The organism is Octadecabacter sp. R77987 (assembly GCF_042466115.1).
Taxonomy (GTDB): Bacteria; Pseudomonadota; Alphaproteobacteria; order Rhodobacterales; family Rhodobacteraceae; genus SW4.
Map to the genome: position 1 here is coordinate 507,866 of NZ_JAXHBQ010000001.1, position 115,343 is coordinate 623,208.

Consider the following 115,343-nt stretch of genomic DNA (forward strand, 5'->3'; position numbering starts at 1 on the left):
GGCCGAACACACATCCGATGTGGCGGCCTGTTATCCGCTGTTGATCGAAGTTTATGACCCCGGTGAAACCGCGCGCGCAGCACATCAGCGCCCCGCGCCGAATGCTTACGACCGCACGCACGGGAGCCATTGACGCCCCCCGCGCCCGCGTTTATCTGACCCACAGGCGCGCGGGTATGGTGAAAAGGTATCACGAAAGCTTCCCAAGCTTCAGTTACGGGTTCGATTCCCGTTACCCGCTCCAGCACGATCCGATGCCGAGATTGGACAACCGATGCCCCCTTTTCTGACCCCGTTGCACACCGATGCCCTGCGCGATGCAGGTATTCCCGCGCCCTGGACATTCGGCATGGCGGATCGTGTACGCTTTGGCGAACTGGACGCGCTGAACCACGTCAACAACGTGGTTTATCTGCGCTGGTATGAAACCCTGCGGGTGATCTATCTCGAACAATACGGGCTCTATGACCTGGCCGGGCCGGACCCGAAATTTGTCGTGAAAACAGTTGGCCTTGATTACCGCGCCGAGGTGATGCGGGGTGCACCCTATATCAACGTGGCGCGCACCGTGGCGATGCGCAACACCAGCTTTTCCATGGAATACGCGACCTTTGTGAACGGGCAAATCACCACCACGGGCACCGCCTTGGTGGTGCTGTTGAACGCTGACAATTCCAAGCGCGCCCTGTCAGATGCCCTGCGACAGGTCTTTCTTGATCGGGATGGCGCGGTGCAAATGTAACGTGGGTTTCAACCCACCTTACACCCCGTTGTTGCGCAAGAATCCGACCAATGCCGCCGTCGATCCGTCTTTCCCGTCCGCACTTTGTGTGCCCTCGACCACGGGCTGCAAGGCCGTCGCCAGTTCCTTGCCCAGTTCCACGCCCCACTGGTCATAGGAATTGATGCCCAGCACAACCCCTTCGACAAACACGCGGTGTTCATAAAGCGCGATGATCTGGCCCAGCGTGAACGGGTCAAGCTGCGGATAGGCCAGTGTGGTGGACGGGCGATTGCCCGGAAAGACGCGGTGGCGGGCCTGACGTTCCAGCTCGTCGCCTGCGAATTTGTCAGCCACTTTGGCGCGCGCCGTATCCAGATCGCGACCCTTCATCAGCGCCTCGGATTGGGCCAGACAGTTGGCGACCAGCAACTGATGCTGGTGGTGCAGATCGTCCTCGTGACCGCGTGCCGCGACCAGAAATTCGCAAGGGATCACGCGGGTGCCTTGGTGGATCAATTGGTAAAAGGCGTGCTGGCCGTTTGTGCCCGGCTCGCCCCAAACCACGGGGCCGGACTGCACGGTCAGATCGGCGCCATCCATGCTGACGCCCTTGCCGTTGCTTTCCATTTCAAGCTGCTGAAGATAGGCCGGCAGGCGCGCAAGATTGTTATCATAGGGCAGCACGGCGCGGGTCGCGTGGCCACAAACCTGATTATGCCAGATGCCCACAAGTGCAAGCAGCGCGGGCATGTTTTCCGACCAATCGGCCGCGCGGAAGTGGGTGTCCATCGCTTGCGCGCCGCGCAGGAAAGCGCGGAACGCATCCGGCCCGATCGCCATCATCAGCGACAGCCCGATCGGCCCCCACATGGAATAGCGCCCGCCAACCCAATCCTCGAACCCGAACACGCGGGACGGATCAATGCCAAAGGCCATCGTCTTTTCATCGGATGTGGACAGGGCGGCAAACTGCGCGGCGGGATTTTCGACGGTTTCACCCATCCACGCCTTGGCGGTCTGGGCGTTGGTCATGGTTTCGATGGTGGTAAAGGTCTTGGACGCGACGATCACAAGCGTCGTCGCCGGATCACAGCCGCGCAGCACCTGCGCGATATCGGCCGGATCGACGTTGGACACGAAATGGCAGCGCGGCCCGTCATGGTAAGGGGCCAGCGCACGCACGGCCATCGCAGGGCCAAGGTCGGACCCGCCGATGCCGATATTGACCACATCGGTGATCTGGCCGCCCTGCCCTGTGAAGGCACCGCTGCGCACGTCACGGGCAAAGCTGCCCATCCGGTCCAGCGTGGCCAGCACGCCCTCCATCACATTGGCCCCGTCCACCATGACCGGCCCGCCATCCAGATTGCGCAGGGCCGTGTGCAACACCGCGCGCCCTTCGGTTTCATTGATCGGCGCACCGGAGAACATCGCGTCCCGCTTGGCCGCGACACCGGCCTGATCCAGCAGATCAATCAACAGCTTGCGCGCTGTTTCGTCGATATTGGTCTTGGCGTAATCCAGCACCATATCGCCCGCCTGCACGGTGAAATCAGCGGCGCGTGCAGCATCCACCAGCGTTTCAAACCGACGATCCTTGATCGCACCGTGATGCGCGCGCAAAGCAATCCACATAAGTCTTACCCTTCTGCCCAATGCACCGTTGCGCCGCGCAATACAGCAGCGACAGGTGCGTCTTGGGGTGTCAATTCGCGTGCGCGCTCAAGCGCTTCGCGTTTTTCGCGGCCAATGATGACGATATGGCGCTTCATCGCGCCTTTTAGCACCTTGGCCGACAGTGTGATGCGGGGTTCAGGTGCGCCCGGTGCACGCATGGCCACCAACAGATCGTCCCCGTGCAAGGCCTGATCCAACCGATCCGCCCCCGGAAAGATAGAGGCCGTGTGCATATCCGCCCCCATCCCCAGCAACACGACGGACAGGGGCAGGTTTTCAGCCACGGTGACCTGCAATTCATCCAGCTTGTCCTCGGGGTTGGGCGCATCTGCATAAAGCGGCACATAGGTCGCCGCCGCTGCCCGATCCACCAACAGGCGCTGGCGCAAAAGCCGCGTGTTGGAACGGTCCGAGCTTTCAGGCACCCAGCGTTCATCGGTCAGCATCACGCGCACACGCGCCCAATCCAGATTGGTGGCGCACAGACTATCAAAGATCGGCCCCGGCGTGGTGCCGCCGGGCACGGCCAGTGCGGCGGTATCATCGTGCAGCAAAGCCGCTTTCAACTCGCCCGCAATGATGTTGGCCAAATCCATCATCATCATTTCCGCGTCGGCATATTCTTTCAGGTCCATGGTGGTTCCTTTTCGGATCAGTAACGTGGGTCTGGACCCACCTTACCTGATTTCACGCCATTTGCGCCCGTCACGATGCATCAGCATCATCGCATCTTCGGGGCCGGCCGACCCGGTATCGTAATGCTTGGGCACGTCGTTGCGCGCCTGCCAGCCCTCAATGATCGGGTCAGTCCAGGCCCAGGCCGCCTCAACCTCGTCACCGCGCATGAACAGCGTCTGGTTGCCACGGATCACGTCCATGATCAGCCGTTCATAGGCATCCGGCACATCCTCGGCATCCGGCCCCAGGGCATCGGCAAATGTCATGTCAAGTGGCACATCAATCAGGCGCATGCCCCCCGGCCCCGGCTCCTTGATCGTCACTTGCAGGTTCATGCCCTCGTTGGGCTGCAATTGAATGGTCAGGATATTGCGGTGGCGCTTTTCATCGCCCTCAAAGATCGAATGCCCCAGATCCTTGAACACAACGACAATTTCCGAGGTGCGCGCCTTGAGCCGCTTGCCGGTGCGCAAATAGAACGGCACACCCGCCCACCGCCAGTTGGCAATATGCGCCTTCATGGCGATAAAGCTTTCCGTGTGGCTGCGTGGATTTTCCGCATCCTCGCGATAGCTGGGAGTCTTGTCGGTCGCGTCATACTGACCACGCACCAGATGGTGCGGGTCAAGCGGTTGCAGGGCGCGGATCACCTTGAGCTTTTCGTCGCGCACCGCGTCCGCATCAAACTGGTGCGGCGCTTCCATCGCGATCAGGCACAGCAGTTGCATCAGGTGGTTCTGCACCATATCGCGCATCGCACCCGATTTGTCATAATACCCGCCACGCCCGCCCACACCGACAGTTTCGGCCACCGTGATCTGGATGTGATCGACGTAGTGATTGTTCCACAGCGGTTCGAACAGCATATTGCCAAAACGCACGGCCATCAGGTTTTGCACGGTCTCCTTGCCCAGATAATGATCAATCCGGTAAATCTGCCCCTCGTCGAAATGCGTGGCCAGCGTGGCGTTCAATTCGCGCGCACTGGCCAGATCGCGGCCAAAGGGCTTTTCCACCACGATCCGGCTGTTGGCATCGGCAATCTTGTGGCTGTGCAGCCGTTCGGCCAAAGCACCAAACAGCGACGGCCCGACCGAAAAATAAAAGGCGCGCACCACACCCTTGCGCATCAGCTTGGCCAGCGGTTTCCAGCCACCCTCGCCCATCGCATCAACGGTGACATACTCCAGCCGCGCGACAAAAGCCTCGATCGCCTTTTTCTGGCGCTTTTCCGCACCGCCGAATTCGGCAATCGCCGCGCGGATCATGTCGCGGTATCCGGCGCTGTCCATGTCCGAACGCGCCGCACCGATCACCCGTGATGTGTCTGGCATCTGCCCCGCCAGAAAGCGGCGGAACAGGCCGGGCAGGATTTTGCGGCGCGCAAGATCGCCGGTGCCGCCAAAGATCACCAGATCAAAGTCGTCCGTTGGAATAACGCGTGAGACCATGTGCCCGCTCCTAATTCGTTAGCGCTAACGCCACCCCAATACGCAGGGGGCGATGGCAGGTCAACTGCGCCCGTGCAGACTTGCCCACCATTGTGACGGTTTCAGACGCTTGCGTGTTCCCCGCCCGCGCACCGATGTGGCCAGACGATACCATAGGCGATCCCGTCAATCACCCGCGTCACGCGTGAACGGGCAGACCGGCACGCAAATGGCGCAATCGGTCTTGATCCTGGCCCAATCGCCCAAGCAGGCCGCGTGATTGGTCGACCATTTCCTGACACCCTTCACGGTCGATGGACAGTCCGATCCCAAAGCGGGCGCACTGCACGGCAGGGTTCTGGGTGAAAATATCGCTCATCTGATCGAAGGGTTCGAAATCTGGCGGTGCGGTCGCGTGCCCCCGGATTTCGGGGGTGCGAGCCCTACGCTTCCAGCTCGGCATCCCAATAGAGAAAATCAACCCAAGAGTTCGTGCAGGTGGTTGGGCGGAAACTTGCGCCCGGTATTGCGCAGCTCTTCGGCCCCCGGGGGGCGCGGCGGTTTGCGCAGGGACATCCCCGACTGGCGCAGGCTTTTGGAGCCTTTGCGCAGATTGCAGCGCGAACAGGCCGCGACCACGTTTTGCCAACTGGTCACACCGCCCGCCGCCCGCGGGATCACATGGTCAAAGGTCAGATCACCCCGCGCACCGCAATACTGGCAACAGAATTCATCCCGCAGAAACAAATTAAAGCGCGTGAAGGCCACGCGCTTTTGAGGTTTCACATAGTCCTTGAGCACCACCACCGAGGGAATCCTGATCACCGTCGAGGGGCTGTGCACGTATTCATCATATTCAGCGACAATATCCACCCGGTCCAGCCAGGCGGCCTTGACGGCTTCCTGCCATGGCCACAGGGACAGCGGGTAATAGGACAGCGGGCGGTAATCGGCGTTCAGAACCAATGCCGGATGCTGTTTCAGCTTGCCCGACGCGCGCACAAAGTCCGTTCTAAAATCGCCATCCATCACGTCTTGCCCGGCTCCCGCGCAGCGGCCCCTCCGCTGCCATGCCTTGACTATATATAGGGCTGACAATCTGGCAAGCCCCAGATGTGCCATGACCGAACCGACATGCGCGGACCCCCGGCTTCTTTTGTTCAAAAATACTCAATCGCGACGCCGGCCACGCGGCGCAATCGCGTGCTTACGAATAGCCCAGCCGCTGGCGCATGAACGCCAGTGCCACTTCCAGCCCGTCCATGGCGATCCCGTGGCCGGTGCCTTTCATCACATGGGCATAGACTTCCTTCCAGCCCGCGCCCTGCAAGGCTTCGGCGGCTTGTGGCAGGCTTTCGGGGGGCACCACATCATCGCTGTCGCCGTGCACCAGCAACACCGGTGGGCGGCACAACAATTCGTCCTGCAACACCTCGGGCTGCAACAACCGGCCCGAAAAGGCGCAAATGCCCGCAACCGGGTCTTCGCGGCGTGGCAGCACATGCAGCGCCATCATCGTCCCTTGGGAAAAGCCGAACACCATGACCTGTTCGGGCAGCAGGTCTTCGTCAACCATCACCCCGTCAAGGAAGGCGTCCAGATCAGCCACGGCGCGGGCCATGCCCTCCATGGATTCTTCCTCGCTTGACCCGTCAATCCACGGAATCGGGAACCACTGGAACCCCATCGGGCTTCCGGCGCAATCTTCGGGCGCATCGGGGGCCAGAAACAGCGTGTCGGGCAGATGTTCGCCCAAAGGGTCCGCCAGCCCCAGCAGGTCAGCGCCATTGGCGCCATAACCGTGCAGGAATATCACGGCGGAACGGGTTTCACCCGAAACGGGGTCGCGGCGTCCAGCAGTCAAAGCACGTGTCATGATATCCCTTCCCTGTCCTTTTCCAGCTTGTAGTAAGCCCAGAGCAAGCGCGCCGCAACCGATCGCCACGGCGACCATGCGACAGCCATTGCCCGCATGTCTTTTTCGCTGGGTCGCGTTGGCAGATCGAACAGCATCCGTGCGCCTTCTTGCAGCGCCAGATCTCCGTGGGCAAAGACATCGGCGCGACCCAGGGAAAACATCGCATAGATTTCCGCGGTCCACGGGCCGATGCCTGATACGGCGGTCAGGGTCTTGATCACTTCGGCATCGGGCAAGGCGCGCAGCCCGTCAAAATCAATTCCCGCGTGCGCAAGGGCGTGGGCATATGTGATCTTCTGGCGTGAAAGACCGCAGGCGCGCAGATCATCCGCGCTGGCCTTTGCCACACGCACCGGATCGTCCAGCCCGGCGTCTTGCAGCCGCGTTTGTATCGCGCGGGCCGAGGCCACACTGACCTGTTGGCTCATGATCGCGCTCAGCAATTCGGCAAACCCTTCGGGTTTCAGGCGCAGGGGCAGCGGGCCGGTGCGCTCCAGCGCCTGCGCGATGCGCGGCTCGCGCGCGGCAAGCCACGCCGCCCCTTCGGCCACACACGCCGCGCTGCGAATGATCCGCCCCGTCACAGGGCCGCAACCCATGCCAAAGCCTGCGCCGGCGTTTCAACCCGCGCGGCGTCAGGCATGGCGGGCCGTGCGATCATCGCCACCGGTATCCCCAGATTGCGCGCCGCCGTCAATTTGGTGGCGCTGGCCTTGCCGCCCGCGTTTTTCACCACCAGCCAGTCGACGCCAAGCGCCAGAAACAATTCCTCCTCGCGCGTCACGGAAAACGGTGGACGGCTGATGACGAATTCACCGCCTTCAAACGGAAAAGGCGCGGTAGGCGGATCAATCTGGCGGCAGATCACGCGCCGCCCTTCCAGGCCTGCGAACTGGTTCAAGGTCTGCCGCCCCGTGGCCAGAAACACGGTCGCCGTGGGCGGAATGATACTGGCAGCATCCTGCGGGGTCGCGATCTCGGTCCATGTGTCGCCCTTGCCCGCCTGCCACGGCGGGCGCAGCACCTGCACATAGGGGACACTCCGCGCAGCACAGATTGCCGCCGTGCGGTTTGTGATCCGCGCCGCGAAAGGGTGCGTGGCGTCGATGACAGCCGTGATCCCTGCCTCGGCCAGAAAAGCGGCGAACCCGTCTGCCCCGCCAAAGCCCCCCACACGGGTCGGCAGCGGCAGCGGTTCGGGATCGCGCGTGGCACCGGCCAGCGAGGCAACGGCGTTCACCCCCTGCCCGACCAGCCCCCAAGCGATCTTCTTGGCCTCGCTTGTGCCTGCCAGCAGCAAGACCTTCATGGCCCGGCCTGCCCGATGATCCGGCCCGCGCGATCAATGATCACGACGTCAAATTCCATCCCGTCATATCCGGCGCGCAGCCGTGAAAGCGCCAGATCAGCCACCGCCTGCGCCAGCGCTGACCCTGCAATCTCGTAGGCCTCAAGCGCGGAATTGGCCTGCGCAAGGCGCGGATCATCCATCATCGCGGCCAAGGCGGCGAAATCCACCTGGCTGCGCCCGGAATGCAGATCAACCGCCCCCTGCGCCAATTTGGTGATCTTGCCGATCCCGCCTCCGATGGTGACACGCGCAACCGGATGGCGCGCCAGATATTTCAGCATGCCCCCCGCGAAATCCCCCATGTCCAGCATGGCGTGATCGGGCAGCCCGTGCAGCGCCTGCACGGTTTGTTCCGACATGTTGCCGGTGCAGCCCGCCACATGCGCCTGCCCCGTGGCACGTGCCACATCGACACCCCGATGGATTGATGCAATCCAGGCCGCACAGGAAAAGGGGCGCACGATGCCCGTCGTCCCCAGCACCGACAGCCCGCCGGTGATCCCCAGCCGCGGGTTCCACGTGTTCTGCGCGATTTCAGCTCCGTTGGGGATGCTGATCGTGATGGAAATATCAGGTGGCTGGCCATAGTCGCCCGCAAGTTCCGCAACGACTTCATCCATCATTGCACGCGGCACAGGGTTGATCGCCGGTTCACCGACACCGATGGGCAGGCCTGCCTTGGTCACGGTCCCCACGCCCTCGCCCGCATAGAAAACCACACCACCTGCCGAGGCGGCCACCCGCGCGATGATCAGCGCGCCGTGGGTCACATCCGGGTCATCGCCTGCGTCCTTGATGATCCCTGCCTCGGCCCAGCCATCGCCTGCGTCCATATGCTCAAGCGCAAAGGCCGGTGTTTCGCCCTTGGGCAAGGTGATGGACACGGTTTCGGGAAACTGTCCGCCCCACAGACGCATCAACGCCGCCTTGGTGGCGGCGGTGGCACAAGCGCCCGTGGTCCAGCCCCGGCGCAATTCCCCTGTTGGCTTGCGTGTCATTGGCGCGACCTTAACCGCGCGTGGCGATGCCGCCAATCCGCAATCCGGTGTCGTTTGCCACCTTTCACTGCGCGCCATGTCGGGCCATAACCGATGGATGAGCAACTCGCACCTCCCTTCCACCCATGACTGGCCGCAAATGCAGCCCGGTTGGGTCTGGCTGTGCGGTGCTGGCCCCGGCGATCCGGGCCTGCTGACGCTGCATGCGCTCAATGCCCTGCGTCAGGCCGATGTGGTGATCTATGACGCGCTGGTGCAAGAGGCCATTCTGGACTGGGCCCCCCAAGCCGAACACATCTATGCAGGCAAGCGCGGTGGCAAACCATCCGCCAAACAGCGCGACATTTCTCTGCATCTGGTCGATCTGGCCCGCGCAGGCAAAAAGGTGCTGCGCCTCAAGGGCGGCGATCCCTTCGTGTTCGGGCGCGGCGGCGAAGAGGCGCAGACCCTTGTGCAGCACGACATCCCCGTGCGGATCATTCCCGGTATTTCCGCAGGGATTGGCGGGCTGGCCTATGCGGGCATTCCCGTCACCCACCGCGATGTCAACCAGTCGGTAACGTTCGTGACGGGGCATGACCAGTCGGGCGATGTGACATCCTCGCTTGATTGGAAGGCGATTGCCACCGGATCGCAGGTGATCGTGATCTACATGGGCATGAAACATATCGCGCGGATTGCGGCGGAACTGATCGCTGCTGGCCGCCCCTTGGGCGAACCTGTCGCTGTTGTCACCACCGCCACGACCGCCGACCAGCAAGTGCTGGAAACCACCCTTGGGACCATCGTTGATGACATCGCCGCCGCCGGTCTGGAACCGCCCGCGATCATCTGCGTGGGCCGGTCCGTGTTGATGCGCCAAGTGCTGGATTGGCAGGGTCAGGCGGATGGCATCGCCCCGCGCAACCTTGATCCCTTGGGTCGTGGACGCCCCGCCGAGAGCGCCTGATGGGCGGGCTGATCTTTGCCGCGCCATCGTCGGGATCGGGCAAGACCACGGTAACATTGGGTTTTTTGCGCGCCGCCACGCGGATGGGTGCCACCATCCATTCCGCCAAGTCCGGCCCCGATTACATTGATCCGCGTTTTCACGAGGCTGCATCAGGCGCGCCGTGTGTCAATCTGGACGCTTGGGCGATGACGCCCGACCGCTTGCACGCGCTTGCCGCAGGCCACGGCGATCTGATCGTCGAGGGGGCAATGGGCCTGTTTGACGGTGCACCACCGGCAGGGCGCGGCGCAACGGCTGACCTTGCGCGCCACCTGTCCCTGCCCGTGGTGCTGGTGGTGGATTGTGCGAAAATGGCCGGATCGGTTGCGCCCTTGGTCGCCGGATTTGCGGCATATGATCCGAGCGTCAAGGTGGCTGGCGTGATCCTCAACAATGTCGGATCGCCGCGCCACGAGGCGATGTTGCGCCATGCCCTTTCGTTCGAGGATATCGCAATCCTTGGCATCGTGCCACGCGATGCCACCCTTGCCCACCCGTCCCGCCATTTGGGGTTGGTGCAGGCAAGTGAGCGCGCTGATCTTGAGACCTATCTGGACCGCGCGGCGGATGTGATGGGCGCGAGCTTGGACATGGAGGCGCTGCTGGCGCTGGCTGCCTCCGCGCAGTCCATTGCTGCCACATCAGCCGCGCGCATCCCGCCCCCCGCACAGCGCATCGCCATCGCCCGTGATCAGGCCTTTGCCTTTGCCTATCCGCATGTTCTGGACGACTGGCGCGCCGCAGGGGCCGAGCTGACGTTCTTTTCGCCTCTGGCGGATGAAGGGCCGCAAGAGGCGGATTTCATCTTTCTTCCGGGTGGCTATCCTGAATTGCACGCGGGGCAGATCGCAGGCGCATCAACCTTCATGCAAAAGATGAAGAAGGCCGCTGAAAATACTGATATATATGGAGAATGTGGTGGATACATGGTGATGGGGCAAAGCATTACAGATGCTAGCGGCACCGCCCATCAGATGCTGGGACTACTTGATCTGGCGACATCATTCCAACGACGCAAACTGCACCTTGGCTATCGCCACCTCCTTGGCAATCATGGACCCCTGGCAGGCCGCTGGGCGGGCCACGAATTTCATTACGCCACCACCCTGCACGCGCGCGGCGCGCCCCTGTTTCGCGCCACGGATGCGGAAGGGACAGTCCTGCCCGATATGGGTCTGTGCAAGGGCTGTGCCTGCGGCAGCTTTGCGCACCTGATCGACCGCGTCTTGCCATGACCCTGCAACAGGGCTACCGCTAGCACCATGACTGAAATGAACACCCAAATTGATGACGCCAAGGCGAAACGCAACGTGGCGATCCTTGTGGCCGCGCAGGCCTTTCTGGGCAGCCAGATCACGATGATTTTCGTGATTGGCGGGTTGGCGGGGCAACAACTTGCGCGCAACGCGGGCCTGTCCTTGTGTTTTGCGACCCTGCCGATTTCGATGATCGTGTTCGGGTCGATGACGACCGCGCCATGGCTGTCTCATATGATGCAGTTGCGCGGGCGGCGGTTCGGGTTCTTTGTTGGAGCAATCGGCGGAATGATCGGCTCGCTGATCGGTGCTTATGCCCTGTCGATCGGCAATTTCTACCTGTTTCTTGTTGGTAGCTACCTCACGGGTATCTATATGTCCGCGCAGGGTTTTTTCCGCTTTGCCGCGGCTGATACCGCGTCAGAAGCCTTCCGCCCCAAGGCGATTTCCTATGTCATGGCAGGCGGTTTGATTTCCGCGATCATCGGCCCGCAGCTGGTGAAAGTGACAACCGATATCACCGCCGTGCCTTTCGTCGGCACCTATATGGTCGCCATCGCAATCAACGCGGTGGGCATGCTGATGTTCATCTTCCTCGACATCCCGAAACCACCGGTGATGAGTGCCGACAGCCCGCAAAGCCGTTCGCGCCGTGAACTCTTGCGCGATCCTGTGATCCTTGTGGCGATCATCTGCGCCATGGTCGCCTATGCGCTGATGAACCTTGTGATGACCTCGACTCCGCTGGCCGTGGTCGGCTGCGGGTTTACCACCGGCAATGCGTCCGACATCGTCTCGGCGCACGTTTTGGCGATGTTCGTGCCGTCGTTTTTCACCGGCCATCTGATTGCCCGTTTCGGCACCCGCACCATTATCGCGCTGGGCCTCGCGATCCTTGGGGCAGCGGGGGCTGTGGGGCTGATGGGCGTTGAACTGGAACACTTTTTTGTTGCCCTTGTCCTGCTTGGGATCGGGTGGAATTTCGGCTTCATCGGCGCGACGACCATGCTGGCCAGCGCCTATAAACCCCACGAACGGGGCCGCGTGCAGGGCATGAACGACTTTATCGTCTTTGGTATGGTCACGGTCGCCTCGCTTGCGTCAGGCGGGTTGATGAACTGTTCCGGTGGCACGGCCGTGGAAGGCTGGACAGCCGTGAACATCGCCATGGTGCCGCTGCTGGCGCTTGCGGGTGGGGCGCTGATCTGGCTCGTGATGCGCCCGCGTGGCGCAACCGCCTAGCGCCGCCAAGCTGTTGTCAGCAAAGAAAACCTGCGCCTGAATTCCGATGTGCCAAGCCGCCCGTCCGGCACCGCCTGCGGGTCTTTGCGCGCCGCGCGCAGCAGGTCACGGGCGCGCCAGTTGGCGCGTAGGGCCGCTTTGGCCGCACCGAAATCGCGCCGCCGATGTTTGGCGATCATCCCCAGCCCGTAATCGGCGAGGTTACGCACCTCGGCCAGTGTTTCATGGGCCAGCGGTGCGCGCCCCGCCGCAGTCAACGCCGGCACCGCCAGCAACCAGTTGGCGATGCCGCCGGCGATGGCAGCTTCGCGCAAGTCGCCCTCGTCACTGGCCGTGGCACCCAAGGCCAACGCGGCCAGCACCACCAGTGATCCCGCCCCGCGGTCAATATGCGCGATCACGTCTTCTTCGGCCGCAAACGGCGCCCCGTCGATATCCCATTCCCGTGCGGTGATCAGCGTGGAAAACAGCGATACGGGCAGGTTGTGCGCGGTAATCACCCGCGCCAGCGGCCCCGCGACTTCGTGCGCGCGCGCAGGCTTGCCCGCAATCACATCCCCCACCGCGTCACGCCAGAATTGCAAGCGCATCTGGGCGATCAGCGGTTCGCGCGTCACCCAAGGCGCGCGCGCCACTTCAAGGTTGAAGGCATAAAGCGGGAACAGCACCGCGCGCGCATCCGGTGCGCAGGACATCGCCGCGAGGAACCGGTCGGGATCGCCCTTTTCAACCAGTGCCGCGCAGGCGTTCAGGCTCATGCCGTGGCCCCGTCCCGCACCAGTTTCCAGTTGATCGCATCCAGCAGCGCGTCAAAGGACGCATCGACGATGTTGGCACTGACGCCCACGGTCGACCAGCTACGCCCCTGCCCGTCTTCGCTGTCGATGATGACGCGGGTCACGGCCTCGGTCCCGCCGTTGGTGATGCGCACCTTGAAATCGACCAGATGCATGTCGTCGATCACCGCCTGATAGGGGCCAAGATCCTTGGAGAGCGCGCGCGAGAGCGCGTTCACCGGACCTTGATCAGAGCCATCCGGCCCTTGGCTTTCGCTGACATTCAGCATCCGTTCGCCGTTGATTTTCACCACGACCACGGCCTCGGAGAGCGACACCATCTTGCCGCGCTTGTTGCGGCGGCGTTCTACCGTGACACGGTAGCGTTTCACCTCGAAAAACGTCGGCAGCAGCCCCAGTTCTTCGCGCGCGAGCAGCTCGAAACTCGCCTGTGCGGTGTCATAGGAATAGCCGCGCGCCTCTTGCTCCTTGATACGATCAAGAATGCGGGTCAGGGCCGGATCGCCCTTTTTCACGTCCAGCCCCGCGCGCGCCAGCCGTTCGCGCAGGTTTGATTGCCCCGCTTGATTCGACATCGGCACGATGCGCGTGTTGCCGACCAAAGCCGGGTCAATATGTTCATAGGTTGTCGGGTCTTTGGCGATGGCGCTGGCGTGCAAGCCCGCCTTATGGGCAAAGGCGCTGGCGCCCACATAGGGTGCCTGTTTCTGCGGCACGCGGTTCAGGATATCATCCAGCAGACGCGAGGCGCGGCGCAATCCCGTCAGGGCCTCAGGCGTCACGCCGGTTTCAAACGTGCTGGCATAGGGTTCCTTCAGCAGGAAGGTTGCGATCAGCGAGGTGAGGTTGGCATTGCCACAGCGCTCGCCCAACCCGTTCAACGTCCCCTGCACCTGTCGCACGCCCGCGTCCACTGCGGCCAGCGAATTGGCCACGGCGTTTTCGGTGTCGTTATGGGTGTGGATACCAAGGTTTTCACCGGCAATGCCGCTGGCGATCACGTCTGCAACAATCGCGCCAATCTCGTGGGGCAAGGTGCCACCATTGGTATCGCACAGCACGATCCAGCGCGCGCCCGCGTCATGGGCGGCCTTGACCGCCGCCAGCGCATAGTCGCGGTTGGCCTTATAGCCGTCAAAGAAATGTTCCGCGTCAAACAGCGCCTCGCGCCCCTGTGCGACCAGATGTTTGATGGATGCGGCGATGTTCTCGAGGTTCTCGTCCAGCGTGATGCCCAAGGCGGTGGTCACGTGGAAATCATGGGTCTTGCCGACCAGACAGACGGCGGGCGTGTTCGCGTTCATCACGGCGGCCAGCACATCGTCGTTATCAGCCGAGCGGCCGCTGCGTTTGGTCATGCCAAAAGCGGTCATCGTGGCGCGGGTTTTCGGCGCGGCGTCGAAAAAATCGCTGTCGGTGGGGTTCGCGCCCGGCCAGCCGCCTTCGATATAGTCCAGACCAAGAGTATCAAGCACCAGCGCGATCTGCTGCTTTTCCGACGTGGAAAACTGCACGCCTTGGGTCTGCTGCCCGTCCCGCAGGGTTGTGTCGTAAAGGTAGAGGCGTTGTTTGGTCATAGTGCTGTCCTCTCGAGCGGATGCGCCATGCCCGACCTGGGGAGGGTCGTCCAAACAAGGGGCAAGGGTAACTCAACGAACTCCCGCCCACGTAGGCGCAACGCAGGGTGAACGAATGCCCTCCCTGGGGGGAGGTCGGGCATGGCGCATCCGCGCCGGTTGCGCATCTTGGCGGGTTTCATCGCAAATCCTCCAGTTTGGACGGGTCGAAATCGGGACCGGGCTGCCAACTGGCCTGCCCCGCGACATCCGTTACCTGCACGCCAGCCGCATTCAGCAGATCGCGCACCTGATCGGCGGTGGCGAAATCCTTGGCAGCGCGTGCGGCTTGGCGCTTGTCCAAGAGGTTCACCACGACCTCATCAACCCAGCCCTCAACCGCGCGTTCTGCAACAGCCTTACCCGCAAGCGCAGGCAAAGCGGTCCAATCGTCGATCAGGCCCAACACTTCCAGCCCGACCGCAAACGGTGCAAGCCCTGCGGCTGTGCGCGCCTTGGCCAATACATGCAGGCGCGCCATGGCGCCGTGGGTATTCAGATCATTGGCCAGAACCCCAAGGAATTCGGAGTCCATCACCCATTTGCCCGCTTTTTTCAGCGCTGCAACGGCATCGGGCGTCATCCCGTGACTGTGCAGGACACCATACCACTTGCGCAACGTCGCCTCGGCCTCGGCCCGCTTGACCTCGGTCCAATCCATCGGCTTGCCATAATGCGTGCCCAGCATCACGAACCGGATCACCTCGCCCGGAACCCCCTGATCCAGCAGGTCGCGCACGGTAAAGAAATTGCCCAAAGACTTGGACATCTTCTTACCTTCAACCTGTAACATCTCGTTGTGCAGCCAATAGCGCGCGAATTCCCCTTCGGGGTGGGCGCAGGCCGACTGGGCGATCTCGTTTTCATGATGGGGGAACTGCAAATCATTGCCGCCGCCGTGAATATCAAACGACGCACCGAGCAATTCGTAACTCATCGCGGAACATTCGATATGCCAGCCCGGACGGCCACGGCCCCAGGGGCTATCCCACCCCGGAGTCTGATCATCCGACGGCTTCCACAGCACGAAATCCATCGGATTGCGCTTGTAGGGCGCGACCTCGACCCGCGCACCAGCGATCATGTCGTCAATCGACCGGCCCGACAGCGCGCCATAATTCGCGTAACTCTCGACCGCGAACAGCACATGTCCCTCGGCCTCATAGGCGTGCCCCTTGGCGACCAGATCGGCGATCATCGCCACCATCGGCGCGATAAACTCGGTCGCGCGGGGTTCCTGATCGGGGCGCAGGGTGCCAAGCGCCTCCATATCCGCATGATACCAGTCGATCGTCTCGTCGGTGATGTCGCGAATATCGCGCCCCGTAGCGGCGGCGCGCGCGTTGATCTTGTCATCCACATCGGTGAAATTGCGCACATAGGTCACGTGATCGGCGCCATACACATGGCGCAGCAGCCGATACAGCACATCAAACACCACCACAGGGCGCGCATTGCCCAGATGGGCGCGGTCATAGACCGTCGGGCCACAGACATACATCCGCACGTTTTCAGGATCGAGGGGGATGAACTCCTCTTTCCGGCGGGTCTTGGTGTTGTGCAAACGGATCGTTGTCATGTCAGTCCTTGAACGGTTCTCGCCCGCGGACTTAGCAACTTAACTGTTCAGGATAAACGTGAAAGAGCGGCCCGCGTGACGAATGTCAGCAGATAATGATGCAGGCGATGATACAAATGCTCTTCATGGGGGTGGGATAGCAGGTGGCGCGCTATCCGTCCAGCATTTCCACAAGGGTCTGGATCGTGCGCAGGTTGCGCGCGGTCAGCGGGCAACGCATGACCTTTTCCATCCCCGCGGCCAGTTTGGAACGGCCGATCCCGTCAGGCGCGAACAACCAGACCAGATCGGGCGCGATCCTGACCTCCTCGCGTGGGGCGGACAGGGCCGCAAGGCACACGTCGTCCAGATCAACCCTGCCAAGGGCAAAGAACACATGCACATGGCGCGGATCATCGGGCGTGAATGGGCAATCATTCAGGGCGCGGCGCAGCGTATCACCCGTGACAATCTGCACCGGCACATCAATGCCCATCTGCGCCACCACCGCTGCGCGTAAATCCGCCGCCCGTGGCGCGGCGGCGCGAAACACAAGATTGCCACTGGCGATATAGCTGCGCACATCCTGCCAGCCCAGACCACCAGCAAGCACGCGTAAATCAGCCATGGAAACCTTGTTGTTGCCCCCGACATTCACCCCGCGCAGCAGCGCGACATACATCTGATCCAGATCACTCATCCGACGATCCTAAAACATGGCCAAACCCGCAACCAGCCCCTAGGATTGCGTAAAAGGGCAAAGGGTAAACGTTCAGAATGAAAAAACGGCCTGTTCTAAACTATCTTTTTCTTGGTCTCGCCGCACTGTCGTTCATGACGTTCTTCTTTGGCGATGACGCCAGATTTCTGCTGCTTGTATTCGCGTTTCTGCTCGGAGCGAGCGTTACATCAGGCCAAAACAGCGACTACTGGCGTTGGCCCCCTCTCCAACGAAATACAAAGACGACCATAGAAATCAGCGATGGGCTTACGCTGATTTTGGCGCAAAACGAAACAAAAAAGTATGCACCAGTTATTCGAAAGGCCCGCAAAATCTACGCCCGATCCGGCGTTTTCGACAGTAAGCGTATTATATTGCCTTGGGGCCCCACAAAGACAGCAAGAGTTCTCGATCTGGCACTCGCCGGCAGCACTAATAAGATCGATGGCGTCATAATTTGGGCGTCAGATGACTGGGTCAACTTTGAAGACGACTCACATTTTTCTTTGAAAAGCGACGACCTTGCAAAAGTGCGTGATGCTCTCGTTGAACATGGCTGGCTTCAAGAAACCTAGTCGCTGAATCTGGCCAAACCCGCAACCAGCCCCTAAGCTGGCCGCATGATCCAAACCGCCCGACTGTCGCTCATACCCCTTACGCCCGACCATGCAACGGCGCTGTTCGCAGGCCTTTCGGATCCCGCCCTCTATACCTTTCAACCCGACGACCCCTACCCCGATATTGCCGCACTGCGGGCGCGCTTCACCCAACTCTGCGCAGGCCCAGAGGACGACAGCCAAGTACGCTGGCTGAACTGGACAGCCTTTGCCAATGATACGCCAATCGGCACGATCCAAATCACCGTGATGGATCGCGCCCCGTCCTTGCTTGCCTATATGATCCTGACACCGCACCAAACCAAAGGCTATGCAACAGAAGGCTGCCGCGCAGTGATCGCCGACACTTTCGCAACCACCCGAACCCCGGCCATCGACGCGCTGATCGACACCCGCAACACCGCGTCAATCGCGCTGATCGAACGGATTGGCTTCACCCGCATCGCGACGATCCCGAACGCCGATCCTTTCAAAGGCAGCGCCAGCGACGAATTCCACTACCGCCTGCCCCGCCCGAAAGGACAACACCCATGACCCGCCAAACCGCCGACGACATCTGCGCCAGCTTCCCCGGTGCCACCCGCGCCGACCCGACCGAGGGCGAGCTGGACTCGTGGAAAGTCGGCGGCAAGATGTTCGCCACTTACGGCGAACGGATCAACGGGGTCTGCACGAAAACCGACAGCGTGGACACCGCACAAATGCTGATCGACGCGGGCGCGGCGACCAAGGCACCCTATTTCCACCGCTCATGGGTGCTGGTTTCGCTGGATGCGCCATTGGGCGAATTGCGCCACCGTCTGCAAACCTCCTATGACATCATCCGCGCGTCCCTGCCCAAAAAAACCCGCGACAGTCTTTAACTTCTTTTGTTCAAAAATACCTCCGGGGGGAGTCGCAGACGGGGGGCAGCGCCCCCCTGCCCGCGTGCCGGGCGACGCCCTCAGGCGTAACTTACCACCTCGATCTCGACCCCATCGGCATCGTTGAAGTAAAACCGCCGTCCGGGTTCATAATCGCCATGGTTGTGCGGGGTGAACCCGCGCGCCTTCACGGCGGCCTCCACCGCGTCCAGATCATCGACCACCACGCCAATATGGTTCAGCCCACCGCGTTGCAGATACGAATTATCCGCCGCGATCTGGTCCTTGCCGCCAGCCGGACCGGTATAAAGCGCCACATAGCTGTCAGCGCTGCCCACATGCACCGTGAAACCACCGTTGATTGCGCTGCCCTCCCAACGGGTGTGCCAGCCAAACAGATCGGCCAGCAGCGCGGCGGTCTTGCGCGGGTCGGCGACGGTGACGTTGACGTGTTCCAGATGTGCCATTGGGTTCTCCTTTGCTTGACGACTCATGTGTAATTTCTCAAGTTAACTTGAGATCAAGAGGTTTTTCATGTCAGGGCTTTCCATTGGTGACCTGGCGGCGCGCACGGGGTTGGCTGTCTCGGCGATCCGCTTTTACGAAACCCACGGGATCGTCGCGCCCCTGCGCAATGCGGGCGGGCATCGCCGCTATGGCCGCGCCGATATCCGGCGGCTGTCCTTTGTGATGGCGGCCACGGGCATGGGGTTTGCCCTGTCCGATATCGCGCAACATCTGGCGCGCCTTCCGGCCCACAAGGCCCCCAGCCGCGCCGACTGGACCCGCATATCCAAAGGCTTTCGCCGTGACATCGACGCGCGAATTGCCGCCCTTGAAACCCTGCGTGACAAACTGGATGGCTGCATCGGCTGCGGCTGCCTGTCACTGGACACCTGCGCGCTTTATAATCCGGCTGACCGCGCGGCACGCCACGGCACCGGCCCGCGCTATTTGATGGGTGACACGGCGGATTGACATTGCCGCGCCAAAACGGCTTCCCTGCGCAAATGAAATTATCGCAACGTATCCAGGACATCACCGGCGGCGGTTCGGGCGGCTGGGATCTGTATTTTCGCGCCCGCGCGCTGAAAGAGGCAGGTGCGCCAATCATCGAACTGACAGTTGGCGAACACGACATCCGCACCAGCGCCGACATATTGGACGCCATGCACGAGGCCGCCAGATCGGGCCACACCGGCTATGCGGCGATTCCCGGCACGCGCGACCTGCGCGAGGCCGTGGCAGCGCGCATCACCGCCCAAAGCGGCGTGCCCACAACGGCGCGCAACGTTACCATCACGCCGGGCGGGCAATCGGCGCTGTTTGCCAGCCACAATGCGATGCTGGACGCGGGCGACACAGGGTTGTTCATCGACCCCTATTACGCCACCTACCCCGGCACGATCCGCGCCGTGGGCGGCATCCCGCAAACGGTGCCAGCCGAGGCTGCACGGGGCTTTCAGCCGCGCGGCGCAGATATTGACACCGCGGCCAAGGCAACACATGCCAAAAGCCTGCTGATCAATTCGCCCAACAACCCCACAGGTGCTGTCTATACCGCCGACACTCTGCAAGAGATAGCGCGCGCCACGATCGACAATGACATGTGGCTGATCTCGGACGAAGTCTATGACAGCCAGATCTGGGAGGGCGCGCATATCTCGCCCCGCGCCCTGCCCGACATGGCGCAGCGCACGCTTGTGGTCGGCTCCATGTCCAAAAGCCACGCGATGACCGGCAGCCGCGTGGGCTGGGTCTGTGGCCCCGAAGACGTGATTGATTATCTGATCACCCTGTCCACCCACACAACTTACGGCGTGCCGGGCTATATTCAAGACGCGGCCACCTTTGCGCTGGGTCAGGGTGCGAGCGTCGAAGAACAGGTCGCCGCCCCGTTCCGCCGCCGCCGCCTTTTGACGCGCGACCTGCTGGCCAAACAAAACGTGGTGCACGCCGCCCCGATCCAGGGCGCGATGTATGTGATGCTCGATATTCGCGCGACGGGCATGTCGGGCGAGGATTTCGGCAACGCCCTGCTTGACGGTGAACAGATCGCCGTCATGCCCGGTGAAAGCTTTGGCGCAGCGGCCGCAGGCCATATCCGCGTGGCGATGACCGTGGATGATGACGTTTTCGTTGACGCAATGACACGGTTGATCGGCTTTGCCGCAACCCTTGCCACAGGAGAAACAGCATGAGCATGGGCCAACAGTTTCGCGCGCTACACGACAAGGGCGGTGCATTCATCCTTGCCAATGCATGGGATATCGGATCGGCCAGAATGCTGGCGGCCATGGGCGCAGAGGCCATTGCAACATCGTCGGCGGCCCATGCCTTCACGCTTGGCCAGCCCGACGGGACCGTGACCCGTGATCAGGCACTGGCCCACGCCGCTGAGATCGTCGCGGCTGTTAACGTTCCCGTGCAGGGTGATTTCGAGAACGGCAATAGCGACACCCCCGAAGGCACCGCCGAAACCGTGCGCATGGCTGCGCAGGTCGGTCTTGCGGGCATCTGCATCGAGGATGTGCCCTTTGGCGGCGATACCGTCTATGGCTTTGATCTGGCGGTCGCGAAAATCCGCGCTGCCGCTGCCGCCGCACGCGCCTTGCCCCATGACTTCATCCTGACGGCCCGCGCCGATGGCATCATGATCGGTGCCTATGACATCACCGAGGCGCTCCGGCGTCTGCAAGCCTTTGCCGCAGCTGGTGCGGATTGCCTTTATGCGCCCCTGCCTGCAACCATGGATGATCTGGCGCGGATCGTCGCTGAAACCGACAAGCCGGTGAACGCGCTTGTGGCCGGTCCCTACGCCACACAAAGCCGTGCCGATTTTGCCGCCATTGGCGTGACGCGCTTGTCGCTTGGGTCGTCATTGGCGCGCGCCACCCACCGCACCATTCACGATGCGGCCAAGGCCATGTTTGACGCAGGTGATTTTAACCCCCTTGGAAATGGCATGAATGGGAGTATCGTGGACGCATTACTGACAAAGGAATAATGCGATGTTGCGATTTATCACTGTTTTGGGCCTGATTTTCGGGCTGACCGTGGGTGCAGACGCCCAAACCTATCCCACACCCACGACCAGTCTGGTCAATGATTACGCCGAAATGCTGGATGACGCCAGCGCGGCCCGCCTGACCGAAACCCTTGAAACCATGCGCACCGAAACGGGGGCCGAAGTCACGCTGCTGACCCTGTCATCGGTGCAGTTCTATGCCCAAGGCACCGACATCAAGACCTATGGCAAGGCGCTGTTCGATGCATGGGGCATCGGGGCAGAGGGCGCGGATACAGGTGTGCTGCTGCTGGTGTTTCGCGATGACCGCGAACTGGCGATCACCTTGGGCGATGCCTATGGCAGCGACTGGGACAGTGCCGCAGCGCGCGTGATTGACGAAGATATCCTGCCGGTCTTTCGCAACGGCGATTTCGCCGCCGGAATTGCCAGCGGCATCGACGGGATCAACACCCGCATCGTTGCGCCGTTTCATGCGGGCGGGCCATCAAGCGGCGGTGGCGAAGGCGGCGGGCTTGGCATCTGGGCCATCCTTGGCCCGATCGGTGCGATCATCGCGGGCCTGTTCGGCTGGAGCCGTGTGCGCGCCGCGCGTCTGGCCAAAGAACCCTGCCCGCAATGCGGCAAGCCTGGATTAAAGCGCGAGCGCATCACCCTGCAAGCGGCCAGCGAAATGGCCGAAGGACGCGGCGAAAACCGCATCACTTGCCTGTCGTGTGGTCATACAACCGCAACGCCCTTTGTCATCCCGATGGTTGCGGCCAAACCCGACGATGACGAAAAATTCGGCGGTGGCAAATCAGGAGACGGTGGCGCCAGCGGCAAATGGTAACCCGCCGCCGGCACACGCAACTCCTAGAACGCGTATGACACCCGCAGACTAAAGGTATCGACGGTCGGGCTTAGCCCCGTGCCGTCGAAATCGTCAAACTCGTGGTGCAGGTATTCCCCGCCGACCAATACATTCGGGCGCACCTTATAGGCAAGACCAAGCCCGTAGAAATAACCTGTGTCGCTGATTGTCGTGATGCCCGGATCGCTGAACTGGGCCTGGGCCATACCGGCCGTGAAATAGGGCAACGCATCACCCAGATCATAGCCGACCCGCAGCTTGGCGCGCGCGATGTAATCCAGCGCGCCGTCAATCGCGCCCTCGTCCACGATATCGGTCCAGTCATAGTCAACTTCGCCGCCCAGCACCCAGTCGCCGAAATCATACATGTAACCGGCATGCACACCATAGATCGCGCCGTTTTCATCAACGCCGTTTGGCACTTCTTCCAGATGGCCGGTGCCGTATTGGCCACCCAGATAAAAACCCGTCCATTCACCGATCACGGGTGCGGGCGGGGGTGCAACTGGCACAGGAATGACGGGATCAGCCAAGCCACCGGCGAATGCATTGGTGGCAAGGCAGGCGCCCAACAGGGCGGGGATAACAAGTAAACGCTTTGACATGAAATCTCTCCTTTTTGAAATTGCCCCAAGGAGACACCCGAAGGGCGATAGGCACATGATAAAGGAGGAGAAGGTGCCTGATCCAGCCCACGCTAAGCAATGCGGCCATAAACTGCCGATCAGCGCAGAAAATGCGAACGGCGCACCGGGTGGGATGCGCCGTTCTGTTGCAGCGGGGATGTAATTGGGGGGGAGGATTTGGGGAAATCCGGCCCCGCTGCGAACCACTTAGAACTGGAACGACACGCGCGCGGCCAGTGTCGTGGCATCAACGTCGATGCCGCTGCCGGCAAAATCGTCAAATTCATGCTGCAAGACTTCTGCGCCCACACGCATCCGGTCGCTGACCTGATAATCGGCACCGATGCCGTAGAATGCGCCGGTGTCATTGTCGTCAATTGCACCCGAGGTCGTCAGCTGCGCGGCACCAATGGTCACGTAAGGCAACCACTGACCGGCATCATAACCGGCACGGAACTTCAGGCGGGCGACGCTGTCAACGTCCAGACCGGCGACATCGTCGGTGATATTGCCACCTTCGAATTCCAGTTCGCCACCGACAACATAGTTGCCAAGGTCGTAAAGATACCCGCCGTGGATCCCGTAGGTGACGCCGTTCACATCGTCACCAAGGGTGGCGCTGCCCGTGACATCGCCATACCCCAGCGATCCACCGGCGTAAAACCCGCTCCAGTCGGAGGATGCCACCGGCATCGGGGCGGGCATCGGCGCCGGGGCCGGTGTGGTGATTGGCTCGTCCATACCGCCGGCAAAGGCGGGCGCGGCGAGCGCGAAAGTTGCAAGGCCTGCAAGAAGTGTCGTGCGCATGTTGATGTCTCCATCCATAAGTTGAATTTCGTCGCAGCCAGCCAGTCCGACTGCGCAAGGGACACTTGGGGCCGAAACCGGCGCGGGGCTATAACCTCACAGAAACGTTAGGTGTTTGGGCATCAAACTGCCGGTTCAGGCGGGATGGCTCGGCACTTTGCAGCGCAGCAAATCGCGGTGGCATCTTCCTGCCGATGGCACCGGAATTCCGCCGATGGGCCAAAAGCGACCACGGGTCGCAAACGGGCAAGACGCGCTGGGGCTTCGCCGCAAGGCTGGACACAGCTTGAAAGAAGGTCCGCCGTGCATCTAAACCCTGCATCTTGCATCGGAATTGTCTTGCGCACGATCGGCGCACGGCGCGGGCGCGCCGCAAGGGGGCGACCACAGGCGCGCTGACAGCCGCCCGTCACGACCCCTTACAAAAGCGAGACCGAAAATGACCGATGTCACCTACCCGTCCAAGAACCCGACCCCGCGCCCGACCCGTTCGGGTGGGCGCGCCGCGCGCCATGCCAGCCGCGCCGCCAAACTGTCCGATGATATGCGCCCCGTGCGGCCCGGATTGTCGGGCGGACAATACAAACCCCTGTCGGATGCCGATGTGGCACGCATCCACGCCGCCGCCCTGACCGCCCTTGAAGAGATCGGGCTGGCCGATGCGCCCCCCAGCGGCGTGGCGATCCTGACCGGCGCGGGGGCCGTGCAGGGCGATGACGGGCGCATCCGTTTTCCCCGCGCTTTGGTCGAGGACATGCTGGCAATCGCAAACCGCGACGTGACGCTGTGCGGGCGCGATCCGGCCCATGATCTGGACCTGTCAGGCACCCGCGTCCATTACGGCACCGCAGGCGCGGCGGTGCATATGGTCGATGTTGCGGGGCGCAACTACCGCGAAAGCACGGTGCAGGATCTGTTTGACGCGGCGCGGATCGTCGACACACTCGACAATATCCATTTCCTGCAACGGCCCATGGTCTGCCGCGATATCCTTGATAACCTGGAAATGGACCTCAACACCGTCTATGCCACGACCAGCGGCACCACCAAACACATCGGCACCTCCTTTGTGGAACCCGCCCATGTGGCCCCCTGCATCGACATGCTGCACATGATCGCGGGTGGCGAGGCCGCGTGGCGCGCGCGCCCCTTCCTCAGCAATTCGAACTGCTTTGTGGTGCCGCCCATGCGCTTTGCGACCGAAGCCTGCGAGGTGATGGAAAACTGCATCCGCGCAGGCATGCCGGTGCTGCTGTTGTCGGCGGGCATGTCCGGCGCCACAGCACCATCAACCATCGCCGGCGCGATCGTGCAGGCCGTGGCCGAATGCCTTGCCGGGATCGTCTATGTCAATGCCATGGCCCCCGGCCATCCGGCCGTGTTCGGCACCTGGCCCTTCGGGTTGGACCTGCGCACCGGCGCGATGACCGGCGGGTCGGGCGAACAGGCGCTGTTGACAGCGGGCTGCGCGCAGATGCACCGGTTCTATGGCCTTCCGGGCGGTGCGGCGGCAGGGATCGCCGACAGCAAACTGCCCGACATGCAGGCGGGATGGGAACAGATGTGTTCCAACGTCATGGCCGGGCTGTCAGGGTTGAACATGGTTTACGAGGCTGCGGGCATGCATGCCTCGCTACTGGGGTTCTGCCATGAAAGCCTGATTTTGGGCGATGATTTGATCGGCCAGGCCCTGCGCTGCGTGCGCGGGATCGAAGTGGACGACGAAACCCTTGCGCTGGACCAGATGCGGGCGGTCTGTCTGGGGGGACCGGGGCATTACCTTGGCACCGAACAGACCCTTGGCCGGATGGAAAGCGATCATGTTTACCCAGCACTTGGCAACCGGATGTCACCCAAGGAATGGGCGGAAAAGGACAAACCCGACCTGATCGAAAACGCGATTGCAACCAAGGAACGGATACTTGCAACCACCAGCGCAGCGCAGTTTGCCCCCGATCTGGACGCCGCGATCCGCGCGCGGTTCACCATTCACCTGCCGCGCTGAATGGGGTTTTTGGGGGCCTTGCCCCCGTCGCGTTCCGCGACTCCCCCAGAGGTATTTTTGAACAAAAGAAGGGATCAGCCCCCCGTCAATCGCGCGGCGTATTCGGGGGGCCTTCTCTTGTTACGGCCATCGGCTCTCCAGCCTGTTCCGCGCCGCCAGCCTAACGTGGCATGGTTAACGCAACCCTAACTTCTTTTGTTCGGAAATACTCAATCAGGACGGCTGAGGATTCCGCCGCCCACAGCGGCGCGCACGCCCGTGGTGCTGGTGCAGGATGTAGGCAGCCCCTTGGCCACGCGCACCGCCAGATAGGCAAAGGCCTGTGCTTCGATCATGTCACCGTCAAGGCCCGCGTCCTCGACCGGCTGCACAGGGCAATCGAGCCCGGCTTGCAGCATCGCCATCATCGTCGGGTTTTTGCGTCCGCCACCGCAGACCAAAACGCGATCGGGCGGTGCGGGACAATGTTCCATCGCGCGCATCACCGCACTGGCGGCCATGCCTGTCATCGTGGCGGCCGCATCCGCATCGTCCAACTCGCGCACAAGGTCCAACATCTGGTCAAAAGCGTTGCGATCCAGTGACTTGGGCGGCATCTTGTAGAAATAGGGATCGTCCAGAAACAGCTCGAGCGCGCCGGTAACGACCGTGCCGCGCGCGGCGAGTTCGCCGTCCTTGTCATAGGGTTGCCCCAGCCGTTGCTGCATCAGATCGTTGATCGGCGCATTCGCGGGGCCGGTATCAAATGCGAGCAACGCGCCGTCACTTTCTGGGACGGGTTTGGACGGGTCGACCCAGGTAAGATTGCCAACCCCGCCAAGATTGAGGAATGCAACCGGCCCGTCTGCCCCGATCCATTTTGCCAGCGCGAAATGATAGAACGGCGCAAGCGGCGCGCCCTGCCCGCCAAGGCGCACATCCGCGCTGCGAAAATCCCAGACCACGGGCAGGCCCAGACGGTTGGCAATCCGCTGCCCGTCGCCCGCTTGATGGGTCCCGCGCCCGCCGGGATCATGGGCCAGTGTCTGGCCGTGGAACCCGGCCAGATCGACGCCCTCGAAGCCCGCCATCGCGGTGACATGCGTATCTTCGATCAAGGCGATAACATCATCACCGACCTGACTCTGCCATTGCCCCAGCGCGCCGTGCAAAACCGTGCGCTCGGCCTTGGAATAGGGGTGATAGCCCGTGTCGCCAAAGCCGGAAATGCTGTGCCCGTCCGTGTCGATCACTGCCACGTCGACCCCGTCAAGCGAGGTTCCAGACATCGCCCCAAGGGCGCGCACCGTGCCAGATTTCAACATGCACTTTCCCTTGGCCAAACTGCCCCTTATAGATGCCCCGAACCCGATGCAGAGGCAAGCTATGACCTACCACCCCAAATCCGATTTCATGACCGTCATGATTGAACGCGGCTTTCTGGCCGATTGCACGGATTATCAGGCGCTGGACGAGGCGTTCAGCAAGGGCGTGGTGCCTGCCTATATTGGCTTTGATGCCACGGCCAAATCGCTGCACGTGGGCAGCCTGATCCAGATCATGATGCTGCGCTGGCTGCAAAAGACCGGCCATCAGCCGATCACCCTGATGGGGGGCGGGACGACGAAGGTGGGCGACCCCAGCTTTCGCGCCGATGAGCGCCCGTTGCTGACGCCCGACCAGATCGACGACAATATCGCAGGGATCAAGCAGGTGTTCGCGGCCTATATTGATTACGACACCGACGCGCCGAACAAGGCGCTGATGCTGAATAATGCCGAATGGCTGGACGGGCTGAACTACCTTGATTTCCTGCGTGACATCGGGCGGCATTTTTCCGTCAACCGGATGCTTGCGTTTGAAAGCGTCAAATCGCGGCTGGATCGTGAGCAGTCGCTGTCGTTCCTTGAATTCAACTACATGATCCTGCAAGCCTATGATTTTCTTGAGCTAAACCGCCGTTACGGCTGTCTGCTCCAGATGGGTGGCAGCGACCAGTGGGGCAATATCGTCAACGGGATCGACCTGACCCGCCGCGTTCTTGATCACGAGATTTACGGGCTGACGTCACCCTTGCTGACCACCAGCGATGGCAAGAAGATGGGCAAGTCGCAGGACGGTGCCGTATGGCTGAACGCGGATATGGTCGCGCCCTATGAATTCTGGCAGTTCTGGCGCAACACGACTGATGCGGATGTTGGCCGGTTCCTCAAGCTCTATACTGAAATGCCGCTTGAGGAATGCGACCGTCTTGGCGCGCTGGAGGGCGCCGACATCAACGAGGCCAAGATCATTTTGGCCAATGAAGTCACAACATTACTGCACGGAGCTGATGCTGCCGCCGCCGCCGAAGAAACCGCACGTGAAGTGTTCGAAAAGGGCGGTGTAGGTGATGACCTGCCCACGCTGACCCTGTCAGCGGCCGACCTTGGCGATGGCATGTCGATCGTGCAATTGATCGTGAAATCCGGCCTTGCGGGCAGCGGCAAGGAGGCCAAGCGCCTGATCGCTGAAAACGGTGCGCGGGTAAATGACGAACCGTTGACCGATGCCGGACTGATGGTAGATGCAAGCGCCCTTGCCAGCCCGATGAAACTGTCGGCGGGCAAAAAGCGCCACGCGCTGGTGCAACTGGGCTAAAGCCAGTCGATCAGTGCCAGCACAGCCCCTGCGGGCAGCGCCACCGCCAAGGCAAGCAGCGCCGCGCCAATGGGGGTTAACCTGGGCGCAGGCGCGACCTGCCCGTAAACTTGGGATTCGCGTTTTTTCACGCGGTCATTAACCACGCATTAGGTTTCCACTGTCTTAACGGTGGCAATGGACATGAAACCTGCCCGCCCGCCGCCTGACGCGATCTTGCCGCTGCAACAACACCCGTTTTTCGCGGATGCATTGGCGCGCATGGGCCGCGATGTGACCAGTCTGGCCTTGCAAGATGGTGCGCGCCGGATTGGCCACGTGCAGCTGATCTCGCGCAGGTTTGGCCCCTTGGGGCGCGTTGCCTTGGCCTCGTGCGGGCCGGTGTGGTGCGCGGATACCCCGCCACACCTGCGCCGCGACATGCTGCGCGCGCTTGGCAAACGCGGCCTGCGGATCGTCAATGCAAACGAAGGTATTCCCAAGGGCGCGGGGTTTCACCAGATCATCAGCGCGGCGCATCTGGCCGAGGTGGACCTGCGCGGCGATCTCTGTGCCGCGATGCATCCAAAATGGCGCAACCGGCTGGTCAAGGCGCGGTCGGCACCGCTGACCTTGCAACATGACATCTTTGACAGCGACAGACATGGCTGGCTTTTGCTGGCCGAACGTGCCCAGCAAAAGGCGCGTGGTTATCGCGCCCTGCCCGCCGCGATCACGCTGGCCTATGCGGCCGCACACCCCGCGCAGGTGCGCGTGATCACGGCCCGTGACGGCCAGACACCTGTCGCGGCCATGCTGTTCCTGTGCCATGGCCCAGTTGCAACCTATCATATGGGGTGGAGCGGGCCGCAGGGGCGTGCGACAGGCGCACACAACCTGATCCTGCATGCGGCAATGGCGTGGCTGGCAGATCAGGGCCATGTCCGGCTTGACCTTGGGACAGTGGACACGCAGACCAATCCTGGCCTTGCCCGCTTCAAGATTGGCGCGGGCGCAACGCTGCGCGCAACAGGTGGCACATGGCTGCGCCTGCCCGACTTTGGGTTGCGCTGGCCGCGGCACGCGGCACATGCTAGAGCCTGATCAAACAGATCGGGACAGCCCATGACATTGCTGCAAATTACCTCGCTCCTGATTGTGCTGGCGGGGGCGTTCGGCACGATCAACTACCTGTTTTTGCGCCTGCCCTCGGCGATTGGCATTCTGGTGGTCGCGCTGCTGGCGTCCTTTGGCATTATCATCACCGACTGGTTTTTCCCTGCCCTCACGGTCGAAGAAGCGATCCGCGCGCAAGTGCTTGAGATTGAATTTTCCGATGCCCTGCTTGAAGGGATGCTGGGGCTGTTGCTGTTTGCCGGTGCCTTGCATGTGAAACTGTGCGATCTGCGGCGCGAATGGGTCGTGGTGATGCTGATGGCGACCCTGGGGATTGCCCTGTCGACCACGATTGTCGGGGTCGGGTTCAGCTGGCTGACGGGGATGCCGCTGATGATCGCGCTGGTCTTCGGGTCGCTGATTTCCCCGACCGATCCGGTCGCCGTGCTGGGCGTGCTACGCGAGGCGGATTTGCGCAAGTCCCTTGAAACCAAGATCGCCGGTGAAAGCCTGTTCAACGATGGCGTGGCCTATGTGGTATTTCTGGTGCTGGTCGGGCTGGCCTTTCCGCACGGGGATGCACACGGATCGGGGCTGGCCGCTGCGGGACAGTTGTTTGTGCAAGAGGCCCTTGGCGGCGCCGCATTGGGCCTGACCCTTGGCTGGCTGACATTTCGCGTGATGCGCCGCATTGATGATTATTCGCTTGAGGTTCTGATTACCCTAGGCCTTGCGTTCGGTGGTTATGAACTGGCCGTCTGGCTGCACGTCAGCGCGCCGATCATGGCGGTGTGCGCGGGGCTGCTGATTGGCGATATCGGCACGAAACACGGCATGTCCGAAGAAACCCGCCGCTATGTCGATGCCTTCTGGAAACTGGTTGATGAAATCCTGAACGCGGTGCTGTTCCTGATGATCGGATTCGAGGTGTTCGCCGTGGCCTTTGACACATCCTATCTGTGGTCCGGCTTTGCGGCGATTGCGCTGGCGCTGTTTGCCCGACTGGCCGCCGTGTCCGTGCCAGTGTTGATGCTGAAACCGTTTCGCGACTTTTCCCAAGGGGTGATCCCGATCATGACCTGGGGCGGGCTGAAAGGCGGGATATCGGTTGCGCTGGCGCTGTCCCTGCCCGATGGTGAATGGAAACCGCTGATCCTGACGGCCACCTATATCGTGGTGATCTTTTCGATCATCGTGCAGGGGCTGACCGTGGCTGGGCTGGCCGAACGGCTGGGCCGCGCGCCCGAACTGCGATAACCCCGATCTGCGCCTTTGGTATTGCCGCCGCCGCGTCTTTGCGGTGGACGATCTGCGCCAGGCCGCCCTTGCCAACGCTGCGCCACCATCGGTGGGGGCGTTTGTTGCGGCCCTTGCCACGGGGCTTGTGGCGCGGATCGAAAGCACCTCGCTGGCGCTTGATGACCTTGCCGATGCGATGGGGGATGCGGTCTATGAGGGCGACGCGCCCACCTTGCCCGATCTGGCGCCGTTGCGCCGCCAGGTGATCAAGCTGCGCCGCCATGTGGGGCCGCAGACCGCCGCGCTGCATGATCTGGCGCGCCTTGAAACCGCTCTGTTCCCGCGCGCCCTGCGGGCAGCCTTGCGCGACAGCGCCAACCGCGCCACCCGCACCGACGAGGAACTGCACGAAGTCCGCGAACGGCTCACGGCCCTCGCCGATCATATGCACATGGCCCAAACCACGCGCATGGGGCGCAACAGCTATGTCTTGTCGGTGATCGCGGGGATATTCTTGCCGCTTGGGGTGATCACGGGGCTGTTTGGCGTGAATCTGGCGGGCATGCCCGGTGCCGATCAGCCTTGGGCCTTTGCGGCGCTGTGCATCGCAATGGGCGTGATCATTCTGGCGGGCTGGGCCTTGTTGCGCTGGAAACGCTGGCTTTGACAGGTCGGGAATACCCGTAACGGGCCTGTGCCCAGGATATGCTATGCTGCGCGGATTGATCCTTTGTGAAAGGCGATTTCCATGAAACCCGTTCTACCGCTTGCTTGCGCGGCGCTGATTGCCAGCGCCAGTGCGTTGACCGCTTGGTCCGTCAACCACACGGGCCTGTTAAGCGAAAGCCACACCCACACCGTCACCCCCGACAGCCTGCGGATCAACCTGCAGGATCTGACAACATTTGTCGTGCGCAAGACTGGCGACAGACGCAGCCGCATCGGCGAGCTGCACCGCATCTGGGTCGAGGTGCGTGCCGAAGGCGAATTCAACACCTTCGAGCTGACCCCCGCGATGCTGACCCCCGCAAGCGGGCGCGACAGCAATGGCACCTACATTGAAATCGACGATCCCGATCGGGTGCGGATCGCCGCGCCCCGCCCCGATGGCCTGGACGATCTGTGGGTCAACATGGCGCGCGGGTCCGAAATAACACTGGTCTTTCGGTTTCGCGAACTTGACTGTTCGGGTGACAACGCCTGCAATCGCGGCGATTCCGGCAGCTATACTATGGCGATGATCCTGCCGGCACTGCCTGCCGCCTTGCCCACGGCCTGCACCGAGGCGAACCGCTTTCGAATCTCGCTTCTGGACGATGTGCCCGCCTTTTTCGGCCCTGCCGCCCCTGTGCGCGTCACCCGAGAAGCCAGCGGTGATGTGGTGCTTGCGCCAACCGATGGCACCCTGTGCATCACCCAGGCCATCGCGGAATAAGTGCACTGGCAACCGCGCGCCTGTTTCGCTAAACCTGCCCCAGGGCAAAGGAACAGGCGCGATGGCTGACAACATTCTTTCACGCTGCGAGGCAAGCGGGCTGCGCATGACCGACCAGCGCCGCACGATTGCCAGCGTGCTGGAAGCCGCCGATGACCACCCCGATGTGGAAGAACTCTATGCCCGCGCCAGTGCCGCCGATCCGCGCATTTCGCTGGCCACGGTTTACCGCACGGTCAAGCTGTTCGAGGAATCCGGCATTCTGGAAAAGCACGAATTCGGTGACGGGCGCGCGCGTTACGAAACGGCCGACCGCGAACACCATGACCACCTGATCGACATGAATTCCGGCGAGGTGATCGAATTCGTCGACCCCGAAATCGAAGCCCTGCAGGAAAAGATCGCCGCGAAACTGGGCTATACGTTGAAAGGGCACCGGCTGGAACTTTACGGCGTGCCCAAAAAGAAAGACAGCTGATGGCCGACCCCCGCCCCCTATTGGCTGTCCTGATCGACGCCGACAATGTGCCCGCCAAACACGCCGAGGCGATCCTTGAAGAGATCGCGCGGATCGGTGAACTGGCATTGCGGCGCGTCTATGGCGACTGGTCGGCAGACGGCTTGCGCGGTTGGGCGGCGAAAATTCCGGCACTTGGGCTGGTCGCGCGACAGGAAACCGCCAACACCAAGGGCAAGAATGCCAGCGACATCGGCCTTGTGATCGACGCGATGGATATTTTGCACAGCGGCAAGTTCGACGGTTTCGTCCTTGTGTCCTCCGACAGTGATTTCACCGCCCTTGCCAACCGCCTGCGCGAGGACGGGCGCACTGTGATCGGCATCGGCGAGGGCAAGACGCCCGACAGCCTGCGCAACGTCTGCAACCGCTTTATCCTGATTGAAAACCTGATCGAAACGCCTGCCGCCACAACGAAAACACCCGCCGCGTCCAAGGCGATGAAGTTCTTTCGGGATGCCATCGCCAAAAGCGATCAGGATGATGAATGGTATCACCTTGGCGGGATCGGCAGCACCATTCAGGCCGCCCACCCCGATTTCGATACGCGCACCTATGGGCACGGCAAACTGTCGTCACTGGTCAAGGCGATCCCGCAGATCGAGACCAGACAGAACGGCAGCCAGTTGATGATCCGGCTCAAACCCTGATGGACAACCTGCGCGGCGCCCTTTTGATGGTCGCGGCCATGGCCGCCTTTGCGGTCGAGGATCTGTTTATCAAGCTGATCTCGTCCGTGATGTCGAGCGGGCAAATCATCTCGCTGTTGGCGGCCGGTGGTGCGCTGATCGTCATGGCCATCTTGCGGCTGCGCGGCGCGCGCCTGTGGACGGATACCTATCTGCACCCGCTGGTCCTGCTGCGCACGGCGTTGGATGTGGGGGCATCCTTGTGTTTCGTCACGGCGATCACTCTGATCCCGCTTTCGACCGCCTCGGCGATTTTGCAGGCGGCCCCGTTGGTGGTGACACTGGGTGGTGCACTGTTTCTGGGTCAGGCCGTGGGCTGGCGGCGGTGGAGCGCGATCTGCATCGGCTTTGCCGGTGTTTTGCTGATCATCCGGCCGGGGCTTGAAGCGTTCGATCCCCTGTCACTGCTGGCCGTGATCGGCACCATCGGCCTGGCCGGGCGCGACATTGCCACCCGCGCCCTGCCCACGGGCATGTCGGGGCTGCATCTGTCGCTGCACACTTTTGCGGCAATCACCCCTGCGGGATTTTTGCTGATGTGGGCCACGGGGCATGACTGGGTTACACCCGACGCCCTCAATTTCGCCCGTCTGGCCATCTGCGCCGTGATCGGGGTTGGTGCCTATCTGCTGATCGTCGCGGCCACGCGGATCGGTGATGTCGCAATCGTCGCCCCGTTCCGCTATTCGCGGCTGGTCTTTGCGCTTGTTCTGGCCATGATCGTGCTGAACGAGCGGCCCGACGGTATCATGCTGCTGGGCGCGGCCATCGTCATTGCATCGGGCATCTACACGCTTGTGCGCGAAGCCCGTTTGCGCCGCACTTCCCCTAAGGCCGCCAAGGCGGTATAGGAAGTTGAATCGCACCCTGTTTGCGCTAACAAACCCCAAAAGGACCCCGCCATGAGCATCATCATCGACGTTTACGCCCGCGAAATTCTTGACAGCCGTGGCAACCCCACCGTCGAGGTCGATGTGACACTTGAAGACGGCACAATGGGGCGCGCCGCTGTGCCATCGGGCGCATCAACCGGCGCGCATGAAGCTGTCGAAAAACGTGACGGCGACAAGGCCCGCTACATGGGCAAAGGCGTGTTGCAAGCGGTCGAGGCCGTTAACGGTGAAATCGCCGAGGCCATCGTCGGCTTTGACGCCACCGAACAGGTTGCCGTCGACATGGCAATGATCGAACTGGACGGCACCCCCAACAAGGGCCGTCTTGGGGCAAACGCAATTCTGGGCGTGTCGCTGGCCGTGGCCAAGGCGGCGGCTGACTACTGCGAACAGCCCCTGTTCCGCTACATCGGCGGCACATCCGCGCGGGTGCTGCCCGTGCCGATGATGAACATCATCAACGGCGGCGAACATGCTGATAATCCTATTGATATTCAGGAATTCATGATCATGCCCGTGGCCGCGGACAACATCCGCGAAGCGATCCGCATGGGCGCCGAAGTGTTCCACACCCTCAAAAAGGAACTGAGCGCGGCCGGCCACAACACCGGTATCGGCGACGAAGGCGGCTTTGCCCCCAATCTGGCCAGCACCCGTGATGCGCTTGATTTCATCATGACCTCGATCAAGAAGGCAGGCTATACGCCGGGCAGCGACGTTTACCTCGCGCTCGATTGCGCCGCGACCGAATACTACAAGGGCGGCAAATACGAGATGAAAGGCGAAGGTGTGTCGCTGACCTCTGCTGAAAACGCCGATTATCTGGCGAAACTGGCCGCCGATTATCCGATTATCAGCATCGAGGACGGCATGAGCGAGGATGACTGGGACGGCTGGAAAATGCTGACCGACAAGATCGGCGACAAGGTGCAACTGGTCGGTGACGACCTGTTCGTGACCAACCCTGCCCGTCTGGCCGATGGCATCGCCAAGGGCAGCGCCAATTCCATGCTGGTCAAGGTCAACCAGATCGGCACGCTGACCGAAACGCTGCAAGCCGTCGACATGGCGCACCGTGCGCGGTTCACCAACGTGATGTCGCACCGGTCTGGCGAAACCGAGGATGCGACCATTGCCGATCTGGCCGTTGCGACGAATTGCGGACAGATCAAGACCGGCTCGCTCTCGCGCTCGGACCGGCTGGCAAAATACAACCAGTTGATCCGGATCGAGGAAATGCTGGGTGAAACAGCGACTTATGCAGGGCGCAGCATTCTCAAGTGACCGCTGACCAGATCATCGCACAGCTGAACCTTGCCCCCCATCCCGAGGGCGGGTTCTATCGCCAGTCATGGGTGGCCGAAAACGAAGGCCGCCCGACCGGCACCTGCATCTACTTTCTGCTGCGCGATGGCGGCGCAAGCCACTGGCATCACGTCGATGCCGTTGAAATCTGGCACTATTATGCGGGTGCGCCACTACTCCTGCGTATGGCAAGCAACGACAACGGGCCGGCATCGGCCCATCGCCTTGGCCCCGACCTGATCAATGGCGAGGCACCGCAAATCATCGTCCCGCAAGGGCACTGGCAAGCGGCGCAAACAACCGGCGACTGGACGCTGGTGGGCTGCACTGTGTCACCGGGGTTCCAGTTTTCCGGCTTCACCCTCGCGCCTGCCGGATTCGACATTCCCGGTTGATCTGTCGGAGCCTCCGGCGGAGGGTATTTGGGGCGAGATGAAACACCAGTTGCGCCCCGCCCCAAGGGAATTGCCCATTTCAGACGCTTCACCTCGCACGGTCATCGGCTCCTCAGCCTGTACCGCATCCCCAAACAACCACATCACAGTTAACAAACTCCTACCCTGCTTCATCTCGCCGAAAATACCCTTGGGGTCTGGGGTGAAACCCCAGTCGGTCGGATTTGCGCAGCAAATTCGAAACGAAACACCGCACAATCCGCCCGCATACCCGGCGCAAGATAAAAAACGGGGAGCCGAAGCCCCCCGCTAAGTCTCGCCGTTCAGGCTCGATTTATTGTACCGCTCGGATTTTTTGCCTGCGGCCTGAACGTCGTGAAGGGGCGAGCGCACCCGCCCCTTGACCGAATTTAGCTACAGCCGGATGTCCCGCCGCAGGTGTTGCACTTCATGCATGTGCCGTTGCGCACGAGGGTGTAGTTGCCGCATTCGCCGCAAGCCTCGCCCTCGTAGCCCTGCATCTTGGCCTTATCGCGCGCCGTCAGGCTGACCGTGCCAGTCGCCATCGCGGTGGTGCTGGTCGCAACCGCGACACCGCCGCTGGCCACTTCGGGTACCAGCGTGTTCAGCGCGGCAACAGGATCGGCCCCGTTGCCCAGCGACATGCCACCGGCCCCGCCTTGCAGCACCATCAGATCCTGGGGCAAACGCTTGCGCAGATACCCTGTCGAGCTGATCTGCTTGAGCACCTCAAGGCTGCGTGATGCGGCACTTTCCGACACTTCCTGAATGTTGGACACGCCCTCTTCTTCGCCGCGCCCCAGATCATCAAACGAATGCCCTTCGGGTTTGACATGCGCCAGATCGGTGCGATCCAGATAGGACACAGCCAGTTCGCGGAAGATGTAATCAAGGATCGACGTTGCCTGTTTGATGCTGTCGTTACCCTGCACCATCCCCGCCGGTTCGAACTTCGTGAAGGTAAAGGCATCAACGAATTCTTCCAGCGGCACGCCATATTGCAGGCCCACGGACACGGCGATGGCAAAGTTGTTCATCATCGCGCGGAAACCCGCACCTTCCTTGTGCATGTCGATGAAAATCTCGCCAAGGCTGCCATCTTCGTATTCGCCGGTGCGCAGGTAAACCTTGTGCCCGCCCACATTCGCCTTTTGGGTATAGCCCTTGCGGCGATGGGGCATCTTTTCGCGGTTGGAGCGCACGATTTCCTTGATGATGATCTTTTCGACGATCTTTTCGGCCAGCACCGCGGCCTTTTCGTGGTTTGTGCCACTTTCAAGGGTTTCGGCTGCCTCGTCGTCATCCTCGACCAAAGCGGCGGCCAGAGGCTGCGACAGCTTTGATCCGTCCCGATAGAGTGCGTTTGCCTTGATCCCCAGCGACCACGACAGTTCATAGGCCTTCTGGCAATCCTCGATCGTGGCGTCATTGGCCATGTTGATCGTCTTGGAAATCGCACCGGAAATGAACGACTGGGCCGCGGCCATCATATAGATGTGGCTGTCAACACTCAGGAAACGCTTGCCTTTCTTGCCACACGGGTTGGCGCAGTCAAAGACAGAGTAGTGTTCGGTCTTGAGGTGCGGCGCACCTTCCAGCGTCATGGTTCCGCAGACGTGATCATTGGCGGCCTCCACATCGGCGCGTGTGAACCCAAGGTGGCGCAGCAGGTCGAACGTGGAGTCGTTCAGCTTTTCGGCAGGGATGCCCAGCGTCTGGGTGCAGAACTCTTCGCCCAGCGTCCACTGGTTCATCACGAAACGGATATCAAACGCGGATGGCAGCGCGGCTTCGATCTTGTCGATTTCCGCAGGGCCAAAGCCATGACCGATCAGGCTGGTGTGGTTGATGCCCGGTGCGTTGCCGATGGTGCCGTGGCCCACCGCATAGCTGATGATTTCCTCGATCTGGGCGGACCCGTAACCAAGGGTTTCAAGGGCGGCTGGCACCGACTGGTTGATGATCTTGAAATAGCCGCCACCGGCAAGTTTCTTGAATTTGACCAGCGCAAAGTCAGGCTCGATCCCGGTGGTGTCGCAATCCATGACCAGACCGATCGTGCCGGTCGGTGCAATGACGCTGACTTGCGCGTTGCGATAGCCGTGCACTTCGCCCAGCTTCAACGCTTCGTCCCATGCGCCCATCGCCAGATCAACAAGCCGTGCATCGGGGCAGTTGGCGTGATCAAGCGCCAGCGGCTTTGTCGCCAGCTTTTCATACCCATCCGTTGCGCCGTAAGCGGCATTGCGGTGGTTGCGGATCACCCGCAGCATGTGGTCGGCGTTCTTGGCATAGCCCGGAAACGCGCCCAGCTCGCCCGCCATTTCGGCGGATGTGGCATAGGATACACCTGTCATGATCGCGGTCAGGGCACCACACATGGCGCGCCCCTCGGCGCTGTCATAGCCGAACCCCATGTTCATCAGCAGCCCGCCGATGTTGGCATAGCCCAGACCCAGCGTGCGGAAATCATAAGACCGCTGCGCGATTTCCTTGGACGGAAACTGTGCCATCATCACGCTGATTTCCAGCGTCACGGTCCACAGGCGGGTCGCATGCATGTAGTCTTCGACCTGAAATTCGCCGTCCTTATAAAAGGTCAGCAAGTTCATCGAAGCCAGGTTGCAGGCCGTGTCGTCAAGGAACATGTATTCGCTGCAGGGGTTGGACCCGCGGATCGCGCCGTCTTCGGGGCATGTGTGCCAATCGTTGACCGTGTCGTGATACTGGATGCCCGGATCGGCGCAGGCCCATGCGGCGTGGCCCACCTGTTCCCACAGGTCGCGCGCCTTGATAGTCTTGTCAACTTCGCCGTTCTTGCGGTTGATCAGATCCCAGTCACCGTCCTGTTCGACAGCCTTGAGGAACGCATCCGTCACGCGGATCGAGTTGTTGGAGTTCTGGCCGGAAACAGAATTGTAGGCCTCGGAGTCCCAATCGGTATCATAGGTCGGGAATTCGATGCTGGTGTGACCCTGCTTTGCATAATCCAACACGCGCTTGATATACGTCTCGGGGATCATTGACTTTTTCGCGTCGCGAATTGCACTTTTCAAACCTTCGTTGATCGACGGGTCATAGGCGTCCGCCTCGGCACCATCCCATGTGCGGATCGCGGCAAAGATACCATTGAGCTTTTGCTCGTGCATTTTTGATCCCGCAACGATGCTGGCGACCTTCTGTTCTTCCAGCACCTTCCAGTTGATGAATTCTTCGATGTCGGGGTGGTCCGCATCGACGATCACCATCTTGGCGGCGCGCCGTGTGGTGCCGCCCGACTTGATCGCACCTGCGGCCCTGTCACCGATTTTCAGGAAACCCATCAGGCCCGAGGACTTGCCCCCGCCCGACAGGCTCTCACCGGCGGCACGCAGGGAGGAGAAGTTCGTGCCGGTGCCGGAGCCGTATTTGAACAGTCGCGCCTCGCGCACCCACAGGTCCATGATGCCGCCGTCGTTGACCAGATCGTCAGCGACCGACTGGATGAAACAGGCGTGTGGCTGGGGGTGTTCGTAAGACGAGGTGGATTTGGTCAGCTTGCCCGTCTGGTAATCAACATAGTGGTGGCCCTGCGCGGGGCCGTCGATGCCATAGGCCCAGTGCAGTCCGGTATTGAACCACTGCGGGCTGTTGGGCGCAGCGCGCTGCGTGGCCAGCATGAACCGCATTTCATCATAATAGGCCTGTGCATCGGCTTCGGTGCTGAAATAGCCACCTTTCCACCCCCAATAGGCCCATGCACCGGCAAGGCGGTCAAATACCTGCTTGGCGGATGTTTCGCCGCCCATGGTTGCGCCATCGGCCGGAACCGAGCGCCACAGGAATTCCGGCACGCCCTTTTCCTTGACGCGCTTCATTTCTGACGGGACACCCGCCTTGCGGAAATACTTCTGCGCGATGACATCGGAAGCCACCTGGCTCCAACCTTCGGGAATTTCGCAGTTTTCAAGCTTGAAGACGATGGTGCCGTCAGGATTTCGGATTTCGGACGTCGCTGATTTGAAATTCAGCTCTGCATAGGCGTCTTGTCCGGCTTTCGTGAAATTACGGTCAATCTTCATCGTCATTTGCCTCACGTTGGCGCTGTCTTGTGCAGCGCTATCCCTTGTCCACGATGCTGTTGCATCGGCCGCTGATGGCGCAGGTTTGACAAATTTCACCCGTTCCCGTGCCTCGATTTGACGCACAAGCTCCAGCGGATCGTCTTGCGATCCGGATGTCTGTTGTTCTTTGTCCCGCGCCGGTTTGCACTATATGTTGTGTGCTGTCAGTCGGCTTGCACAAACTGGCGCATCTACCCCTAGTGGGTCAACGGCAAATATTCACTAAATTTTGATTCTTTTGTGTTGACCAAAGCCGAAACGCCATGTCCCGCCACAGCGCGCGATTCCTCCACCGATTTCTCCACAGAAGCACCCACAAAGTGTTAACAAATACCCGATCACAAAAAAGCCCAAGCGACCCGCAGGGTTACACCATATAGCTGACCCATCGCATGAACTTGGCCCACAGCGATGTTGGCGCAAACGGGGAGCCGTGCGCCCAGTGCTTTCCCCCATGGCCCCCATGTGTCAGATGTTGAAAAATTGTCACGGAGTCCGTCATGCGCTTTTTCCCCCTATTTGCCCTTCTGGCCCTGACCGCCTGCACGGACACCGCAACCGGAACGACCGCGGCCGCCCTGCGGGGCGGCGCGCAACAGGCTTATTTTGCGGGTTATCCCGAACGCTTGTTCTTTGCTGCGGCCGCTACCTGCAACGAACCCGGACAAACCGTCGTGCGCCCCAACCGCGACGAGGTCCGCTGCGAATCCCTGCCCACACCCCAGGCGGCGGCGGGGCTGATCCTTGAACACAACGGCACCGTCGAAGACCTGCCACGCTATGTCTTTGCGTTTCGCGGGGCGCAATCGGGTGCGGGCTATGTCGTGACCGCCGACACGCATATCCGCGTGCCGCAGCGCGATGGCGGTGTGCGCCGCCTGCGGCTGCGTGATCCCCGCCTCGAGGCGGAACTGCGCGAGATCCTGATGATCGCCGGCGGACGACCCGTTCAAACGAAATAGCCCGCAAGGGTGCTGCAGGCCTGAAAACCTGTCACGAGCCAGCGATAGAAGCAGGTTTCAGTATCGCTGAGCATTGCATCGCGTGATGGCGGGCCACCACGCGACACAATATTGATCGCGCCCCTATTCGACGCTTTGAATGTTACCGTAAAAGCACTTGGCAGTTGCCTTCGTGGACTCGATGCCCAGGAACTTGATGTTGATGCAAGGCCGCGATCCGCGCGGCGTTGCGCGCCCCGGATCACAGGTCCAGTTGTTGGTATAAAGCGTTTCACCGTCGATGTCGGAAACCGCACGCGTCCATTCATCGGGATCACAGCCATAGCGGTTTTCCAGAATGTCGGCGTTGTCAGGGCGCCATTCGCCCGGTTCCGTGCGGGTTTCGGCAAAGGCCGCAAAAGTTGTCGTAAGCGCAAGAGTTGCCGCGCAGGCGGCTGTTACAAAGGTCTTCATCAATTTTCTCCAATATGGTTGGTCGCAAAAAATGTCGCGTAATAACGGAATGTTAAGAAATTGCCATCGGGTCTGTCAACTCTGTCCGATTCGGACCTGATGGAGGGGCGAACGGCCCCGCCGTGTGGCGGGATCGTTCAGGTTTCTTCAGCGCAGGGCAAACACCTAGCCTTCGCTTTCGATTGGTGGTTCGATCTCGGTCACCTCGCTAAAGGTGTTACCGCCGCGATCCGTTGAACGGCCCGGCTGGCAGGTCCAGTTGTTCAGGTAAAGCGTCTCGCCGCTTGCCTCCGATGTCACACGAACCCACTCGTTGGGATCGCAACCATAAAGCTTTTCAAGGACAGCCGCGTTTTCGGGCTGCCATTCGCCGGGCGCCGTGCGCGTTTCGGCAAGAACAGGCAGCGCTGTCGCAACGGCGAGGACGGATGCAAGGGCTGTAGTAACTTTGATATTCATGGCATTTCTCCCCAAAAGAAATTTCAAAAATGCGCCCAAGGCGACAACGATGTTCACCCATCGTGGCCCTGCAACGCATTCAAATTATAAAATGTATTTCCAAATGGTTAAAGTCAGGCAAGCCAGACTTGCAAAGCTAACGGCATGAAAACGCCGCATTAATCCAAAGGAATGCGCTGGTTTTGGCCGATATTTGGGGGATGTGACGATCTTGGTCGTCAATTTGGTCGGGGCGGAGAGATTCGAACTCCCGACCCTCTGTTCCCAAAACAGATGCGCTACCAGGCTGCGCTACGCCCCGAACCAAGGGTGTCTCTAAGGTCTGTGAACCGATTTGAAAAGACCAAAAACGACTATTCGCACGGCCAAACTGCATCAATGCCAAAAGACGGGTGCTGCATCTGGTCGCCAACGCTGATCCCAAGCCGTTCCGCCATGCCGCCATTCACTTCAAGCACCATTTGCACGCCCTCCCCGCCCGGAATCGGGGTTTCGTCCAGCGGAATCGCCTCGCGGTGAATGCGGGTAATCGTGCCGTCAGGTGCGGCAAACAGCATATCCAGCGGGATCAATGTGTTGCGCATCCAGAATTGCGGGCTTTGCGGGCGTTCGTAGATGAAAAACATGCCTTCCATCACGGGCATGGACTCGACGTTCATCAGGCCCTGGGCGCGTTCTGCCGGATCGTCGGCAACAGCGACGCGAAACCGCGCCTGACCGAAATCACCACGAATCGACACGGCCTGATCCGAACAGGCTGCCGCAGCCATGTCCGCCCCCAAAAGGGCGCAGACCAGGGCCGTGGCGCGGATCACTTGGCAGCCTTTGAAGCTGCATCCCATGACAGGACTTCTGTCGCCATGCGCCCGCGTTTGCCTTCCATCACCCGCAGCGTCACCGCTTCACCGGGCAGCAGATCGGCAAGGCCGGACTGACGCAAAATCTCAACGTGCACAAACACATCCTCGGTTGACCCAAACACATTGGCAAAGCCGAAACCCTTGGCCTTGTCGAACCATTTTACCCGCGCCGGCTCCAAAGGGGAACGGGCCATTTCTTCGGGGTCCATATCGGCAAAATCGCTCAGGCCCGCGCCGATGGGCAGGTCGGCGGTATCAATCGAAAACACCGCGACGGCCTGCATCCCGCGGTCTGTTTCCAGCACGCTCAGTTCAATCGCCGCCCCATCGGCAACCGAACTCTGGCCAAAATTGCGCAGCACATTCGCATGCAACAAGATGTCTGGCCCGCCGTCATCAGCGACCACGAATCCGAACCCCTTGCCGGGATCAAACCACTTAACATGTCCCTTAAGGACATGTTCGTTCTCTTTTTTCTCAGTCATAACAATTGATATTCCTTGCACATGGTCCCCATCGAACCCTGCGCGTCCCACACCATGTCTGCACGACAAAAGCCCAGATATTCAAGGGCATTGTATTAACGAATTTTCACGAAGCGTGAAATTAGGGGTTCAGGCGGCTGATTTCCCAAGGGTCATCTACACCTATGCGCGACCAGCGAAAGCGGTCGTGCAACCGAAACGGGCCATCCGCCCAAAACTCGATTTCCGAAGGAATGATTCTGAAACCACCCCAAAACGGCGGGCGCGCCGGGTGCGTGCCATGTTGCGCCGTGACCTTGGCGACCTCGGCCACCAAAGCCGCGCGCGACGACAGGGGCTGTGACTGGTGCGAGGCCCAGGCCCCAAGCCGGCTTTTGAGCGAGCGCGAGTTGTAATAGGCGTCTGCCTGCGCGCCCTCCTCGCGGGTGACGGTCCCGCGCACGCGAATCTGGCGGCGCAGGGATTTCCAGTGCATCACAAAGGCAGCCTTGCCCGATGCGGCCAGTTCCTGCCCCTTGGCGCTGTCGTAATTTGTGTAAAACACAAACGCCGCCGTCTCGATGTCCTTGAGCAGGACCATCCGCGCGTTGGGCAGCCCATCCTGATCGACCGTGGACAGGGCAATCGCGTTCGGATCATTGGGTTCGCTGGCCTTGGCCTCGGCCAGCCAGTCACGCGCAATGGCAAACGGATCGTCGCCCGCAAAAATGCCTGTTCTGTCGCTCATGAAGTCACCTCTTTTGTCGCAGGTAATATGACGCGGGGCATCCGACAAGTCTGACGCGGCGTGCGCATAGGCTTGATGCAACCCATTCAATCGCCTAAACCAATGCGAAACAACGCCCATTTCGGCGAGAGGGACATTATGACTTCCAATTTGATGCAAGGTAAGCGCGGGCTGATCATGGGCCTTGCCAACGATAAATCCATCGCTTGGGGCATTGCCAAAGCCTGTGCCGATGCGGGCGCCGAACTGGCGTTTTCCTATCAGGGCGAGGCGCTCAAGAAACGCGTTGATCCCCTCGCGGCCTCGCTTGGCTCGGACATGGTGCTGCCCTGTGATGTAGGCGACATGGACAGTGTTGACGCGCTGTTTGCCGCGCTTGAGGCAAAATGGGGCAAGATGGACTTCATCGTCCATGCCATTGGTTTTTCAGACAAAAATGAATTGCGGGGCCGATATGTTGATACCTCGCGCGAGAATTTCCTGATGTCGATGGATATCTCGGTTTATTCGTTCACAGCCGTCGTGAAACGCGCCGCGGCGATGATGAACCCCGGCGGCTCATGCTTGACGCTCACCTATTACGGCGCCGAGAAAGTCATGCCACATTATAACGTGATGGGCGTGGCCAAGGCCGCACTCGAGGCCTCGGTGCGCTATCTGGCCGAAGATCTGGGCAAGGACGCGATCCGCGTCAATGCGATCAGCGCAGGCACAATCAAGACGCTGGCGGCCAGCGGCATCGGCGATTTCCGGCTGATCATGAAATGGAACGAATATAACGCCCCCCTGCGCCGCACCGTGACACAGGACGAAGTTGGCAAATCCGCGCTTTACCTGCTGTCGGATCTGGGCAGCGCTGTGACGGGCGAAGTGCATCACGTGGATGCCGGTTATCACGTGGTCGGCATGAAGGCCGTCGACGCACCGGATGTGACCAAGGAATAACCGCGCGTGACCGACATCACGACCGCCCAGTTTGTCGCTTTCAACCTGACGCTGCTGGCCGCCATGGCCAGCCCCGGACCCGCTTTTCTGGTGGCGGTGCGCAATGCGATCGTGCTGGGGCGGCGTGGCGGTATCCTCACGGGGTTGGGGCTGGCCTGCATGGCTGCCCTTTGGACAACGGCGGCCCTCGCGGGCCTGTCGGCGCTGTTTGTGATCGTTCCGTGGCTGTTTGGTGCGCTGAAACTGGGTGGCGCGCTTTATCTGATCTATCTGGCGGTGATGCTGTGGCACCACGCGCCCGATGATCTGACTACACCCCGCAAAAGGCGCGGCAATCCGTTTCTTGCGGGGTTCCTTGTGAACCTTGCAAACCCGAAATCGGTGCTGTTTGCCGCGGCCGTGATCGTGGTGATCTTTCCGGCCGGCCTTGCACCAAATGACGCGGCACTGATCGTAGCCAACCACCTGATCGTTGAAATCGTCCTTTATGCGCTGATTGCGCTGGTGTTTTCCACGCCGACCGCGCGCACCACCTATCTGCGCGCCAAACGGGTGCTGGACCGCGCCGCGGCCTGTGTCATGGGCGCCCTGGGGATGCGGTTGCTGCTGTCGCGCGCCACATGACGCGTTTTCACCATACTCCCCACCACGCGCCCGTGCTAAAGGACCCGTCAAAGCGCTGAACGAAGGATACTGCCATGACCGACAACCGCCTGCCCCACGAAAAAGGCTTTCACATCTCGTGGGATCAAATCCACCGCGACAGCCGTGCGCTGGCATGGCGGCTTGATGGAAACGGCCCTGACAACGGCGCATGGAAAGCGGTTGTGGCAATCACCCGTGGCGGGATGGCGCCGGCGATGATCGTGGCGCGCGAGTTGGACATCCGCACGGTCGATACGATCTCGGTGATGTCCTATCATTCCGGCGGCGGCGCGGCCGATCAGCGCCGCGACGCCAAGGTCCTGAAATCGCCGGATGCAGACATGATGGGTGATGGCACCGGCATCCTGATCGTCGATGATCTGGTGGACAGCGGCAAGACACTGGAGCTGGTCCGCGATCTTTACCCAAAGGCGCATTTCGCCACCGTTTACGCGAAACCCGCAGGCGAGCCGATGGTGGATACCTTCATCACCGGCGTGTCCCAAGACACATGGATTTTCTTCCCGTGGGACATGGCGCTGCAATATGTTGAACCCTATCGCGGGAAAGACTGAAAACGGCCCTCCGGGGGGATTTGTATTGACCAAGATGAAGACACTGTCTGCCACACAGTCCACCTTTGCGCCCCCCGTGATGGAGGCGCGGCGCTGGTTGCAGGGTGTGGAATTCACCGCTGATCGTCCGCTAATCAACGTGTCCCAAGCCGCCCCTGTGGACCCGCCGCCCGAACCGATGCTGCGCGCCATGACCGACGTGGTGATGAGCGATCCGGACGCGCATCTTTATGGCCCCGTGCTGGGTTATGATCCCTTGCGCGCCGAAGTTGCGCAGCAATGGTCTGCGGCCTATGGCGGGCAGATCGCGCCGGAAAACGTCGCAATTACATCGGGTTGCAATCAGGCCTTTGCCGCGACCATCGCCACCCTGTGCACCGCTGGCGATGATGTGATCCTGCCGGTGCCCTATTATTTCAACCACCGCATGTGGCTGGATATGGCGGGGGTGGGTTGCAATGCGCTTGATACCGGTCCGACACTGCTGCCCGACCCCGAAGCAGCCGAAGCCCTGATCACGCCGCGCACCCGCGCGATTGTCCTTGTGACCCCAAACAATCCCGGTGGTGTGGAATATCCCGCCGAACTGGTGCGCGCGTTCTTTGATCTGGCGCGGTCCCGTGGCATCGCCCTGATCATTGACGAAACCTACCGCGATTTTGACAGCCGGACGGGTGCGCCCCACGATCTGTTCACCGATCCCGACTGGGCCGATACGCTGATCCAGCTTTACAGTTTTTCCAAGGCCTACCGGCTGACCGGCCACCGCGTTGGCGCGATGGTCGCAAGTGCGGCGCGTCTGGCCGAGGCGGAAAAGTTTCTGGATACCGTCGCCATCTGCCCCAACCAGATCGGCCAACGCGCCGCCCTGTGGGGCATGCAGAACCTAGGCCAGTGGCTGGCGGGGGAACGGGCCGAAATCCTTGACCGGCGTGCGGCGATCACCGAAGGCTTTCGCGCACTTGGAGACAAGGGGTGGGAACTGCTGGGTTGTGGTGCCTATTTCGCCTATGTGACGCACCCCTATGACATGCCTTCGGACCGGTTGGCGCCGAAACTGGTGCGCGATGCGGGCGTGCTGATGCTGCCGGGCACCATGTTCATGCCGTCTGACAACACCGCAGGCCAGCGCCAGATGCGGATTGCCTTTGCCAATGTTGACCGCGCGGGGGTTGGTGCGCTGTTCGCGCGGCTGTTGTAAATCAACCTGTGCGTTCCTGACCGGCGCGCATGCGCCAAGCCCGACCTCCCCCACGGGAGGGCTTGACGCATGCAGACCTTGGGCAACACCGGCAACCACACCCCCCCGCCCGACCACTACTTGCACCCCCGCCCGTGGCAACTTAGACAGTGCCGACAACCGCGCGAATACAGGACAAAACCACATGGCACGCAGCAAGACATCAAGCTTCTTTGTCTGGATCATTCTGGGCCTGTTGTTCGTCGGTCTGATGGGCTTTGGCGCAGCGGGGCTTTCGGGCAACGTGCGCACCCTTGGCACCGTGGGCGACAAGGACATCGCGGTGCGTGACTACCAGAACGCCCTGCGCGACCAGATCGCCAGTTTCGAGGCCACGATCGGCACGCCGATCAGTTTCGTGCAGGCGCAGTCGATCGGGCTGGACCAACAGGTGCTGTCGCAGGTCATCGCCACCCGCGCCCTTGATAACGAAGCAGGCGCTTTGGGCCTGTCCGTGGGGGATGACCGCGTGCGCGATCAGGTGCTGCAAATCCCCGCGTTTCGCGGTGTGGACAATACGTTCAGCCGCGAAGGTTATGCCGAGGCGTTGCGCCGCGCGGGCCTGAACGAAGCCGAGTTTGAAACCGGCCTGCGCGAGGAAATGGCCCGCACCCTGTTGCAGGGCGCAGTCGTATCAGGCGTGCAAAGCCCGGATGCCTTTGCCAGTGCGCTGGCGCAATTTGCCGGGGAAAGCCGCAGTTTCACATGGGCCGTCGTGGATGCCGCGATGCTGGCTGAACCGCTGCCCGAACCCTCTGATGCGGATCTCGCGGCCTTTTACGAGGCCAATCCCGCCCCCTTTACCAGTCTTGAGACCCGCACCATCACCTATGCCAGCCTGACGCCGGAAATGATTCAGGATGATGTGACCGTGGACGAGGAAGAATTGCGCCAGGCCTACGCCGACAACATCGCCGATTTCGTGCAGGCGGAACGCCGTCTTGTGGAACGTCTGGTTTACGCTGATGGCGACCGCGCGCAGGCCGCCGCTGACCGTGTGGCCGCAGGCGAGGTCGATTTTGAAGGGCTGGTCGGCGAACGCGGCCTTGACCTGGCCCAGGTCGATATGGGCGATGTGGACGAGGCCGAGTTGCGCACCGCCGGTCCGGCCGTTTTCGCCGCTGAACTGGGCGATGTCGTTGGCCCGCTTGATACATCACTTGGGCCGGCGCTGTTTCGTGTGAACGCGGTTCTGGCCGCGCAGGAAGTGACATTCGAGGAGGCCCGCGACGACCTGCGCGAGGAACGCGCCGCCGCGCGTGCGCGCCGCATCATCGAGGACAGCATTGATGGCGTGAACGATCTGCTGGCCGGTGGCGCGACACTGGCCGATCTGGCCGAACGCACGGATATGCAACTTGGCACGCTGGAATGGGATGTGGAAACAAGCGATGGCATCGCCGCCTACGCCGCCTTTCGCGATGCGGCGGGCAATACGGATGCGGGCGCATTCCCCGAACTGCTGGAACTGGAAGACGGTGGGATTTTCGCCCTGCAAGTCGATGCCGTCACCGCCCCTGCCCTGCGCCCGCTTGATACGGTGCGCGCCGATGTGATCGCCGCTTGGGAAGCCGCCCAAACCCAAGACATGGTGATGGCGCAGGCCCGCACACTGGCCGATCAGATCGACGCTGACACCGACCTTGCCACGCTTGATCTGTCGCCAAACATCGAGGCCGGACAGACCCGCCGTGGCTTTATCGAGGGCACACCACCGGGGTTCCTTGAGTCGGTGTTTGAAATGGCCACAGGCGATGTCGCCGTGGTGGATCGTGCGGGCAATGGTGCGATCATCGTGCGTCTTGATGCCATCGCCGCACCCGATACGGCCGATGAGACCGTCGCCGCGCAGCAGGCCCAGATCGCCGAAACCGCCGCCGCGGGCATCGCGCAGGATATCTTTGAAATCTTCAACCGCGATGTGCAGATCCGCACGGATGTCGAAATCAACCAGAACGCCGTGAACGCGGTGCATGCAACGTTCCAATAGGCGGTTCTGATGGCGCTCACCCCCGATTTTGACAGCTTTGCCGCCCGCTATGACGCGGGTGAAAATCAGGTGGTCTATACCCGTCTGGCCGCCGATCTGGACACGCCCGTGTCCTTGATGCTGAAACTGTCAAACGCGGGCAAGGATGCGTTCATGCTGGAAAGCGTGACGGGCGGCGAAGTGCGCGGGCGCTATTCGATTGTGGGCATGAAGCCCGATCTGATCTGGCGCTGCAACGGCACAACGTCCGAGGTAAACCGCAATGCCCGTTTTGACGAGGACGGCTTTGCACTGCTGGATGGCAACCCGCTTGATACCCTGCGCGCGCTGATCGCCGAAAGCCGCATCGACCTGCCCGCCGATCTGCCTGCCGCCAGCGCGGGGCTGTTCGGCTATCTGGGCTATGACATGATCCGCCTTGTGGAACATCTGCCCGATATGAACCCCGACCCGCTGGGCCTGCCCGATGGCGTGATGATGCGACCCTCGGTCGTGGCTGTGCTGGACGGTGTCAAAGGCGATGTGATCCTCGTGGCCCCCGCATATGCGGCCAGCGGATTGTCGGCCAAGGCCGCCTATGCACAGGCCGCCGAACGGGTGATGGATGCGCAGCGCGCGCTGGAAAACCCCGCCGTGGACAGCCGCGCGCTGGGTCAGGCCCGCGAGGCTGGCGCGCCGGTGTCGAACTTTGCCCACGGCGATTATCTGGCGGCGGTGGAAAAGGCCAAGGACTATATCCGTGCTGGCGACATTTTTCAGGTGGTCCCTTCGCAGCGCTGGACGCAGGATTTCCACGAACCGCCCTTTGCGCTTTATCGCTCGCTACGCCGCACGAACCCCTCGCCGTTCATGTTCTTTTTCAACTTTGGCGGCTTTCAGGTGATCGGTGCATCGCCCGAAATTCTGGTGCGCGTCTTTGGCAATGAAATCACGATCCGGCCCATCGCCGGCACCCGCCCGCGCGGCGCAACCGTGGCCGAGGATGACGCCAACGAAGTTGACCTGATGGCCGACAAGAAAGAACTGGCCGAACACCTGATGCTGCTTGATCTGGGGCGCAACGATGTGGGGCGCGTGGCCAAGATCGGCACCGTCAAACCGACCGAGCAATTCATCGTCGAACGCTACAGCCACGTGATGCATATCGTGTCCAACGTGGTGGGCGAACTGGCCGAGGATCAGGACGCCCTGTCCGCGTTTTTCGCAGGCATGCCCGCAGGCACCGTATCAGGCGCCCCCAAGGTCCGCGCGATGGAGATTATCGACGAGCTGGAACCCGAAAAGCGCGGCGTTTACGGCGGCGGCTGTGGCTATTTTTCCGCCAACGGCGACATGGACATGTGCATCGCTTTGCGCACCGCCGTGTTGAAGGATGAAAAGCTTTATATTCAGGCCGGTGGCGGGGTTGTCTATGACAGCGACCCCGAGGCGGAATACCAAGAGACCGTGCATAAATCCAACGCGATCCGCCGTGCCGCGGCCGACGCGGCGATGTTTCGTGACGGTGGCAACTAGGGCAATTTTTCCCGGCCTTTCAGCTTTTTCTTCGATAAATCGGCCTTTTCGCCTATCATCCCCTTGTTGACACGGTGACCACCGTTTTTTGGGGGTATTTCAATGACACTTTATTATTCTGACGGAACACTGTTTGGCGGCGCGGGGGATGACTATATCGTCGGCCACCCGTCCTGGGGGCCACATCACCTGATCTACGGCGGTGGCGGCGATGATGTCATTTTCGGCGATTACGATTTCTTCTTTGCGCTGACTGGCGGAAACTCTATCGCCAATGCCTATGATCTGACCGCATCGCTGGGCGCATGGAGCACGGCCTCCAATCCGGACATCGGCAATGACACGATCCCCCACACTTCAATCTACATCGAAGGGGACGCGACCCCGGATTATTATTCGGTCACCGTGGTGGCGGGCCAGACCCTGACGCTGGATGTGGATTACGGCGCTGGTTGGGGCGGATCGGCCGCGACCGAACTGAGCCTGATCGACAGTGATGGCACCACGGTGATCGCCAGCAGTGCATCAACGCCGGGCGGCACAAACGAGGGCAACGGCGATTTGTCGGGCGGCAGCGACCCGTATCTGACCTATACCTTTGCGAGTGCGGGCACCTATTACCTGACGCTTGAACAGATCGCAGGCAATGCGCCCCTTGGCGCCGGGCAAAACGCCGTGATCAACGTCTCGCTGACCGGGCAGGCCGTCAGCAACGGCAGCCCTGCACCCGGCGATGACATCCTGCATGGCGATGCAGGAAACGACACGATCTATGGTGGCGCGGGCACGGACACGCTTTATGGCGGGGACGGCGATGACTATCTGCACACCGATGGCAATGGCGACATGCTCTATGGCGGTGCGGGCGATGATATCATGGATGTCTCGGGCACCTTCAACACCTCTGCCACAGCCTATGGCGGAGACGGCAACGACACGTTGATGATCGACAGCTTCGGATCAAGTGCAACACTTGATGGTGGCGCAGGGATCGACACGATTCACATGGTGGGCTGGCTTGGCGGGAACGTTGTCGTCGATCTGGAACTGGGGCAACTCATTAACTTTGGAGTCCCCTCCGGTGCCAGCCTCCCGAACTTTGAAAACCTGCTCTCGTTCACGCAGATCGATGCAGATTGGGGTGTCCGTGGCACCGAAGGGCGCAACGTGATCAAGATGTCGGGCGGCACCAATGTGGTCGAGGGCCGCGGCGGCAACGATGTGCTTTCGGGCGGGATCGGCAACGACGAACTGTATGGTGGGACCGGCGACGACACTGTCAACGGCGGGGTCGGCTCTGATGCCGTGCTTGGCGGCGATGGTGATGATGTGTTGCGTGGTCAGGGCGACGCGGACGAGGTCAGCGGTGGCGATGGCAACGACCAGCTGACCGGCGGGACAGGCGATGATTTCCTGTTCGGCAACGGTGACAACGACCTGATCCTTGGACAGGGTGATGACGATTCAATCAACGGCGGCACCGGTGACGACACGATCTATGGCGGATCGGGCAATGATAACATGACAGGTGGCGATGGCATGGACCGCCTTTATGGGCAGGGCAACAACGACACGCTGGATGGCGCGGGCGGCCATGACAGCCTGTTTGGCGGCGCGGGCTTTGACGACCTGCAAGGCGGCGATGGCGATGACCGCCTGTTTGGCGGCAATGGTGCAGACGTGCTGGCGGGGGGCGCGGGAAACGACACCCTGTCGGGCGGAAACGGGGCCGATGATTTCGTCTTTGCGCTGGGTGATCAGGCGGACCGGATCAATGCCTTCGAGGTCGGGCTGGATGATCTGATGTTTGACCTGGCGCTGGTGGGCGGCACCGCCCCCACCGATATCGCGCAGTTCATCACCGATTACGCCACCGCCAATGGCACCGGCACGATCCTGACCTTCGATTTCGGCGGCGGTGACATACTTGAGCTGCAAAACGGGGGCGGGTTCGACCTTGGCACCCTCGCAGGCGACATCGGTTTTTATTGATTTGTCCCATTTATGGGGAACGCATATGGCACTTTATTACCAACAAACCAGCGCAACCGGCACGTCTGGTGACGATATGTTCCTTGGCGGGTCGATCGGATCCGGTATCCGTGACTGGGACGGGGGTGATGGCAACGATGTGATGCATGCCGATACCGCGTCCGTGTTTCAAAACGGTGCCGCAACGACCGGTGCGGCACAGGATATCGCCGCCGGCAGCAGTGGCTGGCTGATCCGGCCAAACCCCGAAACCGGCGATGACGCCATCGCCTCGGCCATGGTCTTTGTCCAAGGCAACGGCGGGCCGTTGTATTGGGCGGTCAGCGTGGCGGCGGGCGACACGGTGACATTCGACATTGATTACGGCGATGGCTGGGGCGGGAGCGAAGACACTGCACTGATCCTTTACGATACTGACGGCACAACACAGCTGGCCCTTGAAGACGGCTCGCAAATCAGTGACGGCGGCACCGGGTCCACCGGATCAGGTGGCACCTTTAGCAATGACGCGTATCTGTCCTACACCTTTACCACCGCGGGAACCTACTACATCCGTGTCACCGGCGAAGAAGGTGCGCATATGCCAGTCGGCGCAGACGCGTTGATGCATGTGTCCCACACCGGCGTCACGCCAACCGGCACATTGGGATATGACCAAAGCACCCTGTCGGGCGGCAACGGCGACGACACGATCTATGGCTATCTGGATGCCGCCAATGTCGGTGATCTTATCTATGGCGGTTCGGGCAACGACACACTGTATTCCAACGGGCTGAATGATACGATCTATGGCGGGATCGGGGATGACATCATTGACGTGACCTTGGCGCCCTCGCCCTCGTCCGTCAATGATTTCAACGGTTTGATCGAAGCAGGCGACGGAAATGATATCGTCCGTGTCGATGGCATCGCCCCCACGGGTGCCACTGTGGACGGTGAACAGGGCGATGACCTGCTGGTGATGAACGTCGACTTTGGCTCTGAGATCGTGTTGCTGGATATGCAGTCGGGCGCAATCTTCTTTTTCGATCCGGTCGACGGCTATTATGCCACCGGGATCGAGATCAAGAATTTCGAAGACCTGACGCTGACCAACAATCCGCTGACGCTGTTCCAGTTGAACAGCAATTCCAAGGACAACGTCATTGAACTGCGTGGCAGCACGATCGACAGCATCGACGGCAAGAACGGCGACGACCGGATATTCACCTTTGCGGGCAATGACAGCCTGTATGGCAGCGCAGGTAACGACACGCTTGATGCTGGCAGCGGCAATGATCGGGTTTACGGCGGCGCTGACAACGATGCGCTGCGCGGACGCGGCGGAAATGACACCCTTTATGGCGGCGACGGGGACGATCTCCTGTCCGGCGGGAACGACAGCGATATCATCTACGGCGATGCCGGCAGCAACACCCTGCTTGGACAGGGCGGGGATGATCAGCTGATTGTCGGCGCGTATGGCGGGATCGCCTCGGGCGGGGCGGGGGCTGATCTGGTCTTTGGCGGCGGCGGTGACGATCTGTTGCGCGGTCAGGGGGGCGGTGACGGGGTCTATGGCGGGGGCGGCAATGACACGGCCTTTGGCGGGTCCGGCAGCGACCTGATCACCGGCGGTGACGGGAATGACATTCTTTATGGTCAGGGCAATGGCGATACCATCCAGGGTGACGCAGGCAATGATAAGATTTTCGGCGGGGCGGGCAGCGACTTTATTCGCGGCATGGGTGGCGATGACCTGATCTATGGCGGAACATCGCGCGACACGCTGACAGGTGGTGCGGGTGACGACACCCTGTCAGGGGGCAGCGGACCGGACGTGTTCATCTTTGAACTGGGCAGCGAACAGGACCGGATCAACGCGTATGACACCGGCTTTGACGAGTTGCAGATTGATGCGGATCTTGTGGGCGGCACCGCCCCCACCGATATCGCGCAATTCATCACCGATTACGCCACCGCCAATGGCACCGGCACGATCCTGAGCTTTGATTTCGGGGGCGGTGACGTGCTGGAGCTGCAGATCGCGGCCGGATTCGATCTGGCCGCACTGGCGCTGGATATTTCGTTCGTGTGACGCTGGCGGCAGGGTGCGGATGCACGTCGCCTTGCGGGGATTGCGCCACAACACCGCGTTCCAACCATAAACAAACCACACGCGCGACATCGGGGCGCGCTTATGGCGGCAACGCCACAGGGAATGCAGCGACCTGTCATGTTCAGGTTTACGCCGCCTTTGCGCCGCAGCTTGACCGCGCCTATGATCAGGGCATGACCGCGCCGTCCTATCATCACCTTGATCACACCAACGCCCACCTGATCGCCCGGGCGGATGTTTTCGATCATCCGGTGGATCAGGATCAACTGGCTGGCTTTTTGGCCGATGACGGCCATGAACTGATCTTTGCGATGCAGGGCGACACCGTGATCGGCTTTGCTTCGGGCGTGGTGCTGCGCCACCCTGACAAGCACCCTGCCTTTTTCCTGAACGAGGTGGGCGTGAACCCTCCCCACCAGCGGCGGGGCATTGGCGCGACGCTATGTGAAAAGCTGATCGCGCTGGCGCGGGAACGGGGATGCAGGGGTATATGGCTTGCCACCGAAACCGACAATGTTCCGGCGCGCGCGCTCTATCGCAGCCTCAGCGCGCGCGAGACCGAAGCCGTTGTCGTCTATGATTGGGATGATGCGATGAGCGCGTGACCAGCTGACGTGCGCCGCCCTACTGCGCCATCAACACCGCGGATGCAGGCGCGACCGACACCTGCCCTGCCCGGTTCGCCGTGCCCCAGAGTATCAGTGCGGAAATCGTGTCGGGGCGCAGGCGGCCCAGCAGCATCACCCCGCTTTCCTTGCGCGCCTGAAACGCGGCCTGATCAAGGAACCGGCGGATCACCTGCGCATCCTGCCCTTCACTGTCCAGATCGCGGTAAACCACAGCCGCTGGCACCTGCGCCCGTTCCGCCTCGCGCACGGCCTGATTAAGCCCGCGCGACACGGTCACAAGCGCGCGCCCGTCCGCTGCCAGAATCTCCATGGCCTGACGGGTGACAGCCACATCCGATTGCAATCCGCCCTCGCCCCCGTCCAGCACCAGCACCGCTTCGGGCAAGGCCGCGAAATAGGCGGCAAAGGCGATTTCCACGTCACTGGGGGCGGCACCGCGCGGCAGGTTCACAAGGGCCGCAACCTCGAGCCCCGCTGCGCGATAGGCCGCCATTTTCTCGGCTGCGCCCGCCACACTGGGATCAAGCGCGATGGTCACGGGGAATGGCAAGCCCGCCAATGCCGCCGAGGCGCCGGGCATCGTGTCATCATCCATCAGGATGATCGACAACAGCGGTTTGCCTTCGGGATTTTCATGGGTAGCGGCAAAGCGTTCAAGTGCCGGCCCGGAGCCCACCTCGGGCTGTTCTGCGGCGACCTCGGTTTCGTCGGTGCCGGGGCGGCGAATGATCACGCCACTGTCATCGACAGTCGGCAGGGCACCCGCATCGCCTTGCAACTGGAATGTCGGCGCGGGTTCCGGGGCAAAGGTTTCGCCTGTGTCGGGGCTGTCATCCGCGATCACCGGCGCATCATCGCCAAGGTCGATGATCACGAATTCTTCGGCTTCGGTGTCTGGTGCGGGTTCGGTGTCGGACGCGGGATCGACTTCGGGATCGGCTTCGGGCGCGGGTCCCGCTTCGGCTTCGGGATCGGCCTCGGCTTCTGGTTCTACCACTTCCGCGACCGCAGGGTCCGCAAAGGCGCTGTCATCCACAACCACGGGCGCAACCGGCTGGGCCGGTTCGGTCGACAGGGTGATGTCATCCTCGATCTGTGGCACTTCGGGCGCGACGCTTTGCGGTGTGGGCAAGACCGGTTCAACAGTGCTGTCCAGATCGACAAGCGGGGTTTCGCCGCCTGTGTCCGGTGTGCCCAGATCAGTGTCAATCGCACCGGTTTCTGGCACATCGGCGGGGGTGGTATCGGCGAGCGGCGCATCGGTTTCGGCGCTGGGCGTGTCAACGGTCGGGGCCACGCCAAGGGTCGGGCCATCCTCCATCGCCTCGACGGTGGCAGGTGCGGTGCCGGGCGTGACATCGCCGCTGGCAGCTTCGGGGGCTTCCACTTGCGGGCGTTCCGGTGGCGCATTGCCAGCGGGTTGCGGTGCCATCAATGATGCTGTCGCCACCGCGATCGCCGACACGAATGTGCCTGAAAACATGCCAAGAAAAAATCCGCGTCCCACGTCGTGCCCGCCTCGCTGCCGTCTTTGCCCTGTGTTTCGGGGCGCCTCGGACCTTGACGATTGCTTGCGCCTTGGCCCATGTATCGCCAGACTATACCGCGACCACAAGGGGCGACGGTAGCCCCCAATTTGCGCAAGGCCCCATATGCTGCTTTTGATCGATAACTACGACAGTTTCACCTATAATCTGGTGCATTATCTGGGCGAACTTGGCGCGGAAGTCGTCGTGAAACGCAACGATGCGCTGGATGTGCAAGAGGCGATGGGGATGGGCGCGGATGCAATCCTGCTCTCGCCCGGACCGTGTGATCCCGCACAGGCGGGAATATGCCTCGTACTGACCCAGGCGGCGGCTGAAACCAGGACACCGTTGATGGGCGTCTGTCTGGGCCATCAAACCATCGGCGAGGCGTTTGGCGGCAAGGTCGTGCGCTGCCACGAGATCGTGCATGGCAAGATGGGCGCGATGAAACACAGCGGCACGGGCCTGTTCGCGGGCCTGCCCAGCCCGTTTGACGCCACCCGTTATCATTCCCTGATCGTGGAACGGGCCACCCTGCCTGACTGCCTTGAGATCACGGCCGAACTGGATGATGGCACGATCATGGGCCTGCAACACAAAACCCTGCCGATCCACGGCGTGCAGTTCCACCCCGAAAGCATCGCCTCGCAGCATGGCCATAAACTGCTGGGCAATTTCCTTGAACTGGCCAAGGTAAGGACCCCCGCATGAGCGACAAGATGAAGCCGCTGATTTTCGCCGCCTCCGAGGGGCCGTTGTCGCGCGCGCAGGCCAATCTGGCGTTCGAACTGCTGTTTGACGGGCTGGCCACGCCCGCGCAGGTGGGCGGGTTCCTGATGGCGATGCGGGCGCGCGGCGAAAGTGTTGCTGAATACGCCGCCGCCGCTGCCGCAATGCGTGCCAAATGCGTGCCCGTGACAGCGCCCGAAGGCGCGATGGATATCGTCGGCACCGGCGGTGACGGGCTGGGCACGCTGAACATTTCCACGGCCACGGCCTTTGTCGTGGCAGGCGCTGGCGTGCCGGTCGCCAAACACGGCAACCGCAACCTGTCGTCGAAATCCGGCGCGGCGGATGCGCTCGATGTGATCGGGATTGACGTGATGGTTGGCCCTGACGTGGTCCAGCGCGGGCTGGCCGAAGCAGGCATCGGGTTCATGATGGCACCGATGCACCATCCGGCAATGAAACACGTCGGCCCCGTGCGCGCCGAACTTGGCTGCAAAACGATTTTCAACATCCTTGGGCCGCTGACCAACCCGGCGGGTGTGAAACGCCAGCTGACAGGTGCCTTTGCGCCCGATCTGATCTTTCCGATGGCCGAAACCCTGCTGGACCTTGGCAGCGAAAAGGCATGGCTCGTGCACGGCAATGACGGCATGGACGAGGTCTCGATCACCGGCACCACCGCCGTGGCCGCGCTGAAAAACGGCGCAATCACCGCGATGGAAGTCCACCCCGAGGATGCGGGCCTGCCCGCCTACCGGTTGCGCGATATCCTTGGCGGATCGCCACAGGAAAACGGCGCGGCGCTCATGGCCTTGATGGGTGGTGAAACGGGGGCTTACCGCGATGCGGTGCTGCTGAACGCCGCCGCCGCCCTGATCATCGCCGACCGCGCCACCACCCTCAAGGAGGGCGTTGAGATCGCGCGCGACAGCATCGACAGCGGCGCAGCCAAACGCGCCGTCACCACTCTCGCCAAAATCACCCAAGGGGGTTGAATGGATATTCTCGACAAGATCAAAGCCTACAAGCTGGAGGAAGTCGCCGCGCGCAAAGAGGCTCGCGCCCTTTCCGACATCGAGGACGCCGCCCGCGCCGCCAGCCCCACCCGCGGCTTTGCCGACCGTCTGATCGAGGCCAGTCGTGAAGGATACGGGCTGATCGCCGAAGTCAAGAAGGCCAGCCCGTCCAAGGGGTTGATCCGCGAAGATTTCGACCCCACCGCGCTGGCCGAAGCCTACGCCGCAGGCGGGGCGACCTGCGTGTCGGTCCTCACCGATACGCCGTCATTTCAAGGCGCGGATGACTATCTGATTGCCGCGCGCAATGCCTGCGATCTGCCCGTGCTGCGCAAGGACTTCATGTATGACACCTATCAGGTCGCCGAGGCCCGCGCGATGGGCGCCGACTGCATCCTGATCATCATGGCCAGCGTCAGCGACACGCAGGCGATCGAGCTGGAAGACGCAGCCACGGGTTGGGGAATGGACGTGCTGATCGAGGTGCATGACGCTGAAGAACTTGAACGCGCAACGGCCCTGAAATCGCCGCTGATGGGGATCAACAACCGCAACCTCAAGACCTTTGAAACCACCCTGGATACCACCCGCACCCTTTCCAAACTGGTGCCTGCGGATCGGGTGATCGTCTGCGAAAGCGGGCTATCCACGCCCAAGGAACTGGCTGACATGGCGATGTATGGCGCGCGCTGTTTCCTGATTGGCGAAAGCCTGATGCGTCAGGATGATGTCACGGCGGCAACCCGTGCGCTGCTGGCCAACCCGCTGACCGCAGGGGGCATGTAATGGGCGATAAACTCAGCCATTTTGACGGGTCTGGGCATGCGCATATGGTCGATGTGTCCGACAAGGACTTCACCGATCGCGTGGCCGTGGCCGAGGGGCATATCACCATGACGCCCGCCACCCTCGCAATCATCAAGGAGGGGCGCGCGGGCAAAGGCGATGTGCTGGGCATCGCCCGTCTTGCAGGGATCATGGGGGCGAAAAAGACCGCCGACCTGATCCCACTGTGCCACCCGCTGCCTATCACCAAGGTCGCCGTGGATCTGGTGGCCGACGACACCCTGCCCGGCCTGCGCATCACCGCGACCGTGAAAACCACCGGCCAGACCGGCGTGGAAATGGAGGCGCTGACAGCCGTGTCGGTGGCCGCCCTTACGGTGCACGACATGGTCAAGGCCGTGCAAAAGGACATGGTGATCGGCGGCATCCGCGTGACCCTGAAAGACGGCGGAAAATCGGGGCGGTTTGAATGCTGATCCCCGTCGCGGATGCCCTGAACGCCCTGTTTGATCTGGTTGTGCCACTGGACACCGAAGAGGTGCCACTGACCCAAGCGGCGGGGCGCACCCTTGCCCAGCCCCTGCAGGCGCGCCGTGACCAGCCGCCGTTTTCCGCCTCGGCGATGGATGGCTACGCGGTGCGCAGTGGCGATGTGGCCCTTGGCGCAACGCTGGATGTGATCGGGGAATCTGCCGCTGGGCACGGGTTTGACGGCACCGTTGGCGCAGGTCAGGCTGCGCGCATTTTCACGGGCGCGCCCCTGCCCGCCGGGGCCGACCGCGTGATCATTCAGGAAGACGTCACCCGCGCAGGCGACCGGATCACCGTGACGGATCAACCCAGCGACAACTTCAACGTCCGCCCGCTTGGGGCGGATTTTCGCACCGGCGACACGCTGGCCGCCCCGCGTGTGTTGACCCCGTCAGATGTGGCGCTGATCGCGGCGATGAACATCGCGCGCGTCCCCGTCACGCGCCGCCCCGTTGTTGCGATTATCGCCACGGGGGATGAATTGGTGCAGCCCGGTGAAACGCCGGGGCCGGACCAGATTATCGCCTCCAACAGCTATGGCTTGCACGCGCTGGTCACGGCGGCGGGGGCCGAGGCGCGCTTGCTGCCGATCGCCGGTGACAGTTTGGACGAAATCAAACAGGTGTTCGATCTGGCCCGTGGCGCAGACCTGATCCTGACGATTGGCGGGGCCTCGGTCGGCGATCATGATCTGGTTGGTCCCGCAGCAGAAAGCCTTGGGATGGACCGCGCGTTCTATAAGGTTGCTATGCGCCCCGGCAAGCCGCTGATGGCGGGCAAACTGGGCGAGGCGATGATGATCGGCCTGCCCGGAAATCCGGTGTCGGCGATGGTCTGCGGCCATGTGTTCGTGGTGCCGGTGATCCGCGCGATGCTGGGGCTGGGGCGAATGCCTGCGCCGCGTGTCACCGCGTCCCTTGCCGCGCCCCTTGCCGCCAATGGCCCACGCGAACACTATTTGCGCGGCGTGGTCAGTGCCGAGGGCGCGCGCGCCTTCGACAAACAGGACAGCTCGCTGCTCACGGTCTTGTCTGACGCGAATTGCCTGATCGTGCAGCCACCAAACGGGCCGGCGCAAGACACTGGCGAAATGGTCGACATCCTGATGCTCTGACGACCCCGTTGACACAAAACGGGAACATGCGTAGAACATAGGCAAAACGTATGCAGATCAGGAGAACATCATGCTGACCAAGAAACAGCTCGACCTGTTGGAATTCATCCAGAAGCGGGTGCAGCGCGATGGCGTCCCCCCAAGCTTTGACGAAATGAAAGAAGCGCTTGATCTGCGCTCGAAATCGGGCATCCACCGGCTGATCACGGCGCTTGAGGAACGTGGCTTTATCCGCCGCCTTGCCCACCGCGCCCGTGCACTTGAAATTATCAAGCTACCTGAATCGATGGGCGGCGAAGCCACCAGCGGCTTTACCCCGCGCGTGATTGACGGGGATCGCCCCGATAGCACGCCCCACAACGCCATGCCCGTTGAAACCGCAGGCGCTGTTGAATTGCCCGTGATGGGCCGGATCGCCGCCGGTGTGCCCATCGCCGCGATTTCCGAAGTCTCGCACAACGTGGCCGTGCCGCAGTCGATGCTGGGCGCGGGCGAACACTATGCCCTTGAAGTCAAAGGCGATTCGATGATCGACGCCGGTATTAACGATGGCGACACAGTGATCGTGCGCGAAACCAGCCACGCCGATAATGGCGATATTGTTGTGGCACTGGTCGAGGACGCCGAGGCGACCCTGAAACGCTATCGCCGCAACGGTGCCTCCATCGCGCTTGAAGCCGCCAACCCCGCCTATGAAACCCGCGTGTTCCGCGATGATCAGGTCAAGGTGCAGGGCAAGCTTGTCGGGCTGATCCGGTCTTACTGACCTGACATGAAGGCGAACAGATTGCGGCGTGGCCCAAGGGCGTTGCGCAATTCCGGCGTGTTCCACAGCCTGTCACCGGTGCGCGCGCGTGCCGTTTCCAGCACCAGCGCGCCATCGACCACATGGCCCGCCACTGCCCCGTCACGACGCAGGGCGTTGATGTCGACAATGGTGCAAGAACGGCCTGCAACCTCCTGATTGGTAACAAGAATATCTGCACCACCGCAGTCCGTCAGCGCGGCCAGATTGCGCGCACCTGTCATATGCAACACCTGCTGCCCGCCCAGCATGGCACGGCTGATCCTGTCTTGGGTCTCCATCCCGCCCCGCGCAAAGGCGGCGTCCTGCGTCACAGGCGCACCATCGTTCTCAAGCCAGATTTCGGCGGAAAACCCGTCACCGCGCGCCTTGTTCAGATCGCGCCCTTCGGGCCCCAGCACGCCAATCAAACCGCCGCTTTCGGCGATGAGCAAGGCGGGGCGCTCCGTCTGCGCCCACAACATCGCGGCCAAAAGCCCAACAACCAGCCCCGACCAACGCAACCGCCCCTGCCACAGCACCACAATCAACCCTGCCAAGGCGATCAGCGGCAAAACCGCAGGATCAGGCGCGCGCACATGGCTGACGGACCCGTCCAGATTGGCGACACGGTCCGCGACGCCCAAGATCCAGCGCAACCCCCAAGCCATCGGCACGAACCCGACCTGCGACAACCCCAAGGGCGCGAGGCAAACCGCCACAACCGCAGCGGGCATGACCAAGACCCCCATCAAGGGCACGCTCAGAAGATTGGCGATCAACCCGAACTGCGCGAACTGGTTGAAATGCGCCGCTGCAAAGGGGGCCGTGGCCAGCCCTGCCACAAGTGACGACACGAAAACCGCGCCCACCGCGCGCACCCATTTCGGGACGCGCGATTGATCAACGCGACGCAGCATTCCAAACACCGCGACCAACGCCGTGGTCGCGGCAAATGACATCTGGAAACCGGGGCCGGATAACGCCTCTGGGCGCAAGACCAGCACGATCACCGCTGCCATCGCCACCGCGCGCAGGGTCAACGCGCGCCGGTTCAACAAGATTGCGACGAACATCACCGCGACCATGATAAAAGCGCGTTCCGTGGCGACATTTCCGCCCGACAACGCCAGATATCCGGCCCCGACGCCAAGGGCGACAACAGCCGCGATCTTGCGCAGGGGCCAGCGCAGGGCGACATAAGGGACCAGCGCAAGACCATACCGCAGCGCTGCGAACACAAAGCCTGTCAACAACCCCATATGCAGGCCCGATATCGCCAGCAAATGCGCAAGGTTGGACGCGCGCAAGTCGCGCAGGGTATCCTGCCCCATCGCCGCGCGATCCCCTGTCATGATCGCGGCGGCAAAGGCCCCCGCCTCGCCCGGAATCGCGCGCTGGACCCATGCGGACAGGGCCACGCGCTGTTGGTAAATCCACAGGCCCGCACCATCGGTCGGGGCCAGTTGCAACACCGGCGTGCGCGTATAGCCCACGGCCCCCAGCCCATCAAACCACGCCATGCGCCGGAAATCGAAACCGCCCGGCTCGACCGGGCCAGAGGGCGGCGACAGATGCCCCGTCAGGATCACCACCATCCCCGGTTCAGGTGTGATGTAAGCCCTATCGCCATGCAGCGAGACGCGCACGCGGGTCGGCGTGCGATCGGGCGATACACGCGCCAGCACCACCCGATCCAGCGTCAAACGCGCCACATCACTGACCGAGCGATCAATCGCCACGATCCGCCCTTCTATCGGGCCATAATAGCGCCAGCCCAGCACCGGTTCGCCCACACGGTGCGCGCGCGACCCCGCAAGAACAAACCCGAGGGCCACGAGGGCGACAAAGTAACACAATGGACGCAGGATCAGCGGCAAAAAGCGCGCCAGAACCAGCGCCGCCGCCCCTGCCACCGTCACGACAGCGTAGCTCGCAAACCCCGGTTCGACCTTCACCGTGAAATACCAACCGATGCCACAGGCCAGCGCGACAGGCACCCAGCCAAACATATGCCCGCGCTGCGCAAGGATCATCGCCTGCAAATGCTGTGTCAGGCCCACTTGTCCTCTGACCCTCGCCTTAGTATCCCCAAGGCCAGACTTTAGGCCCGTCTTGGTTAGCGAAAGGTTAATTTCCCCATGTCCGACCGCCCCGTCGTCACCCGTTTCGCCCCCTCGCCCACGGGTGCGCTGCACATCGGTGGCGCACGCACGGCGTTGTTCAACTGGCTTTATGCGCGCGGGCGTGGTGGCAAGTTCCTGCTGCGGATCGAGGATACGGACAAAACCCGATCAACCCCGGAAAACCGGCAGGCCATTCTGGACGGGCTGACATGGCTGGGGCTGGATTGGGACGGTGAGCCGACCTCGCAAGCCGCCAATGCCGCCCGCCATTCCGACGTGGCACATGAAATGCTGGCCAAAGGGGCCGCTTACAAGTGTTTCGCCACCCAAGACGAGATCGAAGCCTTTCGCGAACAGGCCCGCGAAGCCAAAACCTCGACGCTTTATCGCTCGCCTTGGCGCGATGTGGCGGACGCGGATCACCCCGATCTGCCTTATGTGGTGCGCCTCAAGGCCCCCCGCGAAGGCGCCACAACCTTGCACGACGCAGTGCAGGGCGATGTCACATGGCAAAACGACCAACTTGACGACATGATCCTGCTGCGCTCGGACGGGACGCCGGTTTATATGCTGGCGGTGGTGGTTGATGATCACGACATGGGCGTGACCCATATCATTCGCGGCGATGATCACCTGGCCAATGCCTTTCGCCAGAACCTGATCTATGATGCGATGGGCTGGGACAAACCAGTGCTGGCGCATATCCCGCTGATTTTCGGACCAGACGGCAAAAAACTGTCAAAACGCCACGGCGCGACGGGTGCGGCCGAATATCAGGCGATGGGCTATCCGGCGGCGGGTATGCGCAACTATCTGACCCGTCTGGGGTGGAGCCACGGGGACGACGAGTTTTTCACCGATGAACAGGCGCGCGCATGGTTCGATCTGGACGGGATCGGCAAATCGCCCTCGCGGTTTGATTTCAAGAAGCTTGATAATATCTGCGGTCAGCATATTGCAGCCGCAACAGATGCTGCACTGCTGCATGAACTGGAAAACTTCCTGGCAGCAACGGGTGCCACCCCCCTGGACGACACCCGGCGTGACCGCATGTCGCGGGGGATGTATTGCCTGAAGGAACGGGCCAAAACATTCCCGGAACTCATTGATAAAGCACATTTTTTGCTGGCGGACCGCCCGATTGTGCCGGACGAGAAATCCGCCAGGAACCTTGATGATGTATCCCGTGGTATACTGAAAGAATTGACGCCGCAGTTGCAAAATGCTAGCTGGAACCGCGAGACGTTGGAGGCTGCCGTGGCGGACCTTGCCGAGGGGCACGGGATGACACTTGGCAAGCTTGCCGGACCATTGCGCGCCGCCCTTGCAGGGCGTGCCGCAACCCCCAGCGTTTTCGACATGATGCTTGTCCTTGGGCGCGACGAAACACTCGCCCGCCTGAAAGACGCCGCGGGCTGAAACCTTTTCGTCATACTTTGACGTTAACCAGTTTTTGACCGCGAAAACACGCCGCGACGGTAAACCTCCGTCGCCACCTAAAAAGGGGCACCCGAATGGCTGACACAGCAAAGACCGCGACACTGAAAATTGGTGACAAATCCTACGATCTGCCCTTGCACTCCCCGTCAGCCGGACCGGATGTCATTGATATCCGCAAACTTTACGGACAGGCCGGTGTGTTCACCTACGATCCCGGCTTTACCTCGACAGCGGCCTGCGACAGCACGATCACCTTTATCGACGGTGACAAGGGCGAATTGCTGCACCGCGGCTATCCGATTGACCAGTTGGCAGCGAAATCCCACTACCTCGAGGTGTGCTACCTGCTGCTTTACGGTGAACTGCCCTCGGCCCAGACGCTCGAAAAATTCGAGGCACTGATCACCAATCACACGATGATCCACGAACAGATGCACATGTTTTTCCGTGGGTTCCGCCGCGATGCGCACCCGATGGCGACCATGGTGGGCGTGGTGGGCGCGATGTCGGCGTTCTATCACGATTCAACCGACATCAATGATGAACACCAGCGCGAAGTGGCCAGCATCCGGCTGATCGCCAAAATGCCGACGATTGCCGCGATGGCCTATAAATACTCCATCGGCCAGCCGTTTGTGTATCCGCGCAATGATCTCGATTATGCGTCGAACTTCCTGCACATGTGCTTTTCGGTCCCTGCCGAAGAATATCACGTGAACCCCGTGCTGGCCCGCGCGATGGACCGGATTTTCACGCTGCACGCCGATCACGAACAGAACGCCTCGACCTCGACCGTGCGTTTGGCCTCCTCCTCGGGTGCGAACCCCTTTGCCTGTATCGCCGCCGGCATTGCCTGCCTGTGGGGGCCGGCCCACGGTGGTGCAAATCAAGCCTGTCTTGAGATGCTCAAGGAAATCGGCACGGTAGATCGCATTCCCGAATTCATCGCCCGCGCCAAGGACAAGAACGACAGCTATCGCCTGATGGGCTTTGGACACCGCGTTTATAAAAACTTCGATCCGCGCGCGACGGTGTTGAAACAATCCGCCGACGAGGTGCTGGACCTCTTGGGCGTCGAGGACAATCCGATCCTGCAAGTCGCCAAGGAACTGGAAAAACAGGCACTGGCCGATCCGTATTTCGCCGACAAGAAACTGTTCCCGAATGTGGATTTCTATTCCGGTATCATCCTCGAGGCGATGGGTTTCCCCACGTCCATGTTCACGCCGATTTTTGCCATGTCGCGCACGGTGGGCTGGGTCAGCCAGTGGAAGGAACAGCTTGCCGATCCGCAGCTGAAAATCGGCCGTCCACGCCAGTTGTATCTGGGCGACACGGCCCGCGACTATGTCGACATCGAAGATCGCTAAACGCACACAGGGCCGCCAACGCGCGGCCCTTTTGCTGTGACGGTCCTGCGCACGCAGCGGTTGCTGCTGCGCCCTGCGACGATGGATGACGTGGATGCATTTTGCGACATCCTGAGCGATGCACGCGCCATGCGCTTTTGGTCCACCCCGCCCCATGCCAGCAAGGTCGAAACAATCAAATGGGTCGCCAATATGGTGGCCATGAAGGACGAAGGCACCGATTTCGTCTGGGAATGCCGTGGCCGCGTGATCGGCAAGGGCGGCGCCTATGCGATGCCCGAAGTGGGGTTCATCCTGCACCCTGAATTCTGGGGCAAGGGTTTCGCGCGCGAGGCGATGGAGGCGATCATCCCCTACCTTTTTGCCCTGACCGACACCCCTGCCCTGACGGCCGATGTTGACCCCGACAATGCCGCATCCATTTCCCTGCTCGCCTCACTGGGGTTCAAGGAAACCCACCGCGCGAAAAACACCTTCTGCATCAACGGGGTCTGGGTGCACAGCGTCTATTTCGCGCTACCGCGCGGTTGACCCAAGGGCAGTCAGCCTGCACCATCGCCCGATTGTTATCAAATGGAGAGTGAAATGGGTGGTGATAGCCAAAGCGATTTCCCGGATGAATTCATCGCATGGTGCGAAGAGGTGTTTGGCATTGAGCCGCGCAACAATGGTGACGATCAGTTCCAGCGCATTTCGATCCCGCTGGGCGAGGTCTATACCGCGACACAGGTCAGTTCGACCGGAAAGACGGACAACTATGTCAAGCTTGACGCCGTGGTGCCGAACACGACCGAACCCTGCACGATCTACATTGTGTTTGACGATGCCCGCGCCCCGCACGCCAGTTGGGAAAAAATCAACGGGCGCTGGGGGAAACACTGGATCATGCCGATGTCGGATCGCGCAAGTGTCATTGCGATGCTGTCCCTGCCAATTCTCAGGCTGAACATCGCGATCCACCAACACGATGGTAAACGGACCATTGCCGGACATCTCTCGGGCCGACGGGTGTTATAAGCGCCTAGCGGCCTTCGTAATTCGCCGGTCGCTTTTCCAGAAATGCCAGCACGCCTTCTTTGAAATCGCGGGTCTTGCCGCAGGCGCCTTGCAAGCGCGCCTCGAGCGCAAGTTGATCGTCCAGCGTGTTTTCAAACGATCCGCGGATCGCATCCTTGATGTGGCGGTAGGTCGTTGTCGGCCCCTTGGCCAGATGGGCGGCGCGGGCCTGCCAGTGGTCGGCAAAGTCGCGGGTCGGGACGGTTTCATAAATCATGCCCCAATCGCAGGCCTGTTGCGCCGTGATCTTGTCGGCGAACAGGGCCGCGCCCATGGCCTTGGCCATGCCGATCTGGCGGGGCAGGAAATAGGTGCCACCGGCATCGGGGATCAGGCCGATGCGCGCAAAGGCCTGGATAAACACCGCATCATCCGCCGCAATCACCACATCAAAGGCCAGCGCAAGGTTCGCGCCAGCCCCCGCCGCCGCCCCGTTCACGGCGGCAATCGTCGGGATCGGGCTGTCCATGATGGCGCGCAACATCGGCACATATTCGTCCCGCAGCGTGCGCTCAAGATCAAGGTTGGCCGCATTGCCGCCATCCCCCAGATCCTGCCCCGAACAAAACGCAGCCCCCGCCCCCGTCATGACCAAAACGCGCGCACGCGCTGAGGCATCCTTGACCGCGTGGGTGATTTCAGCGCGCATTTGCGTGTTCAGCGCATTCATCACGTCAGGGCGGTTCAGCGTCAGCGTGGCGATATCATCGCGGATAGCAAGGGTGATGGCCTGATAGTCCATGGGGGATCCTTTGACAGTTTGCGCCACCCTACTGAACTGATCCGTTCAGGAAAGCGAAACCATGCGTCACGAGCGTAAAATCTCGTCCAGACGCTTTTGTTCGTCGGCGTCCAACTCGGCCGCCGGCGTTGCGCGGGCACGGGCGCGCACCACACGCAAGCCGATCAGCAAGGCAAGGATCAGCATCACCGGCCCCGCCGCCCACAGCAGACGGTTCGCGCCGGTATTGTCGGGGCGCAGCAGCACATATTCGCCGTACCGGTCCACGATGAACTGCACTGCCTCGCTGTCGGTATCGCCCGCAACCAGCCGTTCGCGCAGCAATATCCGCAGATCACGCGACAGATCCGCGTTGGATTCATCAATGCTTTCGTTGCGGCAGACGGGGCAGCGCAGGCCCTGCGACAGATCGCGCGCGCGCTGTTCCAGCACCGGATCGTCCAGAATTTCATCGGGCTGCACCGCAAACACGGGCGTGGCCAGCAACAGGGCGATCAACAGCAACCGTTTCATTCTGCAGGCACCTCACGCATGCGCGCCTTGGCCGCGCCCGCCGCAACCCGCAAGCGCCGGTCAGACAGGGAAATCAGCCCGCCAATGGCCATGAAAATCGCACCGCCCCAAATCCAGTTGGCAAAGGGCTTGATATATGTGCGCACGGCCCAACCGCCGCCCTCTTGCGGATCACCGATCACCAGATAGATGTCACGCAGGATGCCATTGTCGATCCCGGCTTCGGTCGTGGGCATGGCCGCGACCGGATAGAACCGCTTTTCGGGAAACACATCAGCAATCAGGCGGCCGTTGCGATAGGCCAGCATTTCCGCCTGCGTGGCGACAAAGTTCGGGCCCTGAACACGTTCGACGCTGCGCAATTCAATCTCGAAGGCGCCAACCGTGAAACGATCCCCGATTTCGGCCACGCGGATATCCTCTTGCTGCCACGCGGTCAGGGCCGACACAGCAAAGATCGTGATACCCATGCCCGCATGTGACACGGCCTTGCCCCAATCGGCGCGCGGCAACCGTGTCAGGCGACCAAAACGATGCGCAACGCTGTCGCGCCCGGTGCGCGTCCACAAATCAATCGCCGCGCCCGCCACAACCCAGACGCCCAGCAACACACCAATCGGCCCAAGGGCCGACCGGCCCGTTTGCATCGCAAAGGCAAGGCCGCACAGCGCAATCGCCAGCACGGCCGCAGGCCAAAGCGGACGCGCCGCACGGGCAATATTGCCCCGCTTCCACGCCAGCATCGCGCCAATCGGCAAAACCAGCGCCAACACCACCATGAATGGCGAAAACGCCGCATCAAAGAACGGCGGACCAACCGAAAGGGTGCGTTCAAACAGCAGTTCGGCAACCAGCGGCCAAAGCGTGCCGACAAACACCACGAACGCCGATACCGACAACAAGATGTTGTTCAGCACGATCCCGCTTTCGCGGCTGACGGCGGCAAACACCCCCTTGGATTCCAGCGCCTGCACGCGGGCCGCAAACAGGGTCAGCGCGCCGCCAAGAAACACCACGAGGATCGCCAGAATGAACACGCCGCGTTCAGGGTCATTGGCGAAGGCATGCACCGAGGTCAGCACCCCCGAGCGCACAATAAACGTGCCCAGCAGCGAAAAGCCGAACGCCAGGATCGCCAACAGGATTGTCCAGGCCTTCAGCGCCTCGCGCTTTTCCACAACGATGGCGGAATGCAGCAGGGCCGTGGCGATCAACCATGGCATGAAAGACGCGTTTTCAACCGGATCCCAGAACCAGAAGCCGCCCCAGCCAAGCTCGTAATAAGCCCACCACGATCCAAGCGCGATGCCCACGGTCAGGAACAGCCAAGCGGCCAAGGTCCAGGGGCGCACCCACCGGCCCCAGGCCGCATCCACGCGCCCCTCGATCAGGGCGGCGACGGCAAAACTGAACGACATGGAAAGGCCCACATAGCCCAGGTAAAGAAACGGCGGGTGAAACGCCAAGCCCATGTCTTGCAGCAACGGGTTCAGGTCCTGCCCGTCAAAGGGTGGCTCTGCAAGGCGCGCAAACGGGTTGGACGTAAACAGGATGAACGCGAAAAAGGCAACGCCAACAGCGGCTTGCACCGACAGCACCCGCGCCTGCAAACGTTCGGGCAGATTGCCGCCAAACCACGCCGCGCAGGCCCCGAACAACGTCAGGATCAACAGCCACAACAGCATTGACCCTTCGTGATTGCCCCAAACGCCTGAGATTTTGTAGATCATCGGCTTGTCACTGTGCGAATTCAAAAACACCAGTTGCAGCGAAAAATCCGAGGTCACGAACGCCCATGTGAGCGCCACAAAGGAAAACCCCACAAGGATGAATTGCACCGTGGCCGCAGGTTCGGCAACGGCCATCCAGTTGCGCCAGCCCTTTGCTGCGCCGACCATGGGAACGACCATCTGCACGATGGCGATCACAAAGGCCAGAATCAGTGCGAAATGTCCAAGTTCTGTAATCATGCGCCCAACCTAGCCCATGATCGCGGCAGGCAAAATCAAAACCCGCTTACTTCTGCGCTGAAAGGTGCAGCAAAACCGCGCAGGCCCGCTAGATCGACAATCCGCCGCGCAACGCATAGGCAATGGCCGCCATCAACAACGTGCCGATGATCAACCGCACCAGCCATTTCAACGTGTCCTCGATCGCGCACAGGCGCTGCTCCACATTGGCGCGGTGCACCGATTCAATGGCCGCCTGCATTTCCAGTTTCGCGATCCGCTTTTCCACTTCACGCATCCAGTCATCTGTCATCGCGGGCCTGCCAGTCTGCCAGTGCGGGGTTGCCATCGGCGCGCGCATCCACCGGATCGGGCGGGGCCAATTGCGCGCCCGCCGCCAGTGCATCAAGGGCGCGGATATTGCGCGTCACTTCGCCTGCACGCGACACGGTTTCCGCGATAGAGCGTTGAAATTGCTGCCCAACGGCCTGATGACGCGCGCCAAAATAAAAGCTGACAATCGCCCCCATCAGCCACCAAAGCGGTTCCGGCACCAATGCTATTCCCTGCATCCGGCTGGCAAACCAGATCGGATCAACCATCGCCGTGACGAACAGCCCCAGCGTGCCGAACGCCAGCATCGGGCGCGGCAAACGGTTCAGCGCATCAACCAGCCGGTCAAACATCCCGCGCCGCGGCGTGGCAAATTCCGCAGCGAACTGGCGCATGGCTTGTTGTTTCACATCCGCCCCGCGCTGGCCTGCGGCTTCGGCGTTTTCGCGAAACACCTGCGCGGTTTCGACGATCATGTTGCGTCCGTCCCCGAACACGGCGCTGAAAATCCGCCCGATCAACCCCACGGCGCCACCCGTGCGCGGTGCGCCGCGTCTGTCAGGTGATACCTTGGCGAGATGAATTCTTCGGCCCGCGTGATCCAGCCACCCTTGCCACCGTCACGGCGGCGCGCATATTTGCGGCTAGCGGGGCGCGCATCGCCCAAGGCGTAATAATAATTGCGCCGCGCAATCCCGTATGCATCCGCCAGATGATCGGGCGCGGCAGCCTCGGCCCGTTTGGCCGCCGCAATCGTCTGCGGGCCAATCACGCCGTCAACATCAACTTCGATTCGCATATCATTGAAAAGGCGCTGCAATATCTTGATCGCATTCGTGCCGGCATTGACATACATATCAAAAACGGATGGCTGCAATACCATCGGCAAGGCGCCAATGCCCGGCCGTTCAAAGTAGTGCTGCACGAAAATCGCCACTGCCTGGCGTTGCGTCAGGGCCGCGACATCCTCCCGATCGACCTGCCCGTCGCGGTTCAGATCAAGCCCAAGACGCTGCATCGTGCCGATGGTCACGCCGAAATTCGTCGCCCCGCCCGGATCGTCGGGATCATCCACATAGCCGCCTTCACGGGCGACGATCTGTTGTGCGATTTGGGTTACGTCCTGCATGCTCTGCCCCGCTGTGATGCGGGACAAAATCTGCCGTGCAAACGTTAATGCGGGGTCTAGCTACCGTCCGGTGTCTGGTAAACGCCCTGTTCCTGCAACGCGTCGATGACCTCTTTGGGCATATAGGTCTCGTCGTGTTTGGCAAGGATTTCAACGGCTTCAAAGGTGCCATCAACGTAGCGGCCCTGCCCGATCATGCCCTGACCTTCTTCAAACAGGTCCGGCAGAATGCCCGTAAACGTCACCGGAATTTCGGCCCCGCCATCCGTGACGACAAAAGAGACCTCGGTGCCACTGCCGCGCACGATGCTGCCTTCGGCCACCAGCCCGCCCATGCGGAACATTTCGGTTTCGCGCGGCGGTTCGGCGATCACTTCGCTGGGCGAGCGGAAATAGTTGATCCCGTCCGACATGGCCCAGCCGATCAGGGCCGTTGACCCCGCAAGCGCCACAAAGGCCAGCACGATCACCTGAATCCGGCGTTGTTTCTTAAGCCCGCGCATTACGGGAACATCGGTGCCATCATCAGCCCCGCCCTTTCATCCAGTCCAAGCATCAGGTTGGCGTTTTGCACCGCCTGCCCCGACGCACCTTTCATCAAATTGTCCAGCACGGAAATCACGATCACACGGTCCTTTACCCGGTCCTTGATCACGCCGATCCGGCACCGGTTCGACCCGCGCACATGCTGCACTTGTGGCACCTCACCCATGGGCAGCACGTCGACAAATGCCGCGTCCTGATGGGCCGCAACCAGCGTATCATGCACAGCGTTCGCGTCGCCCGCCGCATAAATCGTCGCTTGCATCCCGCGCGTCATCGGCACCAGATGCGGCGTGAAACTGACCGTCACAGGCCGGCCCGCCGCAAGCGACAATTCCTGATCCAGCTCGCCCATATGGCGGTGCGCACCAACGCCGTAAGCCTTGAACCCTTCGTTCACTTCGGAAAACAATGTAGCCTCGTTCGGGGCACGTCCCGCGCCCGACACGCCGGATTTCGCATCAACAACAATGCCTTGCGGCGCGATCACACCAGCCCGCAACAACGGAATCAACGGCAACAAGGTCGTCGCTACATAACACCCCGTGTTCGCGGTGATCCGCGCATCCGCGATGTCATCGCGATAAAACTCGGGCAGGCCAAAGGCCACGTCGGGCTGCAAATCCATCGCCGTGTGATCCAGCCCATACCATGCCTTATAGGCATCCGCGTCACGCAGCCGGAAATCAGCTGACAGATCGACCACTTTCAAATGATCGGGCATGGACTTGGCGAATGCATGCATCAATCCGTGCGGCAAGGCGGCAAAGGCCAGATCAATCCCGCTGAAATCAATCGCGTCCATGGTTTGCAATTCCGGCAGGTCCAAGTGGCGCAGATGCGGGAATACATCGGCCATCGCCATGCCCGCTTTGCGATCCGCCGACAGGGCCGCGATTTCCATGTCAGGATGGCCCGCGATGATGCGGACAAGTTCGGCGCCCGTGTAACCGGAAGCCCCAAGGATGGCGACGGATTTGGTCATAGATGCTCCTGATCAGGATTTAGGGGGCCCGCGCCCCCGATTCAACGCGCAGATTGCCTCAGGCGGCGGTAAAAACAACTTCGCGGCGCAGGAACTGCGTGGCGCGGTCTGATACCTTGGCCGGTTTGCCGCTGGTCAGATAGGCGCTTTCACCGCCACCGATCATTTCAGGACGCCGCCCCAGATAATCGGCAAGGCTTTCGGCAACCAGTTCGGCCTGCGAAAACACCCGCACTTCAGGCCCCAAAGCCTGCTGGAACACATCCGCCATTAGCGGATAATGGGTGCAGCCCAGCACGGCCGCATCCGGCGACGGCATCTTGCGCTTGAGGGCATCCACATGGCTGCGCACCAATGCTTCGGCCAAAATCATGTCGCCCTCCTCAATCGCGTCGACAACGCCGCCGCAGGCTTGGGCCTCCACATCGACACCAATCGCGCGAAACGCCAACTCGCGCTGGAATGCGCGGCTGGACACGGTCGCAGGTGTGGCAAACAGCGCCACATGCTTGATGGCTACCTCGCGCGGCGGGGAATTGTCGCCCCACTGGCGTTCGGTCAGCGCCTCGATCAGGGGCACAAAGACGCCCAGCACACGCTTTCCGTCTGGCACGTGGCCCTCTTGCATCCGGCGCAGGGCGGCCGCACTTGCGGTGTTGCAGGCAAGGATCACCAGATCGCAACCATTATCCCACAGGTGTTCAACGGCGGCCTTGGTCAGGGCAAAAACATCATCGGCATCACGCACCCCGTAAGGCGCATTGGCATTGTCGCCGTAATAGACAAACGGCACATCCGGCAGACGCTTTTGCAGCGCATCCAGAACCGTCAACCCACCCAAACCGCTATCGAATATGCCGACCGCCATTGCGTGCCCTTTGCTTGCTGTCAAACTCGTGCCCCAGCGCATCTGTGGCCACGGGCGTTGGAGAAAGCTCATACGTGGCTTTGCGCAGGAAATCCATGCATGCTTTGGGGTCGTGCCGGTAGGGTGCCAAGGCGCATGCATCCAAAGGCTGGCCAACAACCACATCGACCGGCTGGCCGACGCGGGCGCGAAATTCGCGAATCAACATGCCAAGTCGCAGGGTCGCGTGAAGATGACTGGCCAGCTGGAACAACCGGCTGTTGGACCCGGCAAAAAAGACCGGCACCACCGTGGCCCCGCTTTTGACGATCATCTTGGCCGTGAACGTGCGCCAGCTTGGGTCCATCGCGCGCGAAAACGGGCGCGCCGCCGTCGAAACCGTGCCCCCCGGAAACACACCGATCGCCCCGCCCGCGGCCAGATAGCGCAGCGCCTCGGCGCGGGTTTCAAGGTTCAGCTTGGCCGCTTCCTTGGTGTCATCAAAGGAAATCGGCAGGATCACCCGTTCCAGATCAGGGGATTTGCAAAACACGTCATTTGCCAGAATGCGGAAATCACCGCCGCGGCGCTGCGACAGAATGCGGCCCATCATCAACCCGTCCAGAATGCCATACGGGTGGTTGGCGACCAGAACCAAGGGACCAGTGGCCGGAATATCCGCCAAATCGCCGCCGATCACGTTCAGGTCCAGACCATAGCGCCGCGTGATCACCTCCCAGAAATCCGCGCCCTCTGCGACCTCGTCATCATAGCCGCGCACCTTGCGGATCAGGCGCAGTCTGCCGGTGGTATTTTCCAGAACGCGGATGACAGCGCGCCCGCCCCGCGTGGCGGCCGAACTGGCATAGCTGATGTCACGGGCAATCTGTCTTTGCGGCATGGCTGCTTTTTGGTCTGCTCTGCGAGCACTTATAAGTGCATGTCAAAGGGATAACCACTTAACTTTGCAAAACCATGACACTGAAAACTATTGCGCCGCCGCGCGTGTTTCCGGCGCGCGCAAGACCGCCAGCAATTCCTCGCGCCGTTTGGCCGCCGCCTGCGCGGCTTTGGCTTTGACGGGGCCGAAGCCCTTGATTTGCAACGGCAATTGCGCCAAGGCAATCGCCGCGTCACGGGTATCGGGGCGCAGGATTTTCAACACCTCGGCCATGTCGGCTTCGTATTGCGTGATCAAGGCACGCTCCATTCTGCGCTCGCCTGAATACCCGAAGGGGTCAAACGGCGTGCCGCGCACCCCCTTGAGACGGGCCAGAATCGGGAACAGTCTGGCAAAGGCAGCCCCGAACGCCCGCTTTTTCGGGCGCCCATCGGACGCCGTGCCTGACAAGACTGGCGGGGCAAGGTGATAGGTCAGCTTCAGATCGCCGGCAAATTCGGCCTCGGCCTTGGCGCGGGTCTGTGTCAGCAGGCGCGCAACTTCGTATTCATCCTTGTAAGACAACAGCTTGTGATAGCCCAAAGCGACAGCCTTGCGCAGATCATCATCCGTGAACCGCGCGACCAGATCACGATAGCGTGCCGCCAGTTTCGGCCCCTGATAGGCCAGTAAATGATCCGCGCGAAAGGCGATTTTTTCATCTGGTGTCTTGGGCAATTGCGCGACATCCGCCTGCCCCAACCGCCCCGCATCGTCTGGGTGCAGCACGGCCCAGCGGCCAATTTCAAAGGCGCGCAGATTGCGCGCGACCGCAGTGCCGTTCAGGCGGATCGCTTCGCGGATCGCATCGCCCGACAGCGGCACAGCCCCCATCTGCCAGGCCGCGCCAAACACCATCATGTTGGAATAAATGCTGTCGCCCATGGCCGTTTTGGCCAGATCACTTGCATCAAACATCGCCAGCCCGTCACGCAAGCGCGCCTCAAGCGCAAGGGCAAGCTGATCGGACGGAATGCGAAAATCCGTGTCGCGGGTAAAATCACCCGTCATGATTTCGTGGGAATTGACAACGCCCTTGGTGCGCCCCGTTTGCATCAACCCCAGGGTCATCGCCCCGGCTGACACCACCAGATCGCCACCGATCAAGGTATCACATTCGCCCAAAGCGACCCGTATCGCATTGATATCGCTTGGATCATTGGCAAGTCGGCAATGCAGATGCACGGCGCCACCTTTCTGGGCCATTCCCGCCATTTCCATCATGCTGGCACCCTTGCCATCAAGATGCGCCGCCATCGCCAGCACCGCGCCGATGGTCACAACACCCGTGCCCCCAACACCGGTGATGACGATATTGTGGGTGCCGTTGATCGCGGGCAGCACGGGGTCTGGCATGTCCGGCAGCACCAGTTCAGTCGCGGCTTCCTTGCGGATTTGCGCCCCTTCGACCGTGACAAAGGACGGGCAAAACCCGTTCACGCAGGAATAATCCTTGTTGCAACTGGACTGGTCAATTGCCCGCTTGCGGCCCAGTTCCGTGTCCACAGGCACAATCGACACGCAGTTGGATTGCACCCCGCAATCACCACAGCCTTCGCAAACATCCGTATTGATAAACACACGTTTGTCAGGATCGGGAAAGGCGCCGCGCTTGCGGCGGCGGCGTTTTTCAGCGGCACAGGTTTGCACATAAACAATGGCCGATACACCCTTGGTTTTGCTAAGTCTTTCCTGCACAGCATCCAGTTTCGCGCGCGGATCGCGGGTAATCCCCGCAGGAAATGACCCGAATTCCATTTCCTCTTTTTCATCATAGACCAAGGCGACGTTCTTAACCCCCATCGCCAGCAACTCGCGGCAAATCTGGTCGGCCGTCAAACCGCCGTCATTTCCCTGCCCGCCGGTCATCGCAACAGCGTCATTGAACAGGATCTTGTAGGTGATATTCACCCCCGCCATCACCGCAAAGCGGATCGCCTGCACGCCGGAATGGTTATATGTGCCATCGCCGATGTTCTGGAACACATGATCGCGGGTGGAAAACGGCGCTTCGCCAACCCAGTTCGCGCCCTCGCCACCCATATGCGTATAGCCGACCGTATTCCGGTCCATCCATTGCACCAGATAGTGACAGCCGATCCCGGCATAGGCACGATCACCTTCGGGCACCTTGGTGCTGGTATTGTGCGGGCAGCCGGAACAGAAATAGGGCCGCCGCGCCACGATATCGCGTGCATTGTCAGCGCCTTGTGCGGCACTGATCTGCGCCAGCCCCGCGTGAATGCGGTCCGTCTCGCAGCCTTCCGCGATCAGCACCTCGCCCAGCTTTTGCGCGATCATCACCGGATCAAGCGCATAGCGGGTCGGGAACAGTTCCTCGCGCCGCCCGTTCACATAGGAATTGCCCTTGTGCCAACCGTAAACACGCCGTCCCGCGCGGTCATCAAACAGCGCCTCCTTGACCTGCACCTCGATCAGCTTGCGCTTTTCCTCGACGACGATGATCAGGTCCAGACCTTCGGCCCAGTCGTGAAACCCGACCATATCCAGCGGCCAGACCTGCCCGACCTTGTAGGTCGTGATGCCCAGCCGTTCGGCGTCACGTTCATCAATCCCCAACAGATCAAGCGCGTGCACCAGATCAAGCCAGTTCTTGCCCGCGGCGACCAACCCGATGCGCGCACCGGGCTGCCCCCAGACGCGTTTGTCCATCTTGTTGGCACGGCTGAACGCTTCGGCGGCAAAGCGTTTGTGGTCAATCATGCGTGCCTCTTGGGCAACGGGGGTGTCGATCAGGCGGATGTTCAAGCCACCCTCGGGCAATTCCAGATCAGGCGTGACAAACTGCATCCGGTGGGGATCGCCATCCACAACGGATGTGACCTCGACTGTGTCTTTCATGGTTTTCAGGCCAACCCAAACACCGGCAAAGCGCGACAACGCATAGGCATAAGCCCCGAAATCAAGGATTTCCTGCACACCGGCGGGTGACACGATCGGCATATAGGCGTCAACCATCGCCCAGTCAGACTGGTGCAACGTGGTTGAACTTTCACCGGTGTGATCGTCGCCCATCGCCATGATCACCCCGCCGTGTGGCGACGTGCCGGCCATGTTCACATGGCGCATCACATCGCCCGAGCGGTCAATCCCCGGCCCCTTGCCATACCACAAGCCAAACACGCCGTCATATTTGCCTTCGCCGCGCAGTTCGGCCTGCTGGCTGCCCCACAGGGCCGTGGCGGCCAGATCCTCGTTCAAACCCGGCTGGAAGGTGATCTGCGCCTGATGCAGCAGCTTTTCGGCCCGCTGCATCTGCATGTCCACCGACCCCAGTGGCGATCCGCGATAGCCCGTCACGTAGCCTGCCGTGTTCAACCCCGCCGCTGCGTCGCGCGCGCGCTGCATCAGCATCAAACGCACAAGCGCCTGCGTGCCGTTCAACAGCACCGGCGACTTTTCCAAATCAAAGCGATCATTCAGCGAGATATCCTGGCGACCCATCACGCACCTCCCATGCGATTAGAACGTCTTGCGGCAAGCATAGGTCAAAAATGCTGACCTACAAACCGGAAAATTCCCCTGTCACACCTGTTTGAACCCGTGCAAATACGCTAGGTAACTCTCATGAAGTGTGAGCGGTAACAATATATCAATGGTGTCGGGATGGACTGGGACAAGCTACGAATCTTTCACGCGGTCGCGGATGCGGGCAGTCTCACCCACGCGGGTGACATCCTGCACCTCAGCCAATCTGCGGTGTCGCGGCAGGTGCGCGCGCTGGAAGAATCGCTCAACACCACCCTGTTTCACCGCCACGCGCGCGGATTGATCCTGACCGAACAGGGCGAATTGCTGTTTGACGCCACCAAATCCATGAACAAACGTCTGGAAGCCGCCAGCGCGCGCATTCGCGACAGCGAAGAAGAAGTGTTTGGCGAACTCCGCGTCACGACCACGACAGGTTTCGGCACGCTTTGGCTCGCGCCGCGCCTGCCCGCACTATATGAACGCTACCCCGACCTGAACATCGACCTGATGCTGGAAGAACGGGTGCTGGATCTGCCCATGCGCGAGGCCGATGTGGCCATCCGCATGAAGGAACCGTCGCAGGCCGACCTGATCCGCAAGCGGCTGATGTCGGTGCGCATGCGCCTTTATGCCTCGCAGGCCTATCTTGATCGGTCAGGGCCGCTTGATGAAATGGACGAGATCGGCAACCACCGCCTGATCTGCCAGAATCCGGCCTCGGCGCAGGTGACGGCTGGGGCGCAACTGGTCCAGTTGCTGCTCAGCTATGACGCGCCCAAGCGATTGAACGTGAACAACTATTTCGGCGTATTGCAGGCCGTGCGGTCCGATCTGGGGGTTGGCGTGCTGCCCGATTATGTCACCAAGGACATTCCCGGTCTCGTGCGCTGCCTGCCCGATGTGGAAAGCGGCGAAGTGCCTGTTTTCCTTGCCTATCCCGAAGAACTGCGCCAGTCCAAACGCATCGCCGCATTCCGCGATTTCATTCAGGACGAAATCACCGCGCAGCGGCGCAAGGCCCGCGCAGAGGGCGACGACGACTAGCCCTGTTCAGCTATGCGAAAAATGCATAACGGGTTTGCCATTTCTTTCGGGCGCAAAGGGTTGATCGACTCGAAAGTGCCACCTATTTGATCTCTCGAAGGCGATGATGCTTAGACGCTCATCACTTCAACCTCCCTGTTGGACTTCGCCGGGCCTTAGTGCCCGGCTTTTTTCTGTCACAGGGCTGGCCCGAACCGCGCCAAATCCACCTTGATCCCCGCCAGCTGCGCCATGTGCCAGATCAGCACCTGATTGCTGGACAAGGCCGGCTTGCCGATCGCACCCCCGATCTGGCGCAAGATATCGAGCGTGCGCAGATTAGTGCAGGACAGGAACACGGCGTCCACATCCGGGCTTTGCCCCAGTGTGGTGGCAGCGTGGATCAGGGACGCCGCATCAATCCGCGCGACACGGGCCTCCTCGGCTTCGTTGAATGACCCGAACACGGGCGTGGCGACACCCGCATCCGACAGCACATCGCGCAGGCCTTGCGACACGTCGATCACATAGGGTGTCAGCAACGCAATATTTTGCAATTCCAGATGCTTGCAGGCCGCAATTAATGCCGTCAACGGATCCGTCACGCCAGCCGCGCGGCGCCCCGATTGCACCATATCCGCGACCTTTGCGGCCCCGATCACCGATGTGCCCGATGTGCAGCCATAGCCGATCACGCTGAACGCCGTATCGGGCAACAGGGCAGCCGCTGCGGGCAGTTGGTTTTCCATCAGCGCAAGGCTTTCACGGCTTAGCGTTGGTGCACTTGGCACCCGCGTGCAATGCAGTGTGACATCGGTGCCCAGAACGCTGCGAATTTCATGTTCCAGCGTTTCATCTGGCTGCAACAGGATCAGCCCCAACGCAGGTGAAATGCGCGCTCCTAGATCATAGTCGAACACCTGCCCCATGTTCAAATCCTTCGCAATTCGGGCCAAGCGGGCGGCGAAATCTGGCGCGCGCCCTGCGGGTCGATCACGAAATTATCCTCGTGCACCAGATAGCCGCCACCGGGAAGCGTTAGTCCCGGTTCCAGTGTGATCACCATGCCAGCGGCCAGCGGCGTCTGGTCCGTCGGGATCAGCGACAGCCCTTCGGTCAGCTGCATCCCCAGCCCATGCCCCAGCCGCCCCGGATCGTTGCCCGCCACCCCCGGCCCCTGCGCGATCACCGCGTGCATCGCATGAAACACATCCGCCGCCGTGGCCCCGACAGTTGCCGCCGCGCGACCCGCCGCGCAGGCGTCCAGCAAACAGGCATAACCATCAGCGGCCAAAGGATCAGCCGCGCCGACCACATAATTGCGATCATAATCGCAGAAATACCCGTCCCGGATCAGCCCCGTGTCCAACATCAACACATCGCCCTGCGCCAGCGGTTCGTCGGTGGCGGGCGAGATCACATCGTCATATCCCAACCGCCCGACACCGCCCGCAAGGTAGGGCACCCAATCGGCCCCTTCTTCAAGGCACAGCCGCTGGAAATCGCGAAACACATGTGACAGCGGCACGCCTTTGCGCGCAATTTCCGGCACCCGATCAAAGGCACGCCCCGCAATCGCGCAACTGGCGGTGATCTTGGAAATTTCCGCAGGCGATTTCACCGCCCGCAGCCCCGCAACGATCCCCTGATCACTGCGCAGCGTGACAGCCGCCTGCACCTGCGCCAGCGCTGCCAAAGGCATCCGCGCATGGCTTTCCAACCCGAAAGGCGTGCCGATATCGCCGCCAATATCCCGCAAGGTGGCAATCAACAGCGACACCCCGTCATCGACCAGATCAGGCGACACCCAAGTGCGGATATCGCTGATCCACGTCTTGCCCATCAGGGCCGCGCCAATCGACGGGATCACCGCAATCGGATTCCCCTGCGCGGGCACTACCAGATACCAAGGCCGCGTCGGGCTTTCCCAGAACCGCGTCAGGAACCCTGTGAAATAACGGACATCCGCCTCGGTCGTCAGCAACAGCGCCCCAAGTCCCGCCGCCGTCATGCCCGCCTGCGCACGCGCAACGCGGGCCTGATATTCTGTTGCGGTAATCGTCACGCTGCGGGTTCCTCGCTGACAATGCACAGCACCCGCGCGCTTGGATCAAGCTGCACACCCATCAGCGCCGCAACCCCCGCGCCGCCCGACGCACTTGTCGCCAATCCGGCATCGGCCAGCAGCGGCAAGACAGCCTGCGCCTGATCCTCGCTGATCGTCATGAACGCATCCGCATCACGGCTAAGTCCCTGCAAGGCGATCAGGGACGCCTCCTTGCAATCAAGCCGCCCCATGCAGGACGCAGGGCCGCTTGCCGCCACGAAACGCCCCGCCGAGATACTGTCCAATAAGGCCGGTGCCGCTTGGGGTTCCACCACGATCATCTGCGGGCCGTCCCCCCAGATGTGGCGCAGATAAGCGGCCGTGGCGGCTGCCAGCCCCCCCACGCCCGCCTGCAAGAACACATGTGTCGGGGGCTGGTCCATCTGCGCGGCGATCTCTGCCGCCAGCACCAGATACCCCTCCATCAAACGATGTGGCACTTCGACATACCCGTCCCACGAACTGTCCGACAACAGCTGCCAACCATTGTCCAACGCCGCCAAAGATGCCGCCGCCATGCTGTCCTCGTATATTGCACCGGCGCGCACCACATCCGCGCCCTGCCCGCGCAGACGATCTGCGAAGCTTTCCGGCACCGTGTCCGCCAGATAGACAACCGCGCGCGCACCAAACACCCGCGCGCCAGCGGCCACCGACAGCCCGTGATTGCCCGCACTGGCCGTGACATAACAACGCTGGCCCATGTCCAGACCGGCCACACAGGCATCATGGGCAATCACATAGGCCGCCCCCAGCGCCTTGAAGCTGCCCAGCCCCATGCGCGCACGTTCATCCTTGATCCAGACCTGCGCAACACCCGCTGCCGCGGCAATCGCATCACTGCGCACCAGCGGCGTTTCCCCCGCCTCGGGGCAGCGCGCCAAAAGGGCTGCAGGTGCTGCCGCATCAATGCTGACCGCAGGCACGCCCAGCGATAGCCCCGTCCCGCGATACCGGTTTTCAACTGATGTCATTGCGCACCCCCTGTTTCACGCAGCACACCCGATTGCGCGGGCCGGGTCAATCGCGCCAACGCCCCTTTCCCCGCCCGCGCCCTTGGACTAAGAACCGGACCCAAGCGCCCCAAGGAACGAGTCACCATGCAAGAACCGGCCATCACCCCCGAATTGATCGCAGCACATGGCTTGTCGGACGACGAATATGCCCGCATCCTCGAGATCATCGGACGCGAGCCGACCTTCACGGAACTTGGCATCTTTTCGGCCATGTGGAACGAACACTGTTCCTACAAATCCTCGAAAAAGTGGCTGCGCACCCTGCCCACAACAGGCCCGCAAGTGATCTGCGGCCCTGGTGAAAACGCCGGTATCGTTGATATCGGCGACGGCCAATGCGTTGTTTTCAAAATGGAAAGCCACAATCACCCCAGCTACATCGAACCCTATCAGGGTGCGGCCACCGGCGTGGGCGGTATCCTGCGCGATGTGTTCACCATGGGCGCGCGCCCGATTGCAGCAATGAATTCGCTCTCGTTTGGCGAACCAAGCCACCCGAAAACCCGCCAGCTTGTGCACGGCGTGGTCGAAGGTGTGGGCGGTTACGGCAACTGTTTCGGTGTGCCGACCGTGGGCGGCGAAGTGCGGTTCCATTCTGCCTATAATGGCAACTGTCTCGTGAATGCCTTTGCCGCCGGCCTCGCGGATACGGACAAGATTTTCTATTCCGCCGCCTCCGGCGTGGGTATGCCCGTGGTTTACCTTGGCGCAAAAACCGGCCGTGACGGCGTTGGTGGCGCAACAATGGCCTCGGCCGAATTTGACGACACCATCGAGGAAAAACGCCCCACCGTTCAGGTCGGCGATCCCTTCACCGAAAAACGACTGATGGAAGCCACGCTGGAACTGATGGCGACAGGTGCTGTGATCTCGATCCAAGACATGGGCGCCGCGGGTCTGACCTGTTCTGCCGTTGAAATGGGTGACAAAGGCGGGCTGGGCGTCAAGCTGACCCTCGAAGACGTGCCACAACGCGAAGACAACATGACCGCCTATGAAATGATGCTGTCCGAAAGTCAGGAACGGATGCTGATGGTCCTCAAACCCGAACTTGAAGCCGAAGCCCGCGCCGTGTTCGAAAAATGGGACCTCGATTTTGCCATCGTCGGTGAAACCATCGCCGAGGACCGCTTTATCGTCATGCACAACAACGTGGTCAAAGCCGATCTGCCATTGGCCACTCTGTCCGGCTCGGCCCCCGAATACGACCGGCCTTGGGTGGAAACGCCTGCCGCGCTCCCGCTGTCGGACGTGCCACAAGTTGACGCTATCGACGGGCTGCGCGCCCTGCTGGCCGCACCCAATTACGCCAGCAAGCACTGGGTTTACGAGCAATACGACAGCCAGGTCATGGCCGATACGCTGCGCACGCCGGGCCTTGGCGCCGGGATCGTGCGGGTGCACGGCACCGACAAATCCATCGCCTTTACCAGCGATGTGACGCCCCGCTACGTCAAGGCCAACCCCGAAATGGGCGGCGCACAGGCGGTGGCCGAGGCCTATCGCAACCTCACGGCGGTGGGCGCAACGCCGCTGGCCACCACCGACAACATGAACTTCGGCAATCCCGAAAAGCCCGAAATCATGGGGCAATTCGTCGGCGCGATCAAAGGGATCGGCGCGGCCTGTATCGCCCTTGATATGCCAATCGTGTCGGGCAACGTCAGCCTTTATAATGAAACAGATGGCACCGGCATCCTGCCCACACCGACCATCGGCGCTGTGGGCCTGATCAAACACGCCGACGACCTGATCGCAGGCACCGTGCGCGAAGGCCATGTGGCGCTGCTAATCGGCGAAACCCACGGCCACCTTGGGCAATCCGCCCTGCTCGCCGAAGTGTTCCACCGCGAAGACGGCGACGCGCCAACCGTCGATCTGGCAGCGGAAAAACGCAACGGTGATTTCATCCGCGCCAACCACGGCCTGATCGATGTCTGCACCGATCTGTCGGACGGCGGCCTCGCCCTCGCCGCCTTTGAGCTGGCCGAAGCAGGCAACGTGGGTGTCACGCTGGACGATGACGCTACGCCGTTTTGCTTTGGCGAAGATCAGGCGCGCTACCTGATCGCCTGTTCATTCGACAAAGCAGAAGCCTTGATGGTCGCCGCCGGTCAGGCAGATGTGCCAATCACAACCGTTGGCCGCTTTACCGGTCACGATGTCCGCATCGGCCACAGCCACGCCCCCCTCGCCGAGCTTGCAACGCTTTACCGCACAGGATTTTTTGACGTGATCGGCTAATCTCATCTTGCCATAAATATCCCCGCCGGAGGCCAACCCCGTAAATAACGGACGCCGCCGGTGGTTGCAGCCAGCCCGCCGCCGCCCTACATTTCAAAAAAACGAGGCCCCACATGGCAATCACCGCCCACGAGATTGAAACCCTGCTGCGCGCCAGCTTTCCTGACGCCAAAATCAATGTGCAGGGCGATGACGGCGCGCATTTCGCCGCCGAAGTGATCGACGAAAGCTTTCGCGGCAAAAACCGCGTGCAGCAACAACGCGCCGTCTATGCCGCACTCAAGGGCAAGATGGACGGCAGCAACGGCGAACTCCATGCATTGGCTTTGACGACGAAAGCCCCCGAATAACGCCAAATCTTCATCGAAGATTTGCGCACAGAGTTTCGAGGAACTCTGCCACCCGAAAGGAAAACACCATGACCACCGAAGCCCAGATCAAAGACACCGTCACAAACAACGATGTCGTGCTGTTCATGAAAGGCACCAAGGAAATGCCCCAGTGCGGGTTTTCATCCCGCGTGGCGGGCGTGTTGAACTTCATGGGCGTTGAATTTGCCGATGTGAACGTGCTGGCCGACGAAGCCCTGCGCCAGGGCATCAAGGATTATTCCGACTGGCCCACCGTGCCGCAGCTTTACGTCAAAGGCGAATTCGTCGGCGGCTGCGACATCGTCACGGAAATGACCCTCTCGGGCGAACTTGATACCCTTCTGGAAAAAGAGGGCGTCGCGTTCAACAAAGAAGCTGCCGACAAGATCCGCGAAGCCAACGCCGACTGACAATAAAATACGGGCGGTTACCCCAATCACCGCCCGATGTGTTCAGTATTCGGCGCTGGAAGGTGCCTGCGCAAACCTGTCCTCGACCGTATCGGCCAAGGCTTCGGCGCGTGCGGCCAGTTCGGCCAGCGTGTCGGTGACTTCGGTGGGAACCACCGGCACCTCGACGCGCACCGGATTGGGCGCGCCCTGCCCTTCGATCCGCTCCAGCTGCGCTTGCAGGTCCGCCGCCTGACGTTCGGCGTCGCGCACCTTGTCCTCTAGCGCCGCCGTTTTATCCGCCAGCAACAGCCCCGACATCAGCAACATCCGCGATTCCGGCATCCGTCCGATCTGGGTGGACAGGCTGGTCGCTTCGATATCCAGCATATTTGCGGCGGTGTGCAGGAAGTGCTCCTCGCCCTCCTGACAGGCCACTTCAAACGTGCGGCCACCGATGGAAATTTCGACCTGTGGCATTACGCGCCCTCCTCTGAAATCAGGGGCTTGAGTTCGTTGAGAACCGCATCCACCTCGGCGATGTCGGCCGCGCGCGAGGCGCGCAGGGCTTCCAACTCGGCCAGCATCGCCTTGTTGATCAAATGGGGTTCGGCGACACCTTCACTGGCGGCCTTGCGCAACTGATCGTTGATATCGCGCAATTCGGCGTTCACTTGGCGCAGGCGCTGCAAGTCGCGATCAGTCTGTTCGGCCGTCTTGCGATAGCCCTCGACCGCATCATTCATGCCGCTGATTTGTCCGTCCTGACGTTCCTTCAAGGCCGCCACCCGCGCTTCAAGCTGCGCATTGGCATCCTTTTCCTGCGCCAACTGGTCGCTCAGCTTGTCAATCTCGCCGGTGCCCGCCGCTGGGGCGGCAGCCCCGCCGCTTTCGACACCGCGTCGAATCCGGTCAAGCGCGGCTGAAATCCGCCCTTCAAGTTCGCCTATCTCACTCATATGCCCGTCCCTCTTGTGGTCCGCTTGGCCAAAGGCGGCACGCGCGAACATCTTGCCGGCACTTGCACCACTGCCAGGACTGGCACCACCAGATGGCAGTCAGGCCCGCAACATCACTGAAGCGTCTGCGAATCGCGCCGGTTGACGCAAAGCGTAAGCCATCCCCGCCCGCCTCGCAAATGCGCATATCCCTTCCAGAATAAGCCTTTAGCCTGCGACCTTGAAGCGATGCACAAGCTGCGCTTGATCTTGGGGGGGTGCCTGCTATGACCCTAGCAACATCACATGGCATAAGGACCGGCCCCTTGGATATTGACGCATTGCGCAAAGCGCACCCCGACCACTGGATGAAAGCCGCTGCCATCCGCACCCTGACACTTGATGCTGTCGCCGCTGCAAACTCCGGCCACTCCGGAATGCCCATGGGCATGGCCGATGTTGCCACGGTCCTGTTTGAAAATCATTTGCGCTTTGATCCAAAGGCCCCGCTTTGGCCTGATCGCGACCGGTTCATCCTGTCGGCGGGCCACGGGTCCATGCTGCTTTACTCGCTGCTGCACCTAACGGGTTACGCCGACATGACGCTGCAACAGCTCAAGGATTTCCGCCAGTGGGGCGCGATCACCGCGGGCCACCCCGAATACGGCCACGCCACAGGCGTTGAAACGACCACAGGCCCCTTGGGTCAGGGGCTTGCCAATGCGGTTGGTTTCGCCATCGCCGAAGAAATTTTGCGCGCCCGTTTTGGCCCCAAGGCCATCAACCACCACACCTATGTCATGGCCGGTGACGGCTGCCTGATGGAAGGTGTCAGCCAAGAGGCCATCGGCCTTGCGGGCATGCAAAAACTGTCCAAGCTGGTCGTGTTCTTTGACGATAACAACATCACCATCGACGGCACCGTCGATCTGGCCGACATCACAGACCAGCCTGCCCGTTTCGCGGCTTCGGGCTGGCATGTGCAATCCATCGACGGGCACGACCCCGATGCGATCGACGCGGCCATCACCGCCGCCAAGGCCGATCCGCGCCCGTCAATGATTGCCTGCAAGACACATATCGCGCTGGGGCACGCCGCACAGGACACATCGAAAGGCCACGGCGCGCTGACCGACGCCGACCAGTTGCAAGCTGCCAAAGACGCCTATGGCTGGCCCCACGGCCCGTTTGAAATCCCTGCCGATGTGAAATCCCAGTGGGAAGCCATGGGCGCACGCGGTGCTGCGGCCCGCGCAGACTGGGAAGCAGGCTTTGCCAAATTGCCCAAGTCAAAGCAGGACGATTTCAACCGCGCCTTTGCACTTGACGCCCCAAAGAAACTGACAGCCACGATCAAAGCCCTGAAAAAGCAGTTGAGCGAAAGCGCCCCGAAAATGGCCACACGGTCATCCTCGGAAAAGGCGCTGGAAGTGATCAACCCGATCATGCCGGAAACTGTCGGCGGTTCGGCCGATCTGACCGGATCGAACAACACCAAAACCGCCGATCTGGGCGTGTTCAACCCTGATAACCGCGCGGGCCGGTTTATCCACTATGGCATCCGCGAACACGGTATGGCGGCGGCGATGAACGGTATGGTCCTGCATGGCGGCATTCGCCCCTATTCGGGCACCTTCATGTGTTTCACCGATTACGCGCGCGGTGCGATGCGCCTGTCGGCGCTGATGGCCGTCCCCACGGTTTACGTCATGACGCATGACAGCATCGGGCTTGGCGAAGACGGACCAACACACCAGCCGGTTGAACACCTTGCCATGCTGCGCGCGACACCCAACATGAACGTATTCCGCCCTGCGGACGCTGTTGAAGTGGCCGAAGCATGGGAATGCGCGCTGACCGCAAAAACAACGCCATCCGTGCTGGCGCTGTCACGGCAGGGCTTGCCGACCGTGCGTCATGATCACAAGAACAAGAACCTGACCGCCCAGGGCGCCTATGTGCTGGCTGATGCAACGGGCAAGCGTCAGGCGATCCTGATGGCGACCGGTTCGGAAGTGTCTGTGGCAATGGAAGCGCGCGATCTGCTCGAAGCCGAAGGGATCGGCGTGCGCGTGGTTTCCATGCCATGTTGGGAATTGTTCGCAGCGCAGGACGACAGCTATCGCAAGCGCGTCCTGCCTGGCGGCCCCGTGCGGGTCGCGATCGAGGCAGGCGTGCGCCTTGGCTGGGACAAATGGCTGCTGGGTGAACGGGGCCGCGAGGCCAAGGCCGGTTTCATCGGCATGGACGGCTTTGGCGCGTCAGCCCCTGCGCCCGAACTGTTTGCGCAATTCGGGATCACGGCGCAGGCAACAGCTGATAAGGTCAAAGCATTGCTTGGCTAAGTCACAAAGGGGAACGAACCAATGAAACTTGCGGCTTTCGTTCCCCTGATCCTGTTGGTGCTTGCCGCTTGTGGCGCACCGCCCCAACCGGTCAAAGGCGGCGGACAACCCGTTTCCGCCGTCCCTGGCCCGCCCGAAGCGCAGGCCGATGCCTTTGCCGTGGCATTTCTGAACACCATCCAGGCCCAGTCATTCGCTGAACGGCGTGAACTGTGCGGCTTTTTCATTCTGCAACCCAACGGGCAAATCACCGCCACCCCGCCGCGCGGCGGCACATTCGCCAGTTGCGAAATGGATGCGCCGCGCCCCGGTTCAGGTATCTTTGCGTCCTATCACACCCATGGCGCATACGGGCCCGATTATGACAACGAGGTGCCCTCGGACATCGACTTGCTGTCGGACTGGGATTTCGGATTGAACGGCTATGTGAGCACCCCAGGCGGGCGGGTCTGGCGCGTCGATTTCAGTGACCGCAACACCGTGCAGGTCTGCGGTCAGGGCTGCGTTCTGGTCGATCGCGGCTTTGTCCCCGAGGACGAGGCAGGCATCCGCCCCAGCTATACGTTGTCGCAATTGCGCACACGGGCAGATTCGTTTTGACGCACCACAGCCGCGAAATCCCAAGCCCCTGTCCAAACTGTTAGCGCCAACGTGCTGCATTGCGGCACTGTTATCGCTAACGTATTGGCAAATATCACATTTTTCCTTGGTCCGGCCTGCCTGACCGCCTATACCGCCCCCAAAGTTCACACTGGGCAAGCGAGGGCATTTCATGACGGTCACAGTTGGTATCAATGGGTTTGGCCGGATCGGCCGTTGCACGCTCGCACATATCTTTAAATCGGCGCGCAATGATGTGCAGGTCGTCAAGATCAACGCCACCGGCCCCGTGGAAACCAACGCGCACCTGCTGCGCTATGACAGTGTCCATGGCCGCTTTGGTGGCACCGTCACCGTGCGTGACGGCGCGCTTGATCTGGGGCGCGGCCCGATTGACATGATGTCGACCTATGAACCAACCGAACTGGACTGGGGTGGCGTCGATGTGGTGCTGGAATGCAGCGGCAAATTCAATGATGGGCAGCAATCAGCCGTGCATCTGGATCGCGGCGCGAAAAAAGTGCTGATCTCGGCCCCCGCGAAAAACGTGGACCGCACGGTTGTTTACGGCGTGAACCACCGCGATTTGCTGGCCGATGAACGGATGATCAGCAACGGGTCCTGCACCACCAACTGTCTGGCCCCATTGGCCAAGGTATTGCATGACGCCATCGGGATTGAACGCGGCATCATGACCACGATCCACAGCTATACGGGCGATCAGCCCACGCTGGACCGCCGCCACGATGATCTGTATCGCGCCCGCGCCGCCGCCATGGCGATGATCCCGACCAGCACAGGTGCCGCCAAGGCCCTGGGCGAAGTCCTGCCGGAACTGGCCGGACGGCTGGACGGCACCGCCATGCGCGTCCCCACGCCAAACGTCAGCGCTGTTGATCTGACTTTCGAAGCCTCAAAAGACGTGAGCGTGGCCGATGTGAACGCCGTTGTCGCCGAAGCCGCCGCCGGTCACATGGGCGCAGTCCTGTCCTATGATCCCGAACCCAAGGTCAGCATTGATTTCAACCACACCCCCTATTCCACCATCTTTGCCCCCGACCAGACCAAAGTCGTCGGCGGGCGCACGGTGCGGGTGCTGGCATGGTATGACAATGAATGGGGTTTCAGCGCGCGCATGGCCGATGTGGCCGGTGCCATGGGCCGCTTGATGCACTAACCTTTGCCAATCTGCGGCGGCGCGGCTAACACTGCGCTATGACCAACAAAATCGCCATTTGGCTTGCCCTTCTGCTTATCGCCTTCTTTGTGCTGGACCATTACGTGTTCGGCATCGGGGCTGGCCTGTTTCTGTTGCGAGAATTTGCCGCCCTGATCGAATACGTTGCCTTCTGGCGCTAGACTTGCGTTGATCTGCGGTTGACCTTTGGCGTAAAATGGCGATGTTAGCGCCAACAGTCCGGCCACACCGGCGTGGACATTCCAGTTTCGCAAAGCGAGGGCAGACCCATGGCAGTCAAAGTAGCAATCAACGGTTTTGGACGGATCGGTCGCAACGTGTTGCGCGCGATCATCGAAAGCGGGCGCACCGATATTGAAGTCGTCGCGATCAACGATCTGGGTCCCGTGGAAACCAACGCGCACCTGCTGCAATTTGATTCTGTGCATGGCCGCTTTCCCCACCCCGTCACGACCACCGAAGACACAATCGACGTGGGCCGCGGCCCGATCAAGGTCACGGCCCTGCGCAACCCTGCCGATCTGCCCTGGGCGGATGTGGATATCGTTCTGGAATGCACCGGCATCTTCACCTCCAAGGAAGCCTGTCAGGCCCACCTTGAAAACGGATCGTCGCGTGTCCTGATCTCGGCTCCCGGCAAAGACGCTGATAAAACAATCGTTTACGGCGTAAATGACGGCTTGCTGAGCGCCGATGACATCGTTGTCTCGAATGCCTCCTGCACCACGAACTGCCTTGCCCCCGTGGCCAAGGTGTTGAACGACGCCATCGGGATCAAGCGTGGTTTCATGACCACGGTGCACAGCTACACCGGTGACCAGCCGACCCTTGATACGATGCACAAGGACCTTTACCGCGCCCGCGCCGCCGCCCTGTCGATGATCCCCACCAGCACCGGTGCGGCCAAGGCCGTGGGCCTTGTCCTGCCCGAACTGGACGGTATTCTTGACGGTGTTGCGATCCGCGTGCCCACACCCAACGTGTCGGTCGTTGACCTGACCTTTGAAACCAAGCGCGACACAAGCGCGGACGAGATCAACGACATCATTCGCGCCGCTGCCAATGCCGGCCCCCTGAAAGGTATCCTTGGGTTCACCGACAAAAAGCTGGTCAGCTGTGACTTCAACCACGATCCCCATTCCAGCATCTTTGCGACCGATCAAACCAAGGTCATGGATGGCAACATGTGCCGCATCCTGACATGGTATGACAACGAATGGGGTTTCTCGAACCGGATGGCCGACACGGCGGTAAAAATGGGATCATTCCTGTAAGATCAACCGCTTATAGATCGAACTTAAAGCCGCCTTATGGGGCGGCTTTTACGTTAGGCGATCAGTCAGTGCCGCCTTGACGGCAGATGGCACAAATTTCGTCACATCCCCGCCCAGACGGGCGATTTCCTTGACCAGTTTGGACGCAATCGCCTGATTTTTCGCATCGGCCATCAGGAACACCGTTTCAATTGAATTATCAAGTGAACGGTTCATCCCGACCATTTGAAACTCATATTCGAAATCCGCCACCGCGCGCAGGCCTCGGATGATCACACCTGCGCCCACATCGCGGGCGCAATCAATCAGCAGGTTGTCAAAGGGATGGGCGACGATTTCCGTGCCGGTTTCCCGCGCGATGGCACCGCACTCGGCCTCGATCATCGCCACACGTTCTTCAAGGGTGAAGAGCGGCCCCTTGTCACGGTTGATCGCGACACCGATCACAAGCCGGTCCACCAGCGAACAACCCCGGCGAATGATGTCCATATGCCCGTTGGTGACGGGATCAAATGTGCCGGGATATAGCCCAACGCGCATGGTGCACCTCGTTAATTGGTCAGGTGGCACGCAACATTATTGCGCGCGGGAATGCAAGGGCTAGTGGCCCATGATCATGCCTTGCAGCGCGTCCTTTTCCATCGACAGTTCCGCAAGACGCGCCTTGACCACGTCACCGATGGAAATCAGCCCGATCATCGCCCCGTCCTGCACCACGGGCAGGTGACGAAAGCGCCCTTCTGTCATCATTTCCAACACCTTGTCAGCACTGTCATCGCGCCCGCAGGTCACGGGATTGGCCGTCATCAGGGTGCTGATGGGTTCGTCCATGCAGCCCGCGCCACGCTTGCCAAGTTCGCGCACGATATCGCGTTCCGACAGAATACCATCGGGCGTTGTGCCGCTTTCGGACACCACAATCGTGCCGATCCGCTTATCGGATAACACTGCAACCGCTTCGGAAACCAGCGCGCCGGGCTTGAGCGTCAGCACACCGGTATCAGCCTTGGACTTCAGAATCTGTTGCACGATCATGGCAGTCTCCTTTTGCTTTTACCCAGCGTCCTTGCTTTTGCCCCCTGCTGTCAAGCGCGCCTGTGCTTCCAGACGCGCGACTTCGCGGCGCAGGCCGTCCATCAGCAGGTCTGCAAAACGGGTCAGCCGGTCGGACCGGCGGTCCGACAGATGCCGCACCAGATAGAACGCGCGGGTCAGTGACAGGGCGTCTTGCAACACGAATTGCAGTTCGGGCGCAAAGGGCATGGCAAAGTCATGCACGATCCCGACACCACCGCCCTGCCGCAGCATATTCAACTGCACCGACACGGAATTTGACGCCAGATGCACCGTGCGCGCGCCGATGTCGCCAAGATAATCCAGTTCCTTGTCAAAGATCATATCGGGAATATAGCCGACAATCCGTTCCCCGCGCAGATCAGCAAGCGTTTGAAACTGCATGCCTTTGGGTGCAGCCAGATGCAGGTGATAATCGGTGATCTTTTGCACCGACAGCCGCCCTGCATCGGGCGGGCTGACGGTGATCGCCATATCGGCTTCGCGCTTGGAGAGGTTCACAACACGCGGCAAGGCCAGCACCTGAATATCAAGCGCTGGGTTGTCGGATTGGATCGCGGCGCAGACTTGTGGCAGCAGGAAATTGGCGCACCCATCAGGCGCACCGATGCGAATCTGACCCGTCAAGCCGCCCTGCCCCGATGGATCGTGCAGCGCCGGTGTCAGCGCCGTTTCGGCCCCTTCGGCCTGATCGCGCAGACGCGCACCAAGATCGGTCAGCGCATAGCCTTGCGGCGATTTGACGAATAATGCGCCGCCCAGTGAATCTTCAAGCCGCGCAATCCGCCGCCCCAATGTCGCCGGATCAAGGCGCAACACAGGCGCAGCCCCGCTGAGGCTCTCGGCGCGCGACACGGCCAGAAATATCCGCACATCGTCCCAGTTCATCGCCATACCTACAAAAATGCAAAACCGATTTGCCATACTGGCGCTTTTCACCACAAAAACGCAAGACTATGATGCTGCCAACCCAAGGAGGACACCATGCAGGAATTGACCCATTACATCGGCGGCGCGCACGTCAAAGGCACGTCTGGCCGCTTTGCCGACGTTTACAACCCCGCCACAGGCGAGGTGCAGGCCAAGGTGCCGCTGGCCACGGCGGACGAAATGAACACCGCTGTCGAAATCGCCGCCAAGGCACAGCCCGCATGGGCCGCCGTGAACCCGCAGCGCCGCGCCCGCGTGATGATGAAATTCGTAACCCTTTTGAACCGCGACATGGACAAGCTGGCCGAGGCGCTGTCGCGCGAACACGGCAAGACCCTGCCAGACGCCGCAGGCGATGTGCAGCGCGGCCTTGAAGTCGTGGAATACTGCATTGGTGCGCCGCAGATGCTGAAAGGTGAATTTACCGATGGCGCTGGCCCCGGCATTGATATTTATTCGATGAAACAACCACTTGGCGTCACCGCTGGTATCACTCCGTTCAACTTTCCGGCGATGATCCCGATGTGGATGTTCGCACCCGCCATCGCCTGCGGTAATGCGTTTATCCTCAAACCCAGCGAACGCGATCCCTCTGTGCCGCTGATGCTGGCCGAACTGATGGAGGAAGCAGGCCTGCCCAAAGGCATCCTGCAAGTGGTGAACGGTGACAAGGACAGCGTTGACGCGATCCTTGACCACCCCGCCATCATGTCGGTCGGCTTTGTCGGATCGACGCCGATTGCCGAATACATCTATGGGCGCGGCTGCGCCAACGGCAAGCGCGTGCAGTGTTTTGGCGGCGCTAAGAACCACATGATCATCATGCCCGATGCCGACATGGATCAGGCGGCCGACGCACTTGTGGGTGCCGGATACGGCGCGGCGGGTGAACGCTGCATGGCCATTTCCGTGGCCGTGGCCGTGGGCAATGACACCGCGGATCGTCTGATCGACAAACTGATCCCACGGATCGAAGCGCTGAAAGTCGGCCCTTACACTGCTGGCAAGGATGTGGATTACGGCCCCGTCGTGACGGCGGCCGCCAAGGCCAATATCGAACGTCTGGTGCAAACCGGTATCGATCAGGGCGCGAAGCTGGTCGTGGACGGGCGCAATTTCAATCTGCAAGGTTACGAGGACGGCTTTTTCGTCGGGCCGCACCTGTTTGATCATGTGACCACGGATATGGACATCTACACGCAGGAAATTTTCGGCCCCGTCCTGTCGACGGTGCGCGCTGAAAGCTATGAACAGGCGCTGGCCATGGCTACCGACCACGAATACGGCAACGGCACCGCGATTTTCACCCGTGACGGTGACGCCGCGCGCGATTTCGCGGCGCGTGTGCAGGTGGGCATGGTCGGGATCAACGTGCCGATTCCCGTGCCGCTGGCCTATCACACCTTTGGCGGCTGGAAGAAATCCGCCTTTGGCGACCTGAACCAGCATGGGCCGGATGCCTTCAAGTTCTACACCAAGACGAAAACCGTCACCGCGCGTTGGCCCTCGGGCATCAAAGAGGGCGGCGAGTTTTCGATCCCGGTGATGGAATAGCATTCTGGTGCGGGTCACGCCCCCGTGATCCGCGCCTTGCGTCATCGCGCAATCCACCGCACACTTGCCACATTAACCCAAAGGAGTTTGCGATGAAGATCACGATGGACAGGCGGACATTTCTGGGCGGGCTGCTTGCCGCACCATTGGCCTTTTTTGGCACGCGCGCCCATGCGGCAACGCATAATGTGACGATCCAGGGCTTTGCGTTTGAACCCGAAACGCTGGATGTGGCCGTTGGTGACACGGTTGTTTTCACCAATGCCGACAACGCGCCCCACACCGGCACCGCCGAAGACGGCAGCTTTGACACAGGGCGGTTGAACAACGGGCAGTCGGGCGAAATTACCATCGCCGCAGCCGGTGATCATGCCTACAAATGCAACTTTCACCCTGCCATGCAGGGGCTGATCCGCGCGAGCTAGTACCGGAACGCCCCGCATTAAACGGGGCGTTCGTTGATGCGTTACCAGCTTAGGGTCTGCACCTCGGGGTCAAACAACCACGCCTCGATTGTCGGCCAGTTGCCCATCTCGACACCGTCAATGTAATCGTCAATCGTCAGGCCCGCAGCCGCAGAACAGGCCTGACACATCAAGACCGTGCCGCCATCAGCGATAAACGCCTGCAACATGTCCTGAATGGACGTGCCGCTTTGCGCCATTAGCCCGTGAATATGGCTGGGGCGCTTTTCGTCGGCCAGATAGACGCCGCGGACGTTCAGCCAGATCGCGACGCGATAGCCGTTCTCAAGCGCCTTTTGATGCCCAAAGCTGATCGCCTTGGCCGCCGCCCATGTGTCATCGGTGGTCAGGTTGATAAACAGACCCGGCCCCTCGCCCACATCTGGCGCTTCCTGTGCCATCACTGGCCCCATCACCAAGCCCATGATCACCGCAAACACCGCAAGAATTCGTTTCATGCAAGCCTCCTTTGTTTTGGTTGCGCGGCCAACCTTCCAGTACTGGAAGGTTGAGTCATTGATATATGTCAAAAGCAAAATATAAGGCCGGAATTTGGAATTGCGTTTTGCCGATCCGCCCGCCAAGCTAAATCGCAAGGGAGGGCGCGGCCATGAGCGAACCGGATTTCACCATCGGCATCGAGGAGGAATACCTCCTTGTGGATCGCGACTCGCTGATGCTGGCCAAGGCGCCGGATGCCTTGATGGATCAATGCACAGCCGCCCTTGGCGGGCAGGTCAGCCCCGAATACCTGCAATGCCAGATCGAAATTGGCACCGGAGTCTGTGCCACCATCAACGAAGCACGTGACGATCTAAGACGCCTGCGCACAACCGTGCGTGATGTCGCCGCCGCGTATAACCTCGCGCCGATCGCGGCCTCTTGCCACCCGTTGGCAGACTGGAAACAACAGCACCACACCGAAAAAGACCGCTACAACCAGTTGCGCAAAGATCTGGGCGGCGTCGTGCGACGGATGCTGATTTGCGGGATGCATGTGCATGTGGGGCTGAACGATGACCCGCTGCGCGCCGATCTGATGGGGCAGATGGCGTATTTCCTGCCGCATCTTTTGGCGCTCTCCACATCCTCGCCGTTCTGGCAGGGCGAAGATACGGGGCTTGCCTCTTATCGCCTGACGGTGTTCGACAATCTGCCGCGCACGGGCTTGCCACCACAACTGGATAGTTGGGGCGAATACGAACGGTCTGTACAGGCGCTGGTTGACCTTGGCGTGATCGAGGATTCCTCAAAAATCTGGTGGGATTTGCGGCCCTCGTCGCGCTTTCCCACGCTGGAAACCCGCATTTGCGATGTCGGGCCACGGCTGGAACACACCCTGTCGATTGCCGCGCTGATCCAGTGCCTGACGCGGATGCTGTACCGGTTGCGGCGCAAGAACCAGCGCTGGCGCAAATATGACAATTTCCTTGTCGCCGAAAACCGCTGGCGGGCGCAGCGCTATGGCATCAACGAGGGCCTGATTGATTTTGGTCAGGGCAAGATCATCCCCTTCCCCGAACTTCTGGACGAGATGATCGAACTGGTGGCCGAGGACGCGGGCGTGCTGAAATGCGCCACCGAGGTCGAGGCCGCACGCGATATCCTTAAACTGGGCACCAGTGCCGACCGTCAGCGCGCCGTAGCACAGGCCGCCGCCGATTCAGGCGCGGATCACGCCGAACAGATGCGCGCCGTCGTGTCGCATTTGATCGAAGAATTCAGCCACGATTTGTGACCTTGTCACCGACGCAAGACGGGCGCACTGCTAACATCACGGCAAAGCATCAAAGGAGTTCCCCCATGCTTAAGAAGAACGTTGGTCAGATTGACCGTCTTATCCGTGTCGTCGTCGGTCTTGCGCTGCTTGCCTGCTTCTTCATTTATCCCGACGCGGGCTATCGCTGGCTGTTCCTGATCGGCATCGTGCCGCTGGCAACTGGCCTGATGGGCAATTGCGCGCTCTATTCCGTCTTTGGGATCAGCACCTGCCCCATGAAGAAATAACCAAAGTTGGCGGCCTTATTCGGCCGCCCTTTGCAATAAATGATGCCGCTTGGGGCGCACGGCCCTGTTGGCACGACGCCATTTTGAGCAGACATCTCCCGAAGAAATCTTTGGGAGATGTCCGCGATGGATGTCGGCTAAGCGGACTTAGCTGCCGTTCGATATGGACTGGCGATCAAGGATTCAGAGCGGTATTGAGCATGAATGAAAATACTAATCTTGCCGGGCTTGGATGGTACGGGGAAACTACTGTCCAATATTGTAGAACTGCTGGCACCTTACCATGAGGTGATCGTCGTTCCATACGCCCCAGACCTATACAGTTACCAAGATCTCAAAACGAAAGCGCAAGCGGCATTGCCTGCTGACGATTACATCATCGTTGCGGAATCTTTTTCTGGTCCGCTCGCTGTGATGCTTGCTTCTGAAAATCCGACAGGACTGCAAGGTGTGGTGTTTGTTGCGACGTTTGCGAAGACACCAATCAAGGTGCCAAGATTCCTAACTTACCTTGTTGATATCGCTCCGCTTAGGTCGCGTTTGTTGTCGCGACTGGCTCAACCTTTTCTAATGGGTAAGTGGGCGACACCAGAGTTTACAACGATCTTCAATCAAGTGATGCACACCGTTCCAGCATCGACATTGGCGAGGCGATTGCGAGAAGTTCTGACGGTCGATGTAGTTGAGCAGCTCATCGCCATTGATACCCCGACCATCTATTTGTCCGCACGAAATGATAGACTGGTCCCTTCAAGAATGGCATCAGACTTCGACAGTTTTCCCTTGAATGTTTTTGAGATTGAGGGGCCGCATTTCCTTCTTCAAGCAAACGCAACGGAAGCCTCTAAGCAAATCTTAAATTTTGCTGCACGTTTCGGCTGAATTCTCATGAGCAAGTTTGGTAGGTATGGGCTCAAAGCTGCCGTTCGCTGTGACTACGCCATTTTCTGCATAGGGCTGGCCCTATTCGGCCGCCACTTTTTTCGCCTGTAGCATCGGTTTCAGATAGTGACCGGTGTAACTTTCGCTGACTTCGGCCACCTGTTCCGGCGTGCCTGTGGCCACAACCATGCCGCCGCCGTCCCCGCCTTCGGGGCCGATGTCGATGATCCAGTCGGCGGTTTTCACCACGTCCAGATTATGTTCGATCACAATCACCGAATTGCCTTGATCGACCAGTTCGTGCAGCACCTCAAGCAGCTTTTTCGTGTCCTCGAAATGCAGACCCGTGGTCGGTTCATCCAAGATATAAAGCGTGCGCCCGGTGGACCGTTTTGCCAGTTCCTTGGACAGTTTCACGCGCTGCGCTTCGCCCCCTGACAGGGTCGTCGCGGACTGGCCGACCTTGATATAGCCCAGTCCCACGCGCACAAGTGCGTCCATTTTTTCGCGGATGCTGGGCACCGCCTTGAAGAAGTCCTGCGCGTCTTCAACGGTCATATCCAACACGTCCGCGATGCTTTTGCCTTTGAAACGCACTTCGAGGGTTTCACGGTTATAGCGCGCGCCCTTGCATGTCTCGCATTGCACATAGACATCGGGCAGAAAGTGCATCTCGATCTTGATGACACCGTCACCCTGACAGGCTTCGCAGCGCCCGCCCTTGACGTTGAAACTGAACCGGCCGGGTTTGTAACCGCGGGTCTTGGCCTCGGGCAGGCCGGCAAACCAGTCGCGGATCGGGGTAAAGGCGCCCGTATAGGTCGCGGGGTTGGATCGTGGCGTGCGGCCAATGGCGCGCTGGTCAATGTCGATGACCTTGTCCAGATGTTCCAGCCCCTTGATCTGGTCGCAGGGTGCCGGTGTTTGGCGTGCACCGTTCAGGCGCATGCTGGCCGTCTTGAACAGGGTTTCGATGGTCAGCGTCGATTTGCCCCCGCCCGACACACCCGTCACGCAGACAAATTTGCCCAGCGGGAAATCCACATCGACGCCCCGCAGGTTGTTACCGGTCGCGTTCTTGACGCTGACCTTTTTCTTGTTGCCCTTGCGCCGTGTCGCGCTGAACGGAATTTCGCGCGTGCCCGTCAGATACTGGCCGGTGATGCTGTCGGGGTTGGCGGCAATTTCCGGCGGCGTGCCACGCGCGATGATCTGGCCACCGTGGACACCGGCACCGGGGCCGATATCGAACACATAGTCCGCCTCGCGGATCGCTTCTTCGTCGTGTTCCACGACAATCACCGTATTGCCTTGATCGCGCAGGTTTTTCAGCGTGGTCAGCAGGCGGGAATTGTCACGCTGGTGCAGCCCGATGGAGGGTTCGTCCAGCACATAAAGAACGCCCGTCAGCCCCGAACCGATCTGGCTGGCCAGCCGGATGCGCTGCGCCTCGCCCCCCGACAGGGTGCCGGCGTTGCGCGACAGGGTCAGGTATTCAAGGCCGACATTGTTGAGAAACCCCAACCGTTCGCGGATTTCCTTGAGGATCGCGCGCGCCACTTCGTTCTTTTGCTTGCTCAGGTGATCGGGCACGCTTTCGCACCAATCAAACGCCTCGCGGATCGACATCTGCACCACCTGCCCCACGTGCAATCCGGCGATTTTCACTGCAAGCGCTTCGGGGCGCAGACGATAGCCTTCGCAGGTGCCGCAGTGGCGGTTGTTCTGGTAGCGTTCAAATTCTTCGCGGATCCAGTTGCTGTCGGTTTCGCGGTAACGGCGTTCCATATTCGGAATCACGCCTTCGAATGCGCGGCTCACCTGATAGACGCGCCCGCCTTCGTCATAGCGGAACTTGATCTCTTCCTCGCCCGACCCGTAAAGGAACACCTGCTGCACCTTTTCCGGCAAGTCCATCCAGCGCGTGCTCTTGTTGAAATCATAGTGTTTCGCAATCGCTTCGATGGTTTGCAGAAAATAGGGCGACTTTCCTTTGCGCCACGGGGCCAGCGCGCCGTCATAGATTTTCAGGGACGGGTCCGGCACCACAAGGCGTTCGTCAAAGAACAGCTCCACCCCCAAACCGTCACAGCTGGGGCAGGCACCAAAGGGCGCGTTGAATGAAAACAGGCGCGGTTCGATTTCGGGGATGGTGAAACCGGACACGGGACAGGCGAAATTTTCGGAGAACGTGATACGCTCCGGCGCGCCCTCCTTGGGGGCGGTCTCAAGCACGGTGATCCCGTCGGCCAGATCAAGGGCGGTGCGGAAACTGTCGGCCAGCCGCGTTTCCAACCCCTCGCGCACAACGATCCGGTCAACGACCACGTCGATGTCATGGCGGAACTTCTTGTCGAGCGTGGGCGGTTCGTCGAGATCATAGAATTCGCCATCCACCTTCACGCGCTGGAAACCCTGCTTGCGTAACTCAAGGAATTCCTTGCGATATTCGCCTTTGCGGTCACGGATGATCGGCGCCAAAAGATAGCCGCGCGTGCCCTCTTCCATGTCCATCACACGGTCAACCATGTCCTGCACCTGTTGTGCTTCGATGGGCAATCCGGTTGCAGGGGAAAACGGCGTCCCCGCGCGCGCAAACAGCAGGCGCATATAGTCATAAATCTCGGTCACGGTGCCGACGGTTGATCGGGGGTTCTTGCTCGTCGTCTTTTGTTCAATCGAAATCGCGGGCGACAGGCCGGAAATGTGATCCACATCCGGCTTTTCCATCATATCAAGGAACTGGCGCGCATAGGCCGACAGCGATTCCACGTAGCGGCGCTGCCCTTCGGCATAGATCGTGTCAAAGGCCAGACTGGACTTGCCCGAGCCGGAAAGCCCTGTAATCACAACCAGTTGGTCGCGCGGAATATCCACGTCGATGTTCTTGAGGTTGTGTTCACGCGCACCGCGCACCTCGATGAATCGTTGCTCTGGCATTCTGGCCCCCTGATCAGTGGTGAATATGTAGTTTACCTGACCCGCCCCGCCAACCGAAAAAGAAGAACATGTCATGAACACGCGCGTTTTCTGCTGACATCAACAGCCATCGGGCAGGTCTGGATTTCCCGACCCGCATCGCGCAGCCCTTTTCCGACTCGCGCACTTGTGCTTCCCTAGGGGCATTCAACGAACCCGAGGATTTCATGATGCGCCTGATTACCCTGCTTTTTGCCCTGCTGTTGTTGCCAGTGACCCTCGCCGCACAGGACCGCCCCAACACCATCCTTGTGATGGACGGGTCCGGGTCCATGTGGGGGCAGATCGACGGGGTTGCGAAAATCACCATCGCGCAGGACGTGGTGACGGACCTGCTGCAAACCCTGCCCGCGGATCAGCGCCTTGGGCTGACGGTTTACGGACACCGTGAACGGGGCAACTGCACCGACATTGAAACCGTGGTCGCGCCCGATCTGGACACGCGCGATGCGATTGCGCAGGCCGTGGCCAACATCCAGCCGCTGGGCAAGACACCGATGACAGACGCCGTGATCGCCGCCGCAAATGCCCTGCGCTATACCGAAGACAGCGCCACGGTGATCCTTGTCAGTGACGGCGTGGAAACCTGCAATCCCGACCCCTGCGCCGCCGCGCGCCTGCTGGAAGAAGCCGGGATCAACTTTACCGCCCATGTGATCGGCTTTGATATTTCCGACGCCGAAGCCTTGGGCCAGATGCAGTGCATCGCCGATGAAACCGGTGGCACCTTTCGCACCGCGCGTGACGCCGATGAACTGGCCGCCGCGCTGGATATCATCACGCAAGAACCCGAAATCATCACCGTCAACGGCACCTTCCGCGCCACGATCGGCGAAGGCGGGCTGTCGATCACCGACGATGTTCTTTGGACCGTCAGCAATGATGCGGGCGTGGTCGTCCAAGATTTGCAAGGCAACCCGATCAACATCGACCTGCTGGAAGGCTCATACCGCGCAACCGCCACATGGGTGGTGCAGGAAATGACCCAAGACGCCACATTCACCGTGTCAGGCGCGGGCGATGTAACGGTCACGATCCCCTTTGACATCCCCCTGCCCGACGCCACCGTCAGCGGCCCCGCCACGGCGCTGATCGGTGACACCGTGCCCGTGCAATGGAGCGGCCCGAACGAAGACAATGATTATATCGCCGTGTCGATCCCCGGTGAACGGGGCTATGAAACCTACAGCTATACCAAGGACGGCAGCCCGCTTGATCTGCAAATGCCAGCCACGCCCGGCACTTACGAATTGCGCTATGTGCGCAGTCAGGGCAGCGAGGTTCTGGCCATTGGCGATCCGTTCGACGTTACCCCCGTTGATGTAACGATCATGGCCCCCGACACGGCCCCCGTTGGCGCAACGATCGACATCGGCTGGACCGGACCGGATTATCGCAACGACTATATCGCCGTGGCCCGCATCGGCGATACCGGCTACGAAAACTACGGCTACACCGCGCGCGGCAACCCCACACAGGTGGACATGCCCACAGAACCCGGCGACTACGAGCTGCGCTATGTGATGAGCCAGCAAAGCACCGTCATCGCCACCCGCCCGATCACGGTGACTGATATCGCCGTCAGTGTCAGCGGCCCCGCCACGGCTACGGCAGGGGCGAGTGTGCCGGTGGAATGGGTCGGACCGGATTATGACAACGACTACATCGCTGTCGCCGAAATTGGCGAACGTGGTTACATCAACTACACCTACACCAAAGACGGCAGCCCGCTGATGCTGCAAATGCCGGTCGCGCCGGGCGATTACGAATTGCGCTATGTTCTTAGTCAGGACAGCGAAGTCATTGCAACGGCCCCGATCGCCGTGACCGCGCTGAGCGTCACACTGGATGCGCCCGAAACGGCCCCCATGGGCGCGCTGGTTGGTGTGATGTGGGACGGACCGGATTATGACAACGATTATGTCGCCGTCAGCCAGATCGGCGAAAACGGTTATATCAACTACACCTACACCCGCGAAGGCAGCCCGCTGATGCTGGAAATGCCTGCCGAGGCCGGCACGTTTGAAATCCGTTATTACCTTAGTCAGGACAGCGAGGTCGCCGCCAGCCGGATCATCACCACCACACCGGTCGAGGTTGCGTTCATGGCACCGGACACGGTGCAGGCAGGCACGACAGTTGATGTGGGCTGGATGGGGCCGGATTATCCCAACGATTACATCGGCATCGGTGTGATCGGGGAAACGGGGTATGAAACCTATGAATACACCCGCTCTGGCAACCCCGTGCGCCTGGATTTGCCCGAAACACCGGGCACTTACGAAATCCGGTATTTCCTGAGTCAGGACACAACGGTCATCGGGTCGCGGCTGATCACTGTGACAGATTAATAAAACGGGCGGCCCGTCAGGACCGACCTTTGCAGTAAATGATGCAGCACTGAGATGAGTGCCGTTCAGGGCACTACGATGATAAAAATCCACCTCCCGAAGATTTTTTCGAAAGGTGGATGTGATGATTGTCGGCTTTGCGGGACTTTGCTGCCGTTGCCAAACGTCAATAAGCAGGGCGGTCGGCGGCCCGTGGGTTGGCGATACGACGTTGCCGCTTTGACGCTTTATGGTGGCCACACACATCTTCCGGATCAGCATCGTGCGCGGTTGGCAAAATCGCCGACCCGTGGGGACGGGCCGACGATCGCCCGGCGGCTGCGCCTTGATTCCGGGCGGGCCAGCCTTCCCCAGCTAGCGTCACTTCGGGCTCGAAGCGGCCATTGCTACTCCGAACCCCCAGCGGGGTCTCACATGCATCATTTACTGCAAGGGGCTGGGCCCGTCAGGACCTCCCTTTTGCCCAAGCGCGTCGGCCTACATGTGGATCACGCGCCCGTAGGCGTCCAGCACGCTTTCATGCATCATTTCCGACAGGGTTGGATGCGGGAAGACGGTGTTCATCAGATCTTCCTCGGTGGTCTCTAGCTGGCGCCCGACGATATAGCCCTGGATCAGTTCGGTAACTTCCGCACCGACCATATGCGCGCCCAGCAATTCGCCGGTTTTCGCATCAAACACTGTTTTGATCATGCCTTCGGATTCGCCCAATGCGATTGCCTTGCCGTTGCCGATGAACGGAAAGCGGCCGACCTTAATGTCATAGCCCAGTTCTTTGGCCTTGGCCTCGGTATAGCCGACGCTGGCGATTTGCGGGTGGCAATAGGTGCACCCTGCGATGCTTTCGGGTTTGACCGGATGGGCATGTTTGCCCGCGATCAGATCGGCAACCATCACGCCTTCGTGGCTGGCCTTGTGCGCCAGCCACGGCGCACCGGCGATATCGCCGATGGCATAAAGCCCGTCCACGCCCGTGCGGCAATACTCATCCGTCACCACATGGCTGCGATCAATCTTGACGCCCAGTTCCTCAAGGCCCAGACCTTCGACATTGCCGACAATGCCAACGGCGGAAATGACCGTATCAAAGTCGATCTTTTCGACCTTGCCGCCGGTTTCGATATGGGCCGTGACCTTGCCCTTGGCGCGATCCAGCTGCTTGACCATGGATTTCTCCATGATTTTCATGCCCTGCTTGACGAACTGCTTTTTGGCAAAGGCGCTGATTTCGGCGTCCTCCACGGGCAGCACGCGGTCCATCACTTCGACCACGGTCGTGTCGGCACCCAGCGTGTTATAAAAACTGGCGAATTCAATGCCAATCGCGCCGGACCCGATGACCAGCAATTTCTTGGGCATGCGCGGCGGTTGCAGGGCGTGGCGGTATGTCCAGACCAGATCGCCGTCCGCCTCCAAGCCCGGCAATTCACGCGCGCGTGCGCCGGTGGCGACAACGATGTTTTTCGCGGTCAATTCTTCAGTGCCCTTGTCGGCCTTGACGCTGACCTTGCCCTTGGCGGGCAGGGTCGCATCGCCCATGAACACGGTGACCTTGTTCTTTTTCATCAGATGGCCGATGCCGCCCGACAACTGCCCCGCAACCCCGCGCGAGCGTTTGACGACGGCGTCCAGATCGTAATCGACGCCGGTGGCTTTCAGGCCGAATTCCTTGGCGCGATGCATCAGGTGGAACACTTCGGAACTGCGCAACATCGCCTTGGTCGGGATACAGCCCCAGTTCAGGCAGATGCCACCCAGATTTTCACGCTCGACAATGGCGACTTTCATCCCCAGTTGCGCGCCGCGAATAGCCGCGACATAGCCCCCCGGACCGGCACCGATAACGATCAGATCGAAATTGCTGGCAGCCATGTGCCCCTCCCTTGGATTGCAAAACTAGTTTGACGTTAAACTAATTCGCAATCGCCTGCCAGTGACCTTAGGGCATGGCAGCTATTTCCTGCGTGCAACCCCAGGTGCCGGCGCATCATCAGCGCGACAGACGGTATTGCGCCCGGCTTCCTTGGCGCGATACAGTGCCTCGTCGGCGCGTTTGAGCAGGGATTGCGGCGTCATTCCGCTGTCGGGAAAGGCAGATACGCCCGCCGAAATGGTAACACGGGGCAGCGGCCCGTCATGATAGCGCACCTGCGTGGCGGCAATCGCCTCGCGCAGGTCTTCGGCCAGTGCAAGCGTGCGCGCCAGATCGGCCTTGGGGACAAGAACGGCAAATTCCTCGCCACCGATGCGGCAGCACACCTCGCCGTCGTTCATCACATCGCGCAGTTTTTCCCCGATCGCGCGCAGCACCATATCGCCCGCGTCATGGCCGTGGTTGTCGTTGAAATTCTTGAACTTGTCCGCATCGAACGACACCAGCCCAAAGCTGCGTTTCTTGCGGTCACAGATCGAGATTTCGCGCCGCATCGCATCCATGAAATAGCGCCGGTTATACAGGCCGGTCAGCGGATCGCGGATGGATTGATCATGCAGTTCATCGCGCAGTTTGACGTTGGCGATGGCCATGGAGATATGTTCGCCGCAGCGCACCGCAAATGTGCCGCTGTCACGCAGATGCCCGGCGTGGTCACTGTCAAAGCGGATGTGCAGCAGGCCGACCGTGTCACCATGGGCGACAATCGGCACGCAGATATATTCGTCAGCGACCGGCGCATCATCGGATTTGGTGTGGTCGCAGGGAAAACACATGCCCTGCGCGTCGTATTCATACGCGCGGCCACGGCGCAGCGCCCAGCAACTGTCGGGCGCGATATGGTCGTGCAACTGGTCGGCGGGCCATGCGCACATGCCATCCAGCACATCACGGCTGTTGGAATAGACATAAAGTTCGCCGGCACTGCCGGGGATCAGTTTGTCCATGAACTTGGTGACGATCATGAACAATTCATCGAGCGATTTGCACGACTGCAACCATTCATCAAGGTTGCCCAGCATCTTGGCCTCGTCCTGGCGGGCGCGTTCGGTGGCCAACACATCCTTGGCGCGGCTTTCGGCCATTTCCGCCGTGATCTTGGCGTTGGCAAGGTCACGGGCGACGCGCCGCGCTTCGGAGACATCGGTGAACGTCACCACATAGCCGCCGCCGCGCGCGGGCCGTGCACTGGAAAGAACCACCCGCCCCGAAGGCAGCACAAGATCAAACGAATAGGGCTGATGCGCCTTGATCCGCGCATCCGAATTTGCGCGGTCTTCATCCGAGATCTGCCCGTGCGACAGGGCCTTGTCGCGAAATTCATCCCGTTCCGTGCCAATGGTCAGGTCATCCCCGCTGATTTCGAGGACATCGAAGATGCGGGTATTGTGCAGTTCGCAAATGCCGTCCTGCGACCAGACAAGAATCCCCTGTTCCATGATGTTCATGATTTCGGTGGCCAGATCGGCATGATCGTCATCGCGCAGATCAAGACCGGCCTGCCACGATGGCACCGGGGCATCTTGGTCAATTCTGTCGTGTTTCACCAGCGCACCTATCCCTAGAACATAGGGGACTTTCGCGCGAAATGCTTGCCGCAAGATTAATCGCAGCCCGCACGCCAGCAGAAAAACAGTTCAAATTGTATGGTCAGGCCGCGGCAGAACTATCCACAGCGCGCAGGGCAGCGGCATAGCCCCCTTCGGCCATCCATTTGGTTTCGGCCGCGGTGCTGGGGCGATCAAGGGCGGCGTTGCGGAACGGAAAACGCCCGAACAGGCGGATCACTTCGCGGTGCGCGCGCGCATGGCGCAGGTTTTCGGCCCCTGCTTCGGACATGCGACTGTGGATCAGGCGCACGGCGCGGTCCTGATCAATCAGGTTTTCGGAATGCACCAGCGGCATGTAAAAGAAATGCCGTGCCGGTTCACCGATTTTCAGATCCCAGTCGCGGCTGATCGCAATCTTGGATGCCGCGCGCGCGGATTTGTCGGAACTGAACGCCTCGCCCGCGTCGCGGAACATGTTGCGCGGAAACTGGTCCGTCAGAATGATATATGCAAGGGTGCCAACGGGATAGGTCAGCCACAATCCGCAGGCGCCATCGCGGGCCTCGTGCCAGGTGGGCAGGAATTTATCGCGTATTTCGCTGTCCAGCTCGGCGCCGCCACCATACCAGCCCTTGGGGCCAACCTCGTCAAACCAGTATGTCAGGATGTTCTCAGGTGTGACCATGGAACCTCCTCCCTTCAATAAGCGACCTTGCGTGATGAAAGCGTTGCAGTTTCATGGCTTTGTGACAACCCTTTCAGTTTCCAAAGCCTCGCTCTCCTGTTGCTCTTCGGCGTCAATGTAGATTTCCTGCGCCACCTCGGCGAGGACGGGCGAGGACGTGGGCGAGACCGGCGTATAGGGCACCATGTCCTCGACAGGGGTAGCCGTGGGGCGGCGCGTCATCCGGTAAAGGCCGTAAACCGCCATCGCGCCCATCAGCCCGGTGATCAGCATCCAGAAGGCATGCGGCCCGATCAGCCCCATGCCCCAGCCGATCACCAGTGGCCCCGCAATCGCCCCGACCCCGTTGATAAACAGGAACCCGGCCGAGGCGGCGGCCATATCCTCGTGTTCAAGATAGTCGTTGGCATAGGCGATCAGCAGCGAATAAAGCGGGTTCGATGTTGCCCCCACAAGGCCGGCCCCGATCATCAGCATCACGAATGATCCCGCGCCCAACAGCGCGGCCAGAAACGCGCCAACGGCCCCCACAGCCCCCATCGCGACAATCAGGACACGGCGGTCCATCCGGTCCGACAACCAGCCGATCGGGTATTGCGAGACAAGCGCGCTAATATAGATCACCGACACAAGGATCGACACCTGCGCCACGGTCAGCCCGATTTCGGTGCCGTAAACGGCGACCATGCCAAACTGCGCCGAATAGACGCCGCCCAGCAGGAACATCCCCACGGACGCCAGCGGCGACGCCGCGATCAACTCGCGCAGGTGCATCGGCTTGGTGCTGTCAAAGGCCGGTGTCGGCACCACCGACAGCAGGATTGGCGCAAAGGCCAGCGACACAAGCACCGACGGGATGATGAACAACGTAAAGCCCGACACATCGCCTTGCGAGATGATCGCCTGCGCCGCGACGATCCCGCCCATCTGCACGATCATGTAAACCGACAGGGCCTGCCCGCGTGTTTCATTTGTCGCCGCATTGTTGAGCCAGCTTTCAGCTGTCACATAAACGCCGGAAAAGCAGAACCCGATCAGCACGCGCCCCAATGTCCAGGCCCAAACCTCGGGCAACACAGGGTAAAGGATCAGCACCGCCGAAATCGTCGATCCAAGGGCGGCAAAGACCCGCACATGGCCCACCCGGCGGATCATTTCCGGTGCAAACCGCGACCCGCCCAGAAAACCCACGAAATACGCCGACATGACAAATGACATCTGGAAGGCGCTGAAATTTTCCGCCGCGCCGCGCAGGCCCAGCAAAGTGCCCTGCAAGCCGTTGCCGACCATCAGCATGAACATGCCCAGAAACAACGCCCAGGATGTGCCAAGAACTTTGATCATCTCGTCCCCTTTCGGGCGTCATTTACCCAAGGTTAACTGCGGTTCCCCCCGACCTGTCCCATATCCGCGACATGCCAGCAACCAACAGCGCCCCCTTGGCCTGTTCGCCTTGCCATGTCCACGTTAAATTGCAGTGAATCCGATCACGCTTTTGGCAAAAGCAGCGATGCATCCCCATACGAGAAAAACCGGTAGTTCTGCGCAATGGCATGGGCGTAAATCTCGCGGATGCGCGCGGTGCCCATCAGGGCCGACACAAGCATCATCAAGGTCGATTTGGGCAGGTGGAAATTGGTCATCAACCCGTCCGCGATTCGAAAGCTGAATCCGGGCGTGATGAAAATGTCCGTCGGCCCTTCCCACGGGGCGATACCATCACCCTTTGCCGCGCTTTCGATCAGGCGCAGGGCCGTGGTGCCAACCGGAATGATGCGTCCACCCGATGCACGGGTCGCGTTAATCTCGTCGGCGGCCTGCGCGCTCACATGCCCCCATTCGGAGTGCATCTTGTGATCGGCGATATCGTCCACCTTGACGGGCAGAAACGTCCCCGCCCCCACATGCAGGGTCACATAGGTAAACTGCACGCCCTTGGCAGCCAGCGCATCCAGCATGTCACGGTCCAGATGCAGGGATGCGGTGGGGGCCGCGACCGCCCCCTTATGGCGCGCCCATACGGTTTGATAGTCGGTTTTGTCCGCGTCATCCGCGGCGCGTTTCGCGGCAATATAGGGCGGGAGCGGCATCGCACCCGCATCGGCCAAAGCCGCATCAAAATCATCGCCCGTCAGATTGAAACGCAACAGCCCTTGCCCGTCTTCAACCCCGTCAAGAACGGCGGACAGATCAGGTGAAAACACCACCGTTTCACCAGTTTTCAACTTGCGCAGCGGCTTGATCAGCGCCGCCCAGCAGCCATCCGCGCGCGGCTCAAGCAGGGTCACTTCGATGCGGGCGGTCACGACCCCTTGGGCGGACTCGCGGCTGCGTTCGCCTGACAACCGCGCTGGAATGACCTTGGTGTCATTGAGCACCAGCCGGTCCCCCGCCCCCAGCACATCCACAAGATCACGCACATGCAGATCGCACGTGGCCTCCCCGTCCGCCAGCAACAAACGCGCATCACCGCGCGGTGTCACAGGGCGCGTGGCGATTAAGTCGTCGGGCAATTGGAAATCAAAGTCACTCAGCTTCACGCCGCTCTCCTGTTCAGGCCGCTATTGCCCGACCTGCGGCGGCGGGCGGCGAAAAATCTCGCGGAACATCCCCGGTGTCAGCGCACTGAGGGGATTAACCGCAATACGCGCACTATCGGCAGGGCCGCGCAGGGTAAAGTTAAAGCCGATGAACCCCTCGCCCGGACGGGTCAAAAAGCTGCCGATGCCATTGAGCAAATAGATCGGCGACACAACCCCCTGAAAATCCATGGTGCGATCCGCCATCCGGTAAACCCCGTCCAGCGACAGCCCAAGGCCCGGGCCAACGGCGCTGGATTGCGTGATGATGATCCGGTCGGGGGTGATGCGAAACTGCGCATCCACATTGGAAAAGGCCAACCCCTGCCCGTCCAACTGCTGCAACAGGCCAACCACGCTGATCGCGTTCAGCAATCCGGCCAGGGCCGGCGCATCACGCACCCGCAGGTTTGTCGCGGCCAGCGTGCCGTCATAACTGCCCTCGCCGCCCGCGGGCAGCAATGTCAGGTCCATCGCGCCGCCCTGCGCGTTGCGCAGCAATCCGGCGGCGCGAAACACACCGCCTGCGTCATCGCTGACGATCCGCACAGCCGACCGACCGCGGCGCGGCACAACCGTGCCCTGCACCGCCGCGCCGCCATTCACACGCGCGACAAAGCCGCCGGAAAAGCCGCCCGCGCTGTCAAATTCACCGCGAAAATCGGTCAGGGCAATGCCTTCGGAAATCTGCAATGTCTCAAGCGCGATTTCCATCGGGCCACCCTGCCCGCCGCTGTCCCCAAAATCGGCGTTGCGCAGGTCAAGCACACCGCCCGCCACCATGACCAGCGCAGGCCGCCCCGCGCCGCGCCCGCGCAAGATTATCGGCGCATCCAGCCAGCCCCCCATCTGCACCCGCGAAAACCGCGCCGCGTCCAGCCCGCCATTGGCGCTGATGCTGATCGCACCTGCGGCCTGCAATCCGCCTGCATTGATCGACAGCGACGAAACATCAGGCACCGCGCCAAGGGTGCCCGCAACCCGCAAATCACCGCGGCTGCCGGCCTCCTTGCGCCAGCCAAGGGCGGGCAGTTGCAGCCCAAGCCCGTTAAGCGACGAGGCCAGTTCGAATGCGGGTGCCGTATCGCGCCGCAGATTGATCGTTACATCCGCAGTGGCCGCCCCGCTGATCGTGCCGCGCGGCAGGCCGATGTTGAATTCATCGGCAAAGCGCTGGGACAGTTCCACACTGCCGGTGAGCGTGGATCGCCCGCCGTTGTCGGGGCCAAAGGCCTGTTGCCAGCGCACCGTGGCGGGCACCGCGCCAATGCGCAGCGGGCCGCTGATCGCCATGCCCGCATTGTCGGCCTCAAGCGCAAGTTCGGATGCTGCCAACCGCCGCCCCGGCACCAGCACGCTGCTTTGCACATCCCGCAGGGTCGCGCTGGCGCTATAGATGATTTCTTCGCGCGGGACCCGGCTGCGCAGTGGCAGGTTGATCTGCGCCGCAATCTGCGCGCGTCCGTCCGCAAGGGTCGTTTCCAGACCGGCCTTGCTGATAAACCCGAACGGTTCGTGATCCAGGATCGCAAGGGCCGCCGTAACCGTGCTGGCAATCTGCAAATCCACCTGCGCTGGTGGTTCGGGAATGCGCGCATCAGGAATGATGAACGTCGAACCATCAAGCACCATGCGCCCGCCTTCGGCCGGCGTGACGATACCACGATCCAGCGCCACGCTCAGCGCCGTGCCATCATAGGTCAGCAACCCCTGCCCGCCGGTGATCGGCGGCAAGGCTTTGATATAGCGCAGGTCCAGATCGTCGAATTCGGTGGTGATGCTGACAACGGGCGGTTGGTCGGGCAGCAGGCGAAACGCGGCACGCAGGCCCGAAAAATCCGCGCCCAGCAGGTTGTCATCAAACCATGCGCGGGTGCGCGGGATCATTAGCGCGGGCCAGACCGCCATCAGGCGATCGCGTGACAGGCTGTCCATGGCCCCGTCAAGCGACACCTGCCAGCCGTCGGGCGCGGCCAGAACCTCGCCGCGAAATGTGGCGCGGTGGTTTTCATCCTGCAGGACGGCCTGCCCAAGGGTCAGCGTAAAAGGATCAAGTCGCAAGCGGAAATCCGCAATCGCCGTGCCGACATCGAGCGCCTGTGCGTAAATGCCCGCCGGATTGATCTGCATCTCGCTCAGGCTAAGCTGGGCAAGGATCGCGGCGGGCCACCCATCGGAAAACTCGCGCAGATAGGCGTTGCCCTGCCCCTGAAAGCTGCCCCAGCCCGATTGCACATTGATATAGGAAAAGGTGACTTCGTCGGTGACCGGATCAAAGGTCAGATAGGTGCGCGCCTGATCAAACCGGATCGGACGTGTGGCGTTGGTCGGGCGCAGATCGCCCTGCCCGATTTCCAGCAGGGCATTCAGTGGCCCAAGCGCGCCCTGTTCGTCAATGCTGGCACGCAGTGTCGCGGAAATGGGGGCCTCGATCACCGCCAGCCAACTGAGTGCCGGTGATTGCGTGGCAAGGTCCACCGCCGCCGCATCGGTGATTTCAAGGCTGATATCGGCCGCACTTGACCGGCGCGGGCTGGTATAGCTTAGCGACATGACCGTCACATAAGACCGCCCCGACAACAGCGCGACCTCGCCGCGCAGGGCCGTCTGATCACCCCGCAGATCAAGATCAAGCTGGCCACCGTCCACCGTCCAACTGCGCCCCGCGCGGGCATCGTCGAAATTCACGATCAGCCCGTCCGCCTGCACCCGTTCCAACGCGGCCAGTTCGCTACGATCAAACACCTGATCGAACTCGTCCAGCAAAGCGGTGAGGCTTGCCGCTTCGGTCACGGTCGCCGCCGAACCGCCAAAGGCCACGGCAACGGTGCCATCGCCCGCACGGCGCAGATTGATCTGCGCGCCTTGCAAATGCACTTCCTGGGCCAGAACTTCGCCCCGGATCAACCCACGTGGCGACAACTGCCCTTCAACCTCGGGGAAACGGGCGATGGGGGTGCCATCACCGTCGCGCAGCACCGCATTCGTGAGGCGGATACGCGGATGCAAATCGGTGCCGACCGTAAAGAAAATCTTGCCAAACCGCAGGCTAGCCCCATCCAGCACCTCGGCCACGCGGGCCTCGACGCGGGTCTTGATCCAGGTGGGCGCGGTGATTTCGCGCCCCAGCATCATCACCACACCGATCACACCGAACAGCACCGGTAGCCCTGCCAACAGCACAACCGTGCGCGCGATATGGCGCTTTTTGATCCGCCGTGTGCGCGGCGGATCGTCTGGTGTTTGCGGATCAG

At 61.1% G+C, this 115,343-nt stretch carries 110 protein-coding genes, 2 tRNA genes and 1 pseudogene (2 of these 113 running past the window's edge); 59 read left to right on the forward strand and 54 right to left on the reverse strand.

Going from position 1 to position 115,343, the window contains the following annotated elements; all coding sequences use genetic code 11:
* From SJY21_RS02545 to SJY21_RS02555, 3 genes are all read left to right on the forward strand, one after another.
* Positions 1-133: the final stretch of an urea carboxylase-associated family protein gene (locus SJY21_RS02545; RefSeq protein ID WP_377505736.1), read on the forward strand. Its footprint begins 734 nt before the window's first position; only the last 133 of its 867 coding nucleotides appear in the window; its start codon lies off the left edge, out of view; its stop codon occupies positions 131-133.
* 37 nt (positions 134-170) lie between these two features.
* Positions 171-244 (forward strand) — tRNA-Gly (locus tag SJY21_RS02550).
* Positions 245-274: 30 nt separating this feature from the next.
* Positions 275-742 (forward strand): acyl-CoA thioesterase, encoded by a 468-nt coding sequence (locus tag SJY21_RS02555; RefSeq protein WP_377505739.1) that lies wholly within the window; start codon positions 275-277, stop codon positions 740-742.
* Positions 743-760: 18 nt separating this feature from the next.
* Here SJY21_RS02555 and pgi read toward each other — a convergent pair whose 3' ends face one another.
* The 9 genes and pseudogenes from pgi to SJY21_RS02600 form a co-directional block, all read right to left on the reverse strand.
* Positions 761-2,359 carry a glucose-6-phosphate isomerase gene (pgi, locus tag SJY21_RS02560; RefSeq protein WP_377505742.1) on the reverse strand — a complete coding sequence of 533 codons (1,599 nt, stop codon included), beginning with the start codon at positions 2,357-2,359 and terminating at the stop codon, positions 761-763.
* Positions 2,360-2,364: 5 nt separating this feature from the next.
* Positions 2,365-3,036 carry a 6-phosphogluconolactonase gene (gene pgl / locus SJY21_RS02565; RefSeq protein ID WP_377505745.1) on the reverse strand — a complete coding sequence of 224 codons (672 nt, stop codon included), beginning with the start codon at positions 3,034-3,036 and terminating at the stop codon, positions 2,365-2,367.
* Positions 3,037-3,078: 42 nt separating this feature from the next.
* Positions 3,079-4,530: a glucose-6-phosphate dehydrogenase gene (gene zwf / locus SJY21_RS02570; protein ID WP_377505748.1), complete on the reverse strand. Its 1,452-nt coding sequence runs from the start codon at positions 4,528-4,530 to the stop codon at positions 3,079-3,081.
* 178 nt (positions 4,531-4,708) lie between these two features.
* Positions 4,709-4,888, reverse strand: coding sequence for a hypothetical protein (locus tag SJY21_RS02575; RefSeq protein ID WP_377505751.1), 180 nt, complete (start codon positions 4,886-4,888; stop codon positions 4,709-4,711).
* Positions 4,889-4,952: 64 nt separating this feature from the next.
* Positions 4,953-5,538 (reverse strand): annotated as a pseudogene (locus SJY21_RS02580) (HNH endonuclease).
* A 178-nt stretch (positions 5,539-5,716) separates the two neighbouring features.
* Positions 5,717-6,385 (reverse strand): alpha/beta hydrolase, encoded by a 669-nt coding sequence (locus SJY21_RS02585; RefSeq protein WP_377505754.1) that lies wholly within the window; start codon positions 6,383-6,385, stop codon positions 5,717-5,719.
* Entirely contained in the window at positions 6,382-7,026 is a 645-nt protein-coding gene (locus SJY21_RS02590) for a DNA-3-methyladenine glycosylase family protein (protein WP_377505757.1), read from the reverse strand. Before SJY21_RS02590 ends, SJY21_RS02585 begins: the two co-directional genes overlap by 4 nt.
* The gene (locus tag SJY21_RS02595; protein WP_377505760.1) at positions 7,008-7,736 is read right to left on the reverse strand and encodes a cobalt-precorrin-6A reductase; all 729 of its coding nucleotides are present in this window, start codon (positions 7,734-7,736) and stop codon (positions 7,008-7,010) included. Before SJY21_RS02595 ends, SJY21_RS02590 begins: the two co-directional genes overlap by 19 nt.
* Positions 7,733-8,776, reverse strand: a complete 1,044-nt coding sequence (locus SJY21_RS02600; protein WP_377505763.1) for a cobalt-precorrin-5B (C(1))-methyltransferase — start codon at positions 8,774-8,776, stop codon at positions 7,733-7,735. The genes SJY21_RS02595 and SJY21_RS02600 overlap by 4 nt, the downstream gene beginning before the upstream one ends.
* A gap of 97 nt (positions 8,777-8,873) precedes the next feature.
* Here SJY21_RS02600 and cobA point away from each other — a divergent pair, with 97 nt between their 5' ends.
* The 3 genes from cobA to SJY21_RS02615 are packed head-to-tail and all read left to right on the forward strand — an operon-like array spanning position 8,874 to position 12,265.
* Positions 8,874-9,725, forward strand: coding sequence for a uroporphyrinogen-III C-methyltransferase (gene cobA, locus SJY21_RS02605; protein ID WP_377505766.1), 852 nt, complete (start codon positions 8,874-8,876; stop codon positions 9,723-9,725).
* Positions 9,725-11,002, forward strand: coding sequence for a cobyrinate a,c-diamide synthase (locus SJY21_RS02610; protein ID WP_377505769.1), 1,278 nt, complete (start codon positions 9,725-9,727; stop codon positions 11,000-11,002). Before cobA ends, SJY21_RS02610 begins: the two co-directional genes overlap by 1 nt.
* Positions 11,003-11,029: 27 nt before the next feature.
* Entirely contained in the window at positions 11,030-12,265 is a 1,236-nt protein-coding gene (locus SJY21_RS02615; protein ID WP_377505772.1) for an MFS transporter, read from the forward strand.
* Here the strand turns inward: SJY21_RS02615 and SJY21_RS02620 are convergent.
* The 4 genes from SJY21_RS02620 to SJY21_RS02635 form a co-directional block, all read right to left on the reverse strand.
* Positions 12,262-13,023, reverse strand: coding sequence for a squalene/phytoene synthase family protein (locus tag SJY21_RS02620; protein WP_377505775.1), 762 nt, complete (start codon positions 13,021-13,023; stop codon positions 12,262-12,264). The two genes, SJY21_RS02615 and SJY21_RS02620, sit on opposite strands and share 4 nt — an antisense overlap.
* Entirely contained in the window at positions 13,020-14,639 is a 1,620-nt protein-coding gene (gene cimA, locus SJY21_RS02625; protein WP_377505778.1) for a citramalate synthase, read from the reverse strand. Before cimA ends, SJY21_RS02620 begins: the two co-directional genes overlap by 4 nt.
* A 178-nt stretch (positions 14,640-14,817) precedes the next feature.
* A complete protein-coding gene (gene cysS, locus SJY21_RS02630; RefSeq protein ID WP_377505781.1) occupies positions 14,818-16,257 on the reverse strand; it encodes a cysteine--tRNA ligase in 1,440 nt (479 codons plus the stop codon).
* 151 nt (positions 16,258-16,408) lie between these two features.
* Complete coding sequence (locus SJY21_RS02635; RefSeq protein ID WP_377505784.1) at positions 16,409-16,936, reverse strand: DUF1697 domain-containing protein; 528 nt, start codon at positions 16,934-16,936, stop codon at positions 16,409-16,411.
* A gap of 77 nt (positions 16,937-17,013) precedes the next feature.
* On the opposite strand from SJY21_RS02635, the gene SJY21_RS02640 reads away from it, so the two are divergent.
* The 3 genes from SJY21_RS02640 to SJY21_RS02650 are packed head-to-tail and all read left to right on the forward strand — an operon-like array spanning position 17,014 to position 18,437.
* Positions 17,014-17,532: a hypothetical protein gene (locus tag SJY21_RS02640; RefSeq protein ID WP_377505787.1), complete on the forward strand. Its 519-nt coding sequence runs from the start codon at positions 17,014-17,016 to the stop codon at positions 17,530-17,532.
* A gap of 45 nt (positions 17,533-17,577) precedes the next feature.
* On the forward strand, positions 17,578-18,108 hold the full coding sequence (locus SJY21_RS02645; RefSeq protein WP_377505790.1) for a GNAT family N-acetyltransferase: 531 nt from the start codon (positions 17,578-17,580) through the stop codon (positions 18,106-18,108).
* On the forward strand, positions 18,105-18,437 hold the full coding sequence (locus tag SJY21_RS02650) for an MmcQ/YjbR family DNA-binding protein (RefSeq protein WP_377505797.1): 333 nt from the start codon (positions 18,105-18,107) through the stop codon (positions 18,435-18,437). The genes SJY21_RS02645 and SJY21_RS02650 overlap by 4 nt, the downstream gene beginning before the upstream one ends.
* Before the next feature lie 80 nt (positions 18,438-18,517).
* On the opposite strand, the gene SJY21_RS02655 is transcribed toward SJY21_RS02650, so the two are convergent.
* Complete coding sequence (locus SJY21_RS02655; protein ID WP_377505800.1) at positions 18,518-18,904, reverse strand: VOC family protein; 387 nt, start codon at positions 18,902-18,904, stop codon at positions 18,518-18,520.
* Positions 18,905-18,971: 67 nt separating this feature from the next.
* Between SJY21_RS02655 and soxR the strand changes: the two genes are divergently transcribed.
* From soxR to SJY21_RS02675, 4 genes are read left to right on the forward strand one after another with little or no spacing between them, the layout of a single operon-like run.
* The gene (gene soxR, locus SJY21_RS02660; RefSeq protein ID WP_377505803.1) at positions 18,972-19,415 is read left to right on the forward strand and encodes a redox-sensitive transcriptional activator SoxR; all 444 of its coding nucleotides are present in this window, start codon (positions 18,972-18,974) and stop codon (positions 19,413-19,415) included.
* Between the two features lie 32 nt (positions 19,416-19,447).
* The gene (locus SJY21_RS02665) at positions 19,448-20,638 is read left to right on the forward strand and encodes a pyridoxal phosphate-dependent aminotransferase (protein WP_377505806.1); all 1,191 of its coding nucleotides are present in this window, start codon (positions 19,448-19,450) and stop codon (positions 20,636-20,638) included.
* Complete coding sequence (locus tag SJY21_RS02670) at positions 20,635-21,444, forward strand: isocitrate lyase/phosphoenolpyruvate mutase family protein (RefSeq protein WP_377505809.1); 810 nt, start codon at positions 20,635-20,637, stop codon at positions 21,442-21,444. Before SJY21_RS02665 ends, SJY21_RS02670 begins: the two co-directional genes overlap by 4 nt.
* Positions 21,445-21,448: 4 nt before the next feature.
* Entirely contained in the window at positions 21,449-22,297 is an 849-nt protein-coding gene (locus SJY21_RS02675) for a TPM domain-containing protein (RefSeq protein WP_377505812.1), read from the forward strand.
* Between the two features lie 23 nt (positions 22,298-22,320).
* On the opposite strand, the gene SJY21_RS02680 is transcribed toward SJY21_RS02675, so the two are convergent.
* Positions 22,321-22,923 carry an outer membrane protein gene (locus SJY21_RS02680; protein WP_377505815.1) on the reverse strand — a complete coding sequence of 201 codons (603 nt, stop codon included), beginning with the start codon at positions 22,921-22,923 and terminating at the stop codon, positions 22,321-22,323.
* A gap of 228 nt (positions 22,924-23,151) precedes the next feature.
* Complete coding sequence (locus SJY21_RS02685; RefSeq protein WP_377505818.1) at positions 23,152-23,751, reverse strand: outer membrane protein; 600 nt, start codon at positions 23,749-23,751, stop codon at positions 23,152-23,154.
* Positions 23,752-24,190: 439 nt separating this feature from the next.
* On the opposite strand from SJY21_RS02685, the gene SJY21_RS02690 reads away from it, so the two are divergent.
* Positions 24,191-25,756 (forward strand): trimethylamine methyltransferase family protein, encoded by a 1,566-nt coding sequence (locus SJY21_RS02690; protein WP_377505821.1) that lies wholly within the window; start codon positions 24,191-24,193, stop codon positions 25,754-25,756.
* Between the two features lie 209 nt (positions 25,757-25,965).
* Here SJY21_RS02690 and SJY21_RS02695 read toward each other — a convergent pair whose 3' ends face one another.
* A complete protein-coding gene (locus tag SJY21_RS02695; RefSeq protein ID WP_377505824.1) occupies positions 25,966-27,060 on the reverse strand; it encodes an anhydro-N-acetylmuramic acid kinase in 1,095 nt (364 codons plus the stop codon).
* A gap of 61 nt (positions 27,061-27,121) precedes the next feature.
* On the opposite strand from SJY21_RS02695, the gene tyrS reads away from it, so the two are divergent.
* Positions 27,122-28,375 (forward strand): tyrosine--tRNA ligase, encoded by a 1,254-nt coding sequence (tyrS, locus tag SJY21_RS02700; RefSeq protein ID WP_377513122.1) that lies wholly within the window; start codon positions 27,122-27,124, stop codon positions 28,373-28,375.
* On the opposite strand, the gene SJY21_RS02705 is transcribed toward tyrS, so the two are convergent.
* Positions 28,372-28,521 (reverse strand): hypothetical protein, encoded by a 150-nt coding sequence (locus tag SJY21_RS02705; protein WP_377505827.1) that lies wholly within the window; start codon positions 28,519-28,521, stop codon positions 28,372-28,374. The two genes, tyrS and SJY21_RS02705, sit on opposite strands and share 4 nt — an antisense overlap.
* 37 nt (positions 28,522-28,558) lie before the next feature.
* On the opposite strand from SJY21_RS02705, the gene SJY21_RS02710 reads away from it, so the two are divergent.
* The 9 genes from SJY21_RS02710 to SJY21_RS02750 all read left to right on the forward strand — a co-directional run bounded on the left by SJY21_RS02710 (position 28,559) and on the right by SJY21_RS02750 (position 35,943).
* Positions 28,559-29,458, forward strand: coding sequence for a GNAT family N-acetyltransferase (locus tag SJY21_RS02710; protein ID WP_377505830.1), 900 nt, complete (start codon positions 28,559-28,561; stop codon positions 29,456-29,458).
* 21 nt (positions 29,459-29,479) lie between these two features.
* Complete coding sequence (locus tag SJY21_RS02715; RefSeq protein ID WP_377505833.1) at positions 29,480-30,727, forward strand: cation:proton antiporter; 1,248 nt, start codon at positions 29,480-29,482, stop codon at positions 30,725-30,727.
* 7 nt (positions 30,728-30,734) lie between these two features.
* Positions 30,735-31,376 carry a CorA family divalent cation transporter gene (locus SJY21_RS02720; RefSeq protein WP_377513124.1) on the forward strand — a complete coding sequence of 214 codons (642 nt, stop codon included), beginning with the start codon at positions 30,735-30,737 and terminating at the stop codon, positions 31,374-31,376.
* 81 nt (positions 31,377-31,457) lie between these two features.
* On the forward strand, positions 31,458-32,144 hold the full coding sequence (locus SJY21_RS02725; protein WP_377505836.1) for a hypothetical protein: 687 nt from the start codon (positions 31,458-31,460) through the stop codon (positions 32,142-32,144).
* Between the two features lie 61 nt (positions 32,145-32,205).
* Positions 32,206-32,622: a Fur family transcriptional regulator gene (locus SJY21_RS02730; protein WP_377505839.1), complete on the forward strand. Its 417-nt coding sequence runs from the start codon at positions 32,206-32,208 to the stop codon at positions 32,620-32,622.
* Positions 32,622-33,311: an NYN domain-containing protein gene (locus SJY21_RS02735; protein WP_377505843.1), complete on the forward strand. Its 690-nt coding sequence runs from the start codon at positions 32,622-32,624 to the stop codon at positions 33,309-33,311. Before SJY21_RS02730 ends, SJY21_RS02735 begins: the two co-directional genes overlap by 1 nt.
* Positions 33,311-34,201 carry a DMT family transporter gene (locus SJY21_RS02740; RefSeq protein ID WP_377505846.1) on the forward strand — a complete coding sequence of 297 codons (891 nt, stop codon included), beginning with the start codon at positions 33,311-33,313 and terminating at the stop codon, positions 34,199-34,201. The genes SJY21_RS02735 and SJY21_RS02740 overlap by 1 nt, the downstream gene beginning before the upstream one ends.
* A gap of 51 nt (positions 34,202-34,252) precedes the next feature.
* Positions 34,253-35,527, forward strand: coding sequence for a phosphopyruvate hydratase (eno, locus tag SJY21_RS02745; protein ID WP_377505849.1), 1,275 nt, complete (start codon positions 34,253-34,255; stop codon positions 35,525-35,527).
* Positions 35,524-35,943 carry a cupin domain-containing protein gene (locus SJY21_RS02750; RefSeq protein ID WP_377505852.1) on the forward strand — a complete coding sequence of 140 codons (420 nt, stop codon included), beginning with the start codon at positions 35,524-35,526 and terminating at the stop codon, positions 35,941-35,943. Before eno ends, SJY21_RS02750 begins: the two co-directional genes overlap by 4 nt.
* Positions 35,944-36,353: 410 nt before the next feature.
* Here the strand turns inward: SJY21_RS02750 and SJY21_RS02755 are convergent, their stop codons facing one another.
* Positions 36,354-40,025, reverse strand: coding sequence for a vitamin B12-dependent ribonucleotide reductase (locus SJY21_RS02755; RefSeq protein ID WP_377505855.1), 3,672 nt, complete (start codon positions 40,023-40,025; stop codon positions 36,354-36,356).
* 542 nt (positions 40,026-40,567) lie between these two features.
* Between SJY21_RS02755 and SJY21_RS02760 the strand changes: the two genes are divergently transcribed.
* Entirely contained in the window at positions 40,568-41,029 is a 462-nt protein-coding gene (locus SJY21_RS02760) for a hypothetical protein (protein ID WP_377505858.1), read from the forward strand.
* Between the two features lie 123 nt (positions 41,030-41,152).
* Here SJY21_RS02760 and SJY21_RS02765 read toward each other — a convergent pair whose 3' ends face one another.
* The 6 genes from SJY21_RS02765 to pdxH form a co-directional block, all read right to left on the reverse strand.
* Positions 41,153-41,482, reverse strand: coding sequence for a hypothetical protein (locus tag SJY21_RS02765; RefSeq protein WP_377505861.1), 330 nt, complete (start codon positions 41,480-41,482; stop codon positions 41,153-41,155).
* Positions 41,483-41,647: 165 nt separating this feature from the next.
* Positions 41,648-41,941, reverse strand: coding sequence for a hypothetical protein (locus SJY21_RS02770; protein ID WP_377505864.1), 294 nt, complete (start codon positions 41,939-41,941; stop codon positions 41,648-41,650).
* Positions 41,942-42,165: 224 nt separating this feature from the next.
* Positions 42,166-42,242, reverse strand: a tRNA-Pro gene (locus SJY21_RS02775).
* 52 nt (positions 42,243-42,294) lie between these two features.
* Positions 42,295-42,711: a DUF192 domain-containing protein gene (locus SJY21_RS02780; protein ID WP_377513126.1), complete on the reverse strand. Its 417-nt coding sequence runs from the start codon at positions 42,709-42,711 to the stop codon at positions 42,295-42,297.
* A gap of 41 nt (positions 42,712-42,752) precedes the next feature.
* Complete coding sequence (locus SJY21_RS02785; protein ID WP_377505867.1) at positions 42,753-43,286, reverse strand: cold-shock protein; 534 nt, start codon at positions 43,284-43,286, stop codon at positions 42,753-42,755.
* 121 nt (positions 43,287-43,407) lie between these two features.
* On the reverse strand, positions 43,408-44,013 hold the full coding sequence (gene pdxH / locus SJY21_RS02790; protein ID WP_377505870.1) for a pyridoxamine 5'-phosphate oxidase: 606 nt from the start codon (positions 44,011-44,013) through the stop codon (positions 43,408-43,410).
* Between the two features lie 138 nt (positions 44,014-44,151).
* On the opposite strand from pdxH, the gene fabI reads away from it, so the two are divergent.
* The 9 genes from fabI to SJY21_RS02835 all read left to right on the forward strand — a co-directional run bounded on the left by fabI (position 44,152) and on the right by SJY21_RS02835 (position 55,618).
* Positions 44,152-44,958 (forward strand): enoyl-ACP reductase FabI, encoded by an 807-nt coding sequence (gene fabI, locus SJY21_RS02795; RefSeq protein WP_377505872.1) that lies wholly within the window; start codon positions 44,152-44,154, stop codon positions 44,956-44,958.
* A gap of 6 nt (positions 44,959-44,964) precedes the next feature.
* Positions 44,965-45,582: a LysE family translocator gene (locus SJY21_RS02800; protein WP_377505875.1), complete on the forward strand. Its 618-nt coding sequence runs from the start codon at positions 44,965-44,967 to the stop codon at positions 45,580-45,582.
* A gap of 74 nt (positions 45,583-45,656) precedes the next feature.
* Positions 45,657-46,178, forward strand: a complete 522-nt coding sequence (gpt, locus tag SJY21_RS02805; protein ID WP_377505878.1) for a xanthine phosphoribosyltransferase — start codon at positions 45,657-45,659, stop codon at positions 46,176-46,178.
* A 34-nt stretch (positions 46,179-46,212) separates the two neighbouring features.
* A complete protein-coding gene (locus SJY21_RS02810) occupies positions 46,213-47,379 on the forward strand; it encodes an aminotransferase (protein WP_377505881.1) in 1,167 nt (388 codons plus the stop codon).
* Between the two features lie 184 nt (positions 47,380-47,563).
* Positions 47,564-49,408 carry a SurA N-terminal domain-containing protein gene (locus SJY21_RS02815; RefSeq protein WP_377505884.1) on the forward strand — a complete coding sequence of 615 codons (1,845 nt, stop codon included), beginning with the start codon at positions 47,564-47,566 and terminating at the stop codon, positions 49,406-49,408.
* Between the two features lie 9 nt (positions 49,409-49,417).
* Positions 49,418-50,923, forward strand: a complete 1,506-nt coding sequence (gene trpE, locus SJY21_RS02820) for an anthranilate synthase component I (RefSeq protein ID WP_377505887.1) — start codon at positions 49,418-49,420, stop codon at positions 50,921-50,923.
* Positions 50,924-51,025: 102 nt separating this feature from the next.
* Positions 51,026-52,915 (forward strand): calcium-binding protein, encoded by a 1,890-nt coding sequence (locus SJY21_RS02825; protein WP_377505890.1) that lies wholly within the window; start codon positions 51,026-51,028, stop codon positions 52,913-52,915.
* A 25-nt stretch (positions 52,916-52,940) separates the two neighbouring features.
* Positions 52,941-54,992 carry a calcium-binding protein gene (locus tag SJY21_RS02830; RefSeq protein ID WP_377505893.1) on the forward strand — a complete coding sequence of 684 codons (2,052 nt, stop codon included), beginning with the start codon at positions 52,941-52,943 and terminating at the stop codon, positions 54,990-54,992.
* Positions 54,989-55,618 carry a GNAT family N-acetyltransferase gene (locus SJY21_RS02835; RefSeq protein WP_377505896.1) on the forward strand — a complete coding sequence of 210 codons (630 nt, stop codon included), beginning with the start codon at positions 54,989-54,991 and terminating at the stop codon, positions 55,616-55,618. The genes SJY21_RS02830 and SJY21_RS02835 overlap by 4 nt, the downstream gene beginning before the upstream one ends.
* 19 nt (positions 55,619-55,637) lie before the next feature.
* Here the strand turns inward: SJY21_RS02835 and SJY21_RS02840 are convergent, their stop codons facing one another.
* The gene (locus SJY21_RS02840; RefSeq protein ID WP_377505899.1) at positions 55,638-57,149 is read right to left on the reverse strand and encodes a divergent polysaccharide deacetylase family protein; all 1,512 of its coding nucleotides are present in this window, start codon (positions 57,147-57,149) and stop codon (positions 55,638-55,640) included.
* A 145-nt stretch (positions 57,150-57,294) separates the two neighbouring features.
* Between SJY21_RS02840 and SJY21_RS02845 the strand changes: the two genes are divergently transcribed.
* The 6 genes from SJY21_RS02845 to lexA all read left to right on the forward strand — a co-directional run bounded on the left by SJY21_RS02845 (position 57,295) and on the right by lexA (position 62,113).
* Positions 57,295-57,882: an anthranilate synthase component II gene (locus SJY21_RS02845; protein WP_377505902.1), complete on the forward strand. Its 588-nt coding sequence runs from the start codon at positions 57,295-57,297 to the stop codon at positions 57,880-57,882.
* Positions 57,879-58,895: an anthranilate phosphoribosyltransferase gene (trpD, locus tag SJY21_RS02850; protein WP_377505905.1), complete on the forward strand. Its 1,017-nt coding sequence runs from the start codon at positions 57,879-57,881 to the stop codon at positions 58,893-58,895. Before SJY21_RS02845 ends, trpD begins: the two co-directional genes overlap by 4 nt.
* Positions 58,896-59,702 carry an indole-3-glycerol phosphate synthase TrpC gene (gene trpC, locus SJY21_RS02855; protein ID WP_377505907.1) on the forward strand — a complete coding sequence of 269 codons (807 nt, stop codon included), beginning with the start codon at positions 58,896-58,898 and terminating at the stop codon, positions 59,700-59,702. It begins immediately after the preceding gene.
* On the forward strand, positions 59,702-60,178 hold the full coding sequence (moaC, locus tag SJY21_RS02860; protein WP_377505910.1) for a cyclic pyranopterin monophosphate synthase MoaC: 477 nt from the start codon (positions 59,702-59,704) through the stop codon (positions 60,176-60,178). The genes trpC and moaC overlap by 1 nt, the downstream gene beginning before the upstream one ends.
* Positions 60,175-61,347: a gephyrin-like molybdotransferase Glp gene (gene glp / locus SJY21_RS02865; RefSeq protein ID WP_377513128.1), complete on the forward strand. Its 1,173-nt coding sequence runs from the start codon at positions 60,175-60,177 to the stop codon at positions 61,345-61,347. The genes moaC and glp overlap by 4 nt, the downstream gene beginning before the upstream one ends.
* 70 nt (positions 61,348-61,417) lie before the next feature.
* The gene (gene lexA / locus SJY21_RS02870; RefSeq protein ID WP_377505913.1) at positions 61,418-62,113 is read left to right on the forward strand and encodes a transcriptional repressor LexA; all 696 of its coding nucleotides are present in this window, start codon (positions 61,418-61,420) and stop codon (positions 62,111-62,113) included.
* Here the strand turns inward: lexA and SJY21_RS02875 are convergent.
* On the reverse strand, positions 62,107-64,194 hold the full coding sequence (locus SJY21_RS02875) for a ComEC/Rec2 family competence protein (protein ID WP_377505916.1): 2,088 nt from the start codon (positions 64,192-64,194) through the stop codon (positions 62,107-62,109). The genes lexA and SJY21_RS02875 overlap by 7 nt on opposite strands.
* Before the next feature lie 78 nt (positions 64,195-64,272).
* Between SJY21_RS02875 and gltX the strand changes: the two genes are divergently transcribed.
* The 4 genes from gltX (at position 64,273) to SJY21_RS02895 (ending at position 68,084) form a co-directional block, all read left to right on the forward strand.
* The gene (gene gltX, locus SJY21_RS02880) at positions 64,273-65,676 is read left to right on the forward strand and encodes a glutamate--tRNA ligase (RefSeq protein WP_377505920.1); all 1,404 of its coding nucleotides are present in this window, start codon (positions 64,273-64,275) and stop codon (positions 65,674-65,676) included.
* Between the two features lie 95 nt (positions 65,677-65,771).
* Entirely contained in the window at positions 65,772-67,067 is a 1,296-nt protein-coding gene (locus SJY21_RS02885) for a citrate synthase (RefSeq protein ID WP_377505923.1), read from the forward strand.
* A gap of 36 nt (positions 67,068-67,103) precedes the next feature.
* Positions 67,104-67,598, forward strand: coding sequence for a GNAT family N-acetyltransferase (locus SJY21_RS02890; protein WP_377505926.1), 495 nt, complete (start codon positions 67,104-67,106; stop codon positions 67,596-67,598).
* Between the two features lie 54 nt (positions 67,599-67,652).
* On the forward strand, positions 67,653-68,084 hold the full coding sequence (locus SJY21_RS02895) for a hypothetical protein (RefSeq protein WP_377505929.1): 432 nt from the start codon (positions 67,653-67,655) through the stop codon (positions 68,082-68,084).
* 4 nt (positions 68,085-68,088) lie between these two features.
* Here the strand turns inward: SJY21_RS02895 and SJY21_RS02900 are convergent, their stop codons facing one another.
* The 11 genes from SJY21_RS02900 to SJY21_RS02950 all read right to left on the reverse strand — a co-directional run bounded on the left by SJY21_RS02900 (position 68,089) and on the right by SJY21_RS02950 (position 79,569).
* The gene (locus SJY21_RS02900; protein ID WP_377505932.1) at positions 68,089-68,865 is read right to left on the reverse strand and encodes an enoyl-CoA hydratase-related protein; all 777 of its coding nucleotides are present in this window, start codon (positions 68,863-68,865) and stop codon (positions 68,089-68,091) included.
* Positions 68,866-68,931: 66 nt separating this feature from the next.
* Positions 68,932-69,378, reverse strand: a complete 447-nt coding sequence (locus SJY21_RS02905) for a cytochrome c-type biogenesis protein CcmH (protein ID WP_377505935.1) — start codon at positions 69,376-69,378, stop codon at positions 68,932-68,934.
* Complete coding sequence (locus tag SJY21_RS02910; protein WP_377505938.1) at positions 69,375-71,348, reverse strand: heme lyase CcmF/NrfE family subunit; 1,974 nt, start codon at positions 71,346-71,348, stop codon at positions 69,375-69,377. Before SJY21_RS02910 ends, SJY21_RS02905 begins: the two co-directional genes overlap by 4 nt.
* 88 nt (positions 71,349-71,436) lie before the next feature.
* Positions 71,437-71,640, reverse strand: coding sequence for a pseudouridine synthase (locus tag SJY21_RS02915; RefSeq protein WP_377505941.1), 204 nt, complete (start codon positions 71,638-71,640; stop codon positions 71,437-71,439).
* Positions 71,630-72,187: a holin family protein gene (locus SJY21_RS02920; RefSeq protein WP_377505944.1), complete on the reverse strand. Its 558-nt coding sequence runs from the start codon at positions 72,185-72,187 to the stop codon at positions 71,630-71,632. The genes SJY21_RS02915 and SJY21_RS02920 overlap by 11 nt, the downstream gene beginning before the upstream one ends.
* Entirely contained in the window at positions 72,178-72,789 is a 612-nt protein-coding gene (locus SJY21_RS02925; protein ID WP_377505946.1) for a holin-associated N-acetylmuramidase, read from the reverse strand. Before SJY21_RS02925 ends, SJY21_RS02920 begins: the two co-directional genes overlap by 10 nt.
* 56 nt (positions 72,790-72,845) lie before the next feature.
* Positions 72,846-73,292: a cytochrome c maturation protein CcmE gene (ccmE, locus tag SJY21_RS02930; RefSeq protein ID WP_377505949.1), complete on the reverse strand. Its 447-nt coding sequence runs from the start codon at positions 73,290-73,292 to the stop codon at positions 72,846-72,848.
* Positions 73,292-74,317, reverse strand: a complete 1,026-nt coding sequence (argC, locus tag SJY21_RS02935) for an N-acetyl-gamma-glutamyl-phosphate reductase (RefSeq protein ID WP_377505952.1) — start codon at positions 74,315-74,317, stop codon at positions 73,292-73,294. Before argC ends, ccmE begins: the two co-directional genes overlap by 1 nt.
* 58 nt (positions 74,318-74,375) lie before the next feature.
* Positions 74,376-75,185, reverse strand: coding sequence for a glutamate racemase (locus SJY21_RS02940; protein ID WP_377505955.1), 810 nt, complete (start codon positions 75,183-75,185; stop codon positions 74,376-74,378).
* Entirely contained in the window at positions 75,163-76,065 is a 903-nt protein-coding gene (locus SJY21_RS02945) for a lysophospholipid acyltransferase family protein (protein ID WP_377505958.1), read from the reverse strand. Before SJY21_RS02945 ends, SJY21_RS02940 begins: the two co-directional genes overlap by 23 nt.
* An 87-nt stretch (positions 76,066-76,152) precedes the next feature.
* Entirely contained in the window at positions 76,153-79,569 is a 3,417-nt protein-coding gene (locus SJY21_RS02950; RefSeq protein WP_377505961.1) for an indolepyruvate ferredoxin oxidoreductase family protein, read from the reverse strand.
* A 162-nt stretch (positions 79,570-79,731) separates the two neighbouring features.
* Here SJY21_RS02950 and SJY21_RS02955 point away from each other — a divergent pair, with 162 nt between their 5' ends.
* A complete protein-coding gene (locus tag SJY21_RS02955; protein ID WP_377505964.1) occupies positions 79,732-80,640 on the forward strand; it encodes a LysR family transcriptional regulator in 909 nt (302 codons plus the stop codon).
* A 176-nt stretch (positions 80,641-80,816) separates the two neighbouring features.
* Here SJY21_RS02955 and SJY21_RS02960 read toward each other — a convergent pair whose 3' ends face one another.
* Genes SJY21_RS02960 through SJY21_RS02970 form a run of 3 tightly spaced genes read right to left on the reverse strand, consistent with a single transcriptional unit; the run spans position 80,817 to position 83,700 of the window.
* Positions 80,817-81,548, reverse strand: a complete 732-nt coding sequence (locus tag SJY21_RS02960; protein WP_377505967.1) for an Asp/Glu racemase — start codon at positions 81,546-81,548, stop codon at positions 80,817-80,819.
* Positions 81,549-81,550: 2 nt separating this feature from the next.
* The gene (locus SJY21_RS02965; protein WP_377505970.1) at positions 81,551-82,684 is read right to left on the reverse strand and encodes a M24 family metallopeptidase; all 1,134 of its coding nucleotides are present in this window, start codon (positions 82,682-82,684) and stop codon (positions 81,551-81,553) included.
* Positions 82,681-83,700 (reverse strand): pyridoxal-phosphate dependent enzyme, encoded by a 1,020-nt coding sequence (locus SJY21_RS02970; protein ID WP_377505973.1) that lies wholly within the window; start codon positions 83,698-83,700, stop codon positions 82,681-82,683. The genes SJY21_RS02965 and SJY21_RS02970 overlap by 4 nt, the downstream gene beginning before the upstream one ends.
* A 126-nt stretch (positions 83,701-83,826) precedes the next feature.
* Here SJY21_RS02970 and purL point away from each other — a divergent pair, with 126 nt between their 5' ends.
* From purL to grxD, 3 genes are all read left to right on the forward strand, one after another.
* Positions 83,827-85,986 carry a phosphoribosylformylglycinamidine synthase subunit PurL gene (gene purL / locus SJY21_RS02975; protein ID WP_377505976.1) on the forward strand — a complete coding sequence of 720 codons (2,160 nt, stop codon included), beginning with the start codon at positions 83,827-83,829 and terminating at the stop codon, positions 85,984-85,986.
* A 113-nt stretch (positions 85,987-86,099) separates the two neighbouring features.
* A complete protein-coding gene (locus tag SJY21_RS02980) occupies positions 86,100-86,336 on the forward strand; it encodes a BolA/IbaG family iron-sulfur metabolism protein (RefSeq protein ID WP_377505979.1) in 237 nt (78 codons plus the stop codon).
* A 68-nt stretch (positions 86,337-86,404) separates the two neighbouring features.
* Positions 86,405-86,767 (forward strand): Grx4 family monothiol glutaredoxin, encoded by a 363-nt coding sequence (grxD, locus tag SJY21_RS02985; protein ID WP_377505982.1) that lies wholly within the window; start codon positions 86,405-86,407, stop codon positions 86,765-86,767.
* 42 nt (positions 86,768-86,809) lie between these two features.
* Here grxD and SJY21_RS02990 read toward each other — a convergent pair whose 3' ends face one another.
* Together SJY21_RS02990 and SJY21_RS02995 are read right to left on the reverse strand one after the other, a co-directional pair.
* Positions 86,810-87,226, reverse strand: a complete 417-nt coding sequence (locus SJY21_RS02990; protein WP_377505984.1) for a cell division protein ZapA — start codon at positions 87,224-87,226, stop codon at positions 86,810-86,812.
* Complete coding sequence (locus tag SJY21_RS02995) at positions 87,226-87,705, reverse strand: hypothetical protein (RefSeq protein WP_377505987.1); 480 nt, start codon at positions 87,703-87,705, stop codon at positions 87,226-87,228. The genes SJY21_RS02990 and SJY21_RS02995 overlap by 1 nt, the downstream gene beginning before the upstream one ends.
* Positions 87,706-88,010: 305 nt before the next feature.
* Between SJY21_RS02995 and tkt the strand changes: the two genes are divergently transcribed.
* The 5 genes from tkt to gap (SJY21_RS03020) all read left to right on the forward strand — a co-directional run bounded on the left by tkt (position 88,011) and on the right by gap (SJY21_RS03020) (position 93,101).
* Positions 88,011-90,029 carry a transketolase gene (gene tkt, locus SJY21_RS03000; RefSeq protein ID WP_377505990.1) on the forward strand — a complete coding sequence of 673 codons (2,019 nt, stop codon included), beginning with the start codon at positions 88,011-88,013 and terminating at the stop codon, positions 90,027-90,029.
* Positions 90,030-90,050: 21 nt separating this feature from the next.
* On the forward strand, positions 90,051-90,629 hold the full coding sequence (locus tag SJY21_RS03005; RefSeq protein WP_377505992.1) for a DUF4329 domain-containing protein: 579 nt from the start codon (positions 90,051-90,053) through the stop codon (positions 90,627-90,629).
* Positions 90,630-90,801: 172 nt separating this feature from the next.
* Entirely contained in the window at positions 90,802-91,806 is a 1,005-nt protein-coding gene (gap, locus tag SJY21_RS03010) for a type I glyceraldehyde-3-phosphate dehydrogenase (RefSeq protein WP_377505995.1), read from the forward strand.
* Positions 91,807-91,844: 38 nt separating this feature from the next.
* Complete coding sequence (locus SJY21_RS03015; protein WP_377505998.1) at positions 91,845-91,988, forward strand: hypothetical protein; 144 nt, start codon at positions 91,845-91,847, stop codon at positions 91,986-91,988.
* Between the two features lie 108 nt (positions 91,989-92,096).
* Positions 92,097-93,101 carry a type I glyceraldehyde-3-phosphate dehydrogenase gene (gap, locus tag SJY21_RS03020; protein WP_377506001.1) on the forward strand — a complete coding sequence of 335 codons (1,005 nt, stop codon included), beginning with the start codon at positions 92,097-92,099 and terminating at the stop codon, positions 93,099-93,101.
* Positions 93,102-93,149: 48 nt separating this feature from the next.
* Here gap (SJY21_RS03020) and coaD read toward each other — a convergent pair whose 3' ends face one another.
* From coaD to SJY21_RS03035, 3 genes are read right to left on the reverse strand one after another with little or no spacing between them, the layout of a single operon-like run.
* Entirely contained in the window at positions 93,150-93,641 is a 492-nt protein-coding gene (gene coaD / locus SJY21_RS03025; RefSeq protein ID WP_377506004.1) for a pantetheine-phosphate adenylyltransferase, read from the reverse strand.
* Positions 93,642-93,701: 60 nt separating this feature from the next.
* Positions 93,702-94,136: a CBS domain-containing protein gene (locus SJY21_RS03030; protein WP_377506007.1), complete on the reverse strand. Its 435-nt coding sequence runs from the start codon at positions 94,134-94,136 to the stop codon at positions 93,702-93,704.
* An 18-nt stretch (positions 94,137-94,154) separates the two neighbouring features.
* Positions 94,155-95,063: a LysR family transcriptional regulator gene (locus tag SJY21_RS03035; RefSeq protein ID WP_377506010.1), complete on the reverse strand. Its 909-nt coding sequence runs from the start codon at positions 95,061-95,063 to the stop codon at positions 94,155-94,157.
* A 96-nt stretch (positions 95,064-95,159) separates the two neighbouring features.
* Here SJY21_RS03035 and SJY21_RS03040 point away from each other — a divergent pair, with 96 nt between their 5' ends.
* Together SJY21_RS03040 and SJY21_RS03045 are read left to right on the forward strand one after the other, a co-directional pair.
* Entirely contained in the window at positions 95,160-96,659 is a 1,500-nt protein-coding gene (locus tag SJY21_RS03040; RefSeq protein WP_377506013.1) for a CoA-acylating methylmalonate-semialdehyde dehydrogenase, read from the forward strand.
* A gap of 92 nt (positions 96,660-96,751) precedes the next feature.
* Positions 96,752-97,084 carry a cupredoxin domain-containing protein gene (locus tag SJY21_RS03045; protein WP_377506016.1) on the forward strand — a complete coding sequence of 111 codons (333 nt, stop codon included), beginning with the start codon at positions 96,752-96,754 and terminating at the stop codon, positions 97,082-97,084.
* 41 nt (positions 97,085-97,125) lie between these two features.
* Here SJY21_RS03045 and SJY21_RS03050 read toward each other — a convergent pair whose 3' ends face one another.
* A complete protein-coding gene (locus SJY21_RS03050; RefSeq protein WP_377506019.1) occupies positions 97,126-97,581 on the reverse strand; it encodes a DsrE family protein in 456 nt (151 codons plus the stop codon).
* A gap of 152 nt (positions 97,582-97,733) precedes the next feature.
* Between SJY21_RS03050 and SJY21_RS03055 the strand changes: the two genes are divergently transcribed.
* The 3 genes from SJY21_RS03055 (at position 97,734) to SJY21_RS03065 (ending at position 100,012) form a co-directional block, all read left to right on the forward strand.
* Positions 97,734-98,861: a carboxylate-amine ligase gene (locus SJY21_RS03055; protein WP_377506022.1), complete on the forward strand. Its 1,128-nt coding sequence runs from the start codon at positions 97,734-97,736 to the stop codon at positions 98,859-98,861.
* A 65-nt stretch (positions 98,862-98,926) separates the two neighbouring features.
* Positions 98,927-99,130 carry a DUF2892 domain-containing protein gene (locus SJY21_RS03060; protein ID WP_377506025.1) on the forward strand — a complete coding sequence of 68 codons (204 nt, stop codon included), beginning with the start codon at positions 98,927-98,929 and terminating at the stop codon, positions 99,128-99,130.
* 204 nt (positions 99,131-99,334) lie between these two features.
* Entirely contained in the window at positions 99,335-100,012 is a 678-nt protein-coding gene (locus SJY21_RS03065) for an alpha/beta fold hydrolase (RefSeq protein ID WP_377506028.1), read from the forward strand.
* 81 nt (positions 100,013-100,093) lie between these two features.
* Here the strand turns inward: SJY21_RS03065 and uvrA are convergent, their stop codons facing one another.
* Positions 100,094-102,952, reverse strand: a complete 2,859-nt coding sequence (gene uvrA, locus SJY21_RS03070; RefSeq protein ID WP_377506031.1) for an excinuclease ABC subunit UvrA — start codon at positions 102,950-102,952, stop codon at positions 100,094-100,096.
* Positions 102,953-103,158: 206 nt separating this feature from the next.
* Between uvrA and SJY21_RS03075 the strand changes: the two genes are divergently transcribed.
* Positions 103,159-105,342 (forward strand): VWA domain-containing protein, encoded by a 2,184-nt coding sequence (locus tag SJY21_RS03075; protein ID WP_377506034.1) that lies wholly within the window; start codon positions 103,159-103,161, stop codon positions 105,340-105,342.
* Between the two features lie 477 nt (positions 105,343-105,819).
* Here SJY21_RS03075 and lpdA read toward each other — a convergent pair whose 3' ends face one another.
* From lpdA to SJY21_RS03105, 6 genes are all read right to left on the reverse strand, one after another.
* Positions 105,820-107,214, reverse strand: a complete 1,395-nt coding sequence (gene lpdA / locus SJY21_RS03080; protein ID WP_377506037.1) for a dihydrolipoyl dehydrogenase — start codon at positions 107,212-107,214, stop codon at positions 105,820-105,822.
* A gap of 81 nt (positions 107,215-107,295) precedes the next feature.
* Positions 107,296-108,822 carry a diguanylate cyclase gene (locus SJY21_RS03085; RefSeq protein WP_377506040.1) on the reverse strand — a complete coding sequence of 509 codons (1,527 nt, stop codon included), beginning with the start codon at positions 108,820-108,822 and terminating at the stop codon, positions 107,296-107,298.
* A gap of 103 nt (positions 108,823-108,925) precedes the next feature.
* Positions 108,926-109,510: a DUF924 family protein gene (locus SJY21_RS03090; protein ID WP_377506043.1), complete on the reverse strand. Its 585-nt coding sequence runs from the start codon at positions 109,508-109,510 to the stop codon at positions 108,926-108,928.
* A gap of 51 nt (positions 109,511-109,561) precedes the next feature.
* Positions 109,562-110,854, reverse strand: a complete 1,293-nt coding sequence (locus SJY21_RS03095) for an MFS transporter (RefSeq protein WP_377506046.1) — start codon at positions 110,852-110,854, stop codon at positions 109,562-109,564.
* A 143-nt stretch (positions 110,855-110,997) separates the two neighbouring features.
* Positions 110,998-112,050 carry a tRNA preQ1(34) S-adenosylmethionine ribosyltransferase-isomerase QueA gene (gene queA, locus SJY21_RS03100; protein ID WP_377506048.1) on the reverse strand — a complete coding sequence of 351 codons (1,053 nt, stop codon included), beginning with the start codon at positions 112,048-112,050 and terminating at the stop codon, positions 110,998-111,000.
* A 21-nt stretch (positions 112,051-112,071) separates the two neighbouring features.
* On the reverse strand, positions 112,072-115,343 hold the 3' portion of the coding sequence (locus SJY21_RS03105) for a DUF3971 domain-containing protein (protein ID WP_377506050.1). 4 nt of this gene lie beyond the right edge of the window; the window shows 3,272 of its 3,276 coding nt (coding positions 5-3,276); the start codon falls outside the window, past its right edge; its stop codon occupies positions 112,072-112,074.

Coding starts and splice junctions, on each gene's coding strand:
- SJY21_RS02555 (WP_377505739.1), top strand. CDS start 275: ATGCCCCCTTTTCTGACCCCGTTGCACACCGATGCCCTGCGCGATGCA.
- pgi (WP_377505742.1), bottom strand. CDS start 2,359: ATGTGGATTGCTTTGCGCGCGCATCACGGTGCGATCAAGGATCGTCGG.
- pgl (WP_377505745.1), bottom strand. CDS start 3,036: ATGGACCTGAAAGAATATGCCGACGCGGAAATGATGATGATGGATTTG.
- zwf (WP_377505748.1), bottom strand. CDS start 4,530: ATGGTCTCACGCGTTATTCCAACGGACGACTTTGATCTGGTGATCTTT.
- SJY21_RS02575 (WP_377505751.1), bottom strand. CDS start 4,888: ATGAGCGATATTTTCACCCAGAACCCTGCCGTGCAGTGCGCCCGCTTT.
- SJY21_RS02585 (WP_377505754.1), bottom strand. CDS start 6,385: ATGACACGTGCTTTGACTGCTGGACGCCGCGACCCCGTTTCGGGTGAA.
- SJY21_RS02590 (WP_377505757.1), bottom strand. CDS start 7,026: ATGGGTTGCGGCCCTGTGACGGGGCGGATCATTCGCAGCGCGGCGTGT.
- SJY21_RS02595 (WP_377505760.1), bottom strand. CDS start 7,736: ATGAAGGTCTTGCTGCTGGCAGGCACAAGCGAGGCCAAGAAGATCGCT.
- SJY21_RS02600 (WP_377505763.1), bottom strand. CDS start 8,776: ATGACACGCAAGCCAACAGGGGAATTGCGCCGGGGCTGGACCACGGGC.
- cobA (WP_377505766.1), top strand. CDS start 8,874: ATGAGCAACTCGCACCTCCCTTCCACCCATGACTGGCCGCAAATGCAG.
- SJY21_RS02610 (WP_377505769.1), top strand. CDS start 9,725: ATGGGCGGGCTGATCTTTGCCGCGCCATCGTCGGGATCGGGCAAGACC.
- SJY21_RS02615 (WP_377505772.1), top strand. CDS start 11,030: ATGACTGAAATGAACACCCAAATTGATGACGCCAAGGCGAAACGCAAC.
- SJY21_RS02620 (WP_377505775.1), bottom strand. CDS start 13,023: ATGAGCCTGAACGCCTGCGCGGCACTGGTTGAAAAGGGCGATCCCGAC.
- cimA (WP_377505778.1), bottom strand. CDS start 14,639: ATGACCAAACAACGCCTCTACCTTTACGACACAACCCTGCGGGACGGG.
- cysS (WP_377505781.1), bottom strand. CDS start 16,257: ATGACAACGATCCGTTTGCACAACACCAAGACCCGCCGGAAAGAGGAG.
- SJY21_RS02635 (WP_377505784.1), bottom strand. CDS start 16,936: ATGAGTGATCTGGATCAGATGTATGTCGCGCTGCTGCGCGGGGTGAAT.
- SJY21_RS02640 (WP_377505787.1), top strand. CDS start 17,014: ATGAAAAAACGGCCTGTTCTAAACTATCTTTTTCTTGGTCTCGCCGCA.
- SJY21_RS02645 (WP_377505790.1), top strand. CDS start 17,578: ATGATCCAAACCGCCCGACTGTCGCTCATACCCCTTACGCCCGACCAT.
- SJY21_RS02650 (WP_377505797.1), top strand. CDS start 18,105: ATGACCCGCCAAACCGCCGACGACATCTGCGCCAGCTTCCCCGGTGCC.
- SJY21_RS02655 (WP_377505800.1), bottom strand. CDS start 18,904: ATGGCACATCTGGAACACGTCAACGTCACCGTCGCCGACCCGCGCAAG.
- soxR (WP_377505803.1), top strand. CDS start 18,972: ATGTCAGGGCTTTCCATTGGTGACCTGGCGGCGCGCACGGGGTTGGCT.
- SJY21_RS02665 (WP_377505806.1), top strand. CDS start 19,448: ATGAAATTATCGCAACGTATCCAGGACATCACCGGCGGCGGTTCGGGC.
- SJY21_RS02670 (WP_377505809.1), top strand. CDS start 20,635: ATGAGCATGGGCCAACAGTTTCGCGCGCTACACGACAAGGGCGGTGCA.
- SJY21_RS02675 (WP_377505812.1), top strand. CDS start 21,449: ATGTTGCGATTTATCACTGTTTTGGGCCTGATTTTCGGGCTGACCGTG.
- SJY21_RS02680 (WP_377505815.1), bottom strand. CDS start 22,923: ATGTCAAAGCGTTTACTTGTTATCCCCGCCCTGTTGGGCGCCTGCCTT.
- SJY21_RS02685 (WP_377505818.1), bottom strand. CDS start 23,751: ATGCGCACGACACTTCTTGCAGGCCTTGCAACTTTCGCGCTCGCCGCG.
- SJY21_RS02690 (WP_377505821.1), top strand. CDS start 24,191: ATGACCGATGTCACCTACCCGTCCAAGAACCCGACCCCGCGCCCGACC.
- SJY21_RS02695 (WP_377505824.1), bottom strand. CDS start 27,060: ATGTTGAAATCTGGCACGGTGCGCGCCCTTGGGGCGATGTCTGGAACC.
- tyrS (WP_377513122.1), top strand. CDS start 27,122: ATGACCTACCACCCCAAATCCGATTTCATGACCGTCATGATTGAACGC.
- SJY21_RS02710 (WP_377505830.1), top strand. CDS start 28,559: ATGAAACCTGCCCGCCCGCCGCCTGACGCGATCTTGCCGCTGCAACAA.
- SJY21_RS02715 (WP_377505833.1), top strand. CDS start 29,480: ATGACATTGCTGCAAATTACCTCGCTCCTGATTGTGCTGGCGGGGGCG.
- SJY21_RS02725 (WP_377505836.1), top strand. CDS start 31,458: ATGAAACCCGTTCTACCGCTTGCTTGCGCGGCGCTGATTGCCAGCGCC.
- SJY21_RS02730 (WP_377505839.1), top strand. CDS start 32,206: ATGGCTGACAACATTCTTTCACGCTGCGAGGCAAGCGGGCTGCGCATG.
- SJY21_RS02735 (WP_377505843.1), top strand. CDS start 32,622: ATGGCCGACCCCCGCCCCCTATTGGCTGTCCTGATCGACGCCGACAAT.
- SJY21_RS02740 (WP_377505846.1), top strand. CDS start 33,311: ATGGACAACCTGCGCGGCGCCCTTTTGATGGTCGCGGCCATGGCCGCC.
- eno (WP_377505849.1), top strand. CDS start 34,253: ATGAGCATCATCATCGACGTTTACGCCCGCGAAATTCTTGACAGCCGT.
- SJY21_RS02755 (WP_377505855.1), bottom strand. CDS start 40,025: ATGAAGATTGACCGTAATTTCACGAAAGCCGGACAAGACGCCTATGCA.
- SJY21_RS02760 (WP_377505858.1), top strand. CDS start 40,568: ATGCGCTTTTTCCCCCTATTTGCCCTTCTGGCCCTGACCGCCTGCACG.
- SJY21_RS02765 (WP_377505861.1), bottom strand. CDS start 41,482: ATGAAGACCTTTGTAACAGCCGCCTGCGCGGCAACTCTTGCGCTTACG.
- SJY21_RS02770 (WP_377505864.1), bottom strand. CDS start 41,941: ATGAATATCAAAGTTACTACAGCCCTTGCATCCGTCCTCGCCGTTGCG.
- SJY21_RS02780 (WP_377513126.1), bottom strand. CDS start 42,711: ATGGCTGCGGCAGCCTGTTCGGATCAGGCCGTGTCGATTCGTGGTGAT.
- SJY21_RS02785 (WP_377505867.1), bottom strand. CDS start 43,286: ATGACTGAGAAAAAAGAGAACGAACATGTCCTTAAGGGACATGTTAAG.
- pdxH (WP_377505870.1), bottom strand. CDS start 44,013: ATGAGCGACAGAACAGGCATTTTTGCGGGCGACGATCCGTTTGCCATT.
- fabI (WP_377505872.1), top strand. CDS start 44,152: ATGACTTCCAATTTGATGCAAGGTAAGCGCGGGCTGATCATGGGCCTT.
- gpt (WP_377505878.1), top strand. CDS start 45,657: ATGACCGACAACCGCCTGCCCCACGAAAAAGGCTTTCACATCTCGTGG.
- SJY21_RS02810 (WP_377505881.1), top strand. CDS start 46,213: ATGAAGACACTGTCTGCCACACAGTCCACCTTTGCGCCCCCCGTGATG.
- SJY21_RS02815 (WP_377505884.1), top strand. CDS start 47,564: ATGGCACGCAGCAAGACATCAAGCTTCTTTGTCTGGATCATTCTGGGC.
- trpE (WP_377505887.1), top strand. CDS start 49,418: ATGGCGCTCACCCCCGATTTTGACAGCTTTGCCGCCCGCTATGACGCG.
- SJY21_RS02825 (WP_377505890.1), top strand. CDS start 51,026: ATGACACTTTATTATTCTGACGGAACACTGTTTGGCGGCGCGGGGGAT.
- SJY21_RS02830 (WP_377505893.1), top strand. CDS start 52,941: ATGGCACTTTATTACCAACAAACCAGCGCAACCGGCACGTCTGGTGAC.
- SJY21_RS02845 (WP_377505902.1), top strand. CDS start 57,295: ATGCTGCTTTTGATCGATAACTACGACAGTTTCACCTATAATCTGGTG.
- trpD (WP_377505905.1), top strand. CDS start 57,879: ATGAGCGACAAGATGAAGCCGCTGATTTTCGCCGCCTCCGAGGGGCCG.
- trpC (WP_377505907.1), top strand. CDS start 58,896: ATGGATATTCTCGACAAGATCAAAGCCTACAAGCTGGAGGAAGTCGCC.
- moaC (WP_377505910.1), top strand. CDS start 59,702: ATGGGCGATAAACTCAGCCATTTTGACGGGTCTGGGCATGCGCATATG.
- lexA (WP_377505913.1), top strand. CDS start 61,418: ATGCTGACCAAGAAACAGCTCGACCTGTTGGAATTCATCCAGAAGCGG.
- gltX (WP_377505920.1), top strand. CDS start 64,273: ATGTCCGACCGCCCCGTCGTCACCCGTTTCGCCCCCTCGCCCACGGGT.
- SJY21_RS02885 (WP_377505923.1), top strand. CDS start 65,772: ATGGCTGACACAGCAAAGACCGCGACACTGAAAATTGGTGACAAATCC.
- SJY21_RS02895 (WP_377505929.1), top strand. CDS start 67,653: ATGGGTGGTGATAGCCAAAGCGATTTCCCGGATGAATTCATCGCATGG.
- SJY21_RS02900 (WP_377505932.1), bottom strand. CDS start 68,865: ATGGACTATCAGGCCATCACCCTTGCTATCCGCGATGATATCGCCACG.
- SJY21_RS02905 (WP_377505935.1), bottom strand. CDS start 69,378: ATGAAACGGTTGCTGTTGATCGCCCTGTTGCTGGCCACGCCCGTGTTT.
- SJY21_RS02910 (WP_377505938.1), bottom strand. CDS start 71,348: ATGATTACAGAACTTGGACATTTCGCACTGATTCTGGCCTTTGTGATC.
- SJY21_RS02915 (WP_377505941.1), bottom strand. CDS start 71,640: ATGACAGATGACTGGATGCGTGAAGTGGAAAAGCGGATCGCGAAACTG.
- SJY21_RS02925 (WP_377505946.1), bottom strand. CDS start 72,789: ATGCAGGACGTAACCCAAATCGCACAACAGATCGTCGCCCGTGAAGGC.
- ccmE (WP_377505949.1), bottom strand. CDS start 73,292: ATGCGCGGGCTTAAGAAACAACGCCGGATTCAGGTGATCGTGCTGGCC.
- argC (WP_377505952.1), bottom strand. CDS start 74,317: ATGACCAAATCCGTCGCCATCCTTGGGGCTTCCGGTTACACGGGCGCC.
- SJY21_RS02940 (WP_377505955.1), bottom strand. CDS start 75,185: ATGGCGGTCGGCATATTCGATAGCGGTTTGGGTGGGTTGACGGTTCTG.
- SJY21_RS02945 (WP_377505958.1), bottom strand. CDS start 76,065: ATGCCGCAAAGACAGATTGCCCGTGACATCAGCTATGCCAGTTCGGCC.
- SJY21_RS02950 (WP_377505961.1), bottom strand. CDS start 79,569: ATGGGTCGCCAGGATATCTCGCTGAATGATCGCTTTGATTTGGAAAAG.
- SJY21_RS02955 (WP_377505964.1), top strand. CDS start 79,732: ATGGACTGGGACAAGCTACGAATCTTTCACGCGGTCGCGGATGCGGGC.
- SJY21_RS02960 (WP_377505967.1), bottom strand. CDS start 81,548: ATGGGGCAGGTGTTCGACTATGATCTAGGAGCGCGCATTTCACCTGCG.
- SJY21_RS02970 (WP_377505973.1), bottom strand. CDS start 83,700: ATGACATCAGTTGAAAACCGGTATCGCGGGACGGGGCTATCGCTGGGC.
- purL (WP_377505976.1), top strand. CDS start 83,827: ATGCAAGAACCGGCCATCACCCCCGAATTGATCGCAGCACATGGCTTG.
- SJY21_RS02980 (WP_377505979.1), top strand. CDS start 86,100: ATGGCAATCACCGCCCACGAGATTGAAACCCTGCTGCGCGCCAGCTTT.
- grxD (WP_377505982.1), top strand. CDS start 86,405: ATGACCACCGAAGCCCAGATCAAAGACACCGTCACAAACAACGATGTC.
- SJY21_RS02990 (WP_377505984.1), bottom strand. CDS start 87,226: ATGCCACAGGTCGAAATTTCCATCGGTGGCCGCACGTTTGAAGTGGCC.
- SJY21_RS02995 (WP_377505987.1), bottom strand. CDS start 87,705: ATGAGTGAGATAGGCGAACTTGAAGGGCGGATTTCAGCCGCGCTTGAC.
- SJY21_RS03005 (WP_377505992.1), top strand. CDS start 90,051: ATGAAACTTGCGGCTTTCGTTCCCCTGATCCTGTTGGTGCTTGCCGCT.
- gap (WP_377505995.1), top strand. CDS start 90,802: ATGACGGTCACAGTTGGTATCAATGGGTTTGGCCGGATCGGCCGTTGC.
- SJY21_RS03015 (WP_377505998.1), top strand. CDS start 91,845: ATGACCAACAAAATCGCCATTTGGCTTGCCCTTCTGCTTATCGCCTTC.
- gap (WP_377506001.1), top strand. CDS start 92,097: ATGGCAGTCAAAGTAGCAATCAACGGTTTTGGACGGATCGGTCGCAAC.
- coaD (WP_377506004.1), bottom strand. CDS start 93,641: ATGCGCGTTGGGCTATATCCCGGCACATTTGATCCCGTCACCAACGGG.
- SJY21_RS03030 (WP_377506007.1), bottom strand. CDS start 94,136: ATGATCGTGCAACAGATTCTGAAGTCCAAGGCTGATACCGGTGTGCTG.
- SJY21_RS03035 (WP_377506010.1), bottom strand. CDS start 95,063: ATGAACTGGGACGATGTGCGGATATTTCTGGCCGTGTCGCGCGCCGAG.
- SJY21_RS03040 (WP_377506013.1), top strand. CDS start 95,160: ATGCAGGAATTGACCCATTACATCGGCGGCGCGCACGTCAAAGGCACG.
- SJY21_RS03045 (WP_377506016.1), top strand. CDS start 96,752: ATGAAGATCACGATGGACAGGCGGACATTTCTGGGCGGGCTGCTTGCC.
- SJY21_RS03050 (WP_377506019.1), bottom strand. CDS start 97,581: ATGAAACGAATTCTTGCGGTGTTTGCGGTGATCATGGGCTTGGTGATG.
- SJY21_RS03055 (WP_377506022.1), top strand. CDS start 97,734: ATGAGCGAACCGGATTTCACCATCGGCATCGAGGAGGAATACCTCCTT.
- SJY21_RS03060 (WP_377506025.1), top strand. CDS start 98,927: ATGCTTAAGAAGAACGTTGGTCAGATTGACCGTCTTATCCGTGTCGTC.
- SJY21_RS03065 (WP_377506028.1), top strand. CDS start 99,335: ATGAAAATACTAATCTTGCCGGGCTTGGATGGTACGGGGAAACTACTG.
- uvrA (WP_377506031.1), bottom strand. CDS start 102,952: ATGCCAGAGCAACGATTCATCGAGGTGCGCGGTGCGCGTGAACACAAC.
- SJY21_RS03075 (WP_377506034.1), top strand. CDS start 103,159: ATGATGCGCCTGATTACCCTGCTTTTTGCCCTGCTGTTGTTGCCAGTG.
- lpdA (WP_377506037.1), bottom strand. CDS start 107,214: ATGGCTGCCAGCAATTTCGATCTGATCGTTATCGGTGCCGGTCCGGGG.
- SJY21_RS03090 (WP_377506043.1), bottom strand. CDS start 109,510: ATGGTCACACCTGAGAACATCCTGACATACTGGTTTGACGAGGTTGGC.
- SJY21_RS03095 (WP_377506046.1), bottom strand. CDS start 110,854: ATGATCAAAGTTCTTGGCACATCCTGGGCGTTGTTTCTGGGCATGTTC.